Raw genomic sequence first — 113,443 nt, 5'->3', positions numbered from 1 at the left:
GGCCTCGTTCAGGGCAACGGTGACGGCAAAGACCTGAGCGTGCCAGGGTTCGGCAAACACCGGTTCTGGGGCTGAATGTTCGTTGCAGCCGCTCATGCCGGTTCCAGATAGCTTTGCCAGAGATCCAGTACCACTTCGTCATCCGGATGCTCCGGGCTGGTCCAAAGTTCCGATGCGGGGAAGACCACGGCATAGATCGGTTCAGGCGCTTCGCCCAGCCCATGAGCATTGGAATCGGGCAGGACATGGGTTCCGTGCAGGCGCAGTATTCGCCCCCTGGCACCGGACGCATAATTCGGCAGGCGTGTGTGCCCGCCATCCACAATGCGATTTCCCGCCGGACGGGTCGTGACCACCTGTTGACCGACAGAAAACTGCACCGCCACGTTCGAAGATCTGTCCGCCGGTCCACCTTTGGCCAGAGCGGCTGACACGGCGTCCGCCTTGAGCATCCGTTCCGCTAACGGATGCGGCCCATCCTCTCCGCCGCTGCGCAGGTCATCCAGAGAAAGAACGCCGTGTTCTACCAACAGGTCAGCCAGGCCCGAAATCCATTTCTCGTAATATGAAAACCGGGTATAGTCCTTTGGCGACAACCGTTCCCTTGCGTGGCGGGATACGTCGATATTCCACTGCCCCAGAAAGCCGGATGCAAGTGTCACTGCCAGCGCCCGTGCGTGCCAGTCTTCGGCAAAAACCGGCGCGTCCTCGGCCTCGGGATTTATCGGACCATCTCCAAAGCGGCCGCCCATATCGTGAACGCGGGTCATGAAGGGGCCTTCGGCAAACCCGTGCCGATCATGCTGTCACGTGTCACAAGTGCGGAAAGCGCCTCCTCGCTCATCCCATCAGTTCCATCGGGACGCATCGGCAGAACGAGATAGCGAACCTCGGCGGTCGAATCCCACACCCGCACCGAAGTGTCTTCAGGCAGGGTGAGGCCGAATTCGGCCAGTACCTTGCGGGGTTCACGCACCGCTCGGGCACGGTAGGCATCAGATTTGTACCAGCCCGGCGGGATACCCAGCAACGGCCAAGGATAGCAGCTGCACAAGGTGCAGACGACCATGTTGTGTCGGGTTGGCGTGTTCTCGACAACAACCATGTGTTCGCCCTGGCGTCCATAGTAACCAAGATCCGCGACCATCGAGGTGGCGTCTTCCAGCAGAGCGGCCTTGAAAGCTGGGTCGCTCCAGGCTTTGGCAACCACCCGCGCGCCGTTCTGCGGGCCAATCCTGTTCTGATAGGTGTCTATGATTTCGTCCAGAGCCGCCGGGTCGATCAAGCCCTTGCGGGTCAGAATCGTTTCCAGCGCTTTGACGCGAAGCGCGGGTTCGGGCGGCAAAAGGGCGTGCGGGTGGTCGTGGTCGTCATGAGGCATGGGCCGCAGCCTGCGTCACGCATCGGCGTTCTGTCCAGTCCCTTTGACGTGATATGACATATCACGTGCAGTGATGCGAACTCCTCACTTGCCCCCGCTGGCAAACTTGCATAGATACCACGCGATACACGCCACGCTGTACAGGAACACCATGGAAAACGTCGTTCTCATCATCCACCTTCTTTTGGCCCTAGGCTTGATTGCCGTTGTTCTGATGCAGCGGTCCGAAGGCGGTGGCCTTGGCATGGGTGGCGGTGGTGGCGGAGCCATGACAGGCCGTGCAGCAGCGACCGCTTTGGGCAAACTGACCTGGATCCTTGCCGCTTGCTTCATCGTGACCTCGATCACGCTGACCATTCTGGCGGCGCAGAAATCTTCGGGCAGCTCGGTGATCGACCGTTTGGGCGTGCCGGCTCCGGCTTCAAACGAAGAAAATACTCCGGCAATTCCGTCGGCGGATGACCTTCTGCCGCCTGCACAGGGCGACAACGCGCCGCTGATCCCGCAGGCCGACTGACCTACAAAACCTAGAAACATGGAAGAGGACTGCAACAGCATCTTGCGGTTCTCTTGCGCTTTTGGCGCGAATCCTTTATACGTGAAGTCCCGTGATGCAGCGGTTTTTCGAAACCGTCGGGCAGCTGATTTTGACGTCTCACGGGAGCAGCCGAAAAACTATGGCGCGATTTATTTTCATCACTGGTGGTGTGGTTTCGTCCTTGGGCAAAGGACTGGCTTCGGCGGCGTTGGGCGCGCTTTTGCAAGCCCGGGGATATTCGGTGCGGCTACGCAAGCTGGACCCCTATCTGAACGTCGATCCCGGCACGATGTCTCCGTTTGAACATGGCGAAGTGTTCGTCACCGATGACGGGGCCGAAACCGATCTGGACCTGGGCCATTACGAACGATTCACCGGCGTGGCCGCGCGCAAGACCGACTCGGTCAGTTCGGGGCGGATCTATTCCAACGTGCTCGAAAAGGAACGCCGCGGGGACTATCTGGGTAAGACCATTCAGGTGATCCCGCACGTCACCAACGAGATCAAGGATTTCATCGCCATCGGCGAGGATGAGGTTGATTTCATGCTGTGCGAAATCGGTGGCACCGTGGGCGATATTGAGGGCCTACCGTTTTTCGAGGCGATCCGCCAGTTCAGTCAGGACAAGCCGCGCGGGCAGTGCATCTTCATGCACCTGACGCTGCTGCCTTATATCAAGGCCTCGGGCGAGCTGAAAACCAAACCGACTCAGCACTCGGTGAAGGAACTGCGCTCGATCGGTCTGGCGCCGGATATTCTGGTCTGTCGCTCCGAAGGTCCGATCCCGACCAAGGAGCGCGAGAAACTGGCGCTGTTCTGTAACGTGCGCCCCGACAGCGTGATCGCAGCGCAGGACCTGAGCACCATCTATGACGCGCCGCTGGCCTATCACCGCGAAGGTCTGGATCAGGCCGTTCTGGACGCGTTCCAGATCAGCCCAGCGCCCAAACCCGATCTGGCAAAATGGGAAGACGTCAGCGACCGCATCCACAACGCCGAGGGCGAAGTGAAGGTCGCCATCGTAGGCAAGTATACGCAGCTTGAAGACGCCTATAAATCGATTGCCGAGGCGCTGACCCATGGCGGCATGGCCAACCGGGTCAAGGTCAAGGTCGAATGGGTTGACGCCGAGGTGTTCGACAACGAAGACGTCGCACCCCATCTTGAGGGTTTCCACGCCATCCTCGTCCCCGGAGGCTTTGGCGAACGCGGCACAGAGGGCAAAATCAAGGCCGCACAATATGCGCGCGAGCACAAAGTCCCCTATCTGGGCATCTGCCTTGGGATGCAGATGGCCGTGATCGAGGCCGCCCGAAATGCGGCTGGCATCAAGGAAGCTGGTTCGGAAGAATTCGACCACGAAGCCGGGAAGAAACGTTTTGAACCTGTCGTGTACCATCTGAAGGAATGGGTGCAGGGCAATCACAAGGTCGAACGCAAGGTCGGTGACGACAAGGGCGGCACCATGCGCCTGGGCGCTTACAATGCGGTGCTGGCAGAAGGATCGAAAGTCGCTGAAGTTTATGGCGGCACGCAGATCGAAGAGCGCCACCGTCACCGCTATGAAGTGGACATCAAGTACCGTGAGCAGCTTGAAAAGGCCGGGCTCAACTTCTCGGGCATGTCGCCGGACGGACGCCTGCCAGAAATCGTAGAATGGTCAGATCACCCATGGTTCATCGGTGTGCAGTACCACCCGGAACTGAAGTCCAAACCGTTCGACCCGCATCCCCTGTTCCGCGATTTCGTGCGCGCTGCGAAAGACACTTCTCGCCTGGTCTGACCCTGGGCTGTGTCGGACTGTCACCCCGCGTTGTTTTGTGCGGGCTGATCTCTTAACTGTATGTGCAAGCAGAATTTCTGCTTCGCAGGCTCTATGCCGTTCAGAGTTTCAGGAGATTTCCGATGAGCAACGCAACAACGATTACCAACCTCCAGCAAGCGCTTCATATGGAGCTGACGGCAGCGCACCAGTACCAGCTGCATGCCCATGTGCTGGAGGACTGGGGGCTGGACATCCTTGCCGAAAAAATGCGCGCTGAAATGCAGGAAGAATTGGGTCACTCCGACGCGTTCATCGAGCGTATCCTGTTCCTTGGCGGCGTGCCCGAGATTGCGTTTCAGAAAAGTCCAGTCGCAGCGGGGTCTCTGGAAGACATGTTTGCCGCGGACCTGAAGGATGAAACCGAGGCAGTCGACTTCTATACCAAGGCCGCGTTGCAGGCCGCCGAGGTCGGCGATGTCGGGTCAAGGACCCTGTTCGAACGCATCTTGCTGGAAGAAGAAGGCCACAAGGACTGGCTGGACACTCAGCTGAACCTGTTGAAGCGTTTGGGTGAGGCCAACTTCAGCGCAAAATTTGTATCCGGCGCGGCAGAAGAAGCCTGAGGCACGCACCGCCGCTTGCCCATGCACCAGCATGGCCCGGACCATCTTGCCATGGACCGGGCCGTGCGGTTTCCGTCACTTCAATGTGACGCTGCCGAGCAAAAAAACCTCTACTCGGTCTGCCCTCATGGGGTTAACTGTTGATCACACTACGACAGGAGAGCCTCGATGAGCGATCAATCCCAACGCGCGAAGACCTTTGCCAGCCTTCACAAAAAGGGCGACCCCGTCATTCTGTTCAACATCTGGGATGCCGGCAGTGCCGGCGCGGTGCGGGATGCTGGCGCGCAAGCCATTGCCACAGGCAGCGCACCTGTCGCCATGGCACAGGGTTTTGGCGACGGTCAGAACATCCCGCTTGAGACCGCATTGGACAATGCGCGCCGCATCGTTGCAGCGGTTGATCTTCCGGTGACACTGGATTTCGAAGGGGCATATGCCGAAGATCCACAGGGCATTGCGCAAAACGTCAAGCGTGCGCTGGATTGCGGCGTGGTTGGTTTCAACTTCGAAGATCAGATCATCGGCGGCGACGGGCTGTACGATACAGCGGTTCAGGCCAAACGTATCGAAGCCATGCGCGCGGCCTGCGAAGACGTGGGCATACCTGCCTATGTCAACGCAAGAACTGACATTTTCCTGAAGGCCCCGGCAGAAACACATGATGAGGCCATGCTGAACGACGCCATTGCCCGTGCTTCGGCCTATGAGGCAGCGGGTGCCAGCGGTTTTTTTGCTCCGGGGCTGAAAGACGAGGCGATGATCGGCCATCTGTGCGAGCGTACCAACCTGCCAGTCAACATCATCGCCCTGCCCGGCACCCCCGGCACTCTCCGCCTGGCTGAACTGGGGGTTGCGCGCGTCAGCTATGGCCCGGTTCCTTATCGTCAGATGATCAAGTGGTTAACAGATCAGGCACACGCCGCTATTCACTACCGCGACTGATCACCCTGAAGTTGTGGGATTGCAATTGCCGCCACTTCTCATCACCCTGCTTTTGAAACCGAACAGGAGGCAAGCCTGATGAAAGGCTATTGGGTTGCACATGTCGATGTGGACGACATGGACACGTACAAGACCTACATTGCTGCAAATGCGGAGCCCTTTGCAGCTTATGGTGCGCGCTTTCTGACACGCGGAGGAAAGCGCGAAGTCAAGGAAGGCGCAGCGCGCGCCCGGACCGTTGTGATAGAATTTCCCAGCTATGAGGATGCGCTTGCCTGTTCCGAAAGCGAAGCATACCAGAAAGCCAAAGCACTGCGCGCCCCGGTATCGATGGGCGATCTTGTGATCATTCAGGGCTATGACGGGTAGACTACGCTTGGCGCACCACAAAATATGGAATAATCTTTTACCATGTTGAAAAAGTTCCTTCAGGCGCTCAGACCGCCCCAGCATGAACATCTTCCGGACCCGGATGCCGAACTTGCTCTGGGCGCGCTCATGGTGCGCGTGGCGCAGGCTGATCGGGACTACCAGCTGGAAGAGATCCGCCTGATCGACAAAATCCTGGCCCGTCTTTACCAGCATAACGCAATCGAAGCAGCCAAGGTGCGCGCCACTTGCGAAAAGCTTCATGCGGCCGCGCCGGATACCGATACCTTCGGCAAGCTGATCCGCGAGACCACGGATCTGAAGGAACGCCTGGCCGCTCTGGATGCGCTGTGGGAAGTTGTCCTGGCAGATGGAAACACCGACGAAGGCGAGGTGAAAATCGTCGAGGAAGCCCGCGTTGCCATGGGGTTGAGCTTTAACGACAGCAAGGCTGCGCGTGAACGCGTTCAAAGCCGCTTGGATGTGGGTTAGACGCTCGCTATATCTAACGCATGTTCAGTGAGTTTCTTTCCAGGCTTACGCAGCCTCAGCCCGATCCTCTTGTCGACGATGATGCCCGCCTAGCCCTCACGGCCCTGCTGGTGCGTCTGGCGCGGTCCGACAATGACTATTCCGATACCGAAATGGCCCGTATCGACCGAATTTCGGCGCAACGCTATGGCCTGTCCCCGTTCGAATGCGCCGCCCTGCGTGCCCGCGCCGAAGATCTTGAGGCCGAGGCCCCGGACACCGTCCGCTTTACCCGAGCCATCAAAGAGGCGGTTGCCTATGAAGATCGGCTTGCGGTCGTTCAGGCGCTGTGGTCCGTGGCATTGGCCGATGGGCACCGCACCAGCGAGGAAGATTCGCTGCTGCGTCTGGTGGTCAGTCTTCTGGGCGTAAGTGACGTGGATTCCGCTTTGGCACGGCAAAAGGCTGCAAAATCGTGATTGCCATGCTGGGCATGTATGACATGCCTGCCCTGCAAGCCGCCAATGACAGGTTCTGGAACCTGATTCGTGCCCAACTTGGATCAGGTCCCGAACACCTTAACCGCGACAAAGACGTGTGGGCGGTCTGGCAGGACCCAAACCTGATTCTGGCACAAACCTGCGGCATGCCGTTTCGAACCCGATTGCATGGTCACGTGCAACTGGTTGGCACTCCGGACTATGACCTGCCTGGATGTCCCCCCGGATACTATTGCTCGGTCTTTGTGGCACGGAATGACGACGACCGGGATCTGGCGGGGCTGAGCACAGGGGTTTTCGCGTATAATGAGGGCTTGTCCCAATCCGGCTGGGCAGCCCCGATCACACATATGATCCAGGCAAACCTGCACCCCGCCGGACTGTTGGAAACCGGCGGGCATGCGCTGTCTGCCCAAGCCGTCGCAGGTGGCAAAGCGGACTTTGCCGCGCTGGACATGTTGACGTGGCTGATGCTGCAACAACATAGCAATTTGGGAACCAAACTGCGCGAACTGGCAACAACGACTCCGACTCCGACCCTTCCCTACATCACATCGATGAGTCAGAATCCGCAGGTCATTGCAGGCGCTGTTCGGGCCGCAATTGACCAGCTATGCGACGACGACCAACGATTTCTGCATATAAGCGGGTTGATCGATATTCCCGCGGCGCACTACCTGGCGGTCCCCACTCCGCCTTCTCCCAAAGATAGCGGATCAACGACTGCCCAATTTGACGACTGATTTTGGCCAATTTGGGTGTTTCTCCGCTTGATTCTGTCATTTGCGCATTGCATTGACCTTTTTTTTCGGTCCTAGTACCGCACCAACACCACCAACCACTGGACTGCCCGTGACAGAAACTGCCCCCGTCATCGAAATCAAAGACCTTCACAAAAGCTTCGGAAATCTAGAGGTGTTGAAGGGGGTCGATATCACGGCACATCGCGGTGACGTGGTATCACTGATTGGGTCGTCTGGGTCCGGCAAATCGACGCTTTTGCGGTGCTGCAACCTTTTGGAGGACAGCCAGCAAGGAGAAATCCTTTTCAAGGGTGAGCCTGTCAAATGGTCCGGGGAAAAGCACGGGCGCCGCCCCGCCGACCCCAGACAGGTTCTGCGCATACGCACCAACCTGTCGATGGTGTTTCAACAGTTCAATCTTTGGGCTCATATGACCATCCTGCAAAATGTGATGGAGGCCCCAGTGACCGTTCTGGGGCGCGACAGGGCCGAGGTTGAAGACAGCGCGCGCAAGTATCTGGACAAAGTTGGCATCGGCGACAAATGCGACGCCTATCCGGCGCAATTGTCAGGGGGGCAGCAACAACGCGCCGCCATCGCCCGCGGCCTGTGCATGGAACCCGAAGCCCTGCTGTTTGATGAACCGACTTCGGCTTTGGACCCTGAACTGGAACAGGAAGTGATAAAGGTGATCAAGGACCTGGCCGCCGAAGGGCGCACCATGATCATCGTAACGCATGACATGAAAATGGCCGCCGACATTTCAAGCCACGTGGTGTTCCTGCACCAGGGCCTGATCGAGGAAGAAGGCACGCCGGAAGATATCTTCACATCTCCTGAATCCGAACGGCTTCGGGGTTTTCTCTCCGCCACTCAGGCGGCTTAACTTCAAAAACAGAACCAAACTGGGGAGCAACCAATGAAAAATCTGATTCTGTCCACTGCCGCACTGGCCCTGACCGCCGGTATCGCCATGGCCGACACGGTCCGCATGGGGACCGAGGGCGCCTACCCTCCGTACAACTTCATCAATGATGCGGGCGAAATCGACGGCTTCGAGCGTGAAGTCGGCGACGAACTGTGCAAGCGCGCAAATCTGGAATGTGAATGGGTCAAGAACGACTGGGATTCGATCATTCCGAACCTGGTCTCGGGCAACTACGACACCATCATCGCAGGCATGTCGATCACCGACGAACGTGACGAAGTCATCGACTTCACCCAGAACTACTTCCCGCCTGCGGCTTCGGCCTATGTCGGTGCGTCCGAGGATGTTGATGTCTCCACCGGCGTCGTTGCCGCACAGACCGCCACCATTCAGGCAGGCCACGTAGCCGAGTCGGGCGCGACACTGGTCGAGTTTGCAACTCCGGAAGAAACCATCGCAGCCGTGCGCAACGGTGAAGCCGATGCCGTGTTTGCCGACAAGGACTTCCTGGTGCCGATCGTCGAGGAATCCGCCGGAGAGCTGGTCTTTGTGGGTGATGACGTGCCGCTGGGCGGTGGCATCGGGCTGGGCATCCGTGAATCGGATGGCGAACTGCGTGGAAAGTTCGATGAGGCGATCACATCGATGAAAGCGGACGGTTCGTTGAATGAACTGATCATCAAGTGGTTCGGCGAAGGCGTTCCGACCTACAACGCTGACGGTTCGGTCGTTACAAACTAATCCGTATCAAGCGGTTCGGCGCGTCCATCGCGCCGAACCCTGCCCGGTGGAATAACCGGGTATGACGTTCGAAAGACGCTTCATGTTTTCCTATTGCGCTGACCCTGACACGCTCGGAACATTCCGCTGGTTCTCCTGCTACCTGACCAACGGCGTGCACTGGTCCTTCTACCTGTCGTTCCTCAAGGTGTTGGGATTGCTGGCTGTGACCGCGCCGGTCGCATTGGCGTTTGGTTTTGTTGGCGCAATGGCCGCCCGATCACATTTCCCGCCCCTGAGCTGGCTGGGCAAAGGGTATATTGCCATCGTGCGCGGTGTCCCGGACATCGCTTTCTTCCTGTTTTTCGTGATAGCGTTGGATCAGGCGTTCGAATGGACGCGGCACAAGATATTGTGCCCCGAATGGACCGACCCGATCCGGCAGGGAAATGACTTTATCGTCTGTCAGGCGGCCAAGCTGCCATTGGGGACTGCACCGGAATGGGTGCATGAAACCTATGGCTTCTTCCTGGCCGTCGTTACCTTCTCGATTGTTTTCGGGGCGTTTGCGGCAAACGTTCTGTTTGGTGGAATGCGCGCCGTGCCCCACGCGCAGCTTGAAACCGCCGAAGCATATGGCATGTCCCGTCGTCAGACCTTCTGGCGCATCCTTGTGCCGCAGATGTGGGTTTATGCCCTGCCCGGCCTGTCAAATCTTTGGATGGTTCTCATCAAGGCCACTCCGCTGCTGTTCCTGCTGGGAATCGAAGACATCGTTTATTGGGCCCGCGAACTTGGCGGCACCAAGACGTCCAAGTTCACCCAGTATCCGCATGGCGACTGGCGCATGTGGTACTTCCTGTTCCTGCTTGTCTTCTACCTCGGCATGACGCGCGTGTCTGAACTTGGGCTTGAAAAGCTGATGCGGAAACTGTCCCACGGGCAGGCCACGTCCGGCGGCGAGCTTCTGCGCAAGGAGACCACGGCATGAGCTGCTTGCAGACGATTCAAGATTACGGCCTTCGGTCCCTGGGTATCGGCGAGCGGCTACTGCCCAAAAGTGACTTCACCCTGTGCGAACAGTTCACGCTGATCGGGTCGGGGATGATCTGGAATGTCTATTTCGGGATCATGGCGCTGGCGACCGGCTTCTTTCTGGCCACGGCCCTGGCCGTCGGCAAGGCGTCAGCAAACAAATGGCTTCGCAAGCCTTCGGAATGGTTCATTTTCCTGTTTCGCGGCTCGCCCTTGTTTATCCAGTTTTTCTTCGCCTATTTCCTGTTCCTGTCGCTGAAGAAATCCAACCCGATGTTCGACGCCTTCACCTCGGCCTGGCTGGGGGCGCTGATCGTGCTGTTCCTCAACACTGCCGCCTATTCAGGCGAGATCTTTTACGGAGCGCTAAGGTCCATTCCCAAGGGCGATATCGAAGCCGCAGATGCCTATGGCATGTCAGGCTGGGCCCGTTTTCGCCGGATCGTCTGGCCCACCATGTTGCGGCTTGCCTGGCCTGCCTACACAAACGAAGCAATCTTTCTTTTCCACGCGACAACACTGGTCTTCTTTTCAGCCTTCCCGGCCTGGCAGCAACGCGGAGACGCCCTGTATTACGCCAGTTACTTTGCGGACAAGACGTTCAACCCGTTCATCCCATACCCGATACTGGCGTTCTATTTCATCCTGCTGACGCTGGTAATCGTCGGGGGCTTTGGCCTGATCAACAAACGCCTGAACCGGCACCTACCGGTCGCAAAACGGGCCAAGATGCGGTTCAAACTGAACCTGGCGCGCTGAGTTTCGGCGCGCCAGTCACGTCTGGACACCAAACCAAATCAACGCCAATCACCGCGCGCCCGGGCGCTTTACAGCACATTCAAAAGGGGAGAAGTGGTACCGCCTCCCTGGCTTGAACAGGGGACCTCTGGATCCACAATCCAGCGCTCTAACCAACTGAGCTAAGGCGGCACTCGTGAGGGGCGATGTACCGAACACGCCCGCGGAATGCAAGAGGATTAAAGCCGAAATTTCCAGCTTTGTTCGACAAGATCGACACCGAAGGAATGCACCGCTTTGCTGTCTGTCAATTCCCAGCCGGACGCCTTGTAAAGTGCGCAGGCGGCGGTATGGCTTTCGTGCGTCCACAGAACCATTTCTTTGTATCCTGCCCCGCGTGCGAAGGCAGTGCATGCTTGCAACAGGCGCTTTCCCAGCCCCAGCCCTCGTGCTTTCGGAACAAGCAGAAACAGCCGCAACTTGGCGGTATTCCGGTCAACAGCAACGCAGAAAATACTTCCCAGACGCTGCCCGTCCTGCTCGGCGATCCAGCCTCTTTCAAGCTCGGGGTCACTGTTGGCCATGAAGTCGTCAAGGATGCTGGCCACCAGGGGCGCAAAGCTGTCATCAAACCCTTCGTCGCGCGCATAAAGCAGACCGTGCTGTTCAACCAGCCACGCGGCGTCATCGGGGTGAAAGGGTCTGAGAACGGCGTCTTTCATATCTTATCTGACCGCAAAGGTGACTTGATTCTCAACCCCGTGCGCGCTAGCAGGAACGCTCAGTCTCGGAGGCACAGATGGGCATCAATACCGAACGCGACATTCAGGCAAACCTGCAAATCGGTCCGACCGATCAGGGTATGGTCCGCCTGTTCATCGAAGCTGACGGCATCGAAATACCGATGGATTTTGACCCGGAAGAAGCAGAAGAAATCGCCGACGAAATTCGCGCTGCGGTACAAGCCGCCCTTGCGGTCAAAGGCTGACCTTACAGCCTGGGATCCCGAAGCGCGTGTAAACGGCGCGCGGCATCCGTTGCAAATTTCTGGATCATCTTCTTGCGCCGCGCCGGTGCGATTTTGTCCTCGGGCGCCATACGCACGATTTCCGCATCATAGGCATCGGCGATGATCAGGCCTGTTTCATCAGGCAACAGATCGGTCGGGAATTCTGTATCGACGGCCCAGAAGAATCGGTCACACCATTCCAAATAGCCCTGCCATTTCGAATCCGACTGATAATCGGCACGGCTGGATTTGCACTCAATCACCCACAACTCACCCTTTGGCCCCAGCCCCATCACGTCCACGCGCAACCCGCGCGCAGGCACAAATTCTTCTACGGAAACAAAGCCATGCGCCGCAAGATGCCGAGCGACGCCACGTGCCAGTCTCTGTCCAGGTTGCAGATCCAAAGTCATAGCCAAAAATGTGAACAATTAGCGAACAAAAGTAAAGCACCTTTGCGTCTTGACATAGTACCTTTTGGTATCGCATTAATATAGTACCAAACGGTACTATTCCTGAGGTTGCTTATGGAGAACCAAACTCAAAACGCGTTTCGCGCGCTGGCCGATCCCACACGCCGAAACATCGTGCGACTGCTCTCGTTACAGGACATGACGATCGGGCAGTTGACGGACCGGTTCGACATGACCCGCGCTGCGGTCAAAAAACACCTGACGATTCTGTCCGACGGTGGGTTGATCACAGTCGAAGCGCGCGGCCGGGAACGCATCAATCGACTTGAACCACAGGGTATGGCCCCGGTGCTCGACTGGCTTAGCTATTTTGACCAGTTCTGGGATGATCGCCTCAACTCTCTCAAGGAAGCTATTGAAAGGAAACAAAATGACTGATGCCGTATTGAAGAAATCGATTTTCCTCAGGGCGGAACCGGAAACCGTTTGGGCTTATCTGACAGAACCTGACCATCTGGCGGAATGGTTCCACAAACCGGAAAGAACACTGGCAGAAGGTCAGAAGCTTGAGATGTTCGGCACGACAAGCGGCGACTTACTGATCTGGGGAGAGGTCCGTATCGCCCGCCCCCCCAAATATCTTGAACACACCTTTACCGTCAAACCGATGGGGGACGCTGTAAGCGTGGTCAAATGGACATTGGAACCGGTCTTGGGCGGCACACGTCTTGAGCTTGTGCACGAAGGATTACCGCAAGGCGTCGCAGCATTTGATCTGATCCTAGCTCTGGACAAAGGGTGGGATGAACATTTCGGCAAGCTGCGTGTGTCATTGCACGAAACTGTTGACGCCTGACCTCTTGCGCGAACCCGTCAGACAACCTACTTAAGCGCGTGGCGGGTTCTGCCCTTCTTGTGACAGGTAGCATTCTGGTGGCCTTAAGCAATTCCGAGGGGGCTGGCTCTGTTCAGGTCCTGGCCTGATTACCCGGCGCCCACCTGTACATACAGGTCCTCGGGAATCAAACCGCACGGTTGACTGGTGGTCCCGCCGCACTTTCCCTGAAATATCAGCGCCCTGCGTGAGCTTCCTGTTTCACGGTTGCCGGCTCGAAGCTGTGTGCGACCGGTGTTCCCCGACGCGGCCCCTGCGGCTTTTCCGCCATGCTCATGATCTTGTACGCGAACTGAACGCCGGCAAAGACGATGCCGTTCATGAACCAGATCATCACCAACGCGATCAGGCCGATTTCCGACCCGGAGATCAGATGCCGAAGGTTCGCGACGTTCAGCGCCAAGAGCACCCCGACAAACACGGCCGAAATGACAAAACCCCAAGCGACTTGCGTGATATACAGGCGGATCAGTTTGGGCATGGCGAACCTCCTTGCGCTTCGACAACAATGCTAGCGCATGTCTGGTTCAGGTAAACGTGTCAGAACGCCTCGGGCTGCGCCTCGCGCGCCATGTGATCCAGCACGGCATTGACGAATTTGGGTTCTTTACCTTCTGGAAAAAAGGCACGTGCCACATCGACAAACTCGGTGATCACCACTTTGGGCGGTGTGCCGCTTTGGGTCAGTTCCGCACCCGCCGCGCGAAACAGCGCGCGCAGGGTCGGGTCGATGCGCGCGATCGGCCATTTCGCCACCAGCGCGCGGTCGGTCATCTGGTCGATCGGCGCCTGATAGTTCACCGCGTCATCCACCAGCTTGCGGAACAGCGTGCTGTCGCCCTCAAGCATCTCGTCGCCCTCGTAGACCGCGCCGAACCGGTGGTCCAGAAACTCGTTGACCACCTGTTCGGTCGTCTGGCCCGACTGCTCCATCTGGAACAGCGCCTGCACGGCATAAAGCCGCGCTGCGGATTTCATCAGGCGTTTCCGGTTTGCCGGTTTCGGCGTGTCTGTCTGGGTCATGTTGTCGTTGATCCGTTGCTGTCGCCCGCCACCAGGATGGACTCGGACGGCGGCTTGAATCCGACGCCCTTTTTCGAAGCGCCCCACTTACGGCTGAGCGCGATCAGATGCAAGGCCGCAGCGGCCGCGCCACCCCCTTTATTCATCTTTTCCGGATCGGCGCGGACTTCGGCCTGCTCGTCATTCTCGACCGTCAGGATGCCGTTGCCGATGCACAGCCCCTGTAGGCCCAGCAGCTGGATCGCGCGGCTGGAGTCGTTGCAGACGGTTTCGTAATGCGTGGTCTCACCGCGGATGACGCAGCCAAGCGCGACATAGCCGTCAAAGTTGCACTGTCGGTCGGCCATGGCGATGGCCGTGGGAATTTCCAGCGCGCCGGGCACTTCGACCACTTCGCAGGTGCCGCCAGCCGCTGCGATCTCGGCCGTGGCACCTGCAATCAGGTTGTCGGCGATCGAGCGGTAGAACGGAGCGGCCACGATCAGCAGTTTCACCGGCTTGTCGAAGCTGGGTGTCGGCAGAATTCCGTGTTTGTCTTGTTCAGCCATGTTCAGTCTTCCTTCAGAATCGAGCGGGTGCCGACGATGGACAGGCCAAACGCGTCCAGCCCAAGATACACCGTTTCAGGAGAGTCGGTCAGAAGCACCAGTTCCTGAATCCCCATCTTGGACAGGATCTGCGCCCCCAGACCGGTTTGCTTGATGGTGCGCGGGCCTTCATCCTCGACCGCATACAACGAGTTGCGCGGCTGGCGGAACAGGCAGACCACTCCGCGGCCCTCTTCGGCGATCTTTTCCATCGCGCGCGGCAGCTCGCGCGATGATTTCGGGCCAAGCCCCAGGATATCCGGCGCTTCATGCAGGGCGTGCGTGCGCGTCAGAACGGGCTCGGGCGTGGTGATGTCGCCTTTGATCATGACAACATGTTCAATGCCGTGGGTCTGATCGGTGAAAATCCGCATTTCCCACTCACCGCCGTATTCCGAGGTGACTGTTTGACGAGAAGTCTCGACAACCAGATTGTCATTGCGCGACCGATAGCTGATCAGGTCGCTGATCGTGCCGATTTTCATGTTGTGGTTTTTGGCGAACTCGACCAGATCCGGCAGGCGCGCCATGGTTCCGTCTTCATTCATGATCTCGCAGATCACGCCTGACGGGTTCAGCCCGGCAAGACGCGAGATATCCACGGCGGCCTCGGTATGGCCTGCGCGCACCAGCACCCCGCCCCGCTTTGCCCGCAACGGAAAGACATGGCCCGGGGTGGCGATATGCGCCATCGTGTTCTGTTCGTTGATTGCGGTCGCCACGGTCAGCGCCCGGTCGGCAGCTGAAATCCCGGTGCTGACACCTTCGCGCGCCTCAATCGAAACCGTAAAGGCCGTCTCGTGGCGGGATGAGTTGTTCACGGCCATCATCGGCAAGCCCAGCGCATCTATCCGTTCCGCCGTCATCGGCAAACAGATCAGGCCGCGCCCATGGGTGGCCATGAAGTTGATCGCCTCGGCATCCGCAAACTCGGCCGGGATCACCAGATCGCCTTCGTTCTCGCGATCTTCGTGATCGACCAGAATGTACATCCGGCCGGCGCGCGCCTCTTCGATGATTTCTTCGATCGGGCTGATCGCGTCACGCAACTGGGCCTCGACCGGTCCGGGGGTTTCAAAGCTCATGGGGCAGCCTTTCACATGGCAGGTTTGCTCGGCGGAATAGACCACTGAGGGCGCAAAGACCAGTCCACAAACGGCGCTGGGGTTTTCCGACGCGACGTATCAGGACATCTCGGACAGGCGCGCGACGTACCGGGCCAGTGTATCGATCTCAAGATTGACGCGATCGCCCACACCGACATCGCCCCAGGTCGTGACTTCCTTGGTGTGAGGGATGAAATTGATGCCAAACTCGCAATCATTCACGTCATTGACCGTCAGCGATGTCCCGTTCAGCGCAACCGACCCTTTGGGCGCTATGAACCGCGCCAGTTCCTTCGGTGCACGCAAGGTGACACGTGTGCTGTCGCCTTCATCTTCGACCGCGACCACATCGGCCACGCCATCCACATGACCCGAAACGATGTGACCGCCCAGTTCATCACCGACTTTCAGCGCTCGCTCCAGATTGACACGTTTGCCGACGGCCCAGGTATCAAGATTGGTCTTCGAAACCGTCTCGGCGCTGATCTGAACATCATACCAATCGTCGCCCAGCGCGATCACCGTCAGGCACACACCATCACTGGCAATCGAGGCTCCGATATCGATACCGGCCGTGTCATAGGCCGTCTTGATCCGGGCGCGCAGATCCCCCTGCTGTTCCAGCTCGGTGACGGTGCCGATGTCGGTGACGATCCCTGTGAACATTCCGTTAACCCTCAGTTCATAACCTGTGCCTGCTTTTCACCGTCGAGGTAAGCCCAATGGGCCGCGCGGGCAAGCCCCGCCTTGCCGTACAAGGCCCAAACGGGCATAGTTTCGGCAACAAAACCAAAAAAGAGCAGTCCAGATGCCGCAAATGCCTTCAGGCTCAGACAAACGGGTCTTCCTGTTTCTTCAGGGACCTCACGGGCCGTTTTTCTCGACACTCGGGCAGATGTTGCGCGCCACGGGGGCACAGGTCTGGCGGGTTGGGTTCAATGCGGGGGATCAGGCGTTCTGGTTCGACAAGGCAAGTTTCATCGCATTCCGGAACACGCCCGGCGATTGGCCCGAGACATTGAACAGGTTGATTGCCGACAAAGGCGTCACGGATATCGTTCTTTATGGCGACACGAGACCGGTCCACGCCCGCGCAGTTGAGATTGCGAAGTCTCAAGGGCTGACAGTTCACGTTTTCGAAGAAGGCTACCTGCGGCCCTGGTGGGTCACGTACGAGCGGGACGGGTCAAACGGGCATTCGCGCCTGATGTCACTGGATGTCGACCAGATGCGGCAGGCTCTGGCCCGGTCGGACAGCAAAACGCCCCCGCCACCGTCGCATTGGGGGGATATGCGGCAACACATATTCTACGGTGCCCTCTATCATTGGTTCGTCATGTTCCTGAACAAGAGATACCGCAATTTCCGGCCTCATCGTGATCTGTCGGTTTCACAGGAATTCCGGTTGTATTTCAAACGTCTGATGCTGATGCCTGTTCATCGCCTGCAACGCGGCATTGCCACGGCGCGCGTCAGGTGGGGGGGCTTCCCCTATCACCTCGTGTTGCTGCAACTGGGGCATGACAGTTCGGTTCAGGCCCATTCCGAATTCTCCTGCATGTCCGATTTTCTGGAACTGGTCATCGCAGGATTCGCGCAAGGCGCACCGGCACATCACAGGCTGGTCGTGAAAGAGCACCCTTTGGAAAACCACCGTGAACCATTGCACCTGCGCGCCATGGAGATTGCCAGGAAACACGGGGTGCAGAACCGTGTTCACTATGTCCCAGGCGGAAAACTGGCAGGTTTGCTGGATGAGGCAAATTCGGCCGTCACCGTGAATTCCACTGCGGGGCAGCAGGTCTTGTGGCGGGGTATTCCGCTGCGTATTTTCGGACGTTCGGTTTATGACAAGACCGACTTCGTATCACAGCAGTCGATCGCTGCATTTTTTGCTGAACCAGACGCGCCGGATGTCGACGCCTATCGCTGTTACCGGCAATTCCTGCTGGAAACCAGCCAGGTTCCGGGCGGGTTTTATTCCCGGCGCGGCAGGCGGCAGTTGCTGCGCCGCGCCGTGGACATGATGCTCAGCAGCAGTGACCCTTATCAGGCCCTTCTGAACAAGAACGAGGCACCGACGCCACAGTTGAAAATCGTCGAGTAATTCGGTCGCCCTGTGACTGGAAGTTGTGCTGCTTACCGGCTAATCTTCCCGCAACAACAAAAGACTGAGGATATCCGGCAGTGCAATTCTCTCCTAAGCGATGGATGCGGGGGGTTTCCCTTGTGGCCGCAATCGGCTTGATGGCGGCCTGCCAACTTCCGAAATCCGGGCCGAACAAGACCGAAATTCTGGCGGGTGCAGTCCAGAATGGCGGCAACGCGTTTGTCGTCGAAGTCGATGACCGCGTGACACGCCTTACATCCGCCGTGCCTCAGTTTGGCTTTTCGTCCTCGTTCAGCAGCGCCCAGGCCTTGACCGCCGACACTGTCCGCCCCGGTGACGTGCTGGGCCTGACCATATGGGAAAACGTGGACGACGGGTTGCTGTCCGGCGAAACCGGTGCGGCGACCATTCTGGATGAAGTTCAGGTCGACAGCGATGGTTTCATTTTCGTCCCCTATGCGGGTCGGATTCGGGCCGCGGGCAACACGCCCGAACAGCTTCGCGTTTTGATCACGAACAAGCTGCGGGAACAGACACCCGACCCACAGATCGAAGTGCGGCGTGTTGCGGGTGACGGTTCCACCGTCTCGCTGACGGGTACAGTCGCAACCCCCGGCATCTATCCGATCGAACGCCCAACCCGTTCCTTGCTTGGCATGCTGTCCAAGGCGGGCGGGGTCTCAGTAGCGTCAGATATCGCGTTGGTGACGCTGATCCGGGGGGATCAAAAGGGCACCGTCTGGTACGAAGATCTGTTCCGCAACCCGAAACTGGACGTCGCTTTGCGTGGCGGCGACCGCATCTTGGTGGAAGAAGACAGCAGATCATACATAGCACTCGGCGCGACCGGGGGTCAGTCTCGCGTGGCCTTTGACAGTCAGGACCTTACCGCCTTGGAAGCTTTGGCTCAGGTCGGTGGTCTGCTAACACTGTCCTCTGATCCAACCGGCATTTTCATTCTGCGGAAAGAGCGTCAGGACATCGCGCGCAGCATCACGGGACGCGCCGACTTGAAGGGGGATCAACGCATGATCTACCTGCTGAACCTGACGGCCCCCAACGGCCTGTTCATCGCGCGGGATTTCGTGATCCGCGACGATGATACGATTTATGTGACCGAAGCACCCTATGCACAGTGGAGCAAATCGATCTCGCTGATCGCTGGTGGCCTGACCCCCATCGCAAACGTCGCCACGCTGACCGGCAACTGATGCATGGTAGCCGATCCGGACAGCGCAGCCGGGGCCGAGCGCACCCGGCTGTTCGTCTACAACGGCGGGTTTCTTACGCAAAAACGCCTGAGACGGATTCTGACGCTTGCCGGATATGACATTCGTCTGGGTCTTCCCAAGGATGGCGATTGCGTGGGCATTTGGGGCAACAGCCCGACCGCGTATCGGGGCCTGCGCATCGCCGAAAAACACCGCGCCCCGGTTCTGCGGGTCGAGGATGCCTTTCTCAGGTCTCTGCACCCGGGGCGCGCCGGTGAACCGCCCTTGGGTCTTTTGCTGGACCGTTCGGGCCCGCATTTCGATGCAGCCGCACCTTCGGACCTTGAGAAGCTGCTGAACACCGATCCCTTGGACGACACCGCGCTGCTGAACCGCGCACGTGCCGCGATGGAGCGGGTCAGGGAATTGCACCTCAGCAAGTATTCCGCGTTTGACCCCGATCTTGCCGCACCTGACCCCGGTTATGTACTGGTCATCGATCAGACGGTTGGCGATGCCGCCGTCTCGGCAAGCGGTGCCGATCGTGCCCGTTTTCTTGAAATGCTTGTGGTCGCGCAGGAGGAAAACCCAGGCGCGCGCATTCTGATCAAGACACATCCAGAAACGATGGCAGGTCATCGTCAGGGGCATTTCACCGATCAGGACCTGTCAGACCGGGTCACGTGGTTTGACAAGCCCATCAGCCCCTGGCCCCTGCTCGAGGGCGCCGTTGCGGTTTATACCGTTTCTTCGCAGCTGGGCTTTGAAGCAATCCTGGCCGGTCACAAACCGCGCGTTTTCGGTCAACCGTTCTATGCCGGGTGGGGCCTGACGCAGGATGAATTCCCAGTCCAGCGCCGTCAGCGCAACCTGACCCGCGCGCAACTGTTCGCGGCCGCGATGCTGCTTTACCCGACCTGGTACGACCCCTTTCGCGATCAGCTGTGCGAAATGGAAACGGTTCTGGACATTTTGGAGGCGCAGACCCGCGCATGGCGGCAGGACAGGCACGGTTGGACGGCCGCCGGTATGCGCCTGTGGAAACGCAGGCACATGCAGCAGATTTTCGGGCGGCATGGCACGTTGCGCTTTACGGCCACACAACCTGATGCCTCGGATCGCCCCCACATGGTCTGGGCCAGTCAGGCGCGCGACAGCGAAGGGGCCGTTCGTGTGGAAGACGGTTTTTTGCGTTCCCGAGGACTGGGGGCGGCGCTTGTTCCGCCCCTATCCCTGGTAACCGACGAAGTCGGTATCTACTATGACCCCACAAAGCCCAGCCAGTTGGAAAACCTGATCAGCGAGCGTGCAACTTTGCGCCCGGATCAGGAATTGCGCGCTGAACGGCTTGTTGAGAGATTGCTGGCCGATGGTTTGAGCAAATACAACACGGGCCAATCCGCGCCGGTTCTGCCCCATGGTCACCGAATTCTGGTGCCCGGACAGGTTGAAAATGACGCCTCGATCCTGCTGGGCACCAACACGGTGCGCAGCAATCTGGACCTGCTGAACACGGCGCGCGAGGCCAACCCCGAAGCTATCCTGATCTACAAACCGCACCCTGATGTCGAAGCTGGGTTGCGGGATGGCCAGATAGACGCAGAGTCAATTGCGGACCTTGTCGTGACCCGAACTGACCCTGCCTCGCTGCTGACGCAGGTGGACGAGGTGTGGACGATGACATCGCTATTGGGGTTCGAGGCATTGTTGCGCGGGGTGAAGGTCACGACTCTGGGCGCGCCCTTCTATGCGGGATGGGGCCTGACCACCGATCTGGATACCGTCCCCGTCAGGCGAGGTGCACGGCCGTCGCTGATGGGCTTGGTACACGCCACCTTGATTGACTATCCACGCTATTTCGATCCGATCACCAGACAACCCTGCCCTGTCGAAGTGGCTGTTGAACGTTTGGCGCTGGGGTATTCGGCACCGTCCGGTCCGTTCAACCGGTTTCTGTCAAAGCTTCAGGGCGCGTTCGCAACGCACGCTCGTCTTTGGCGTTGACCTTATTCCGACGCTCTGCGCCAACGATGCAATACATCCCCACCGACCGCCTGCGTCTCGATCAATTCGAATCTGGGGGCGGCCTCCAGCGTTTCCAGACCTAGTGTCCCGACCGCGGCCAAGCCTTCGGCCCCGATGGTTAAGCCGGCAGTGAACCCGATCAGCTCGTCCACCAGATCTTCGGCCAGCAGCGAGGCCGCAAGCGCGGCCCCGCCTTCGCAGAAGACACTGGTCAAACCGGCCTGACCCAGTTGCTGAAGCAGATCCACCGCGTCGATATGGTGATCTTTCAACGCACAGGGGATCAGCTTTGCTCCCAATCCCTCCCACGCCTGTGCACGTTCTGCATCCGGGTGATGCGCATGGCAGAGCCAGACAGGTATCTTTGAGGCTGTACGCGCCAGCTGCCCCATCAGAGAAATATCCATATGGCGGGACACCACGACGCGGACGGGTTGATGCTCAACGCCAAGATCCCGCACGGTCAGCGAGGGGTCGTCGGCGCGCGCCGTCCCTGCCCCGACCATCACCGCATCGTGGCGTGCACGCATGGCATGAACCACACGACGTGCCTGCGGTCCGGTGATCCATTGGCTGTGCCCTGTCGAGGTTGCGATGCGCCCGTCAAAACTGCTGGCCATCTTCAGCGTCACAAAAGGCCGGCCTTGTTCAGTCTTGAGGAAAAAGCCTTCCAGATCCCGTTCTGCCTGTTCCGCAAGAACGCCAGTTACAACGTCAATTCCTGCCTCGCGCAACATGGCAAAACCCTGCCCGGCCACGCGCGGATCGCTGTCTTCGACAGCGGCCACAACACGGGATACTCCTGCCGCAATCAAGGCCTCGGCGCAGGGCGGCGTTTTGCCGTGATGGGCACAGGGTTCCAGCGTTACATAGGCGGTCGCACCACGCGCAACCTGCCCGGCCTGAGCCAAGGCTTCGGTCTCGGCATGAGGGCGGCCACCCGGCTGGGTCCAGCCCCGCCCGATGATCCGGTCATCACGAACGATGACACACCCCACAGCGGGGTTCGGCCAGCACATCCCCTGACCGCGCCGCCCCAAAGACAGGGCAAGCGCCATGAATCGCTTATCTGTTTCGTTCACTCGTCAGTCGAAGGCTGCGGCGGGCGCAGTTCGTGGACGAACTCCTCGAAATCATCGGCCGCCTGGAAATTCTTGTACACACTCGCAAAGCGAACATAGGCGACAGTGTCGATCCGCGCCAGAGCTTCCATAACGATCTCACCGATCTTGTTGGACGGGATATCCGTGTCGCCCATGCTTTCCAGACGGCGCACGATGCCCGAAATCATCTGATCGATCCGTTCGGGATCAACGGGGCGTTTCTGCATCGAGATGCGGATCGAACGCTCCAGCTTGTCGCGATCGAAATCTTCGCGTTTACCATTGGTCTTTATGACAACCAGATCACGCAGTTGCACACGTTCGTAGGTCGTGAACCGTCCGCCACAGGCCGGACAGAACCGGCGTCGGCGGATTGCCACGTGGTCCTCTGCCGGGCGTGAATCTTTCACCTGAGTGTCGATATTTCCGCAAAACGGGCAGCGCATCCGCCGTCTCCTCGTCCCATGTTCGGCCTCTTTTTGTAAGCGCTGCGGCTTACTTATCCACAACTATAGGGCAGCCGCTAGGGTTTGGGTAGTCGGAAATTCAAACCGCTAAATAGTGGGTCAGGCCAGATACGCCGCAACCTTCCTTTGATGCGGCGCAGTGCGGTGTTCAAACAGGTAAATCCCTTGCCATGTTCCCAGAACGGGTCGTCCCTGCGACACCGGGATCGTCAACGAAACCGGCAAGAGCGCGGCCTTGATATGCGCAGGCATATCGTCCGGGCCTTCGTAGGTGTGCCGCAGATACGACATGGCGGGGTTGTCTGACGGTGGAACCAGCCGTTCGAAGAACGCCTGAAGATCTGTTTGAACTTCGGGGTCCGCGTTTTCCTGGATCAGCAATGAGCAGGAAGTGTGGCGAACGAACAGGGTCAAGACCCCATCTTTCGCCACCCGTTCAAGCCATTGCAGAACGTCGGACGTGAATTCGTAAAGCCCCGGTCCATGGGTGTGCAAAACGAACTCGGTCTGCATCGTGACTATCCTGCGGGTTGGTCAGTCGTTGAAGAACGGTCGATAATTACACCGTGCATTCGCACCTTGTACAGATTCACTGTTGCCAGGCTGAAACCCGAACGAGACAAAGCTGCTTGGTTGTGCATCGACCGTTTGAGGCGGCTTGATGGAAAACTGAACCGCTGTTCTGCGACCGGTTGTGACACTGGGCCCGTATCCTCGCAACACGTAAATCCGGTCCGTCCAGCCCGACCCCAAGGTTCGACGTGCATAATCCGCGGCGGCGCACCAATAGCCTTCGGCGCGCATGTCGCCGCGGGGGATGACCTCGAAATCAGTGGCGTTTATGGGTTCCGTTCGAAACCCGTTCCGCGCAGCGTCTGCTGTCAATGGAACACTGAAGGCCAAGGCTGCCAACGCGGCGAAAGTGTATGACTGTTTCATGGTAATTTCTTCCCTGATTGCTTGTTCCAAATTGTGACCTCTGAATAGGTTAGTCGAACTTCACTGCGCGCACAGGGTGCCTCACGATCAATTCAGCCCGCCTGGTACATAGCGTGATCCGGCGTGAGCCAGCCTTGACAGCGGATCAGCAGGCCCAAGCCCGGCGTCGCAGAACAACGCGTCACTTGCAGAAAAAGAGCGTGCCGGGGAGCCCTGAGCAGAGATTGGTGATTTCTCCGAGGCTCTGACCTCATCCCCATGAAGGTCCCGACCCGGCAACAAAGCTGATTTGGACAGCCGCGCGCTACACTTCATGCGCGTTCCGGTCAAGACCTTTCGAGAACTTGCCAACAAGTAGTACTCAAGTGCAAAATCCTTTCTGCCAAAAGCCAAAGTCAACAAAGGGATTTCCCTGATAAACTGTTAATGTATTTGAGAACGTAAGGTGTTGTACCACGATGGATGTAGATATCGACCGACTACATTTTTTGATCCAGGCGCTGGATCGCCACGCCGGCAACAGCGAAGTATCCCAGCGGGTATTGCAACAGACCGGGCTGTGTCAGCAGGATATCGCACCCCCTGCCGCAGTCTACAGCGCACATAAAGAGGCCCTGTTCATCCGGCACGCCTGTGACGCCGTTGGTGACATCACATTTGCGGCGCGCACTGGGCTCGAGGTCACGTCGGCCTCGACCGTAACAGGGTATATCAGTAAATACTCACGCGATTTGAGGCAGGTGATGGAAAACCTGTCCCGTTTTCATGGCATCATCGATCCGGCCATCGGGCTCAGCTTTCGTGTTGCCGGCAACTTCGCGGCCCTTGAGGCCGATTGGAAAGACGCCAGCTTTGCCCGCTATCATCGGCGCACGGAATTCCTGTTGTTCGCTGCGCTGGCCAGGATGAGAAACCTCACGCAGGTGAAGTTGCACCCGATCGAGATGCGCTTTCAGCACAAAGTTGGAAGCCACGCCAAAACCTACGAAAAGCTGACAGGCTGCCCAGTGGTTTTCAACGCTGAAAAGATCGAGATCATTCTGCCGCTATCTGCGCTGGAATTGAAAGTGCCGACCTATGATCCAAAGCTGCGTGAGCATTTGCTGGAATACGGTGAACGTCTGCTGGCCGAAAAACCACCCCCCAAGCACAAGACCCGCGCCCGTGTCGAAGGTCTGATCACCCGATCCCTGCCCGGCGCAATCCTGCAAGCCGAAGATGCGGCGGCTGATCTGGGGATGAGCCTCAGAACCTTCAGTCGACGCCTCAAGGATGAAGGCACAAGCTATCGCGATATTGTGGACGATCTAAGATGTGATCTGGCCCAGACTTTCATCACAAATGGCATGACTCTGTCTGAAATCTCATACGCGCTGGGGTATGCCGATCAGGCTGCTTTTTCGACCGCCTTCAAACGGTGGACAGGTCAGCCGCCCAGCGCCTTCAAGACCCGAGTGGAACATCCCATTCGGACAGCTGGCCGGGGGTCATCAGCCTGAAAAACCTCGCCCCGGCCTGTCCCATGAGTGGACAAGACCGATATAGAAAGGCACACCGCCACGGCCTTGTGCTATCGCGCCAACGTGATGCGAGAACCAGCCAATGTGAACAAAAAAGGCGCCTCTGACGGGGCGCCTTTGTTCTGATAGATCTTTGTTCTTATTGATCCAGGAAAGACCGGAGTTTTCGTGAACGGCTGGGATGCTTCAGCTTCCGCAGCGCCTTGGCCTCGATCTGACGGATCCGTTCGCGGGTCACGCTGAACTGTTGGCCGACTTCTTCCAAAGTATGGTCGGTGTTCATACCGATGCCAAAACGCATCCGCAGAACCCGTTCTTCGCGCGGGGTGAGCGAGGCCAGAACCCTTGTGGTGGTTTCCTTGAGGTTTTCCTGAATGGCGCTGTCCAGGGGCAGCACGGCATTCTTGTCCTCGATGAAATCGCCCAGTTGGCTGTCTTCCTCGTCGCCGATGGGTGTTTCCAGAGAAATCGGCTCTTTGGCGATCTTCATCACCTTGCGCACCTTCTCGAGCGGCATCTGCAGCTTTTCGGCCAGTTCTTCCGGCGTCGGCTCACGGCCGATTTCATGCAGCATCTGACGGCCCGTGCGCACCAGCTTGTTGATCGTTTCGATCATGTGAACCGGAATACGGATCGTGCGGGCCTGATCCGCGATCGAGCGGGTGATCGCCTGGCGGATCCACCAGGTCGCATAGGTCGAGAACTTATAGCCACGACGGTATTCGAACTTGTCCACCGCCTTCATCAGGCCGATGTTGCCTTCCTGAATAAGATCAAGGAATTGCAGGCCACGGTTGGTGTACTTTTTGGCGATCGAGATCACCAGGCGCAGGTTGGCTTCGACCATTTCCTTCTTGGCCTGCCGCGCCTCTTTCTCGCCCTTCTGAACCTGCTGCACGATACGGCGGAATTCCGAGATATCCAGACCGACATACTGGCCGACCTGAGCCATGTCGTTGCGCAGCTCTTCGACCTTCGCGGTCGAGCGTTCGATGAACATCTGCCATCCCCGGCCCGGCTTTTCGGCCATCTCGGCCAGCCAGTTCGGATCCAGTTCACGGCCCCGATACGCTTCGATGAACTCACGGCGGTTGATGCGTGCCTGATCGGCCAGCTTGACCATCGCGCTGTCCAGAGACATGACGCGGCGGTTGATGCCATAAAGCTGGTCGATCAGCGCCTCGATCCGGTTGTTGTGCAGGTGAAGGCCATTCACCAGTTCGACGATCTCAGCCCGCAGTTTCTGATAGGTTTCTTCATCCTTTTCACTGAACGTACCGTCTTCGTTCAGCGTGGCCGAAATCCGGCTGTCCTGCATTTCAGACAGCATCGAGAAGTCGGTCGAGATACGCTCCAACGTGGTCAAGACCTGATCCTTCAGCGCCGCTTCCATCGCGGCCAGCGACATGTTGGCCTGATCGTCGTCATCGTCATCGTCATCGTTGTTCAGCGGGTTGCCATCCGCATCCAGCTCGGGGCCAGTATCCTTGGCTGGCTTGTTCGCCTGCACGGCCGAGGTATCGACGACCGGCTCTTCAACGTCACCGTCTTCGTCCAACTGGTTTCCGAACGTGGTTTCCAGATCAATGACGTCCCGCAAAAGAATGTCTTCGGACAACAATTCGTCATGCCAGATTGTGATCGCCTGAAAGGTCAGCGGGCTTTCACACAGGCCCGCAATCATCGTATTGCGACCGGCTTCGATCCGCTTGGCGATTGCGATCTCACCCTCGCGGCTCAGCAGTTCGACCGACCCCATCTCACGCAGATACATGCGCACAGGGTCGTCGGTGCGATCCAGCTTTTCTGTACCGGAACCGGCCAGTGCAACCTCACGGTTGCTTTCCGCGGCAACCAGTTCGGTCGAGCCTTTGTTCTCTTCCTCTTCGGCCTCTTCATCTTCGATGATGTTGATGCCCATCTCGGACAGCATCGACATTACGTCTTCGATCTGTTCCGAACTGACCTGATCAGGCGGCAAGACCTGATTGAGCTGGTCGTAGGTAATGTAACCTTTCTCGCGAGCCTCGGCGATCATCTTCTTGACGTTCGCCTGGCTCATGTCCAGCGAGATTTCCTGTTCCTGCTCGTCGGATTTGCGGTCTTCGTTCGTATCCTTGGCGGCCATTCAATGCTCCTGCAGGGATGGGTGATTCGTCTCAGCCGAATCATTAGCGCGTATAAGTGATTCGGCCACCCGTTTACCCGTTTTTCTTTTCCAGTGCCTTACGAAAACACCACTTATCGGCGTTTCCGCTCGAATTTGATGCCAGACATGATCGCCGCAAACGCGTCTTTCTCGTCACGATTGATTCGCGCCCCATTGTCAGCAATGTCGAAAACGGCCCTATCCTCGTTCTGGCTTCGACTCGTGCGGTTGCGCTCTTCGGCGGCTTGCGCCAGCCGATATGTCAGCGCCTCATCGGCCAGATCAGACAACTCTTCTGCCGCTTCGGCAATCTCGGCATCCAACCCCCGGAGCGCTTTGATCTTTGCGAGTTCCTCGGCCAGTGTCATCTCGGCCTTTTCAACGTCGCCTGGCTTGGACACACAGGGGATGACTGCCACATGGCGAAGGGTCAGCAGGTTTTCAAGGGCGTCAGGCCCCATTGATGCGATAATGTGGTCTTTCAGGTTGTCCGGGTCATCAATTGCGTGACGCAGGACAGCATCGCGCAATGCCGCATAGTCAGGATTGTGACATTCCATTTCTTCCAACTGTTGCTCAAATTGGACAACAACCTTGGGATTCAGAATTGAGATCGCCAGAATAGCGGCTTCGCGCAGCTGGATATCCGCGTTTTCCGATGAGGCCAGAAACGAACTGCGCGCGCCCGGCGTCGCGGTCTGCTGCGGCTGCCATTTTCCCCGCGGTTGCCACGGACGGTTTTGAGGTTGTCGTCGCGGGCGGAACAGTTGCCAGCGCAGGTCTTTGATTTCCTGACCGTAATGCAAGCGGATCGAGGGATCTTGGATCAGCTTGATCTTGTCCCGCAGTGCCTTGTCCAGTGCTGCCTTGCGTTCCGGGCTGTCGAATACCTTTCCTTCGGTTTCGCGCTGCCACAACAGTTTGACCATCGGTATGGCCCCTTCCAGAACGGCCTGAACCGCGCCCGGGCCTTCTGTGCGCAACAGATCGTCCGGGTCCTTGCCTTCGGGCATCAAGGCAAAACGCAAGGATTTTCCGGCCTCCAGCAGCGGCAGTGCCAGATCAACCGCCCGCATGGCCGCCCGCAGACCCGCGGCATCCCCGTCTAGTGCAATGATCGGTTCATCCGCGATCCGCCAGAGCAGGTGCAACTGATGTTCAGTAATGGCCGTTCCCAAAGGTGCAACCGACGCGCTAAACCCCGCCTCGGCCAGCGCGATCACGTCCATATACCCTTCGGCAACGATCAGCGGCTGCCCTTTGCCCGCCGCCTGCCGCGCCGGACCTTGATTGTAAAGGCTGCGCCCCTTGTCGAACAACTCGGTCTCGGGCGAGTTAAGGTATTTCGCGTTGTCATTCGGATCCATCGCACGGCCACCGAATGCAATGCAGCGCCCACGCGGATCCCGGATCGGGAACATGATCCGGTTGCGGAAGGTGTCATAGGGTTTTTTGCCTTTGTTTGAAGGCTTGGCCAGCCCGGCGCCAAGGATCAGTTCCTCTGGGATGCTCTTGCCGCGCAGGTGATCCCAAAGCGCCTGCCAACTGTCCGGCGCAAACCCGATCTCCCACCGATCCAGCGCGCTTTGATCCAAACCCCGGCGCGACAGGTAATCCCGTGCCTCTGCCCCCGCCGCTGTTTTCAGCTGCAAGCGGAAAAACTGCACCGCCTGTTCCATCACATCGGCAAGCTGACTGCGGCGATCCTGCTTTTCCTGTGCTTTCGGATCCCGCGCAGGCATCGGCATGCCAGCCTCTCGGGCGAGGATTTCAACCGCTTCGATGAACGAAACATTTTCCGTTTCTTTCACAAAGCTGATCGCGTCGCCCTTGGCGTGACAGCCGAAGCAGTAATAAAACCCCTTCTGATCATCGACATGGAATGAGGCCGTCTTTTCGTGATGAAACGGGCAAGGCGCCCACATGTCACCTTTGCCTTGATTGGATTTGCGCTGATCCCACATCACCTTGCGCCCGACGACCTGAGACAGGCTCAGGCGGGTGCGCAGTTCATCCAGAAATCCGGGGGGCAGTGACATATGTCAAACCTGACAGAAACAGGAACGCGCGCCAAGGGGATGGCGCGCGTTTGTCCACAGGGAAATGTCCGGGCTGTGGATTATTGCTGCAAACACAACTCAAGCCAAGCAGCGCCCAGATCCTTTTTGCGCACATCGCGCATCTTTTGTTCATAGACCCACGGCGTGATCAACGGAATCGCGGCATTGTAGTTCTCGGGCCATGTCGGGCCACTATCCGCCACGGCTTGCGCCACATCGCGTTCTTTCACGCGGTCCAGCCGCGCCTTTTGGATCGCGGCCACCACATCCGCCTGATATTTGCAGCTTTGTTCCTTAGTTTCCTGAGCGGCCAAAGGAGTGGCCAGTAGAGCCGCGACAATGGCTATACGCAACATGGAGGTCTCCGGGATTCGTTTCTCTGAGTGTCTACTATCCGTCAAACTAACGGGCCGCCATCGACATTCAAGCCGCAGCGCGAACCGGCGGGGCGAAATGATCACCCCGCCCGCCTGCTTTACAGCCCCTTGGCGCGATAGCTTTTGGCCACGCGGTCGATCGCCACGATATAGGCCGCAGTACGCAGGTCTTCGACATCGTCGCGGCTGTGCCACACTTCACGCATGGACTGGTAGGCGATCCGCATCGTGTCATCGAGGCCCGAGCGCACCAGTTCAAGCTCATCGGCACCCTTGAGGTATTTTGCTTTAAAGTCCGGAGACATCGACCACGCGTCACCCAGATACCTGTCCAGCCGCTCCAGTTCGCTGACGATCAGTTCATGTCGCGCCTCTTCCTGGCGGCGCTGCATCCGGCCGAAACGAATGTGGCTTAGATTCTTGACCCATTCAAAATAAGACACCGTCACACCACCCGCGTTGGCATACATATCCGGGATGATAACGGTGCCTTTCTTGCGAAGAATCTCATCCGCGCCAGCGGTGACCGGGCCATTCGCTGCCTCGATGATCAAAGGTGCCTTGATCCGCTCGGCGTTGGAAAGGTTGATGACACCCTCAAGGGCAGCCGGGATCAGAATGTCGCACTCAGCCTCCAGAACGCTTGCACCTTCCGCTGAATGAGTCGCGTCCGGATAATCCTTGACGCCGCCATGCTTGACGATCCACTGGCGGACGGCTTCGACGTCGATACCATCCGGGTTATAGAGCGCTCCGTCCCATTCAATGATACCTACAACGCGTGAACCGTCTTCCTCGCTCAGAAACTTCGCGGCGTGATACCCCACGTTGCCGAGCCCCTGCACCACAACACGCTTGCCGTCCAGCTTGCCCGACAGGCCGGCCGTCTTGACGTCTTCGGGGTGACGGAAAAATTCACGCAGAGCGTATTGAATGCCGCGTCCGGTCGCTTCGACCCGCCCGGCGATGCCACCTGCGTTCAATGGCTTGCCGGTCACACAGGCCCGTGCATTGATGTCGGTGGTGTTCATCCGCGCGTATTGGTCCGCCATCCAGGCCATCTCGCGTTCGCCCGTTCCCATGTCGGGCGCCGGAACGTTCTGCGACGGGTTGATCAGATCCCGCTTGGCAAGTTCATAGGCAAAGCGGCGCGTGATCTGTTCCAGTTCGTGTTCTTCGTATTTCCGCGGATCAATGCAAAGACCGCCTTTTGATCCGCCAAAAGGCGTTTCGACAAGAGCACATTTGTACGTCATCAACGCAGCCAGCGCTTCGACCTCATCCTGATTCACCGCAGTGGCATAGCGAATGCCGCCTTTGACCGGCTCCATATGTTCGGAATGGACAGACCTGTACCCGGTGAAGGTGTGGATCTCACCGCGCAGACGCACACCGAACCGAACTGTGTAGGTCGCGTTGCAAACCCGGATTTTCTGCTCCAGCCCCGGCGGCAGTTCCATCAGGGCGGCCGCCCTGTTGAACATCAGGTCAACACTCTGGCGAAAGCTTGGTTCTTGGATGCCGGTCATAAAATCCTCCGTACCGCTGGATGACGAAACGTCATGACGTTTTGTCGCACCACTCAAGTCTGGCTGCAATCAAACAATGCACTTTTTTTCATCACCTACCTAACACAGACTTGAGTTTCTGATGGTGAGTCGCCCAATCCGGTCAATCGCTTAACGGATTGTATTCATTTCATCGACAGACCGTGGGAAAACGTGAAAATTATACCCCCTGAGCGCCCAAAAAGGCCAAAACCAAGCCTTTTTCGCCCAATTCACGCCACGTTTGAAAATTAACTTTGTCCTAAATCTCTTTTTCTTTGACGCACGAATTCGACGTGTGAAGCGGAGTAACCAGAATGCTGAATTCCTTGCTTTGTAACGACGGCTCGAAACCGAAGCGCAAAACGTTCAAATTAGAGCAGTTCGCTCGCAACGAAGATGGCGCCTTCACTATTTTCGTATTGTTTATGGTGGTCCTGATGCTGGCGATTACCGGCATGGCCATGGATGTCATGAAATATGAACGCGACCGTGCCAGCCTGCAATCCACACTGGATCGCGCTGTGCTTGCCGCCGCGGACCTCGACCAGGACCTTCCCGCCAAGGCGGTCGTCGATTCTTACATGGACAAGGCCGGGCTGGGCAATTTGAACGCCATTACGACGGTTGTTGAAGGTTTCGGCTCCAAAAAAGTAAGTGCTACAGCCGAAGCCGTTGTTCCAACCCGCTATCTGAGGTTCGGCAAAGTCACCGAACTGGGTCTCGTTGCGACCAGTGCAGCTGAAGAATCCATTGGCGCCGTTGAAATCTCATTGATTCTCGACATCTCCGGCTCAATGTCGCGCTCGTCTGCCACACCATCGAAGACAAAAATCGCAGTTTTGAGAGAAGCTGCGTCAGAATTTGTCAGGCTCATGCTGGACAAACCGAACGAAACGCAGATTTCAATCTCGATTGTTCCTTACGCAACGCAGGTCAACGCAGGAGCATCGATTCTGGACAAGTTCACGAATGTCACCCAAGAACACAGCTATTCGCACTGCGTAAACTTCATTCCAGAACAGTACAGCGATTCTGATCTGGAACGGGATGACACCCTCGAACGCACCGCGCACTTCGATCCTTTCACCTATTCTGAAGGGACTATCGACCTGCCCGTTTGTCCGGTCCGCGCTGGAAGTGCAATCACCCCTGTCACCGACAATATGAACAAACTGCTTGCCCAGATTGCGTCCCTCACCCCCGGTGGGAACACATCGATCGACATCGGGATGAAGTGGGGTACTGCCCTGCTGGACCCGAGCATGCGCGGAATTGTTCGCGACCTGTCGCTGGAACAGGATCCGTCCCATGCAGGTACAACAATTGTGCCATCAAAATTCTCGGTCCGTCCCTCGGACTATGGCACCGACGTTCTGAAGATCGCCATTGTTATGACCGATGGTCAGAACACCGATCAATACATGCTTAACCCATCGCTGCGCGAAGGTATGTCAGACGTCTGGTACAACCCGGAAGCTGATGAATACACCGTGTACCATTCTCAGGGTCGTCCGAATTTTTTCTGGCCTCAGCAAGATGTTTGGGCGGATCATCCCTACGGAAACCCGGAACCTGAGACGCAGCTGAACGAAGAACCTGGAACAGCCGTTAGGTTGTCATATCCTGAACTGTTTAACCGAGTATCTTTGGCATGGAACGCACGGTACAACTATTACTGGCAGTCCAGCGGTTGGGCGGAATGGTATTCAAAGGCCTACGCGAAAGTTGAAACGTCGGCCAAGAACCAGCGCACCAAGCATATTTGTGATGCGGCCAAAGACCAGGGTATCATTGTTTACGGCATCGCTTTCGAAGCGCCCAGAAGCGGGTACAGGACCCTCAAAGACTGTGCCAGCTCTGACAGCCACGTCTATGACGTAAGTGGCCTGAACCTTGAGAAAGCCTTTGAATCCATCGCATCGTCGATCCGCAAACTGAGGCTAACCCAATGATCAGCGGAAAGCTGTCGCAACTCCGCCTGTTTCGGCAATCCGAGGCAGGGAATGCGACAATCGAGTTCATCATGCTCGTACCCTTCTTCCTGGCGCTTCTCGTGGCAGGAGCCGAACTGTCCATCATCACAATGAAGCATGCTGCTTTGGAGCGTGGGGTGGACCTGATCGTAAGGGATATTCGGCTGGGTACGGGTACGGACTGGAATCACGACGTGATCAGGGATCGGATTTGCGAAGTGTCCGGAATCAAGGATTGTACAGGGAATTTGCGACTACAAATGGTCAAGCAGGACGCGTTCGCTGGTATTGTGCTTTCAGACAGCATCCCCTGCACGGACAGTTCCGAAGATCCCAAGCCGGTTTTGGATTTCAAAAGCGGCCAATCCAATGAGTTGATGATCCTGCGAGCCTGCCTGCGCATAGATCCGGTTCTTGAGACCTCAGCCATTGCCAAGCTTGTCCCGGACGCTACCGGCCACTATGCGGTGACCGCAACAACGGCATTCGTACAGGAGCCAGAGTAAGATCATGTCTGTACTCCAATATCTGAAAAATCGCGTCAAAGTCTTCAAGAAAGACGAAAGCGGCATACTGACCGTTGAAGCCCTCATGATTTTTCCATTGATGTTATGGACGATCACGTTCACGTTCACTGCATTCGAGGGGTTTCGTCAAAGCGCCTCCAATCTAAAGGCAGCTTATACGATCAGCGATCTGATTTCGCGTGAAACGCGGGCCGTGACCGATGTGTATATCGACTCGCTGCACGATTTGGCAGGCAAGATGGTCAACAACCGGTCAGATGTGAAGATGCGTATTTCTCTGATTATTTACGATGAGGACGATGATCGCCACTACGTTCGCTGGTCGACCGTACGCGGCTTTGATCAGGAATGGGATGACAACAGGATCGATGAAATCGAAGACCGCCTGCCGCCAATGCCCAATCAGGACACCGTTATTCTGGTTGAAACGTCCAATGAATACATCCCCACGTTCAGACCGGGCTGGGATTTTGCGACAGGTATCACCTTTGAGAACTTCATCTTTACCCGTCCCCGCTTTACAAACGAAGTTGCTTGTAACTTAACTCAGACCCCGTTCGTCTGCACAAATAGCGGATAGAATTTCGGACATGAACTTGGCCTCGGCGGCAGATGTCATGCCGCCCACGCCAACCCGGCGACCGATCCGCCACCACAAGCCGGGGGCCCATTGGTTCGTATCTTTGAGCTTGGTGCGAACCAGAAAACCGTTTGACGGCTTGAACGCAAACACACCGCGATCCACCGATTCAATATCAGCCACCTTCGCGATCAATCGGCCTGACCCGGTACGCAACTCCGACTGTGTCAGTTCAATATGGTCCTGGGTCGCGTGCCATACACGATAGGCCAGCCAAAGCGACGCGCCCCCTACAGCAAAAAGAAATACTTGCCACGCCGGTTCGGGCGGCGATGCCAAAGCGACGTATGTGACCAGCATCCCAACCGTCGACAGCATCCCTACTCCGATCCACCGTCTGGGGGATGATGCCTGAATCGTTGCCAGCACTTCGTCCTGCATGGATGTCTCCTGTCCGTTCCGCTTCGACTTAGCGATTTTCCGGGGGAAACAACAGGGCTTTGGTTGCGCAGCAAATTTGCACAGCTCCGGTTAATTGACGCTGATTGACCGCATTCACGCAGGGGTTACATGCTGATCAAACGAACCGGAGGCGAATATGTCCCTTAGACCCACACTTGAAACACGCAGGGCCACCCCGACGATGGAAGGGGCTGGCGTGAAACTTCACCGCGCATTCGGGTTTCAGGACCCGTCCGAACTTGATCCATTCCTGCTGTTCGACGATTTCAGGAACGAACGCCCGCAGGACTATCAGGCCGGTTTTCCCTGGCATCCGCATCGCGGAATCGAGACGATCACCTATGTTCTGGCCGGATCGGTCGAGCACTCGGATTCGCTGGGCAACACCGGCACTTTGGGCGCGGGCGACGTGCAGTGGATGACGGCGGGGTCCGGAATCCTGCATCAGGAAATGCCGCAGGGAAACACCTCGGGGCAGATGCACGGGTTTCAGCTTTGGGGCAACCTGCCTTCGGATCAGAAGATGACTGCCCCGCGCTATCAGGATGTTCAAAGCAAGGATATCCCCGAAGTCACTGATGACGACGGCACCACCGTTCGGGTGATTGTCGGAGAGTTCTGGGGCAAAACCGGCCCCGTGGACGGCATCGCGGCAGATCCACAATATCTGGACATCTCGGTTCCCGCGGGTGTGAAGAAGACCTTCCGCATCGACACGTATCGCCGAGCCTTTGCCTATGTCTTTCAAGGTCAGGCAGCCTTTGCAGATGCGTCACGCCCGTCCGGTGTGCTGTTGGAAAAAGAGGTCGCCGGGCAAGAGGTGAATATCCGGGATATGTCGGGCGACCGCACGCTTGTCCGTTTCGGGACGGGGGACGAAATCACCGTTCAGGCTGGCCCCGAAGGCGTGCGGTTTCTGTTGATCTCGGGGGCTCCGATCAATGAGCCCGTCGCATGGCACGGGCCTATTGTGATGAACACGCGGGCCGAACTGGAACAAGCCTTTCGGGAGTTGCGTAACGGGACCTTCATTCGCCCTGCGCACTGACACAGTGACGGTCTGGCCCTGTCAGGCCGTCACCGCCTTATGCACCATGTTCCAATAAATCTGTTCGACCTCGTCCAGTGACAGTCGCCCTCCGGACCTGTACCAGGTCATCACACCGTTCAACATGGCAATCACCGCCAGCGTGGCGATCTTGGTGTCCGGTATCGCAAACTGACCAGCCTTCTGGCCAGAGTGAAGGATGTCTTCCAACGCGTTTTCATACTGACGCCGAAGATCTTCGATTTCGGCGAAGTTTTCGGGTGAGAGGTTGCGCAGTTCCATATAGGCGATGAACACCTCGTCCGGGCGTTGCAGGTGGAAACGTATGTGAAAACCGACAAATCGGCGCAACGCTTGCTGGCAGTCATCGCAGCGCTCCAGCGCGTTGAGCGCCGAAAGCAGATCCTGCATATGCTCTCGCATCAACCGATACAGCAAACTCTGCTTGTCCGGCGTGTAATTGTATAGCGCCCCCGCCTGAACGCCGACCTCTTTCGCGATCTGCCGCATCGAAACCGCCGCATAACCGTGGCGGGCAAACAGGTTCAGGGCCGCCTTTCGAATGCGCGGGCCTGTGATATCAGAGTGGGAGCCTTGAGTACGTGCCATCCGCCCACAGTATCTGAACAAATGTTCATATAGAACCCCGCTTGATCGGCGCCGGCAAAAGGTGCATCACGAAAGGACGAACGAAACCGAAAAGCGTGCCACATGAAACTGCTGCCTGTTCTGCCTATTATTCTTGTGTTTGCCGGGTGTTCAGACTTTCCCGAACTTGAAGGCAGTGAACCGGCCTCGGTCAAATCGGCCCCCTACCCGCGTCTTATTCCGGTGCAGGAAACGTTGGGGCCTTCGATTGATCCCGTCAGCCAGGCCGCAGAGGTGGAAGAAGACCTGACGCAGCGCAGCGAGGCGCTGGCGAAAAAGGCTCAGGCGTTGCAAAACGCGCAAACCAACTGAAGCGTGACATTTGACCTCGACAATCCCCCGGTGACGGATTGCACCCTTGGCCTGAACCCGATAAGGCAGCGCTGATCGGGCAGGCGTCCGAATTCAGACAAGTTTCGAGCGGAAAGGAACCCACGACATGACACAGGCACTGCGGCTGGGAATTGCGGGCTTGGGAACTGTCGGCGTGGGTGTCGTCAAAATTGTTCGCCGCCATGCAGATTTGCTGAAGGCGCGCACGGGCCGGTCGATTGAAATCGTGGCCGTATCGGCGCGGGATCCGAACAAGGACCGCGGTGTGAACCTGTCGGATTATGCCTGGGAAACCGACCCGGTTGCGCTGGCGAAACGTGACGATATCGATGTCTATGTCGAACTGATGGGCGGTGAAAACGGTCCGGCCAAGGCCTCGGTCGAAGCCGCGCTGGCCAGCGGCAAAGACGTCGTGACCGCCAACAAGGCATTGCTGGCCATTCACGGGCAGGAACTGGCCGAACAGGCCGAAGCTGCTGGCCGCGTCATCCGGTTTGAGGCCGCAGTCGCGGGCGGTATCCCCGTCATCAAATCCCTGACCGAAGGGCTGGCCGGAAACGAGATCACACGCGTGATGGGCGTGATGAACGGTACCTGCAACTACATTCTGACCCGGATGCAATCGCAGCGTCAGGGCTATAACGCCCTTTTCGATGAATGTGCAGAACTTGGGTATCTTGAGGCCGACCCCAATCTGGATGTCGGTGGCATCGACGCCGCGCACAAACTGGCTTTGCTGGCCTCGATCGCTTTTGGCACCAAGCCGAATTTTGACGGGATTGAGATCGAAGGCATTCAGCAAATCAGCCTCGACGATATCGACCAGGCCGAGGATATGGGCTTTCGCATCAAACTGCTGGGCGTGGCACAGCGCACCGCGCGCGGGCTGGAACAACGCATGCAGCCTTGCCTTGTGCCCAGCGACTCGCCCTTGGGGCAATTGGAAGGCGGCACCAACATGGTGGTGATCGAAGGCGACGCGGTTGAACAGGTTGTTCTGCGCGGCCCCGGTGCGGGTGAAGGCCCGACGGCCAGCGCCGTGATGGGCGACGTGTGCGATCTGGCACGCGGGCTGCAAATCCCGACCTTTGGCCGACCGGCCAAATCGCTTGAGGCTGCGGCGCCCGCCGTCACGGGCCTGCCAGCGCCTTATTATCTGCGGCTGGGTCTGCTGGATAAACCGGGCGCACTGGCCAAGGTTGCAGCCATTCTGGGCGATGCCGGCGTTTCCATAGACAGGATGCGCCAGTACGCCCATGCCGAAAGCACGGCGCCTGTGCTGATCGTTACCCACAAAACCACCCGCGCCGCGCTGGACGTTGCGCTGGACGGGTTCCTGGAAACGGATGTGGTTGCCGGTGCCCCCGTCGCGTTGCGGATTGAAGAGGTTTGAACTTGCGACCTGTACGAAACGCAAGCTATGCCGATAGAAACGGCTTAAATGACCAGAGGATACATGACAATGAGTGCTGCCAAAACCGATTTCAACGACCGCCTGCTGTCTCTGGGGCTGGCAAGGGTGGCGGAACAGGCTGCGCTGGCCTCGGCTTCGCTGGTGGGGCGTGGTGACGAGAAAGCCGCCGATCAGGCCGCCGTAAATGCGATGCGCGAACAGCTGAACCTGCTGGACATAGCTGGCGTCGTGGTGATCGGCGAAGGCGAACGCGACGAAGCTCCGATGCTTTATATTGGCGAAGAAGTCGGCACCGGAAACGGCCCCGGCGTGGACATCGCGCTGGATCCGCTGGAAGGCACAACACTGACCGCAAAGGATATGCCCAACGCGCTGACCGTGATTGCCATGGGCCCGCGCGGCTCGATGCTGCATGCGCCCGACGTCTACATGGACAAGCTGGCTGTTGGCCCGGGCCTGCCCGAGGGTGTCGTCAATCTGGACATGTCTCCTCGTGAACGGGTGGAAGCCTTGGCAAAGGCCAAGAACTGCAAGCCAGCGGACATCACCGTCTGCATTCTTGAACGCCCGCGTCACGAGGCGATGATCGCCGAAGTGCGCGAAACCGGAGCATCGATCCGCCTGATCACCGATGGTGACGTGGCAGGTGTCATGCATTGCGCAGAAAGCGAAGTGACCGGCATCGACATGTATATGGGCCAGGGTGGCGCCCCCGAAGGCGTGCTTGCCGCTGCCGCGCTGAAATGCATGGGCGGTCAGATCTTTGGTCGCCTGTTGTTCCGCAACGATGACGAGCGGGGCCGTGCTGCCAAGGCGGGCATCACCGATCTGGACCGGGTCTATTCGCGCGATGAAATGGTGACCGCGGATGTGATCTTTGCCGCAACGGGTGTAACCGGCGGCTCTCTGTTGCCGCGCATCAAGCGCGAGCCGGGTTGGGTGGAAACCACGACGTTGCTGATGCGTTCAAAGACCGGGTCCGTACGCCGCATGTCGTATCGCACCCCCACGTGGCCGCACGATAACGCCTAACGGCTTGCGCCGTTGCCTCCGGCGGGAGTATTTGGGAAAAGATGAAAAGGCCGGGTCCGAAAGGATCCGGCCTTGGTTCACAAGGGGCAGGCAATGGGTTTTCTTGGCGTAGAACAATCACTGACCGGGCGGCGCTGGGTTGGCCCGGAAGCCGAGCTGGAACGGGCTGCCGAGATGATGACACAACAGACCGACCTGCCGCGTGCGGTATGTCAGGTTCTGGCCCGTCGAGGCGTGCCGGTCATGGAGGCGCGCGGCTTTCTGGAGCCCAAGCTCAAAGAGCTGCTGCCAGATCCCCGCGATATGAAGGACATGGAAACGGCGGCGGCGCGTTTTCTGGACGCCGTACGCCATCGCCAGAAAATCGCGGTGTTCGCGGATTACGATGTTGACGGCGGCTGTTCTGCCGCGCTGTTGCTGGTTTGGCTTCGGCAGATGGGGTTGCAGGCGACGCTTTATGTGCCGGATCGGATTGATGAGGGATATGGTCCGAATGTTCCGGCAATGCGGGAACTGGCAAGCAGCCACGACCTGATCATTTGCGTCGATTGCGGCACGCTCAGCCATGAACCGATTGCCGCAGCCACGGGGGCGGACGTGATTGTTCTGGATCACCACCTCGGCGGCGAAACCCTGCCGGATTGCGTTGCAGTCGTGAATCCCAACCGGCAGGATGAAAGCGGTGATCTGGGCTATTTCTGCGCGGCGGGTGTCGTGTTTCTGATGCTGGTCGAAGCAGGCCGCCAGCTGCGCGCGGCAGGCGCAAAGGGGCCTGACCTGATATCGATGCTGGATCTGGTGGCCCTGGCAACCGTAGCTGACGTGGCGCCTTTGATCGGTGCCAATCGCGCCCTGGTTCGACAAGGCCTGAAAGTGATGGCGCAAAGGCAACGCCCCGGACTTGTCGCGTTGTCCGATGTCTCGCGCATGGACACGGCGCCCAACAGCTATCACCTGGGTTTTCTGCTTGGCCCCCGCGTGAACGCAGGTGGTCGCATCGGGCAGGCCGATCTGGGCGCCCGCCTGCTGAGCACGGATTCCCTGCACGAGGCACAAGCCCTGTCCGAACGTCTGGACGCGCTGAACACGGAACGCCGGGATATTGAAAACGCCGTGCGCGCCGCCGCGATGGAGCAGGCCGAGGGTCGCGGGCTCGACGCGCCCCTGGTCTGGGCCGCCGGTGAAGGCTGGCATCCGGGTGTGGTGGGCATCGTGGCGTCTCGTTTGAAGGAAACCGCCAACCGTCCGGCCATCGTGATCGGCTTTGACGGTGATGAGGGTAAAGGCTCGGGGCGTTCGGTCTCGGGCGTAGATCTGGGGGCGTCGATCCAGCGGCTCGCGGCCGAAGGGTTGCTGGTCAAGGGTGGCGGTCACAAGATGGCCGCTGGGCTTACCGTCATGCGCGACAAACTGGAACCCGCCATGGAACGCCTCAGCGAGCTGCTGGCAAAACAAGGCGCAGGTCAGGGCGGCCCTGCCGATATGAAGCTGGAAGGCGCCCTCATGCCGGGTGCCGCGACAGTGGACCTTGTCCAACAGATCGAACAGGCCGGACCGTTTGGCGCCGGAGCCCCTGCCCCGCGATACGCACTTCCGGATCTTCAGGTGCGTTTTGCCAAACGTGTCGGGGAAACGCACCTGAAGTTGTCATTATCCGATGGCATGGGTGGTGGGATGGATGCGATTGCCTTTGGTGCATTTGACGGTCCGATGGGCGAGAGACTGTCAAATCATGGTGGCGCACGCTTTCATTTTGCAGGCCGGCTTGAGGTGAACACCTGGGGCGGGCGGCAATCCGTACAGCTCAGGCTCGAGGACGCGGCAGAGGCAAATTGACGTCTCGCTCGGACGGCATAAAAAACTTTCTCATCCCTGCATTTTTCGGCTTGCGGGGGTCACGGTGAAACCGTAAAAGGCCCTCCACAAGCCAGCGTGGCCCGTTCGTCTATCGGTTAGGACGCCAGGTTTTCAACCTGGAAAGAGGGGTTCGATTCCCCTACGGGCTACCACTTGCGCTTGCGTCACTACCAAGTGGCCCGTTCGTCTATCGGTTAGGACGCCAGGTTTTCAACCTGGAAAGAGGGGTTCGATTCCCCTACGGGCTACCATTTCATCGCATCTTCAGCCTTTGTTTTCTGATCTGACGATTGGTCTTTGCTGGCGCGTGATTTGTGTCACGCCGCATGAGGTTCCCCTGCTTTCGCAACCTGTTCGTCGATGCCCCAGCGGTCAAAGGGCTTGGCCGTCGCCCCTTTCGGTGCCGCGTCTGTCACAAGCGTGTGCACCAGACGCGGATCCGGCCCGACATAGGGGGCCTTGTCGCCAAATTTGAAATGCGCGGAGGCCATGACAAGAAGATCCGCCCGACCGGCCACGACTGTGGCAAGATCTGCCTCTGCCGGGCTGTGATACAGAAACCCCGTGTTGTCCGAGGTGGCATCCGTGCTGGGGATCGCAAGGTCAAACGCATGTCGTTGCAACTGCCTCTGGGTGACGAGGCCGAAGGTGCCCCGCTCATCGCTTTGCAGTTCTCCGCCCAGCAGATGCACACGTTTTCCGTTGATCCCTGCCAATGTCTGCACAACGCCGATGGAATTGCTGACAACCGTCAGACGGTTGGCCCGGCGCAATTCCTCGGCGACAAAGGCCGTGGTCGAGCCGACATTCAGGAAACCGTCATCTGATCCCGCACCATTTTGCCCGTACGCACCGCGATCAGACGCTTTTCGCCGGCATGTTGCGAAATGCAGCGAAAGAAACCGGGATCCCCTTGCGCCCCGGCAAGGTAGGCCCCGCCATGAACCCGTTCGATCGTGCCCGCCTTGGACAAGGACTTGATCGTGCGTCGCACCGTTTCTGCGGACACACCCACCACATTCACCAAATCAGAGTTGCGCGCCGTCCCGCCCAGACGCCGCAATGCGTCAAGCAATTCCAGTTCACGATGGGTGTTTAGGGTTTTATTTCACTGCCGGCTCCGAATACTTGGTTTCGCATCATAAGGGCATGGATCGCTGCATACGACAAGCCGGTGCAACCTCTGCAACGCGCGGTATTTCCGGCCTTCGGGCATCACCGGAATAATTCGCCGTGACCTGTCTCAACCTCCGAACTTTTCTCGGCACAGGTTCTCGATCTTTTGCCAGGTGGATTTGTATTCGGGTGTGTTTTCTGCCGCGTAGTGAAAGTTTTTCATCAGCCCGGTCAGTTGCGTAAACACCTGCCTTACCTCGGCTTTGTCCGAGAAGACCGCTTTGGATTGCGTCACATCGTACACAAGCTTGAACGTCTTTATCTGCCGTTCAAGCGGCACTGTCGCATCGACTGTGTCAAATGCGTCCTGCTGCAAGTAGACCATATCGACGAACAAGGCTTTCTGTTGGGTTACAAAGTCGTCAATTGTGACGCCCTCTTCCCCAGTGACCTGCATCATCTGATCGACCTGTTCGCCTTTTTCGATCAGGGCCAACAGGGTGCGCACTTTGGCTGTCCACCCCGGTTCGGCGTTCCTGTCATACCAGTCGGACAATTGGTCAGTATACCGAGACCAGCTGAGCATCGGATCGACCGCTGGATAAAATCGCTTGTAGGCGCGTTCGGATGACAACCCGAGGAAACACTTGACCGTCGACAAGGTCGACTGGGTTACCGGCTCGTCAAAATTGCCTCCAGCAGGCGAAACCGTTCCGATCAGCGTCAGGCTGCCAAGATCGCCGTCATTCGTTTTCAGCGCCCCGGCACGTTCATACAAACCCTTGATCGAGCTTTCCAGATAGGCCGGGAACCCCTCTTCGCCCGGGATCTCTTCGAGCTTGCCCGAGGTCTCGCGCATGGCTTGCGCCCACCGGCTGGTGCTGTCGGCGATCAACAAGACATCATAGCCCATCTGGCGGTAGTATTCCCCCAACGTGATCCCGGTGAAGATCGACGCCTCGCGCGCGGCAACCGGCATGGATGACGTGTTGCAGATGATGATCGTCCGATCCATCAGGCTGCCACCGGTGGTTGGATCGGTCATCTTCGGAAATTCCTCGATGGTCTCGACCACCTCACCTGCACGTTCGCCGCAGGCCACGACGATCACGATATCAACTTTCGCGTTCCGTGCGATCAGGTTTTGCAGCACGGTCTTGCCCGCACCGAACGGCCCGGGAATACAGGCGGTGCCGCCGCGTGCAATCGGAAAGAACGTGTCGATCAGCCGTTGCGACGTCAGAACCGGTTCCGTGGGATACAACCGCTCGGACAGTGCGCGCTTCAGTATGTTTTCCGGCAATGGTCGCCGAACCGGCCATTTCTGCAAAAGCGTCAGCGTATGCTCGCCACCGTCTTCGTCTTCCAGGCGGGCCACGATGTCATGGATCGTGGCCGCGCCTTTTTGCACCCAGACCACCTTGTACGCGCCGGTCCAGTTGAACGGCAGCATGATCTTGTGGCTGAAATGGCCTTCGGGCACCGTTCCGATACTGTCCCCGGCAGTGACCGTGTCGCCCACCTTAACGAACGGCGTAAAGGACCATTTCGCGTTTTCATCCAAGGGCGCGACATCTGCGCCGCGCGGCAGGAAGGTACCAAATGCTGCCGCCACCTTGGGCAAAGGCGACTGCAACCCGTCAAACACCTGCCCCAGCAGCCCCGGACCCAGCTCTACCGACAAGAGCTGACCTGATTGCTCCACCGGGTCGTCGACCGCCACCCCATCAGTGCTTTCATAGACCTGAACATCCGCCATATCCCCACGTACGCGCAGCACTTCGCCCTTGAGCCTTTCCTGACGCCCACCGGGACCGGAACGCGAAGGCAATATGTAAACCACTTCGTTTTTGACCAGTTGACCGGGGTGGCCGGTCGCGTCCGGATTGGCCTGTATCCGCACAAGCCCTTCCTGAACCAGGACGACGCGTGCGGTCGATGAATGTTTGGCTGAGATTGGGGCTGTCATGCGCCTGCTCCCTCAAAATCGACATCAGCAAAGTCGGCCATGGCCTGTTGTGCCAGTTTCTCAAATCTCTTGGCGGCTTCCGCAGCGCTGCTTTGCGCCCAGCGGTCGAAGATGTTCCAGATCAGAACGTAGATGGCGACCGCCTCGAAATCGAACATGTGACGAGCCGCGTGCCGCTTGAGCTGCTTGTGGCTTATCGACAAAAGCAGACGTTCCAGACCCAGCGGATCTTCGTTTTCCAGCAATTGGGTTGCCTCTTTGATCCAGGGCATGAGCCGTTCCAGCCGAAAGCTGGGATCACCCCAATTGGCGGGGATGTGGCGGCTCCATCGTCCGACTCCGAATGCGCCTGAAGGTGCTGGTTCTCCGCGTTTCCGCAATCGCAGCGCCGCGACCACAGAGCGTAGTTCCATGCGTTCCATGAGGAGTTTACGCAAGGTGGGCTGAGGGATGTCCACCATCGCTTGTTTGCAGCGCTGGATCGCCTGTGCGTCGGTGACATCCATGTCGTAGGCGTTCCAGCTCAACGCGTGCTCGAGGATCTTCAGAACTTTGCTGTCCTCCGGTGTCAAAGCCGTCAATCGACGGTCCAGCCTGATACGTGACAAGGGCGGCTGCCTGGCAACGAACAACCGTTCCGAACCCGGAAGGCTGCACATCAACGCGATATAGGCGTCCTGCTTTGACATCTCAGCGGATGACCCCTTCCAGAACGGCGCGGAACCGGGGCTGCAAATGCTCCATCAACAGCGACGCCACCGCCTTATCCGTCAGGTCCAGAACAACACCCTGATCTTCTGCGCGAACGCGGATACCTTCCTGCACGTCATCGGCTGCGTGCAACTCGATATTCTCGCGCAGCATCTTCGCAGTCAGCCCAAGAACATATTTTGTCAGCTTGCCGGATTGAATGTCATCGGCGTTTTGCTTGATGTCTTCCTGCGTGGCGACCCGGGCAGGAAGAACGACGGAAACCCTGCCATTCAAATTTGCACCTTCCCCGGCCCGGCCTACCACCTCGAGGATCATCTGCCTCAGAAGCTCGGGATCGGACATCTCTTTGGTCACGAGGCGTTCGACGTCTGCCCTGAAGCGATCCGTCAGACCCGCCTTCATGGTCAGCACGGCATCCCGCATCGCCGTGTTCAATGCTTCTTCGCCGGCGGCCCTGTAATTATCTGTCTCCGTGCGGGCTTTCTTTTTCAACTCATCGGCTTCGCGCTTTGCCTCTGCCACGATGCGCGCGGCTTCGGCCTTGGCGTCTGCGCGCAATTTCTCGGCTTCGGCCTGACCAGCGGCAACCCCATCGTTGCGCAATTTGTCGATCAGCGCGTCAACCCCATGCGCAATCGTTCTGTCTTGTGCCATCAGCTGATCCCCGCACTGATGACCAACGCAAACACGAACGCAAAAACACCAAACCCTTCGATGATCGCGGCAGGGGCCAGAGCAAGGCCAAAAATCTCGGGCTTTTCCTTGGTCGCATTGATCGCAGCTGCACAGGCCCGACCCTGCCAGATGCCGCAATACATCAGCGCGATACCCGACAGGATGCCAATACCGAACAGACCGCCCGCGTTTTCAGGTGTCACGTCGCGGTTCAGGGTGAACATGATGACGATCCCATAGATGACCATCGTTGAGGGAAACGCGGATACACCCACGAAACGGCCATAGCCGCCCTCGGTTTCCGTCATGGCCCCGATACTGGCCATACCGGCGATCGAACACCCTATGGCGCTGGCCGCAGCCCCCAACGCCATTGGCGCATAGATACCCAGCCAACCCAGTGTAAGAACAAGCTCATTCATTCCTGAACCTCCTTGCGGGCAAATGGACGAAAGATGACACCTTCATCCGGCAGACCCCATTTAAAGAATTCGATGTAATTGAGACGCAAGCCGTGCACGACGCCGCTCATCATCGCGAGCGCGAAGTTTAATACATGACCTATGATCAATATCAGCAACCCAAACAGAATGCCCGGCCCCCTAAGGGCCTGCATGACCGACACCGCCAGATCATTGAACGTGATCGCCAGCGAGGCCGAAGCAAGGCCCAACGCGAAAAGACGCATATAGCTGAGAACATCCCCAAACGCGCCCATCGCCCCGGCAAGGCTTTGAACCCCTTCGAGCAAACGCCAGATCCAGTCCATCGGCCGCTGGATGACCCGCTCGCTGGAAAACAGGACAATCGCCACGATGCCGGCGGTCAGGATGGCTGCGCCCGGCACCGGAGACTTGCCGTTCATGTAGCCCAGCCAAAGGACAAACCCGCCGATCAGGGCCGCAATCCAGGCCAGATTGGCAACCGCCTTGCGTTGCCCCCACGCCACACGGGCCGCAAGGGCGTTGGCCAGGACAAGGTGGATAACGCCAACGACGATCGAGACCATCATCATCGCGCCGAAATCGTTCAAATCCAGCACCTTGAGCCTTGCCCAAATCGAGTCCGCAGCCGGTGATACCCCAAAATAGCTGCCCACCATGACCCCGTAAAATATCGTAACAGCCGAGATGATCAGGCCGAACAGACGCCAAGATCTTTGACCAGCGGTGCGGTCCATCCGTCTCCAAAAGGCCAGCACCGCCAGCAGGATGACAGCACCGTACCCGGCATCCGCCACGATCATGGCAAAGAAGATCGCGAAGGACGTCGAGACGATGACGCTGGGGTCCCAGTCCTGATATCCGGGCACTTGATAGAACAGCGCCAGATCGACAGCGGCCCTGCGGTTTTCAGGCTGCTCCAGCAAGGTCGGAGGCGCGTCGCCCGGCCCCGGATCTTCAATCAGGACGGCCGAGCCCTTGGCGTTTGCCATGGCAAGAACAGCATCCACCTGATCCACGGGAACCCACCCCTGCAAAGCAAATAGTGCCTCTTCGTCGCGTACTTTCTGCGTTGCATGGGCAAGCTCAGCGGCACTTTCGGCGACGGACAGGTTCCGGCGCATCAATGTCAGATAGCGCGTCAGCGCCACGCGTTCGGCTTCCAACGCCTCGAGGGCGATCTCGGCCTCTTCCAACCGGGCCTCAAGCTCGTGTACCGGCAGCGAACCGACATGGGTTCGCGGAACAGGAAGAACACCATCATCGGGTTCGTCAGGTGAAATCAGAACGGCGTAAAGGTACCGGTGATCTTCCTCCAATATTGCCCAAGGAAGCTTGACCTCGGACATGGCATCCCGGTGCTTCAGCGGCAGCTGATAGAACCACAGCCTGTTGCCAGCCAGCGCATCGGTCGGCGGAAAATCCAAATCACCCCAGGGTCGCACCTGGGCGATGCGATGCGCCAGAAAGTCACGCCGGTCCATCGTATCCCGAACGCGCTGCATGAGGTCGGTCACCTCGCGCACGAAACGATCCATGTCGAAATCAGGCGCACGCTGGACCTGGCGGCGCGGGTCAGGCACTTCTGCAAGGAAACGCAATGCCTTATACGCCTCTCTTGCACCGCGCTCACTGATCTTTTCCGGCTCTTTCGGTGCGGGAACAAGCGGCAAAACATGCATGCAGCCAAGGGCCTGAAGCGCCTCAAGCGTTTCCGCCTTTCGGGCAGCAGGCCCGATCAGAGACATCTTTTTCAGACGCGCAACGCTCATATCAAAGCCTCCTGCGCGTGTTTGCGTTTCGATATCTTCGACCGCACAACGGCCTGCATCTGTTCGTCGCTCAGGTAGATGCGGATCTTCTTGATGTTGGCTTTGGCGCGCGGGATCAGAACCTTTTCGAACAGGTTGACCCGCTGGGTAATGGTGGCCACCGCCTTGTCGAAGATGCGAACGCGTTCTTCGGCAATCTTCACCCGCACCCGCGCTTCGATGACGTCGTGCAGCAAAAGCGCAGCGGCATCGACCCAATGGGGCTTGGCCAAAACGGAATACGGGCGTACCACCAACTCGATCCGATCAAGGTCAGGCAGTTTGACCCCTACCACATTGACCTCTTTGACCTTGTAGTCCTTGAGTTTGACCAGCCCATCCAGAGCGACACCCTGCTGGGCCAGCATCGGCAGCTTTTCGCCAACCTGCTGCACCAACGCCTGCACATTTTGCTCAAGGCGGTCGACCTCTTCCCGGGCCCGGACCCGTTCAGCCATCAACTGTTGTCTCTTCAGGTCCAGCGACGGCAAGAACCGCTCATAGCTTTTCAGCTGCGTCTGCTCGCGCGCAAGCGACGATTTATTCAGCTGCAACCGCGCCATTGGCATCCTTCGGGAAATACTTGTCGATCAATGCTTGCTTCATCAGCAACTGTTCCGGCGCAAAACACTCTGCCAGCGTCTTCCAGCCCACATCCAGCGCCTCTTCCAGCGGGATCGAAACATTGATGTCCATGAACCGAGACCGGAACAGGCCGCCGAATTTCAGCAATTGGTGATCATAGTCTGACAGGTCGAAGGCCATCGCCTGTTTTTGCGCGGCATCGCGGCTTTCAGAATAGAAACGGATCATCGTGTTCATGATCTGCCCATGATCTTCACGGGTGGTCTTGCCGATCACGTTCTGCTTGAGGCGCGACAGGCTGCCGAACGGATCGATCACGCCGGAATGCAGATAGAACTGCCCTTCGGTGATATAGCCGGTGTTGTCAGGCACCGGGTGGGTTACGTCGTTGCCGGGCATGGTCGTGACGGTCAGAACCGTGACCGACCCGCCTTTGGCATAGTCACAGGCTTTTTCGTATCGGCGCGCAAGCTGCGAATACAGGTCCCCCATATAGCCGCGCTGAGATGGCACCCTCTCCTGACTGATGCCGACCTCTTTCATCGCGTCAGCATAGGCGGTCATGTCCGTCAGCAGGACCAGCACGCGTTTGCCCTCTTCCACAGCGAACTTCTCGGCCACTGCCAATGCCATGTCCGGCACCAGCAGACGTTCGACCAAAGGATCCATCGCCTGATTGACGAACATGACGGTGCGCGAAAACACACCTGCATCTTCGAACGAGGTACGAAACGTGTGGTAGTCTTCAAAAATCAGCCCCAGCCCGCCAAAGATCACGATATCTGCATCGGCCTGAATACCGATTCGGCTGAGGAACGCGTTGAATGGCTCGCCTGAAACCGAGAAGATCGGAATTTTCTGGCTCTCGACCAATGTGTTGAACACGTCGATCATCGGCACATCCGTGCGGATCATTCTGTTTGGAACCGCGCGTTCCGCCGGGTTGACGGTTGGTCCGCCAATATCGATGTGCGGTTCCGCAGACAGGTCGGGGCCTCCATCAATGGCCACACCGGCGCCATCAAAAACGCGGCCCAGAATGTTGGCCGAATAAGGTGTCTGCATCGGGTGACCGAGAAAGGTTGCCGTTGCTTCGGTCGATATGCCCTTGGTGCCGGAAAACACCTGCAACGTGACGACATCCCGGTCGATGAAGATCGTCTGGGCCAATGTTTTTCGGCCATCCACCGTCTCGATCACAGCGAGGTCGTTGAACCGGACAGCCGGCCTCCCCTTGTTCTGGATCGGAACCCGGACCTTGATTGTGTCCCCGACGATTTCCAGAACACGCGTGTACTTCAACAGACTTCGGGACATTGCTTATCCTCACTGTTCCAAGTCGTTTTTCGTAATTCGCGCCGCACGTCTCAGCGGTAATTTTTGTAATGACAATCCTAGCTTACAACGAATTCAAAAATTGGCAAACGAGTTCGGCCCCGCCCCTTTCGAAATGCCTGAACGTCAATTACTAAATTTTTAGTTTGACACATACGCAAGAAATCGCTGATGCTGTGCGTCATCCGGTTTCCGCCGGAGAACCATAAATTTTTGGGAGGAGACAGATGCGGAGACATCTACTTTCCGCAGTGGCGGCGGCTGCCGTCATTGCGGGGCACGGTCCTGCTTGGGCCGACGAAGCCGCAGCACAACGTTGGATCGACGACGAATTCCAGCCATCGACCTTGTCGAAAGACGAACAAATGGCCGAGATGCAGTGGTTCATCGAAGCTGCACAGCCTTACGCAGGTATGGAAATCAACGTCCTGTCCGAAGGTATTCCAACGCATTCCTACGAGTCGGAGGTTCTGACCAAGGCGTTCGAGGAAATCACCGGCATCAAGGTCAACCACCAGATTCTGGGTGAAGGTGAAGTGGTTCAGGCCGTTCAAACCCAAATGCAAACGGGTCGGAACCTGTATGACGGCTATGTCAACGACAGTGACCTGATCGGCACCCATTCGCGTTTGCAGCTGGCCTATCCGCTGACGGACATGATGGGCGGTGACTGGGCCGCGACGACTTCGCCGACGCTGGATCTGGATGACTTCATGGGCATTCAGTTCACCACCGGACCGGACGGCAAGCTGTATCAGCTGCCCGATCAGCAGTTTGCGAACCTGTACTGGTTCCGCAAGGACTGGTTCGATGATGAGGCGAACAAAGCCGCGTTCAAAGAAAAGTACGGCTATGATCTGGGCGTTCCGGTCAACTGGTCCGCGTATGAAGATATCGCCGAGTTCTTCACCAATGATGTGAAAGAAGTCGATGGTACCACGATCTACGGCCACATGGATTACGGCAAGCGCGCGCCCGACCTCGGATGGCGCATGACCGATGCCTGGCTGTCGATGGCCGGTGCCGGCGACACGGGCGAACCGAACGGTGTGCCTGTCGACGAATGGGGCATCCGCATGGAAGCGGGCACCTGTAACCCTGTTGGCGCTTCGGTGTCGCGTGGTGGTGCTGCAAACGGTCCGGCTGCGGTCTATGCGATCCGGAAATGGGATGAATGGCTGCGGGCCTATGCGCCTCCGGGTGCCGCGTCTTATGACTTCTACCAGTCACTGCCGGCACTCAGCCAGGGCAATGTGGCCCAGCAGATCTTCTGGTACACGGCCTTCACCGCCGACATGGTCAAGCCGAAGTCCGAAGGCAACAACACCGTGGATGACGAAGGCACGCCGCTGTGGCGGATGGCACCCAGCCCGCACGGCCCCTATTGGGAAGAAGGCCAGAAGGTTGGCTACCAAGACGTGGGGTCCTGGACGTTCCTCAAATCGACCCCCTCGGATCGTGCCCAGGCAGCCTGGCTTTATGCCCAGTTCGTGACCTCCAAAACTGTCGACGTGAAGAAGTCCCATGTGGGTCTGACCTTCATCCGCGACAGCTCGGTCAACCACGAGTCGTTCACCGAACGCGCACCCAAGCTGGGTGGTCTGGTCGAGTTCTACCGCTCGCCTGACCGCGTGGCATGGTCGCCGACTGGCATCAACGTGCCGGATTATCCGAAGCTGGCCCAGATCTGGTGGCAGCAGATCGGTGACGTGAACTCGGGCGCCTTCACCCCGCAAGAGGCGATGGATCGTCTGGCCGAAGAGATGGACATCACCATGGCCCGGATGCAGGCCGCGGATGAAAGCGCCGGTGTCTACGGCGGCTGCGGTCCACGCCTGAACGAGCCGCAGGATCCGTCCTTCTGGTTGGAAAAAGCAGGTTCGCCCAAGGCCAAGCTTGAGAACGAAAAGCCGCAAGGCCAGACCGTCAACTATGACGAACTGGTTCAGCGCTGGCAGTCTCAGTAAGCCGTTGAAACCCGGGGGTGCCGCATCAGGCACCCCCACTTCAAGACCAGTGCATTGCACTGAAGGACCGGAACCCACGGACATGATCGAACTTCAAGACGCGACCAAAAGGGTCGGCAACGTCATACATATCAAGCCCACAAACCTGACCCTTCAAACAGGCCACTTCAACGTGCTGCTGGGCGCGACGGGCTCGGGCAAGACCTCTCTGATCAAGATGATGGCCGGGCTGGACCCGATCGCCTCGGGCAAGGTCCTGATGGATGGGCAGGACGTCACACGGCTGAATACGCAGAAGCGAAAAATCAGCCTCGTGCACCAGTTCTTCGTGAACTACCCGCATATGACCGTATTCGACAATATCGCCTCGCCATTGCGCGTGGCAGGCATGGCGCAATCCGAGATCGAAGGTCGCGTGGAAGAGGCCGCCGACCTGCTGCAATTGCGACCGATGCTGCACCGCCGCCCGCACGAGCTGTCGGGTGGGCAACAACAACGCACAGCGCTGGCGCGTGCCATTGCCAAAGAAAGCCGCGCCGTGTTCCTTGACGAACCGCTGGCCAACCTTGACTACAAACTGCGTGAAGAACTGCGCGAGCAGCTGCCCGACCTGTTCGCAGGTCGCGGGGCCGTGGTGGTCTATGCCACGTCCGAGCCCGAAGAGGCGCTGCTGCTGGGCGGCTACACCGCCCTGATGGAAGATGGCCGCGTGACCCAGTTCGGGCCAACCGCTGACATCTATCGCAACCCCGAGAACATCGCCGCCGCGCGGGTCTTTTCGGACCCGCCGATCAATGTCGCACGCATCACCGTTTCCGCTGCGCAGGCGCAACTGGCTGGAGGAGGTGGCTGGGCCGTAACCGACATGGCCGACGGAGATTACATGGTCGCGGTGCGGCCGCATCGCGTGACGCCGTTCCGTACGTCTGACGCGGACGTGGAACTGACCGGCCGAGTGATCGTGACCGAGCTTTCGGGCTCGGATTCCAGCGCGCATTTCCAGCATGGCGAGGACGCCTGGGTGTCGCTGGCCGCCGGGGTCCACCCCTATCAGGTGGGCGAGGACCACACATTCTTCATGAACCCGGCCCATTGCCGGTATTTCGGCCAAGACGGCAAAAGGGTGGCCTGACATGGCACAGATCAAACTTTCAAACCTCCGCCACAGCTACATGCCGTCGCCAAAAGGCCCCGAGGATTATGCGCTGAAGGAAATCGACGTGACCTGGCGTGATGGCGGGGCCTATGCCCTGCTGGGCCCGTCGGGCTGCGGCAAGTCCACGCTGCTGAACATCATCTCGGGCCTGCTGACCCCGTCCGAAGGGCAGATCCTGTTCGACGACCGTGACGTGACCGCTCTGCCCCCTGATCAGCGCAACATCGCACAGGTGTTCCAGTTTCCGGTGATTTACGACACGATGACCGTGGGCGAGAACCTGGCCTTTCCGCTGAAGAATCGCGGCGTCGATCCGGCGTCGATCAAGCGCCGCGTCGATGCGATCGCTGAGATGCTGGATGTCACCGACATGCTAAACACCCGTGCCAGCGGCCTCAGCCCGGACAACAAGCAGAAAATCTCGATGGGTCGCGGCCTGGTCCGCGACGACGTGAACGCGGTGATGTTCGATGAACCTCTGACCGTGATCGACCCGCATCTGAAATGGAAGCTGCGGTCCAAGCTGAAAGAACTGCACCAGCGCGTCAAGGCGACGATGATCTATGTCACCCACGACCAGACCGAGGCCCTGACCTTCGCGGACGAGGTCGTGGTGATGCAAGAGGGCGAAGTGGTGCAGATCGGCACCCCGGTAGAATTGTTCGAGCGCCCGCAGCATACGTTCGTGGGCCATTTCATCGGCTCGCCCGGCATGAACGTGCTGCCTTGCGAAGCGCGCGGCGACCGCGCCCTGTTCGAAGGGCACGAAGTCATGCTGGAAGGTCCCATTCATGGTGATGGCGGCCGCACCGATCTGGGTATTCGCCCGGAATATGTTGGCTTCGGCGAGACCGGCATCCCGGCGCATGTGACCAAGGTTTCCGACATCGGTCGCCACTTTGTGGTAAGCGCGATGGTCGGCAATACCGCCCTAAAGGCCGTGACCGAACACAGCGCGCCCGAACCCGGATCACAGGTCTTCCTGCAATTCAAACCCGAACAATCCCGCGTCTACCGCGACGGCTGGATCGCAACCGAGGAGCGGGCCCAATGAGAACAGAAAATCAAAAAGCGTGGTTCTTTGTCCTACCCGTGCTGGCACTGGTCGCGTTCAACGCGTTGGTGCCGATGATGACAGTGGTCAACTATTCGGTGCAGGAAACCTTTGGCAATAACCAGTTTTTCTGGGAAGGCCTGGGTTGGTTCGAACAGATCCTGCGGTCGGACCGGTTTCAGGCAGCACTTGGACGACAGTTCCTGTTTACTTTCCTGATCCTGATCATCGAAGTGCCTCTTGGCATCATCGTGGCCCTGTCTATGCCGCGCAAAGGTTTCTGGGTGCCTGTCTGCCTGGTGCTGATGGCCCTGCCGATGCTGATCCCGTGGAACGTCGTTGGGTCCATGTGGAACATCTTCACCCTGCCCAAAATCGGTCTGTTGGGATATTTCCTGAATGACGTTCTGGGCATCAACTATGACATGACGCAACAGCCGCTTTCGGCCTGGATCACCGTCATCGTCATGGATGTCTGGCACTGGACGTCGCTAGTCGTGTTGCTGTGCTATGCAGGCCTCGTGTCGATCCCGGACGCCTACTATCAGGCGGCCAAGATCGACGGCGCAAGCCCATGGTCGGTGTTCCGCTACATCCAGCTGCCCAAGATGAAGACGGTTCTGACGATCGCGGTCCTGCTGCGGTTCATGGACAGTTTCAACATCTATACCGAGCCCTTCGTGCTGACCGGGGGTGGGCCCGGCAACTCGACCACCCTGCTGTCGATCGACCTTGTGAAGATCGCGCTGGGGCAGTTCGACCTTGGCCCTGCGGCTGCGATGAGTCTGATCTATTTCGCCATCACGCTGCTGGTTTCGTGGCTCTTCTACACCCTCATGACAAAGGATGACGCGCAATGAAGAAGCGGTCTCTCATCCCGATCCTCTATATCGCGTTTCTGATGCTGCCGATCTATTGGCTGGTGGCGATGTCCTTCAAGACTACGAACGAGATCCTGTCGGGCTTTTCCCTGTTCCCCCAGACCTTTACGCTGGAGAATTACATCACCATCTTCACGGACCCGACGTGGTACTGGGGCTATATCAACTCGATCACCTATGTGACGTTGAACACGGTGCTTTCGGTCAGCGTTGCCTTGCCCGCTGCCTATGCGTTTTCGCGGTATCGGTTTTTGGGCGACAAGCAGCTGTTCTTCTGGCTGCTGACCAACCGGATGGCCCCGGCAGCGGTCTTCGCCTTGCCGTTCTTCCAGCTCTATTCTTCGATCGGCCTGTTCGACACGCATCTGGCTGTGGCACTGGCGCATACATTGTTCAACGTGCCGCTGGCAGTTTGGATTTTGGAAGGCTTCATGCGGGGAATTCCAAAAGAGCTGGATGAAACCGCCTATGTCGACGGCTATTCCTTCCCGCGTTTCTTCGTGACGATCTTCCTGCCCAATATCAAAGCAGGCGTGGGCGTGGCGGCCTTCTTCTGCTTCATGTTCTCGTGGGTGGAAATGCTGCTGGCCAAGACGCTTACGGCGGTTGAGGCCAAACCCATCGCCGCCGTGATGACCCGCACCGCGTCCAGCGCGGGCTATGAATTGGGCCTGCTGGCCGCCGCCGGCACCCTGACCATCATCCCCGGCGCCATCGTCATCTGGTTTGTCCGCAACTACATCGCGCGTGGTTTCGCGATGGGACGTGTGTGAGGTTCGATATGCGTAAACTTCTTCTCATCCTTCTTTTCCTGCCTTCCACGACCTTTGCCCAGCAGGCCGGATGGAGCAGCGTCGGCCAGCAAGAGGAAAAAGGCTTTTCCTGGACTGCGCCACTGTGGCCCGACTTCTGGATGGCCTGGACCCCGGCGACACTTGCCGTATTTGTCGGCATCTTTTCGGCCATCGCACTGATTGGCATTCTTGAGGGCTTCAAGTATCGCGATGGCATAGAACGGCGCGGTGTACTGGGGCTGACAACCACATTGGGCGATCGGCTCTTCATCACCCTTCTGGGGTCCGCCTATATCTTCCTCGCCTGGCTGGGCCTTGTCGGGCAGCCGGTATGGACACCTCTTTTCCTGTCTATCGGCTGGGGCGTTTTTGTGTTCTGGAAAGTTTAGACTTTGAGAAATCGCGAAAGGATGCTTGTCTGTCAGGCATACTAAACATGACAACACCGAGATCGATGCGAAAGAAAAAGACAACAAATCTGCTGACCGAGGTTGAACTGGAGTTCATGAACGAGCTCTGGGCCCTCGGGCAAGGCTCGGTGCGAGATGTCCTGGACCGCCTGCCTTCGGAGCGCAATCTGGCCTATACATCCGGTGCCACGATCCTGCGCATTCTGGACGAGAAAGGTTTTGTGGAAAGCCGCAAGACAGGAAAGACCCTGATCTATACGCCGCTTCTGGAAAAGGACAGATATCAGGCCCGGTCTTTGCAAAACCTGTCCCGCACTCTGTTCGACGACACACCCGCCACACTGGTGGCCCGGCTTGTCGATGATGCGGGGCTGAGCGAAGCCGACCTGGAGGAAATTCGAGCACTGGTAGAAAGGAGACTGCAAAATGACAGCGGTTAGACCGGTTCTCGACACGTTTATCGAACTCAACATCGTGCTGGCCTTGTCAGCCGTCATCTGGCTGGCGGCCCGCGCAGCCCTGACCCGAACAGCCCTGCGCCACAGCTATGTCGCGCAGTTGCGTGCGCTCAAGGCGCTGTGCGTGTGCGTCCTGATCAGCCCGTTTCTTGCGTTGGGCGTGTCATCATTCGCCTCTTACGCATGGCCGGGCAGCGCCATGGCGCTTGGCGACATCGCCGTTGCCGCCTATCTGCGCGGCGATATCGCCATGCCCGCCACCCAGTTCGAGGCCTTGCTGAACACCCGTGAACGGTGGGTGGACCTTGCATTGTCAGGGCAACAGCCGGTGATCACTGCCCTTGCAACGCTGCTTGTTTTGGTCGCCGCCCTGTTTGCGGCCCGCGCTCTGAGGGACGCGGCGATGATCCGTCAGACAGTCAAATCCAGCTTTCTTTGGCGGCAGTCGGCCAAGGTAGACATTCGTCTTTCGGATCGCATCACCGTACCGTTCGCTGTGCGCGGATTGCGCCGTCGCCATGTCGTTCTGCCAAGCCATCTGCTGGATACCCCGCACGAACTGCGCTTTGCTTTGGCGCACGAGCTTCAGCATGTTCGGGCCGGTGACGTGGAATGGGAACTGGGCTTTGAAATGCTGCGCCCGTTGTTGTTCTGGAACCCAGCCTATCTGATGCTCAAGTATCAGTTCGGCCGCTTGCGTGAACTGGCATGCGACCAGTCCGTGGTGGCCCGCAAACGGATCGATGCGCGCGAATACACTTCCTGCCTGCTGGATTATTGCGCGCGTACGATCTCGGCAAACAATCCTCGCGTTCTGAATGTTGCGTTTGTGACGGGCGGCAAGGCCAAGCGCGTGCTGCGTCAGCGCGTGCTTGCATTGACCGATGCACAGCCGGCGGTGCCCACCCTGCCCGCTCTGTTCCTGGGGATGGCATTGACCTTCGCCACCCTTCTTGCATTGGGGTCTGCGTCGATCCAGCAAACGCAGGACTGGAGCCATGACCGCCTGATGCTGTCAACCGTGGTCAATCTGGAACGGCTGGAAGCACGCAATCAGGGGAACTGATCCGACCTGATCACCAGCCGCGACGCCCGAACAGCGAATGAAGCCGACCCTGATCTGAAAAAGGCTCGAGCGCTTGCGAGCGCTCCAACCGCGCCACGACCCGCGCGACCATAACCCAGCCTATGACTGCAAAGATGACGCCTCCAAACGCCTGCCCCAGCAGAACGCCGGATGCGCCGGCGATCTGTGAACCAATCGTCGCGAAAACCCAAGTGCCGATAGTGTGACGACCCCAGTTTATCCATGTGGAATAGACCGGATGCCCCAGATTGTTGAAGCTGGCATTTGTCACGAAGATCACGCCATTGAAGAACGAAGCCAAAGCCAACGGACCGCAGAACAGATAGATCAGACTTCGGGTTTCGCCCTCGGCTGCGAACAAATCTGCAATCGGGGCGCGCAGCAAAAACAAAATGGCCGACATGCAAACGACATAAAGGGCCGTGAACTTGATCCCTGCCAGAAAGGCAGCGCGCACACGATCGAACTTTTCGGCCCCGAAATTCTGCCCGATGATTGGCCCTATCGCGCCTGACAGAGCGAAGATGACCGAAAACGCCACCGGCAAAAGGCGCCCGATCACGGCCATGCCCGCAACCGCATCCGTTCCATATTGCGCGATTTCCCGCACAACGATTGCATTGCCGATCGGCGTGGCGACATTTGTCAGCACCGCTGGAATTGCAATCGCCCGCACGGGTCGCAAATCCTTTGCAACCTGCTTCAGTGAAGGGTGCGCAAATCCCCGATGCACCCGAAGCGCTGGCCACAACGCCGCCCCCAACATGCACAGCCGCGCCAGGACCGAGGCGATAGCGGCCCCATCCAGCCCCAGCCCGACCGCAAAGATCAGTATCGGGTCCAGAACCGCATTCACCACTCCGCCGTAGATCGTGGCCATCATTGACCTCCGCGCATCGCCATGAGCGCGCAGCACGGCCATCGCCGTCATCGCAATGGACATCACGAACATGGTCGGAAGGATGATCGACACATAACGCGTCGCCAGCCTCAGAACCTCTCCTTCCGCGCCAAGCAAGGACAGCAGGTAGCTGAGGTTAAACAAGACCAGTCCCGAGGTCGTCAGCCCGGCAATCAGCCCGATAACGGCCACGCTGGACGCGTAATGCCTTGCTTGTTCAGCCCGCCCGGCCCCCAGTTCGCGCGCAACCAGCGCCCCGGCGGAAATCGACAATCCGATATTGATCGCGTTGGTGAAAAACAGCAGCGTCCCGGCATAGCCCACCGCCGCCGCCAGCGCATCGTTGCCCAACATCGAGATGAAGATCATATCGACAAAGTCGACGGCAAAAATGGCCATCAGGCCAATGCTGGTGGTCAATGACATGCGTGTCACATGCAGCATCAGACTGCCGCTCAGAAACACCGCTTTGCCTGCCGATTGATCCGCCAAAACCCTGCTCGCCCCACTTGTTCGACCCCGACGGGCCTTTGATGCCGTTGCGCCCAGCAAGGGAAAGCCCCGGGCAACGCTGAAGCAAACTCACGCGTTACCGGGGCATTGTACACAAGTTATTTTAAGGACCGGCTGATCCCACGGGGATCAAACAAATCGGTTCACGTAGTTCTCGAGGATTTCCTGACGCCCCGAGCGCGGATCTGGATTGAGATCCTCGGCCAGCACCCGCGCTGCAATCTCGTCAAGACCAGAGGTCAGCATTGCCTGCGCCTCGGGCGTATTCCAGCCCGTGTACCGATCAGCCAGCGCTTGTTCCAATCCGCCATCTTCGATCATCGCTGCCGCTGCTTTCAGGCCCCGGGCACAGATATCCATCCCGCCCACATGCGCGGCGATCAGATCTTCGGCGTCGATCGACTGCCTGCGCAGCTTGGCATCGAAATTGGTACCGCCGGTGGTAAATCCACCCGCTTTCAGGATGTGGTAATAGGCCAGCGCAACCTCGGGAGTGTTGTTGGGGAACTGATCCGTATCCCACCCGGATTGATAATCGTTCCGGTTCATGTCGATGGAGCCCAGCATCCCTTCGGCTGCGGCTACGGCAATCTCATGTTCAAAACTGTGCCCCGCCAGAATCGCGTGACCCTGTTCGAGGTTCAGTTTGACCTCATTCTCAAGCCCGTATTTGCGCAGGAAACCGATGCAGGTCGCGGCATCGAAATCATATTGGTGCTTTGATGGCTCCTGCGGTTTGGGTTCGACAAGGATCGCACCTTTGAACCCGATCTTGTGCTTGTACTCGACCACCATGTTCAGGAACCGGCCCATATGATCCAGCTCGGTTTTCATGTCGGTGTTGAGCAGCGTCTCGTACCCTTCGCGCCCGCCCCACAGCACATAGTTTTCGCCGCCCAGTTTGTGGGTGGCATCCATGCAGGATTTCACCGTGGCGGCAGCAAAGGCAAAGACGTCGGGATCGGGGTTGGTGCTGGCACCGCCCATCCAGCGGCGATGGCTGAACATGTTGGCCGTACCCCACAACAGCTTGGTGCCGGACACTTGCATCTTTTCACCGATATAGTCGGTGATCTCGTTCAACGTGTGGAGATTTTCGGCGAAGTTCCCCTGTTCAGGTCGGATATCGGCATCATGCCAGCAGAAATAGGGCTGTCCCAGAATCTGGAACATCTCGAACGCGATATCGGCCTTCATCTTGGCGCGGCCCATGTCATCCTGTGGGTGCCAGGGGCGCTCGAAAGTGGGGCCGCCAAACGGATCTCCACCCTCCCACGCGAAGGAATGCCACCACGCCACGGCAAAACGCAGGTGATCCTCCATGCGCTTGTCCAAGATGATCTCGTCCGGGTTGTAGTGGCGGAATGCGAGCGGGTTCTTGCTGTCCTCGCCTTCAAATTGGACTTCTTCAATTCCCTGAAAAAAACCGCTCGTCATTTCGCTTACCTCATTCCGTCTTTTCGCCGGGCTTTTTGCCCAGAATGATCATCGACAACAGATCGTCATCGGTGACGTCTGCGATATCGACCGTTCCAACCAATTGCCCGTTCTTCATGACCGAGGCCCGGTCACACAGCTCCATCACCGCGTGTACATCGTGGTCGATCAGGAAAATCCCGATCCCCTGCGCCTTAAGCTGTTGGATCAGGTCCGCCACCATCTGTGTTTCGTGCGGACCAAGTGCGGCCGTGGGCTCGTCCATGATCAGGATACGCGCGTTGAAATACACCGCCCGTGCAATGGCCACCGATTGACGCTGACCGCCCGACAGGGCCGAGACCGGATCATTGAACTTCTGAAAGTTCGGGTTCAGCTGCGCCATGATCTTGCGGCATTCCGCCTCCATCGCGGCGTCGTTGACCAGGCCAAAGGGCGTGACCATTTCGCGGCCCAGAAACAGGTTTGAACTTGCATCCAGGTTGTCCGCCAGCGCCAGCGTCTGATAGATCGTCTCGATATTGTTGGCGCGCGCGTCGCGGGGGTTGTTGATCTCGACCTTCTTGCCGTCGATCAGGATTTCGCCATGGTCCATCTGATAGGCGCCCGAAAGAACCTTGATCAGGGTGGATTTACCGGCCCCGTTGTGGCCCAGAAGGCCCACGACCTCGCCCGGGTAGAGATCTACCGACACATGGTCTACCGCCTTGATACCCCCGAAGGAAATCGAGATATCGCGCATTTCCACCAGCGGAGGCTGGCCGGACCCACGACCCGAAGCTTGGTTCGGTGTTTCTTGAGCTTGCATCATTTCGCCCCCAGACGTTTGCGATAGACGATGTCGATATAGACGGCCAGAACCAGGACGGTGCCGACGACAATGTTCTGGAACGGCGCGTCAACGCCAACCATGGCCATGCCCGATTGCAGCGCCTGCATGATCAACGCGCCAAGTATTGCGCCGTAGATCGTTCCGATGCCGCCGGACAGCGCCGTTCCACCGATCACGGCAGCGGCAATAACGCGAAGCTCATCCAGCGTTCCGATATCATTCGAGTGATTGGCCAGCCGGGCCGAGGCCACAACCGCCGACAGCGCGCACAGGAACCCCATCAGGGCAAAGATCTTGACGGTCATCAAACGGGTGTTGATACCCGACAACTCGGCCGCGTCCGGGTTGCCGCCGGTGGCAAAGATGTAGCGGCCAAAGCGGGTTTTGCGGGCCACGACGGTCAATGTCACCGCCACAATGATCAGGATCAGGACCGAGATCGGAATGCCATAGCCGACAACCAACCCTTCCGGCATGGTCTCGCCGCGCGCTTCGAACATGCGTTCAAGACGACGGGTCGGGATCGCATAGCTGTTGACGATCAACACGTACCCCATGATGGCAAGGCCGATGATCCCGGCCAGCGTTGTTTCAGCCCAGACCGGCTTAACAGGGAAACCATGAGCGGCTTTGGACCGGCGGCCGCTCCACAACGCCCAGATCGCAACAGCCGTGGCGGCAAGGCCGAACAGGAGGCTGACGGTTGTTCCCAAGGTTCCGTTTGTCCCCCCGAACATCAGAAACGTGCTGTCCAGCGGGCCGATCGTCTGGCCGTCGGTCATGTACCAGGCGACGTTGCGCCAGACCAGAAAACCGCCAAGCGTCACGATAAAGGCTGGGATGGTCAGATACCCCACCATCCAACCGTGGAACGCGCCGATCAATGTGCCGACCACAAGGCCCACAACCAAAGTGATCGCCCAGGTCGCAGGGTGGTTCAAACCCATTCCCAATACGTTGGGCAACAGCTCGGTCTGGGTCATCGCCATCACGGCAGATGTGGTCGCCAGCAGCGCCCCAACCGACAGGTCAATGTGGCGCATGACTATGATGAACACCATGCCGCAGGCCATGATCGCAACCGAGACGGTCTGGATCGACAGGTTGAACAGGTTTCTGGGCGTCAGAAAGCGGCCATCCGTAAAGATGTTGAAGCCGATGCACAGGATGATGAAGGCGCCGATCATGCCCAATAGCCGCATATCCAGTTCCAGTTGCTGAAACAGGTTGGACTTTGCTTTTTGGGGTACCGGCTGAGACGAAGTTTCGGTCATATCCGATCTTTCATGTTCAGCTATGATCTCTGGCCCACCCTTGCGGGCCAGAGATATTATGGTTTGGAACCTGGTTTAGTTACAGGGTGCAGGGCCGCTTTCGACGCCCTGACACAGGTCTTCCAACGGAATCCAGCCAGCATCGACCACGACGGACAGGTTGTCTTTGGTGATCGGTACAGGCGCAAGGAAGACCGAGTTCATCTCGGTCCCACCGGGCGAAGTCCAGCTGATCGCGCCTTCGACATCCGCAGGGCTTGTTCCGTTGCTCAACGCAACCGCGATTTCACCGGCAGCTTTGCCCAGCTCACGCGCATCTTTCCAGACCGAGACGGTCTGCGTGCCCTTGGCAACACGATTCAGCGCTGCGTGGTCGCCATCCTGACCCGAGACCGGAATGCCTTCCATGCCCTGCGCGGTCAGGGCTGCAACAACGCCACCAGCAGTACCGTCATTCGAGGCGACCACGGCATCAACGTTGTTTTCATTCGCGGTTAGGATCTGTTCCATGTTGCGCTGTGCGTTCGCTGGCAGCCAACCGTCGGTGTAAGCTTCACCCACGATGACGATATCGCCGCTGTCAACGGCGGCCTGAATGATCTCTTGCTGACCGCCGCGCAGGAAATCCGCGTTCGGATCCGTGGGCGATCCCTTGATCATCACATAGTTGCCTTTCGGCATCGCCTCGAACACCGCGCGGGCCTGCATCCGGCCAACTTCAACGTTATCGAATGTCAGATAGAAGGCACGGTCATCTTCGATCAGACGGTCATACGCGATGACCGGAATGCCTTCGTCTGCCGCCGCCTGCACAGCCGGGCCGATGGCCTGGGAATCCTGCGCCAGAATGATCAGCGCATCAACGCCCTGGGCGATCAGACTTTCAATATCCGACAATTGCTTGGCAGAAGAAGATTGGGCATCAGACGAGATGTATTCCGCACCGCCCGCTTCCAGTGCAGCCTTGATCGCCGCTTCGTCGGTCTTCCAACGCTCTTCCTGGAAATTCGACCAGCTTACGCCGACCGTGGGCTCTGCGAATGCGGCTGTCCCCATCAGGACCGCCACGACAGAGGCGCTGAGAATTCGTTTCATGATTTCCTCCCGGTTTCATTGGGCCATCGTTTCATGATTCGTGGCCCCGATAATTCTGAGTAGCATATTTATTTCAGTCGGTAAAATATTTATGCTATCGGTAACTGAAAAAACCACCTAGGTTGAAACAGGGATCAGATTCGCGAGGGCAAGATGCTGAAAAGCAAAGCTTCTTCAAATGCCACGGACCAAAGGAACGTCACTCGCCTGCGCGTTCTGGAAAAAATCCGGGCCACAGGCACCATTTCGCGAATCGACATCGCCAGCGCGTTGGAGACCAGCCCAGCGACCATCACGACCGCCACTGCCGATCTGCTGTCTGCCGGTCTGATTGAGGAAATAGAAAGCGAAACATCTTCCAAATCAGCGCGCCGCGGCAGACCGCGGGTACAATTGAAACTGAATGGCGCGTCACATCTGATTGCGGGCGTGAAAGTCGCCCGCCAGCAGGTTTCAGTCATTCTCGTGGATTTCGAAGGAACCGAAATCACTTCGTACACGCATCCGCTGGACCAAGCCCGCATGGCCCCGAATGCGTTTGCCAAAAAGATCCGCGCCGTGCTTGATCAGGCCTGCGCCTCGGCAAACCGATCCCTTGCCGATTTGTCAGGTGTCTGCATCGGCATCGCTGGCCTTATCGATGCAAATCAGAACTTCGTGCATTGGTCATCTTCGCTGACGGAACGAAATGTGGATTTGAGCCCGCTGTTGTCCGAGGTGCTCCCCTGCCCTGCCTTCATCGAAAACGACGCCAATCTGGTCGCAAAGGCAGAACAGCTTTTCGGATTGGGAAAGGGGCTGAAGAATTTTTTGGTTGTTACGATCGAACACGGCATCGGCCTGGGCATCGTTCTTGATGGCAAGCTTTATCGCGGTGAACGCGGATGCGGCGCAGAATTCGGGCACCTCAAAGTTCAGTTGGACGGCGCCTTGTGTCAGTGCGGGCAGCGCGGATGCCTCGAGGCCTATGTGGGGGAATACGCCCTGATCCGCGAAGCCACGATCGCCAGTGAAGCAACGGATCCCCGCACTCTTGTCGATATACTCGCTGCAGCAAAAGCCGGCGACGCCCGATCCATTTCCGTTCTGGCCCGCGCGGGCCAAATGTTCGGGATGGGGGTTTCGAACCTGATCAATCTGTTCGACCCCGAATGCATTATCCTGTCCGGCGCCAGAGGTCGCTTTGATTACCTGCATTCGGACGAGGTGATGGCACGTGTCCAAAACGGCGTCGTCAGCGTCGACGCGCCGTTGCCGGAAATCAAGGTCAACCACTGGGGCGATTCAATGTGGGCAAAAGGGGCAGCGGCTTATGGGATTGAACAAGTCTCTATCCTGAAGGTCAGGGAGCTGGCGGCTCATGCGAACTAAGATGGCAATCTTGCTTGCGGCAGGTTCCGCTGCCGCTGCGGATACCGCTCCACCCCGCTTTCAAAAGGTGGAAACCCCCGGCCATGTTTACGATGGCGGCTGGGAACATTTCGTCGGGGGGGGTGTCGCGGTCTTCGACTGCAATGATGACGACCGCCCTGAAATGTTCGTGGCCGGCGGATCAAACCCAGCACAATTGTTCATCAACACATCCGACACAGATGTCAGTTTTCTTCCGGATGCGCCAGGTCAGTTATCCTTGACCCGTGTGACCGGCGCATACCCGGTAGACATTGATGGCGATGGGATCCTGGACCTTGCGGTTTTGCGCGTAGGCAAAGACCTGTTGCTGCGCGGCAAACCGAACTGCGCGTTCGAGCCGTTCACGGCACTGGGTTTTCAGCCTCAGGACCATTGGACCACCGGCTTTTCCGCCACTTGGGAACGCGGGCAAACCCTGCCAACGCTGGCCTTTGGAACCTATGTCGACCGAAGCAATCCGGACGGACCTTTTGAGGCTTGCGAGCCGACGCTTCTGTACCGACCCCAAGGCGAAAAGTATGGCGATCCTGTCCGTTTGGAACCCGGTCACTGTTCCCTGTCGATCCTGTTTTCCGACTGGGCGCGCACGGGTCGCGCGGATCTGCGTGTCAGCAATGACCGCCACTACTATGTGCGTGGCGGGCAAGAGCAATTGTGGGCTATGGAAGACACCCCGCGCCTGTACAGCGAGGCCGATGGATGGCTACCCTATTCGATCTGGGGCATGGGGATCGCCTCGCGGGATCTGACCGGTGACGGGTTTTCCGATGTTTATCTGACGTCCATGGGGGACCAGAAGTTCCAGGTTTTTGATCCTGCGTCAGATGGGCCGACATGGCGGGATGCGACTTACGACCGTGGAACAACGGCACACAGGCCACATGCAGGAGGTGACGGCCGCCCCTCGACCGGCTGGCATGCACAGTTCGGGGACGTCAACAATGACGGGCTGGACGACATTTTCGTCGCCAAAGGCAATGTTGAGCAGATGCCCGACGCGGCGCAGAACGACCCCAACAACCTGTTGATGCAGACCGCCGACGGTCAGTTTGTCGAAACAGCATCAGAGGCTGGTGTCGCGTCCATGGCAAAGTCCCGCGGCGGGGCGCTGGCGGATTTCAACGGGGATGGGTGGTTGGATTTGGTGGTGGTCAATCGCGGCTCGGACCTTGAGGTTTTCCAGAATGAACCGACGACCGGCAACTGGCTCATGATTGATCTCGGCCAGAGCCACCCCAACAGACAGGCAGTCGGCGGTTTTATCGAGGTCAGGACGCCCGAGGGCGTTCAAACCCGTGAAGTGACCATTGGCGGGGGGCACGCCAGCGGAATTGCAGGGTTCCACCACTTTGGTCTAGGAAACTTCGAAACTGCGGAAATAAGGGTGATCTGGCCTGATGGTGAGCATGGAGATTGGCAGAAGGTAGATGCCAATCAGGTGATCCGCCTCAGCCGTTGATCACTGATCGACGGGCATTCCGCTGGGAACCGTTTGGGGAACACCCAGCCGCACAGCCGGATCTTCCAGCGTGCCCAGAAAACTCAAGATGGCATCGACCTCGTCATCACTCAGGTCGATGGGCGCCAGATCGTTCGACGCTGCTATGGCTTCGACATGCTGGGGGTCAAGCAAAGCCTTTTGATCCTCTGCCCCGAAAAACTCTGGCAGGTCAGCCATTTCGATGGCGTAGTTCCGCAACGCGGAAACCGGATCCAGATGATGACGCACGACATCCTCAAGCCGTGCGTAGGCACCGCTGTGGCCATATGGCGCCGTCAGGGTCACGTTGCGCAGCGAAGGCGTGCGGAATGCGAAGGCATCATCCTTGTCGCCCGTGACGCGCAGTCGCCCGTCATCCCGCACATGATTTTCGAAACGGGCTGATTTTCCGGGGCCGATCTGAGGCATGGCGATGGAATGGAACCCGTGATCGGTCTGGAACCAGCCGGAATGGCAGGCACTGCATCCAGCCTTTCCGTAGAACAGCGCCATCCCCAGCTGCGCTTGTTCGGGCAGCCTGTCTTCGCCTCGCATCGCACGATCAAACAGGCTGTTGTCAGCCCGCCACTCAAACGCGATGAAATCGGCAATGACATTGGCGATTGCGGTAAAGGAGATGTCTTCTCCGGGCGCGATGTCATCAAATCGCCTTTGATACTCTGGTATCGCCGCCACGCGCGCGGCGATCAGATCCCAGGCGCCACCCTCTTGGGTCAGCAAGCCGAGTCGTACGGCCTTGCTCACCTCGTTTTCAGAATAATGCCCCGCCATTTCGTCAGGCGACAGCACCGGAAACATCGCCTGCGCTGCCAAAGCCGATTTGAACCCCGGCCTCATATGCGTCCCCAACGGCGTTCTAATGCCATTGGGCTGTGACGGATCCGCCTCGAGGCGACCGTCATGAAAAAACGTCGTGAATTCCAGCGCCCCGAGATTCCACATCGCGGGCGAGTTCCGGGGAATGCGCTGTTCGGGCGCATTGTCTTGTGTGACCTTGCGCTGACCACCCAGCCCGATCCCACCTTCGCCGATACCCAGTGAAAGCCCGTCGGACGTTCCCAGCTTCGGATGATGACAGGTTGCGCAGCTTATGTTCTTGTTGCCCGACAGGATCGGATCGTAGAACAGCAGTTGCCCCAACTCTGCGTTAGCAAAGTCAGGTTCGATGAATTCCGGTTTCGGACCAAAGTCTTGCGCCTGAGCAATTGAAAGCGACATCCAGATGCCTACGGCATTTGCTGCAATCTGAAGTCTCATGATCGTTCCTCGGAAATCTCAAGTGTCAGAGTTTGTCGATACGGGTTGTCCGGCGTATGGATGACGGACGGGAACGCAGGGACATTCACGGCGTTCGGATATCCTGACGGCTCAATGCACAGCCCCGCACACGGGCTAAATCGGCCTGACAGATGTGCCCCGGCATAGACCTGTGCGCCGGGTTGATCTGAATACAGGTTCATCCTCAATCCCGAAGGTGCCGTGACCTCTGCCACCGGATGATCATGGGTTCCACTTTCATCAAACACAAAATAATGGTCCAGCTCGCGCCCCTCTGCCCCGACGGTGCGGGACAACGCGAAATCTGGCACATTATCGCCGGCGGCGGAGATATCTCCGGAAGGAACGGAACGCGCGTCCAGCTCCAGCACCCGGTTCGATCTTAACCTGAGCCGACAGTCCATGATATCCTCTGGACAGCCCAGAGTGTAATAATTGTGCTGCGCGATGCTGATCGGCGTTGGGCGATCCGGACGCGCCCTGATTGTGTAGATCAGACGCGGACAGGTCAGTTCGACATGCACCTCGAAATTGACCGCTCCGGGAAAACCGCCTTCACCTTTAGGTGAAATCAAGGACATAACCGACTGATTTGGAGAGGTTTTCACGATATCCCAGTATTTGCGCGACAGCCCGCTCGGACCACCATGCAGCGTGGTCGGCCCTTCGTTTGCTGTCAGGTGATGAACACGCCCCTGCAATGCAAACTGTGCCCCGCCGATGCGGTTGGCCACTCGCCCGACCATCGCGCCAAGGTAGAACGGGTCCGACAGGTAATCCTGCGGGTTTTCGTAGCCCAATATCAAAGGTGTTTCGCCAAGCCACCAGCCTTGCGTGATTGCGCCATAGTTCAACAGGGAAACGGACATGTTTCCGTCTTCCAGAAGGACCTGCTCGACAGGCATGCGTTTGGGATCAGCCATCAGCGCGCGGCCAAAGGGGACAAAGCAGCATAGTATTCGCGATACCGCTGATATTCCGCCTCATATGCGCCGGTCAGTTCGAGACGTGGTTCAACACGCTCAGCGACTTCCGGGGACAGCATGACATCCTTGGGGTCGGCGCCATCCACCGCACATGCAGCAAGACGCGCCGCACCTATGGCTGCGCCAAACCCACTTCCATCGGGCACAGCAAGCGGCGTGTTCAGAACCGTGGCCAGCGTTTCCAGCCAAAACCGCGACCGCGCCCCGCCACCGACGACCAGCAGACTTTCGGGATTGGTGCCCGTGCTTTTGAGCGCCTCCAAGCAATCGCGCATGGCAAAGGAAACCCCCTCTGTCACGGATTGCGTCAGGTCAGCGGGTTCCGATGCGATATCCAGCCCCAGGAATGCCCCGCGTATGTCACTGTCGTTATGGGGCGTCCGTTCACCGGACAGGTACGGAAGGAAGGTGATCTTTGACGGCCCCTTCACCGAATCCGGCAGGGTCGACGCCAGCGCACCGACGGGTTGACCGAGGTGACGCGACAGCCAGTTGAGACTGTTGGTGGCCGACAGGATCACACCCATTTGAATCCAGCGATCCGGAACCGCATGACAAAAGCAATGAACAGCTGTTTCCGGCGCGGGCGCATAGCTTTCCTTTGCGACCAGCAGCACACCCGAAGTGCCCAAGGAAAGAAATCCGCTGCCCTCACCAATACTTCCGATACCGCAGGCCGCTGCCGCATTGTCACCGGCCCCGCCGGCAACCACGACGGGCCCGGTCAAGCCCCACTGCCCGAGGATCTCTGACCGCAGTTCTCCGCCTGCCGAACTGCCTTCAACCAGGTCTGGCATTTGGTCCCAGCGCATGTGGCTTTGATCCAACGCGGTGACTGACCATTCTCGCTTTCCAACGTCCAGCCACGCCGTACCGGCGCTGTCGGATATGTCGCTGACATAGGAACCGGTGAGCCAGAAACGCAGATAATCCTTCGGAAGCAACACTTTGGATGTCTTTTCAAACACGTCGCGCTCGTGTCTGCGCACCCATTCCAGCTTGGGTGCGGTGAAACCCGGAAAAACGATGTTCCCGGTGATCGCGCGCATCGATGGCAGACCATCCAGCTCCGCAGCTTCCTGCGCTGATCTCGTGTCGTTCCAAAGGATACAGGGCCGCAGCACTTTGCCATCCCGATCCAGCAACGTGGCACCGTGCATGTGGCCGCTCAGACCAACGCCGCGCACCGAAGAAAATGCAGCACCATTCAACGCGCGCAATTGGGCAACGACGTTTTGGCAGGCTTCCACCCAATCGGACGGATCTTGTTCCGACCAGCCGGGATGCAACGTCGATGTCTCAACACCTGCTTCGGCTTCGGCGACGACTTTGCCCTCTTCGCTGACCACAATTCCCCGAAGACCTGACGTCCCCAAATCCAGACCGAGATACACGCGATTTTCCCCCTTCGTATGCCGCACGGATCGCGGGCGCAACAAAGCGCACCCCAAGCCGATGTCAGACCTTACCAGCACAGTTTGCGCTAACACAACAATCCGAAACAAAAGATGGCCGGTATTTTTGCGGGCGCCTCACAGACCGCGTGAGATCACCGACAAACCCGATCATGGTTTAACTGAACTCAGCTGGACCGGAAAATTTTTCGAATTGCCTGACGCAGATTTCACGTAAACAGTTCAACCAGTTCTCAGCCCGCTGATTTCGTTTTGACTGACCCTCTGGAAACGAAAACAGCCTCAGGAAGGAATGCGTCGAATGCAGTCACATGCCAAGGTTGTCGTCGTAGGAGGCGGATGCGTTGGGGCTTCGGTTCTTTATGGGCTGACGCAGCACGGGTGCACAGATGCAGTCATGCTGGAGAGAACGACGCTGACCTCCGGCTCTACCTGGCATGCGGCGGGTCTGCTGGTCACCTTCGTGCGATCCCACAACGTTTCGAAGATGACGATGGAGACCATCCGCATCTATTCCGAAGTCGAAAAGAAGATCGGCGCCTCGGTCGGACTGCGCCAGGTGGGCCAGTTGCGCGTTGCCAATACGCAGGAACGCTGGGACGAGTTCCTGTCCTATGTCTCGATTGCCGAAGCTGCCGGTGTGCCCTGCAAACTGCTGACGCCAGAAGAAATCGCCGAACTGCACCCTCTGCTCAACCAATCGGAACATATTCGCGGCGGCATCCTGCATACCGAGGACGGCTATGTGAACCCTGCTGACATCACCATGGCAATGGCCAGGCTGGCGCGCGAGAAAGGCGCCAAAGTGTTTCAGAACACCGAAGCGCAGGCTTACGAAAAACTGGAAAACGGTCATTGGAAGGTGACAACCAATCAAGGTGAGATCACTTGCGAACATCTTGTCTTCGCGACCGGAAACTATGCCCGCGAAAACGCGCGCCGTGTTGGTCTGGATCTGCCTTGCATTCCAATCGTTCACCAATATTGGACGACCGAAACCGTTCCGCTGCTGAAAGAACGCCGCGCGCAAGGGTTGCCCGAGTTCCCGATCCTGCGGGATGAAGATTACGGTGCCTATCTGCGCGAAGATGTGGGCGGCATTCAGTTCGGCCCATATGAGTTCACCAAAGACCTCAAGCTATTTGCCGAAGATCGCGTGCCGCCTGACTTTGGCGCCGACCTCTTGCCCGAAGATTTCGACGCGGTCCAAGCGCAGTGGGAACGTGCCATCGAGAGGGTTCCGACACTTGCAGAGGTAGGTATCAAGGCCAACACCCGAGGTCCGTTCCAGATGACACCGGACGAGTTGCCGCTTGCGGGACCCGCACCGGGGCATGAAAACCTGTGGCTGGCCGAAGGCATGCCCGGCGGCATATTGTGGGGTGGAACCGTTGGTGAACGTCTGGCCCGCTGGATTGTCGATGGGGATCCGGGCATGGACATGTCTGAACTCGACCCACGCCGTTTTTCGGATTACGCGTCCAAGCGGTGGACCATGGACAAGGTGCGCGAAACGTGGGGAACCCACATGAACGCGCACATCCCCGGAGAAGATTTTCCCGGCGCGCGCCCGATGAAAACGATGGGGTCCTACGATCTGCTGAGCGCGCATGGCGCCGTCTGGACCAGCTTCAACGGATATGAGTTTCCGCGCTGGTTTGCCAAATCGCGCGAGGACGCTGTTCCGGAACATTCCTTCCGACGCACCAACCACATGGAACGCGTTCAGGAAGAGGTGCGCACCACCCGTGACGTGGCCGGATTCATCGAGATGTCACCGATGACCAAGTTCACCGTGCGCGGACCGGGGGCTGCCAAATGGCTGGATGGCATTATGGCGAACAGGCTGCCCAAAGTGGGGCGAATGACCCTGTCGTTTTTGTTGAACCCAAAGGGCGGCATGGATGCGGAATATACGGTCGTCCGCTATGCCGAGAATGATTTTTACCTGGTCTCCACCCCGAATTGGCGCGCCTACAACTGGGATCAACTGCGACGTTTGCTGCCCAATGACAGCTCTGTCCTTCTTGAGGATGTTTCAGAACAACTGGGCGTGATTGCACTGGCAGGCCCCAAGGCACGAGAGATCCTGCAACCATTGACCGACAATGATCTGTCGAACGAAACCTTCCCCTGGCTTTCTGCGCAAATGGGTGAAGTGGGCTACGCCAAGGGCGTTCATCTGCTTCGCGTGTCCTATACCGGCGAGCTGGGGTGGGAACTGCATCATCCGGTCGGTTACAACCGCCATCTTGTTGACCTGCTGCTGAAGGCCGGTGTGAAACCTTTCGGGCTTGAGGCACTGGAATCCATGCGTCTTGAAAAGTCTTATCGCGCCATCAATCGCGAAATCTGCAAGGACATGACGCCATACGAGGCCGGCCTTGATCGGTTCGTGGTAACAGATGGTCGCGACTTCATAGGCAAGGCCGCTCTTTTGAAACAGAAAAAGGATGGCGCGTACCGGCGGTTGGTCACGCTGAAACTGCCCTTTGGCGAAACATCGGTGATGTTTGACGAGGGTGTCTATGCTCAGGGCAAGCTGATCGGACGTGTTACCTCGGGCGGGTTCTCTTATTATTGCAACCACGACATTGCGATGGCACTACTGTCACAGAACATGACGGCGCCCGGAACGAAAATGCAGGTGCTGGTCCACAATGAGATGCGCGACGCCGTGGTCATCGACACATGTGCTGTCGATCCCGCAAACACACGCCCGCGCGCTTGAGTGCGAAACAGAAAGACGGGACTCGAACGGATGACCGAACAACCGACAAAAACGCTTTCTCTTGCCGAAGTTCGGGACTTGGCCAAATCGGTTCTTGTTTCTGCCGGAGCGGACACGCGCAGCAGTGATGTACTTGCCGATATCGTCACCCGGTCTGAACGGGACGGCCCGCGCAGCCACGGGTTGCGCATGTTGCCGGTCTATGTCCAAAGCTTCACGTCCGGCTATGCCAACGGGCACGCGAAGCCCAAAACCGAAAAGGTTGCCCCGGGCGTTTTGCGCTGTGATGCCGACAACGGGTACTATCAGGTTGCAGCGACAGCAGCCCGCGAGGATCTGATCGCGATGGCCCGGGAAAACGGGATTGCCGCGTTCACCTGCGCGAACTGCCACCATCTGGGTGCGTTACGGTTTGACACAGAACCTTTGGCCGAAGCCGGATTGGTGGCCTTTGCCGTGATCAACTCGTTGTCCATGGTGGTTCCGCAAGGTGGGGTTCGCCCGGTTTTTGGCACCAACCCCATGTCTTTTGCCTGCCCGCGTGATGGCGATGCGCCCGTGGTCTGGGATCAGGCCTCGTCCATGGTGGCCCTCATGGATATCCGCATGGCCGCCGCCGAGGGGCACGACCTGCCCCGCCCTGCCGGTCTTGATCCCCAAGGCGAGCCGTCGACAGACCCAAATGCCATCCTTGAAACCCGCAGCCTATTGCCGTTCGGAGAGCATAAAGGGGCCGCGATCGCCTTCATGGTAGAGGTGTTGGGCGCCGCGCTGGCGGGAGGAACCCTGTCCGTGGACAACAAAGAGCGCGAATCCTTCGGCGCCCTGAACATCAAAGGTGGAGCGACCCTGATTGCCATCGATCCCACCCGGTTCGGCAACGGGGCCTTCAACGAATACGTCGCCCGCATCTGCGCCGAGATTTCCGGCAACGGGTCCGCCCGGGTTCCGGGCGACGGTCGCCTTGCAAAACGGGCAGCCGCCGAAGCCCAAGGCATCGCCGTGAGTACCGAGGTTCTGGCCGCACTTGGCTGAAACTGAAATCACCCGCCATCGAATGGCCGGACGGCACCTGCCCGGCTTTCCAACCACGCCACTCAATGGCCGCCGAAATAGGCCTCGAGCAAGCGTTTGTCGTTTCTCAGTTCGTCAGCCGTGCCCGACGTCTGCATCCGCCCGGACTCCAGCACATAGATGCGGCTGGCAAGCGACAGGGCAAAATTGGCATTCTGTTCCGTGATGACGACGGTCAGCCCGTATTCCTTGTTCAGCTGACGGACGACTTCGGCAATCTCGTGACAGATCTTCGGGGCAAGACCGATCGTCGGCTCATCGACAAGCAGCAGTTCCGGGCTGGTCATCAAGGCCCTGCCAAAGGACACCATCTGCCTTTCCCCGCCGGATTGGGTCGACGTCTCCTGCCCTTCCCGTTCTTGCAGACGCGGGAAAAGACTGTGCACCATCTCAAGGTTGTTTTCGATGTCGTCTCGTGCGGTGAAGGCCCCCACCATCAGGTTGTCGCGCACCGACATATAGGGGAACAGGTTGAACCGCTCGGGCGCATAGCCCACCCCGTGACGCACGATTTCCGAAGGGCTTCGACCGGCAAGGCTGTGCCCGCGCAACCGGATGTCGCCTTCGATTTTCACAAGGCCCATGATGCTGTCCAACAAGGTGGATTTACCTGCACCGTTCGGGCCGACCACGGCGACGATCTCACCGGGCTGCACCGTGATCGATATATCGGTCAACGCCTGGGCCTTGCCGTAAAACGCGGACAGGTTCTCGATTTCCAGATAGGACATCAGACGCTCCCCAGATACGAGGCTTGAACGGCCGTGTCGTTCATCACGTCGCTGAACGCGCCTTCGGCAATCATGGTGCCCCGCTCGATGGCGATGGCGCGGTCGATCAGCGGTTCCAGCGCCGGCAAATCATGGCTGACGATCAAAAAGGTCATCCCGTCCTTGCGCATGGATTGTATGAGATCGGAAATCTGCGCGATTTCACCGACTGTCAGACCTGCAAACACCTCGTCCAGCAACATGACACGCGGTGCGGTGGCCATGGTTCGGGCCATTTCTAGCTTGCGCAGATCACCCATGGCCAGTTCGGCGGGTGAGCGGCTCAGATCCGTTTCCGTGAACCCGACACTCAGCGCGAGCTCTTTTTCCCTGTCCGTATCCGGCGGCGAAACGATCATGCGCCAGATGTCGTCCGGCATCAGGCCCACCCTGATGTTTTCTGCAACACTCATGTCGCCGAACGGCCGAGGTATCTGATAGGTTCTACTGACCCCGGCCCGGATACGCTGAGGCGTCGACAGCGCCGAAATCTCATTGCCGAACAGCTCGATCGTACCGCTGTTCTGCCGCAATTCGCCCATGATCTGGCTGAATACCGTCGTCTTTCCCGCGCCATTCGGACCGATCAGGCCCAGCGACTCTCCTTCTTGCAGGGAAAAGGACAGATCATTCGTGGCCACCAGCCCGCCGAACCGTTTGACAAGACCGGAAACTTTCAGCGCAACGGTCATGCCAGCCCCCCTTTCCGCAGTCTTTGAAAGCCGCGTTGCACAAGTTCAACCAATCCTTTTGGTTGATACATGTAGAGAAGCAGTGCGATGGCACCGTAGACGAAATACCGTTCAGCCCCGGGAAGCACGGGGCGCAGGTATTCCAGAAGGAACGTCATGAAGAACGCACCGATCATGGGGCCGATGATGGTCGATGTTCCGCCCAGCAAGGCCGCCACGATGATGGTGAAAAGAAAGTTGATGTCAAACAGCGCGCGGGGCGCAAGTGAGCCCAGATAATGGACATAGAACGCTCCGCCCAGACCTGCGATGAACGCGCTGGTCAGAAACGCAAAGGCCTTCAACCGCGTGGTGCTGAGGCCCGAACCGCGCACGCTTTCTTCATTCATCCCGATGGCGGCCAGTGCAGTGCCCAGCCGGGTTTTCATCAGCAGCCACATGCTGACCGCCACGCTGAGCATCAAGGCCGTGGACAGGTAGTAGCCGTTTGCCGCGCCTCGTGTCAGGGTTTGAATTCCCGACATCCCGCGTGTGCCGCCGGTCAGATCCGGACGGATCACCTGAACCAGCTGATAGAGCAGCTCCATGAAAGCCAGTGTGACCAGCGCGAAGTAGCTGCCGCGAATGCGCAGAGCGGGCAACAACACAATCAGGCCTGCGATCATCGTAACCAACACGGCCACAGGGATTGAGATTTCGACTGGCACGTCAAACCGTTTGGTCAGGATGGCAGTCGTATAGGCCCCGATACCGATCAGGAAGGGATGCCCGAAACTCACATACCCGGTCCTGCCCGACAGCACATCCCAGCTGATGGCGAAGATGGCCAGATAGTTGGCAAAGATCATCGTGCGCAGCGTCCCGTTCGAGACGACCTGGGGCAACAGCAGCATCCCCGCAATCAGGCCGCCCCAAAGGACAAAGTGAAACCAGCGCAGACCCATGTTACAACTCCTCGCGGCCGAACAGGCCCTGCGGTCGCGTCACCAGCACGCCGATGATCAGCAGCATGGTGAAGACACCGCGCAGTTCCGGCGCCAGGGTGGCGACAACGATGACTTCGAGAAAGCCGACGATATGAGCAACGACCAGCGTGCCGATGATCGACCCGATGCCGCCCACAATGACGACGGCCACCGAGATGATCAGAGGTGCAACCCACATTGACGGCGAAAGCTGCGTATAGCTGGCGAAAAATACGCCGCCCAGCGCACCCAGTGCCCCTGAGATACCCCATGTGATCAGGTTGATCCGATCCGGGTCGATCCCTGAAATCGCGGCCCCCTTGGCGTCCATCGACACCGCCTGCATCGCCCGCCCCGTATGTGTCAGGCGGACAAAAGCATACAGGCCCAGCAAAATGGCCCAACTGATCATCGTTGCGATCAGGATATTATAGGTGACGGACGCTCCGGCCACGTTGATCACGCCCGGCACGATCGGCAGCAGGATCTTGCTGCTGTCGCCAAAGACAAGAACGATCCCGGCCTGAATCACGACCGCCAGGATCAGCGTCGATATTTCGACGGCCACGTGATCCCCTTTCAGGGTCTTGACGATCAGGCGGTATTTCAGCACCCCCATCAGAACGCCCAAAACCACGGCCACCGCGACGCCCATCAGCTTTGGCATTCCCAGCGTCTGTGACACCCAGAAATACATATACCCACCGACCATCAGATAGGCACCATAGGCCAGGTTCAGGACCCGACCGATGCTGAAGATCAGCGTGAAACCCATTGCGATAAGCGCATAGAGACCGCTGAGCAAAAGCCCCTGGATCAGTATCTGCAACATGTAAGGATCCCTGGCTGCGGGTGCGCGCGCCCGCGCACCCATTTCAAGCTAAGCGAACGGACAGGTTACTGTTTGACCCAGCTTGGCAAAGTGAATTCACCCGTCGCGTATTTCTCGGGATAGACAACGGCGGCGGTGCCGTCCTCGTACCACTGGACCACGACCATTGACGGCGCGGCATCGTCGAACGGCTCGGACAGATCAAAACGGATATTGTGCGGGTAAGTACGGCCAGTCACGGGCTCTACCTCGTCATCGCCCCAGAATGCGTAACGCAGCCACAACTGGCCATCCAGTTCCAGAACCAGATCCTGTTTCTTCATCGCATCGGCCCAGCCTTCGACATTGTCGAAACCGCCAGCCTCTTCGGCTGCGGCCATCGCCTGTTTCAGCCCATGATAGGCGTTGAACCCGTTGAAATGCGGCAGCAGCGGACGGCTGTCATACTTCGCCTGATAGGTATCGACAAACTCCTGGCTGGCCGGATCGAGCCGAAACCCGACCGAAGGGATCGGAGACAGGGTCGAGATACCGCCACCGGCACCACCCGTATCTTCCCAATATTCCATACCCAGCGCAGCGACGTTCACGCCCGTCATCGCCATCGGCACCTGGAGTTTCACGTATTGCGATGACACAACCTGCGAATTCACCGACGAGACCTGATAGATGAAGTCCGCCCCGGTATCCTGCGCACGGCTGAAGATCGGAGCAAAATCGACGGTGGCGACGTCATACGTGATGATGTCCTTGACCTCGATACCCGCAACCGGCGCAAGCGCTTCGGTGACAAGGCCGGTGATCGCCTCGCCAAAGGCCGTATCTTCCGCCAGAATGACGACGGAATCCCACCCCATTTTTTCCTTCAGAACATCCGCGCCAAAGTTGATGTACAACGTGGCCAGCGCCTCATCCGAGGCGATGTTCATGAAATAGGGCGCCATGCTTTCAGGGTCTTCGACCACCATGTCGATGATGCCGATGTAGGATGTCCAGGTGTCCAGCGTCGGAATCCGGTATTCCTGCATGCGGGGCAGCCATCCCAGCGACACATCGTCAATCGAGCCCGAGATGATGAAATCAACCTCTTCCGTTTCCGCAAGGTATTCATAGGCCCGGATGCCCTCGGTCGGGTCCTGTCCGGTATCCGCCGAGACCAGGGTGATCTGTTCGCCCATCACGCCGCCATTTGCGTTGAGCTCTTCAATCGCAATCTCGGCCCCGCGCAGCGTCGACAATCCGGTGTCCGAGGAAAGCGACCCAATGAATCCTACCTTGATTTCCGCTCCGGCCGCCGAGGCCATGAGCGCGATGCATGTTCCGCTGAGCAGCGCTGTCTTGATCATCACATTAGCTCCCTGTGTCTCATTATGCCCTCTTGTATTCTGTATACAGTACACAAGAAGATGGTTCGATCAATTCCTTTCTTGAAGACTCATGTTCAGAATCCGCTGATTTCGCCGTTTTCATCGTGGATCACGGCATCCACGTCGATTTCCACCATCAGCCCCGGCTGAGTCAGCCCAGCCTGAACAGCCGTCAGAACCGGATCGATCCCCTTAAAAACTTCGCCATGCGCCTGCGCGAACGCGCTCGCTTGGGAGAGATCGGTCAGATAGGCGCGAACCCGCCCCACATGTCGCAGTTCGGCGCCAACCTCTTTCAGTGCGTCATCGATGCGAGACAGGATGTAAAAGGTCTGCGCACCAACGTCCCCGGGCGCGTGGATGCGGCCCGTCGGCTCGATGGCCGTTGTTCCGGCAACCCAGACAAAGGGGCCGATGCGCTTGGCCCGAGAGTACGAGGCCACCTCTTCAAACCGTCCGCCGGATTTCCAAAAACGCAGGGTCACAGGCCCAGCCTCACCCGGATCGCTTCGGCCGCGTTTTGCAATGCCGCGTTTTCTTCGGCAGTTAACCGCAACTCCTCGACCTCAACCAATCCGCCTGCACCCAGATGGGCTGGCACGCCCAGCACGACACCGTCGATGCCGTATTCCCCGTGCAGCATGACCGAAACCGGAACCGGGCCTGTACGCGCGCCCCGAATGTGATCAATCAATTCGATCGAGGCATGAGCCGGAGCTATCGTTGCAGAACCTGATTTCCGAAGCGCGATCACCTGACCGCCCCCGGTGATCGCATCCTGAACACAGGCTTCGATCTGTTCGCGGGACAGAAATACATCCAGCGGACGGCCTTTGATCCTGGCCCGGCTGGGGATCGGGGCCATTTCGTCCCCATGACTGCCAAGCGTGAAGGCTTCGACGTCCGCAGGCGTGACACCCGCAGCCATTGCCAGCGCGTTGCGAAACCGGCTGCTGTCCAGCGTTCCTGCCATACCCAGAACCTGTTCGCGGGGAAAACCTGTTGCACGCAGCATCTCGACCGTCATTTCGTCCAGCGGGTTGGTCACCACGATCACGATGGCATTTGGTGCGGCTGACCGGATCGCTTCGGCCGACTGACGGATCACGCGGGCATTCACATCGATCAGATCGGCACGTGTCATGCCCGGACGGCGGGCTCGTCCGGCCGTGACGACGACCACATCCGCCCCGGCCACCAGATCCATCGCTTCGCCACCGACACATCGGGCCCGCGCACCGGTGATCCCGGACGTATGATTTAGGTCCAGCGCAGTCGAAGCCGCCAAACCCGGAGTGATGTCGATCAGCGCGATTTCATCCGCCATGTCCGCCATTGCCGCCAGATGCGCGATATTGCCGCCAACACCCCCCGCCCCGATCAAGGCAAGTTTGCCCAGCCTGCGGGCTTTGCGCGGCGCACGCGAAGGGGCAACCCATTTGGGTGAACGGCGGTACAGCACCCGGCGCATGGAAACAGCACCATCCGTACGCGGCGGTTTCGGTCTCTCCAGCGGGCCATCCACCAAGGAGATACCAACACGCTCTGCGGTTTCACGCGCAAGGGCCGTCACGATGTCACCCGGCAAAACCTCGAATACGATCCTGCCCCGACGGCGCGCATCCTCGACCGCATCCGAGCCTATGACGCGAGGGGTTGCCATCAGCTGTCCTGCCCGTCCACCGCCTCGATTGCACGCGTCGCGGCCTCGACGGCGGTTTTGACCGAATTTTCGGACCCCGAGATGAACAAGCGACCAAACCGCCCCACCGCACGCACCTCGACGATGTCAATCTCGGCGGCCTTTTCGGCCTCATTCGCGGCAATCGAGATATAGGCGGCCGGCGCGCATTCCACGATCCCCAACGTCTGCCCCGGCACGATCAATGCGCCCTTGCGCCATTTGTTCAAAAGCTGCGCCTGATAGGGCTCGACACTTGTGATGATTTGCGTGGAACTGATGGCAGGCTTCAATCGATCCGTCATGGAAGCCCCAAGTTCGGCCAGCATCGCGTCTCGTGCAGCGGACACTTCGGCGTTTGAAGGCGAGCGGAGGATGAAGAATCCGAACTCGCGCTCGACCATCTGCGTCGTCGCTTCGACCGAGGACGCCTTGAGCGCCCGGTCGATCAGCGAGAATACACCATTGCCCGGCGCGAACTCTCCGATCAGCACGGTGTCACCGGACAAAGGCACTGACCCTTGCACCGTCGCGCCGTTGTAGGCGGCGAATTTCGGTTGCAGGTTGTCGATCTGCATCAGCGCCCGGATCGTGATCTCGCTCATGCGCCATACTCCTCGTAAATGTCGCGCCAGGGTCTGCTTTCATACGCGACCCGCTTGATGTTGATGAGATGCAGGGCGGTGACGTTGTCCGAGGTGATCGACCCCGACCACGTACCGGTACCCAGCATAAAGGATGGTTCAAGGTCGGTGGAATACCCCATGCCGCCCATGATCCCCGGCGTATTCACCAGGACCCGCCCCGTGGGCACGGTGGAAAACCGAGCGACCACCTCGGGGTCATCGGAATGGATGACCGAGGAATGTCCCCAACCTTCGAATTTGGCAATGGATTGCGCCAATTCGATGCCGTGATCGGTGGACTTCGCCTCGTAAAAGGCCAGCACCGGGTTCAGCTTTTCAGCCGAAAGCGGGCGTTGCCACCCCACTTCGGTCTCTTCCGACACCAGGCAGCGCGTGCGCGGCGGAATCGAGAACCCCGCAGCATCGGCCAGCGCCTGAGGGCTTTGGCCGACGCGTTCGGGATCCATTGCCTGAACACCCTTGAAGATGACCCGAGCCAGCCGATCGGCCTCGGCCGGGGTACAGAAATAAGCGCCTTTGAGTTTCAGTTCATGGCGCAGATCGCGTGCAATTTCAGGATCGGCGACCACGGCCTGTTCACTGACACAAGCCGTGCCATAGTCGAAGCTTTTTGACGTCACAATCATCTCGGCAACTTCGGACAGATCGCGCGCCTTGGACTTGTGCACGTAACACGGCACGTTCCCCGCCCCGACCGCAAGCGTCGGTTTGCCGCTGGAATAGGCAGCCTTGACCATGGCAGGGCCACCTGTCGCCATGACAACCGACGTGCGGCGATGCTTCATCAACTCGGCGGTGCCCTGAATGGTCACGGCGTCCAGGCATTGTATCAACCCTTTGGGCGCGCCCATCTGTTCGGCAACGCGCGCCATGATGCGGACGGTTTCCTTCCCGCATTCCACGCCGCGCGGATGCGGTGCACAGACGACGGCATTTCCCGCCTTCACCGCAGACAGAACCTTGTAGATGATCGTGGAGGTCGGATTTGTCACCGGGATAAGCGCCGCGACCACACCCATCGGCTCTCCGAAAGCCGCGATCTTTGTCGCATCGTCCCGCCACAGCAGACCCAGCGTCGTGACATCCCGCAGGTAATCGGCGACCGACAAGGCGTTAAACAGATTCTTGACCCGCTTGTCTGCTACGTTGCCGTACCCGGTTTCCTCGACCGCCAATTGCCCCAAACGTTCGGCTTCAGGTTCGATCGCCCTAGCCATGGCATCGACGATGGCATCCACCTGTGTCGGGTCGGTACCGAGAAAGGCGCGATAGGCTTCGAAAGCCGTTTCAGCAGCGCGCCGTGCGGCGGCGATGGATTTCAGATCAGCGTCCATCACGAGGCTCCGGTGGCAATGGTGTCAAAGATACGGCGGGCCTGATCGACATCGCCTGCGGAAATTCCGATGGTTTCCAGCCTGCGCCCGGACGCGGCCACGTCAGCGCCCAGGATGCGATCCGTCATGCAGATCAGGCTTTCCGTCAGAGGCGCAGTCAAACCTGCGATCTGTGCGGCGGAAACAAGGGGCACCAATGATCCCAAGACGCCATCGCGCATCAACTGACGCGCGGCCTGCCGATCCGGGACCGGACGCGCGCCCGCCCCCCGCTCGGCGCCGGCATAGGTCGCGATCCAGTCATCGGTCTCGGGCAGGTTTCGAACGCCAAAGGCCTTAGCGACCTGCCGCCTTTCGCTAGCCAACCCGTGGATCACCTCATGCTGTTCCGGCCCTATGAGCGCAGAGAATGTCCGGTTGCCTTCCAGCGGCACCCCGCCCATCGGCACATCCGGTCCACCGGCCCCCAGCCCCGCGCCACCAAGGATCAACGCCGGAATCTCGACCGCTGCGGAAAGATCGGCAAAGCCTGAGGCCAGAACCGAATCCAGCGGCTTGATGTTCGAAAGATAGGGTTGCAGCGCTTCAAGAACGTCCGCGCGGCCTCGGGGCAATGTCGCAGCCGCCATCGGTGCCGCCTGCGTCAGGGTCAGGCCCGCACCTTCGGCCTGGTACCAGTATGGCAGGCCCTGCGCCTCGACCAGAGTGACGTCGGCAGTGCAGCCGCCTATTCGCAGCATCCAGACCGCTTCGACCGCGCCCAAAGAGCGACCGGGCGCCAGAACAAGCACCTGCCCATCGTGCAGATGATCGGCCAGCACCATCGCATAGGTGCGCTGTTTGTGGATCGGTCCGGTCAGAAAGATCGCCTGTGCGTCCTGCACTGCTGCATCCAACTCTGCCGTGGTGCGGATTGAAGGCCCGTCGCGATCCACCTGATACGTGCCCACAGGCCCTTCGCCGCGAATGCCAATGCCCGAGGATTGGGCAAGCAATGACAGTTCCGCCCCATAGGCCGAAAACAGTGTAACCTCAGCCCCTTCCGCCAGACACAGTGCTGCCAGAAGACGGGCATCCGAGCCGCCACCCAATACTGCAATGCGCTCAAACCTTTGGGCAACAGGTGCATCCCGTGTCGCGCCACGTGTCACCGCGCGCGTGAAATCCTCGAAACCGGCTGACATGGTACCTCCTCAAAGGGGTTGATCAGGCCGACGACCCGGCACCCAGCCCGTCGATGATTGCCTCAAGCTCGTCATGCGGCCGCGCGATCACGTGAACCGAGACCACCTCGCCCACCTTGTTGGCCGCTGTCGCGCCTGCATCGGTGGCGGCTTTGACCGCGCCGACCTCGCCGCGCACAAGGGTCGTCACCAACCCGCCGCCAGCTTTAGTCTGACCCACGATGGCAACGCTGGCTGCCTTGACCATCGCATCGGCGGCTTCAATCGCGCCGACCAGGCCGCGTGTTTCGATCATGCCCAGGGCCATCTGCCCCGCCACTGGTTTCGCCATTTTCTGTTCCTCCAAAAATAGATGTTTCGCGTATTGTGATTCAGGTCGTCGAGACGCGGTCGATCACCGCGATGATGGCCATGTCCACAGGGGCCGTGGACAACCCGGCCGCCATGCGGGCCGCAGACCCGCTGACAACCAGCACCGTATCCCCGACCCCAGCGCCGCAGGTATCGACCGCAACCCGCGCGGGATCGATCAGGCTGCCCTTGCTGTCGACCAGATCCGTCACCAGCAGCTTTGCTCCGACCAGCCTGGCGTCCTTGGCAGTTGCCGTGACAGTTCCAGCGACCTTGCCCAAGTGCATCAGAACGCCCTCAGGTAGCGGTCCAGTTCGACCTGTGTGACCTGTTGATTGAAGAATTCCAGCTCTCGCTCGGCCTGTTGCAGGACCAGTTCCCACTGCATTTCACCCATGACATCGCGCAGCCATTCCGACCCGCGCGCCAGATCGATGGCGGTTGGCAAATCGGTTGGAATTGGATCTCCGATCCCTTCTTCATACCCGTTGCCTGTCGTCGGCTCCGAAGGGGACAGCCCCTTTTCGATCCCGTCAAGCCCGGCGGCAATCTCGGCCGCAAGCAACAGATACGGGTTGGCGTCTGCACCGGCATCGCGCTTTTCCACCCGCACGGCACTGTCCGAGCCTTCGATGACCCGGATACCAACCGTACGGTTGTCATAGCCCCAGCTCGTGTTGATCGGGCAGAACGTATAGGGCTGGCGACGGCGGTATCCGTTGACCGTGCCGCTGCCGCAAATCGCCGTCTCGCACATGCGCTTTTGCAGACCTGCGATGAAGGATTTTCCGGTGCCGTTGATCTTGCCGTTGTCGGCAAAGGCGTTTTTGCCGTCTTTCCACAACGAGTAATGCGTATGAAACCCGTTGCCCGATTGATCAAAAAACGGCTTGGGCATGAAAGTCGCCAGATAGTCGTGCGCGATCCCCAACTGGCGGATCAGGGATTTGAACAGAACGACACGATCCGCAGCTGCCAAAGCTTCACCATAGCGAATGTTGACCTCGATCTGGCCGGCCGCATATTCCGGGTTCGACTGTTCGATGGGAATGCCACATTCGTTGATCTGCTGACGGATCGGGCCAACGATGTGTTCCATCCGGGCGGCGCGGCCCAGGCCATAGACCTGGATGCCCGTGTCGCGGGGCTGGCCGGTTTCTGGGTCCAGCAGATAGAACTCCAATTCCGTGCCGACATTCACCTCGAACCCCATGTCGCGGGCCCGGTCCACCTGCCGCACCAAAGCCTGGCGCGGATCGATCGGCACCGGTTTGTGATCCATGCCCTCAGCGCGGCCAAAACAGACGGCCACGCCCGGTTCCCACGGGACAGCGACAGGCTTTGTCATCGGAAAGACATGCATGTCGGGATAGCCATTGTCGAAATTGACGTAAGGCGTATCCCAGACGTCGCAGGTCATATCGATCGCCAGCAGTGCAATCGACAGAGCATTGCCGCTTTTGCAGACATGATCCCAATGGCTGGCCGGAATGCGCTTGCCACGCATGATGCCGTTGAGATCCCCGACACCAAGAATGACGGTATGTGTGCCCTCGGGCAGATCAAACCCCGAACTCATTTGCGCGTGCTCCCTGTTTTTAGCTTTATAATTGTTGTATTCTGTATACAGTATTCACAAAGCCAGTCAGGAAACAAGGAAAATCTGCGCCATGTCCAAAAGCTCGGTCATCGTTGTCGGAGGCGGCATAGTCGGCGTCATGACGGCGCTTACACTGCAACGGCGCGGCGAGGCCGTGACATTGATCGACAGGTGGGAGCCGGGACATTCCCGTGCATCTTCAACAGATTACAACCGGGTGATTCGCGCCATATCCGGGCGGGACGAGTTCTATACACGCTGGGCGCGCGAAAGCCGCCTGCGCTGGCTGGAGCTGCAAGCCGAAAGCGGCCAGAACCTGATGTATGAATGCGGCGCCTTGATTCTGGCGACGGCGGGGCATTGCGACTGGGAAGACGCAACCGCACAAACTTTCGACCGGGTCGGGGTGCCCTATTACAAATTCGGTCGGTCGGATATCGAATCGCGGTTCCCTCAGTTCAAGGTCACCGACATCGAATATGCGCTGTTCGAACCCGAAGCCGGAATGCTGATGGCGCATCGATGCGTTCTGACCGGTTTGGATCTGTTCCGAAAGGCAGGAGGCAAAGTACAACGTGGTCGCGTCACCACGGATGGATCGGAACGTCCGATGCTTGACGGCAAACCGCTCGAGGCTGATCTGATCATCATGGCGACTGGCCCATGGATGGCTGACATGTTTCCCAGATCGATCAAACCGATCTCGACCGTGGTTGGCGTAAATGTCCTCTACACCTCAACACCCGACGGGTCGGAAGATTTCGACATGAGCCGGATGCCCTGCTGGATCGATCACGGGCAAGGGTCATTTGGTCTGCCGTCGTCCGAAGGATCCGGCGTAAAGGCGGCGGTTGTCATCCCGGACAAGATCGATCTGGACAATGATGAACGGCTGATCCGCCAGGAAACGCTGGGCCGCACACGCAGCTATATCCGCCACCGGCTTCCGGGTTTAGAGGGGCAAAGGGTCGTGGATTCCAAGTTCAACCAGATCATTCTGACCCCGGATACACATTTCATTGTCGACTGGCACCCCGAGCATGAAAACGTGCTGTTCGCCGGCGGATGCTCTGGCCATTTGTTCAAGCACGCCCCGGTGTTCGCAGAATTTGCAGCAGGCGTTGGGCTGAAGGATTTTGGAACCGCGGACCGGTTCAAGATCAGCGGCCGCAGAAAGCTGAGCCCGAAGGAAAGCCCCAGTGGACGCTAACCATCCAGGAGGGCGCGATAAATTCCAGCATTTGGGCATTTGCCCTGGGGAAGTCGCGCGCCCGCCCGGATCGCGTCACGGCAGGTTTCGGCCTGAAGGCAGTGCCCGCATTTTTCCGCCAGTTCCAACCCCAGCTCGGGGTGCGCGTTCAGGTCTGCCTCGGTCAGTCCGAATTGTCCGGCCATGGCGAGTATACGCTCTCGTGCCTGTGGTGCGCCCGATCGCAACATGGCCAGATCCGCGCGGGACAAGCCAAGGTCTGAAAGCTCTCTGTCACTCAGGTTTTCATCCCGAGGTGAGCTGACGATGCGCGCTATTTTCTGAAAGAAATCTGTGTATCCCGACATATCGCGGCCTCCTCCACCACGTTATGGATACAGTATACACAGCGTTTCAAAGCCGGAATTGATCAGGATCAAGCGGGTTTTCAGGTTTTACGTCCGACCGCAGGCATTGCGAAACAAGTCAACCGCCTGCGCGGCGGCCAGATCCTTCGGCACATGTGCCATCTCAATCGAGGCCAGCCCCTCATCCGCCTTTTGCGGTGCAAGGAACACGTCGCGCCCGCGCACGAACAATTCACGCAGATGGCTTGCCCGGTATTCGGGATGGAATTGCACGGAACGGGCCGGGAAATCATAATCCAAGGCCCCTACCGGGCAGTGATCCGCCGACCCTGTCACCTGCGCCGAAGGCGGAACCTGCGTGACCTGATCCTGATGCCAGACAAAGGCATCTACGCTGGTTCCACCATAGTCGAAGCCTCGTGCGCCGACGACATTGCCGATCTCGGCTTTCTCGGCTTTGCCGCCATAAACATCCGCCATGATCTGATGACCAAAGCAGATGCCGAAGACCGGCTTGGCATGGTCCCGGCACAACTCCAGGAAATCGCGAAGGGGCCGCATCCACTTCGTGTCATCGTAGACGCCGAATTCGGACCCTCCGACAACAACCCCATCAAAATCCCCGAGCTGAGGCAATGCCTCGCCATCAACCACATCCACCGTGGAAAATCGGGCTTCGGGCAGATGTGGTTCAAGCCATGCGCGGATCTGCTGGGCCGTACGCGGCAGCCCCTCAAGCAGCGGCAATGGATGAAGGGTCAACTCAAGAAGCGCGATCCTCACCAGTCGAAGGCCCGGTCGATGCCCGCCATCTTGACGCCGGTAAAGGCCGAGGCCTGAAAACTGAGCGCACGCAGATCTTCGGTTTCCAGATTGTGCACCGAAGATTTGCCGCAGGCCTTGGCAAGCGCCGTGATCTCCATTGTCATCGCGGTCAGATACCGCGCGACGCGCTCTGCACCTGCATGCGGGTTCATACGCGCCTCAAGGTCAGGATCCTGCGTTGCGATCCCAACCGGGCAACGGCCCGTATGGCAGTGATGGCACGCCCCCGGCGATGTTCCCAGCGCCTGGTAATCGTCCAGATATCTGGGAGTGTTGCATCCCAGCGCGACCATCGCGGCATTCCCGATCATGACCGCATCCGCCCCAAGCGCCAGACATTTGGCCGCGTCCACACCTGATCGAATCCCGCCCGCGGCGACAAGCGAGACCTTGCCGCTCATCCCGCACTCATCCAGCGCTTCGCGTGCCGCGCGTATGGCACTCATGGTCGGTATGCCCGTGTGATTCAGCAGCAACTCGGGTGACGCACCGGTGCCGCCCTCGGCCCCGTCCACCACGACCACATCCGCGCCCGCCTTTGCAGCCACGGCCACGTCGAACCGCGGCCGCGTGGCCCCCATCTTGATAAAGATCGGCACCTGATAGTTCGTGGCGATGCGCAATTCCTCGATTTTGACGGCCAGATCGTCAGCCCCAAGGAAATCGGGGTGCCGGATGGTGGATCGCTGATCGACCCCTTCGGGCAAAGTGCGCATTTCGCTGACCCGCGGGCTGACCTTCATTCCCAGCAGCAGACCGCCGGTGCCCGGTTTGGCCCCCTGCCCGACCACCAGTTCAAGCGCATCGGCGCGGCGCAGGTGATCCAGATCGACCCCATAGCGGGCAGGCGACATCTGGTAGAGCAGGCGTTGGGAGGCTTCGCGCTCCTCTTCCAGCATGCCGCCTTCGCCGGTGCAGGTCATGGTGCCCACCTTCGAGGCACCATAACCAAGCGACGCCTTGGCCGAGGCCGAGAGCGCGCCGAAAGACATCGATGCGATATAGATCGGGATTTTCAGTTCCAGTGGCCGTTCCACCAATCCGCGCCCGCCGCCAAGAACCGTCGTCGTATCGCAGCTCTCGCGGTATCCTTCCAGCGGAAGGCGGGTCATCGTCGCCGGGACAAATGTCAGATCGTCGAATGTCGGCAACTGCTTGTTGAACGTGTTGTAGCCACGCACCTGATACCGCCCAAGCTGCGCCAATGCGTGAACTTCCGATATCGCTTCGGGCGTCCAGCGGGTTGATCCCCCTTCATCATAAGACGAAGGCACACCAGCCGGTCGTCCATCGACCGCACCTGCGTCGCGGAACCGTATTTCTTCCTCTGACGCGACCTCGAACGGGTAGTCATAGGGTTTACTCAGATCATGAGCCATGCGCTTGCGTCCCTGCTTTCAAAATACCAAAGGCGCTGGCCAGAGACCATTTTGCGCCAGTTACGAGAGCTGTCGACAAGCCCCAGAGGGTCAAGGATCGCATCGACCTCGGCCACCTCTTCGGCAGTGGGTTCGATCACCGAGACGTCCACACCCAGGCTGTCAACTTCGCCTGCGACCCAAACCTCGCCTTGCCACAAAGCGTCCGCACAGGATTCACCCGCACCGCCCAGCGCAATGATGCGTCCCGCATGCGCCATGAAACCGGATTGGTATCCGATCTTGCCCTCGACCACGATGTTGCCGCCCTTCATGGCAACACCGACACGCGGCCCGGCATCACCTTTGACATGAATGGTGCCGCCAATCATCGCCGCCCCGCAGGACATGCCCGCATAGCCACCGACAGTGATGTGACCCTTGGCCATCCCTTCGCCCACGGCCCACCCGCAATTGCGTTCGATAGAGATGTTGGCGCCAGTGTTCAGACCGCCGCAATAGTACCCCACCGAACCTTCGAAAGTGATGTCCACATTGTCCGGCAGGCCCACGCCCAGATTGTGTCGCGACAGCGTATCGACAACCCGGATCGGCCGTCCTGATGCGCAGGCTGCCATGATATCCCGGTTCACCTCACGAATGTGCCGCTTGCCGACTTCGATGACGATTTCATCCATCTGTCTTGCTACCTCGCTCATGCTGCCAGGCTCCGGTTGCCGACACCCCAGATGCCGGTCAGCGACGGGCCATCATAGTTGATCACGTCGCATTCTTCGGCCATCACGCGACGCACCGCCTGTTCTTCGGTCGCGGCGGCCAGATCGCCATTGCGATTGACCACAACCAACGGCTTCATCGCGAACCGATCCTTGGCAAATCCGATCCCGTCCGGCGTTGCGATCATGTAGGTGAATACTCCGTCGATAGAGGTAATCGACTTCTTCAGCGCCTGTTCCATCGTCAGACCCGCTTTCATCTGGTCACTGACCCAGACCGCAATCAACTCGCTGTCATTCTCGGTCAGAAAGCGATAGCCCTTTCGGCTCAACTTGTCGCGCCATGTGAAATAATCGGTGATCTGGCCGTTATGCACGATCGCCACATCCGAAAACGGCCGCGCCCAGAACGGGTGTGAAGCGTTGGGCAGAACCGAGCTTTCCGTCGCAAGCCGCGCGTGGCCAAGACCATGGGTGCCGATGATGTCGCGCACGCCATGCTTTTCGGCAACCGCTTCGGCGCCGCCGATGTCCTTGATGATCTCAAGACTGCGGCCGCAGGACTGCACTTCGAACCGGTCCGTCAGCTCATCTGCATCCCGCACCCAGGCCTGCAAATCAGTCGGGTCCGAGATTTCCGCGCGAAAGCAATAATGCCGGTTCTCATCGGTTACGATCTTCGGATCGGACAGAAAGCCAGAGCCGTGATCATTCAACACCGCCTCAAACGCATTCAGGTCAGCATCCTGCCGGGATTTGTCAAATCCCATCCCTCGTAAAACATATCCGGTGTCTCGTGGCGGCCCATAAACTGCAAACCCGGTGCTGTCTGCGCCACGGTGTTCCTGCGCATCCATCAGGTCTACCAGGTCCGCCCCGACCTGCCCGGGTGCGGTAAGAATCCTTCCAGCGATTCCACACATGAAGAGCTCCCTGTTCAACTGTGTTTGTATACTGTATACAGTACACGGACAATAGCAAGCCCATTCGCCTTGGCACCAGATGCTTTTTTGAATACAGAATTCACAAAACACGGAAAGAGAGGCTCCGAGTGGCTCTGAAACAGATAAAAACACAGCGCAGACGGCTGGCGGACGAGGTTTATGATCAGTTGGTCGAAGCCATAATGAGCCGCGAAATCTCTGCCGAAGACCGATTGGTTCAGGAAAAGCTGGCAGCGGAACTGAACATCAGCCGCACCCCGGTTCGCGAGGCTTTGATGCGGCTGGAAACCGAAGGTGTTCTGGAAGTCGCCGCAAGCGGTGGTTTCCGGCTGGCCCGCATGGATCAAGCCGAAGTCCGGCAGCTGTATCAGGCCCGCGCCGCAATCGAAGGTCAGGCCGCCCGGATTCTTGCGGCCCACGCAGACCCCGCGGTTCTGGAGGGTTTGCGCGCGCTGATTCGTCGTGAAGAAAACTTGACCAATCCTACGACGCGCGACTATTTCATTGCCAACCGGCGCATTCACCGCGCCTTCATGGTTGAAGCGGGAAACAAGTTCCTGCTGGACATGTTCGACATGATCTGGGGCAAGGCCATGGCCTTTCACCTGTTTTCCGCAATCGAAAATGTCGATATCTCACAGTCTCTGGGTGATCATCAGGCGCTTGTCGACGCGATTGAAACCGGAGACGTGACAGAAGCACTGGAAACCTTTACCGCCCATATTCAGGCCGGGTTCGATTTGCAGATCGAGGGGCTGAAAGAAGCGGACAACGGCTGACGCACGGAACCGTCGGCAGGGCGGACCGCGCCGGTTCGCCTGCCTGAAACCGGCTCATGCATCGCGGGCAATGCCACCAAGTATCCGCGCGCTGTTCTGACGGCTTCATGACAAAACGGTCATTTTCGTCTATTATTGAAATCTCTCATTACAAAGACCCTCCGATTCCATCGGAGTTGATATTTGGACGACACATTTTTCCACAGGCGGTCCCAAGTCGACTATTCGACCACCTCAGATTCCGGAGAGAGAAATGAGTGCTGACGAAAACGACAATCGCAAAGAACACGATTACACCGAAAGCGAAAAGACAGATCCGGAATGCCGGTCTGTCGATGACAGGCTGACCGCGATCGAGCAGCGCCTCGACCAGTTGATGCGCGTCATGGAACCAGGCCCGGAAGACAGGCTGGAAACCGTCGAACATCGCGTGGACGCGCTTTTGACGTCCATCGAATCCCTGGGCGAGTTGGGGGATCATTCTTCTGGCTTCAATCCCACGTCCACCGGTCCTGCCTTCGGCTTCGTTGACGCCGGCAGCGTTGGGGCCCCGACGCGCCGCACGTTCAGCTGGGCCAAAAATTGCTGCAAGAATTGGTGCAGCATCCGTGCCAGCAGCAAAGGGTGCCATCCAAACGCCTGCTGAATGGTAAATCTCGCGTGGCGGAGAATTTATTTTGTTCAATGTCTATTTCATCAACGCGGATTGAAGCGGCAATACAGTCCATTGCAGGGTCGATTGTGGCGGCCCCGATCAGAACTGATGCTATCGGACTGGGAAGCGCCGTCGCCGGAGAGGCGATGGCATTGCTGGCGGCAGACAAGTTTCTGAAGGATGATCGCGTGCGATCCGCCGCGTCACGTCGCCTTGCGACCATCTGGGCTTGCGACCGAGACCTGCGCGGAGCCCCTGTTTCACTGTTCGATGGCCGCGCCGGCCTTGGGTTGCTGGCCTGTCATGCTCTGGACGCCAATCCAAACGATCCCGAAGCGCAACTGGCGCTTGACCGTGCCCTGCGTTCGGTTGCGCAACGCCTTCTCGAAGCCCCCTGGATGGGGCATTTCGATCACGTGTCCGGTCTTGCGGGTATATCCGTATTTTTGTGCGAACCGAAATCCCGGACGGCCCGTCTTGGGGGAAAGTCGCTGTGCCTGCGTTTAGCCGAGGAGCTTTGGAGGCACTCGGCACGCACAGAACGGGGGCTTGCGTGGACAGAACCTTTTTCCTCTCCGGAAGACGAGACCGGCCCCCTGAAGACAACGCGGTACCTCGTCAACATGGGGCTGGCGCATGGTTCTCCTGGCGCCGTTCTGGCTCTGGCTCGCCTGGGTCGGCGGCACGCGTTCACACCGCGACACATCGAAGACCTCAAAGACGCGGTCCTGTTTCTCCTTTCGCACCGGGGCGCGTTTTCAGACAGCGGCCTGTCATCCTGCTTTCCCTGCATGTCAGCGCTCAGTCATGCGTGGGAGGTACCGTCACGTCTTGCGTGGTGTTATGGCGACCTAGGTATCATATACACCGCGCTCGCGGCGGCGAGGCTGGTGGGTATGGAGGACGAAATACGCGATGTCGCATCGCGGGTTCTGGTATCCTGCGTCGACAGACCTATTCGTGAGACAGGTATCAATGACGGCGGGCTGTGCCATGGCGATGCCGGAATTGTCGTGATGGCCCTTGCCATTCGATCGCTTTTTCCCAACGCGGACGTCGATCCCCTGATCGAAAAGCACGCCGAACGGCTTTTGTCCCTCGTTGAACGGGAGTTGAGCCCGGACGGGCTTCCCGCGATCGGCGCAGGCTGGAAGACGTTTCAATCGACGGATCTTTTGACCGGGTCGAGCGGCGTTTTGTTGGCACTGCTTGCCCTAAGGGACACGGGTTACCTCGGATATCTGAAGTTCATGGGGCTGGATGTTGAACAGAATGTCCACTGCCCGTCCCATCCGAAACCGCACAGCTCTCGTCCGTTCCTCGGAATTCGTGTTTGTACGCGTTCACCGCAGCACGATCTTGGCGGAGTCACAAAAAGCACCCGAAAAAAGGATCTGGAAAAGCGTGCTTCAGATTTAATTCGCGATCCGGCCTTTGCCGTGTCGCTGTTCATTGCACGACCCGGTTTCTTTTCGAAGGTCATGCGGGAACTCGAGAAAGGCGAAGGCCTCTCCCCCGCAGTCCTCGGCACATTGTATCGGTTTGTTTACAGAATGTGTTTTCGCCCGACGCCGTTCGGCGCATTCGCGGCAGTGGGCACGGCAGTACCTGTTGCAGGCAAGGGCATCGTCACCGTGGCCGACCACCATCTGGATATGGATCTGGACTGTGGGTTTTTGTCCCATATTGCCGCCGGACTCGCCGAAACGCAAAGCACAAGGGTGAGGTGCAATCCATCGGCCTGGTGGGAACAGGACGTTCTGCACTGGATAACCAACGGTGATCTCGACGGCCCTTGGAACCACGAACAGATCATTGCAGCGGCGGATTCCGATCTGGCAGAGTTCATCTTTGATGTCGATTCCGTACCGATTTCCGATCTGGAAACGGCCCTTAAAGACCGCTCTTTCAAATCTGACGTGACGATCTCGGATCTCTGTCGGTCCGAGGCTCTGATACCACGGAAAGACCCAATACTTCTGGGGCATGATGCAACCGCCAGAACCCTGAAGCGGCTGGAAAGAGATATGACCGCCCGCCAAAAGAGAGGCTTGGCGGCGCTCGGGCATGCTCTTGATGCCGCGCGTGAAACCCCTTCGATGATCGCGTTAAAGCAACTGAGGCGAACAGCTGACTCTTTCGCCCCGGGTTGGAGAGGTGATTTTCTGCATGTCGATGCGCATTGCGTCGGCACGTTGGAAACACCACTGCGCGCGGTGCAGGCACTGACCGACGCATGGAACATTTTGGAGAAGATCGGCTTTCGCGTGCCAAAGCCAAACCGTTTTCTGGAATTTGAACGGCGTTTCCTTGACCGTTACGGTGACCGCGCCGTGTTGCTGGGTCAGGCCGTGGATGCCGAAAGCGGGCTTGCATATCTCGGCATGCCGCTGCGGATGGATTTCGTTACAGGTACGGGGTCGTCAAGTGATGCCCCTAGGCAAAACCTTCAGGAGTTTCCGCTGGAACCCGATTGGGAGGCACGCAAGTGGGTGCTTTGCGCGCAGGATATCGAGATCCTGCATGCCCGCAATACGGATCAGGCCCCTTTCGCCATCCAGGATGGCGTTCTTCTGAGCAAAGTAGGACGCAGTGTCGGGCACAACCCCGTCTGGACGGCCTATCCCGAAGGTATTTTCCCGGGCGGGCCCAAGGCGATTTTCGGCCGTTTCTCAAGGCGAAATCAGTTGATCGCAGACGCGTTGATGCAACACAGCCCCACGCGTGAAGAGGATTCGACAATTGTCGAAGCAGACATCCTGTGCGCTACGGACCCCCGGTCATCAAACATCCTCAGACGCGCCAGCCTTTCCCGGTATGTCATCGAGATCCTCGGCGACAGCGGGTTACCGCCCGAACTGAGGATTCCGCTGCACGATCTGTGGATTCGCCACGATGGCAGTCGGTTCCGACTGTTCTGGGGCAGCCAAGGCGTCGAGGTCATTCCACAACTGCACGCTGCCCACCAAAGCCCTCCCGGGGCGCCGGCTGTCTATCTTCTGCTCATCGACATCGCCATGCACATGCGGCAACCGTCGGTGATCTGGTCGTGGCAATCGCAAAGCAATCGGAACCGGCTGCCCAGGGTCTGTGCTGGAAATGTGGTCCTTGCGCCGCAACGGTGGCGTCTTTGCATCCCGACACAGGTGGTCAGGTCGGGCAAAGCGGAATTCTGGCTGGAAGCCAACCGACAAAAACTGGAATTGCCGCGATACGTGGCCCCTACGGATGAGGCCAGCGACATGGCCACGCCATGGGATCTGGACAACCCCTTTTCCACTGCGAACCTGATCAAGACGTTGAAAAAAGGGCCGCTTTCGATCTGCGAGTACCTTCCAACGCCCAAGGATTGGTGGATCGACTCGTCGCATGGTCGATTGGCCTCTGAACTGGTTTATGCCCCAGCAAAGCCAGTTGATACGCCCTTTGTCGAATACGATGCCAACCCGACCGCATGGCAACCGCTGGGGCACGGTACTGATGAGGCCGGGTCATGGTTGTATCTGCGGCTTTTCGGGGATGCCATGAAGCTGGAACAGTTCCTGAAACTGCAATCGAACAGGTTGGCGCTGTGGCAGAAACGCAATCTGATCGAGAACTGGTTCTTCGTAAGATATGCAGACCCGGAGCTTGAACTGCGCTTCCGCATCAAGTTTTCAAAGGATCATGACAGAGTTCTGAGGAACCGGGTGCTTGTTCACTTGCAGAAAACGGCCGGTGGATTGGTGGACAGGTTTCTTGTTGACGAATACCTGCCTGAAACGGCGCGCTACGGCGGAGAACTGGGGCTCGGCGCATGCGAGAGGATATTCGGCGCCGACTCGATCACTGCGCTTGATGTGCTCAACGATCCGAAGATCAGCCGGTCCAGACGGTGGATGGCGTCGGCCGCCAGTATCGACGCCCTGTTCGAAGATTTGGAATTGCCTACAGGTGTTCGGCTGGCGATCTCCGAGCGCTGTTCGCAAAACTACGGCGGCGGCCCGGCGTCGTGCCGGATTGCGCGTCGTGCTATTGGAAAGGAATGGAAAAGTGCGTGTGTTGTTCTGAGTGAGCTCGGGGTGGGCAAAGGCATTCATTCGCGGCCATCGCGCTGGAACGCACGTGCGGCCAGGCTTCATCCGGATCTTGGACGCCTTCAGCGAGAAGAACAGGATGGCCGGTTGGGAAGCAGCTTGGCCGACGTTCTGGGAAGCCTCGCTCATATGTCCATCAACCGGATCCTCCACTGGGGAACCGCCGCGGAAGAGGCGGTCATCCACGAGGCGCTGTGTCGACATTATCGAACCAAATTGAGCCACGGGTGGAAATCGTCCTAAGCGGCATGCTCACGGCAGCGGGTTGGAACCTGAACCGTCCGCCCGAAACATGGGCTGTCCACACATACCCCCTGCTCCCGAATGAAGCACCCGGCGCATGGGGCAAGGCAACGCGAACGGTTGCGCTTTTGACCTACAGCGGGACACCACTGAACCTGGATCGCACTTTTACAGCACGCGGCGTTTTGGGACCTGTCGACTTACCGCGTAACCTGCAAGCGCCGAAAGCGATTTTGCCACGCCGCCCCGTGGCACGGGGCTTAGCGCTGCTATTGCCTGATCGCGGTATTCTTCAGGCAATTTCTGCCTCTTGATATGGCGCGCGGCCGGAGAAAGCTCTGCCAAAAACCGCGCAGGGTCGCGGTGACTGAGGAAAGCACGGACTGCCGCGCCCCCGGTTTGCCGGTGGGCTGCCTCGAGAACCGGCACGCTGAACAGGCCGCTCGAGAGGTCTGACGCAAATGGGGTGCTGCCCGGGGGGCGGTCCAGGGCCAGTTCATCCTCGGTCAGCAGGTAAGCCAGGCCAAGATTCTCGCCATAGTCGCGAAGGGCGTCTGACAGATCGTTTTGTTCGGCAAGCATCGCACCGAGTTCACAAGGCAGTCGGAAGAATGCAGCCATGCATTGCCGCATCTGCGCGATGCGCTTTTCGACCGCCAGATCCGGTTGCCATGCGGTCCGAAGCTCGGACACCCGGCCTTCACAGGCCGAGGCCATGGCACTCAGGATTGATGGCACCAGATCCGGGCAGTCCCGTGCGCCGACTTCATGCGCCTTCGCCAGAAGATAATCACCTGTGAGTATCCCAAGCTTGTCGCCCCAGTTGGCCTTGGCGTCGGCTGCTACCGCCGCAGACTCGATCCCTCGAATGCCGCTTTGGGCAAGAAACCCCAGATACGCAAGTTCCAGCGCCGTGGCCGCGGCACGACGCCTTTTTGCCTCAACATCACCCAGATAGGACGTCAGCAAAAGCAACAGCGAAGGTCGAAACGCAACCATGTCAGCCCGCTTGCCCGCGAAGGACATGCGCGTCAGAAACGGCCAATCGGTGCGCACGATGTGATTGAGGCGTGCGCCCACATCGCGCAGGTCGTCCCCAAGCGGCATCTCGGGCACGCGTACAAGGGGCGACACGTCATCCAACATGGCGCTTTCCACATCACCGCCCGTGCCTTCAGGCACCAAAACGGCGCGGCGCAGCATGTTGTGGACCGGCTTGTCGCTTTCAAACGTATCGTCCAACACGCGCCAGATGAACTCGTATCGGCGGCTTGCGCGGTTCCCGAGCGTGAAGTACCCGGCAAAGCGATCCCCCAACAAAAGCGCATAGTCGTCTGCCGCCACCCAAGGGCCTGCCCCTGTGCGGAGACATCGATCAGTGGTTTGCGCTGCAAGCGCACCGGATTCCAGCGCAAAGCTAATTCCTTCGCCTGTAAACGGGCTGATAAGACCGGCGGCGTCCCCTACCAGCAACAGACCTGAATGGGCGGCGCGTTCCGGTGCGAAATCGAACCTCAGCGGTGCCCCCAAGGTCGTACCGGACAACTGAATGCCCGAATATTCCGGATAATCCTTTCGGAGCACGTCCAGAAATTGGTCGAACAATGTTCTGACATTGGTGTCAAACGCCCTGCAGAACAGCCCGACACCGACATTTGCAGTTCCCTTCCCCGTTGGGAATGCCCAGCCATAGGACGGCAACAAGTACCGGTCCGTAACATCAGTCAGCGGCAGCATTATTTCCAGCAGTGGCGGAGTGTCTCCGCAGCCATCGACATAACCGCGAAGCGCGGTGCCATAGCCTTGTTCCGGTGTTTCCCGCAATCCCGCTGCTTTCGCCAATCGAGACGCGGCCCCGTCTGCGGCGATGACCATGTACCCGGTCAGAACCACTGTCGTGCCATCCTGCATCCGAGCGGTGACACCTGTGACAGTCCCGCTTTCATCCGTTACCAGATCGTCGGCACGGCATTTCGGCAAGAAAGCCGCTCCTTCCGCGCGGGCCTGACGCAAAAGACAGTCATCCAGTATCAAACGGGGTACAACCAGCCCATAGTCGTCTTCGCCCTCGTATCGAAAATCCCGGTGGCCCCTGTTGCGCATATGGACACGCACACCTTCGACCTCCTGTTGATCTGTAAGCGCGGACAGGATGCCGAGGCGTTTCAGCTGAGAGATACCGGACCGGGTGATCCCGTCTCCACAGCTTTTGTCCCGAGGGAAATCCTCACGGTCGATCAGAATGACCTTTCGACCTCTCCGCGTCAGCTCGATGGCGGCAGCGCTGCCGCCGGGCCCCGCACCGACAATGATGGCGTCCCATGTCTCGGCGGCGGCTTCCGCAGGTGTCGCAAGCGGCAGATCCTCGGCAAGAGGGCCGTAACCGTCCATGTCAGGCCCTCCTTTCGACCGAAAGCCGGGCGAGGTTTGCCAGCGAGGCGCGCAGCACATGATCGTCAAGCCCCGAGATGACCGTGACGGCTGCCTCGGATTTGTCCCGCGCCAGCTGTTCCGTGGCTTCAACCGCACCCGAATTGCGAATGATTTCCACAGCACGCGAAACGTCTGCATCCTGCATTTCAGCCAGCCTCAACCTGGCCCGCAATTCATCGGCGGCCTGACCGTTCTGACCCAGGCACAGGAGCACCGGCATCGTATAGGCCCCTTCGCGCAGATCAGAGGCGGACCCCTTTCCAAGCTCGGTGCTGCTTGCAATGTAGTCCAGAACATCGTCGCGCAGCTGAAATGCAAGGCCGAGGCACTTTGAATAGGTGATCAGTGCGTCTCGTTCCTGATCACTTACGTCTGCCAACATCGCCCCCAGCGATGCGGCGAGAACAAACAGCTCGGCCGTCTTGCCCTCGAGCATTTCAAGATGCTCTTCAATGGTCCAATCGGCGTTGTAGGCGTTTTCTGCTTCGCGCAACTGCCCCAGACACAGCGCGGAACAGTGTTTGCCAGCCAGCTCAGAGGCTTTGGGGCTGATGGAATCCAACAGGTTTAGTGCACGGGCCAGAATGAATGTTCCGGCGAAGCTGGCGATGGGCGAAGACCAGCGACGGTTCACGCTTTCCGCTCCACGCCGAAGTTCGGCCCGGTCCATGACGTCGTCATGATAGAGCGACGCCACATGGATCATTTCGACAGCCGCCGCCGCCTGAATTGCGCGCTTGCGGCCTTCTGTGTCGGCGAGGCTTCGCGCGGTAAGCAGCAGAAGAATTGGCCGCAACCGTTTCCCGCCAGCGCCGATAAGCCAGTGGGCTATCTCTTCAAAACCCGGCTGGTCCGAGGCGACAGCATCCAACATGAATGCTTCAACCTGGGGTATCGTGGCCCGGATCTGTTCGTCCTGCAACCAGTCAGACATCCGCAATCTTGCGGAACTGCGCCAGCGTCTTCTGCAAACGCTTCGACCTGAGCGCCGCTTCAGAGTTCCTGATGAAACTGTCGTAGCCCTCGTGCAGTGCTGCGGACTCGGCGCGAACAACAATCTCACCACGGTGGAAAGCGTCCATTACGGTCATCCTGCCTTCGGAAATGGCCACGAGAGCTTCCGGTGAGATCGCGCCGACGCCCCGGCCTTTCCCTTTGCGTTTTTGGCTCGGGTTGATGTGAACTTCACCGCTCATCACCGAAACTTCGACCGACCCCATACCAAAAACACCAACCGTTGCACTGGCGCCCTCGTACTGCTTGACCAGTTCAGCATATTCCTTCTTGGCGTCCGCCTTGAAACCCGCCAAAGCATCTTCGGCCAGTTTTTCGACTGCCTTTGCACCCTCTTCCGGCTGCATCCGCTGTTCATAGTCTGCCACGTTCGTATCCTCCGTTCCAGAATTTCCAAATCAGACCGAGCCGACCGCCGCCCGAGCATCCACACGCCCGGCGCCCTGCTGCGTGGTCGGTGCGCCGATATCGACGGCGGTGGCCATGAGAACTGCCTTGATGTCAGCCGGCAGCAGTGTCGGGTTTCGCTGCAACATCAGCGCCGCGACCCCGGCGACATGGGGGCAGGCCATCGAGGTGCCGCTGGCCTCGAGATGAAGCGGATCTATCACCGTCGCGCCGCCATTCATGTCATTGCCGGTCGCCGATCGCGATGCCACGATATCCACGCCGGGGGCGGTGACATCCGGTTTGTCGCGTCCATCCGGCGTTGGTCCGGGACTGGAGAAACCGGCCATGTTGTCGCTGTCATCGCTTGCGCCGACGGTGATCACGCTCTGCGCAATACCCGGACAGCGAATGCGCGTGTCATAGGTGCCGCAACTGTCATTGCCCTCGTTGCCCGCGGCCACCACAAAGGTCACCCCGGCGGTCGAAGCCGCATCAGCGGCGACACACAAAACGCATGTTCCGTCCGGATCGACCCAATTGCCGTTTCTGTGCGAAAAGCCCCAGGAATTGGAAAGAACATCCATCCCGTCCGCGACGGCCTGTTGGATTGCCGAAACGCAGTTTGGAGCGTTCCCACTGCCAAACTGATCCAGCAGCTTGTAGTCGTGGATAACCGCCCCCGTGGCGACACCACGGAACGTCGCGCCATTGCTGGCGACAACACCCGCACAATGAGTACCGTGCCCGTTCAGGTCGCCCAACCCCTCGCCGGTAAAATCCTGTTGGGTGCCGAAATTTCCGGCAAGTTCGGGATGTGTCTGGTCCACGCCCGTATCCAGAACGGCAACATCCACTTCGGCACCGTTGATCCCGCTGGCTTCCACGACATCGGCATTGATCAGCGGACGACTGTTATCCAGGTCGATCAGGATCTGGTTTTTGCAATGAACTATCTTCATGACATCGGCGCGCCCCGCGATATCCGTAAGGCGCTGATCATCGGCAAGGACAACCAGACTGTGAGTCAGCCAAAACGACCGTTCGACCTCAATCCCCCGCTCTTCAAAGCTTCGGGCGATTTTGCCCACCACGTCTTCACCATGGCGTCGGTGTTGCATGATCGAACGGCGGCTCTGGCGCCGGTCGAACGCACGGGGCGGGCGATCCGGCGATGCCCTGCCGCTGCGCAGCGAGACCAGCACGCGATGCCGGGGAAGCTGGGCGGTTTCGGTTTGGCCAAGCAGGGCGTTCAGGCGCGCCTCTTTTCGGTTGGCCAAGAGGTCGCGCAAGATAATGCTGTCCATCTTCAAGATGGACTCGCTGCCAAACTCGGCACGAAGCTTCTCGATTTCACGACGTTCCGCTCTTTCGAAGCGATCAACGTGTTCCCGGCTTAACTCGGACATTTCGTGCTCCTTTAGATCATGGTCTTATGGGGTTTTCAGGAATGGCCTGACGTTTGGTGGAATGGGTAATCATCACCACGGAAGGATCGTTGGCCATTGTCGCGATGGCCCCGGGCGAAAGTTCGACGGCAACACTGTCGATCAGCCACAGTTCGGTAATCCCGACACCGCCCAGGCTTTCCAGGGTGCCGACCAGGGGCCGTGTGCGTCGGCGGAAATAATCTTCGCGTGCCTTCGTTTCGGCGCGCCGGAAAGAGGGCGCATTGCCTTCGGTGTCTGGCGCCAAGCGCAATATGACCTGCATCGAGTTCCCATCATCGCCGTCTGTTGCAGCCTTCGCCAATTCCGATCGCAGCTGAGTGTCCAGCTTGCCCCAAGCCGCCTCGGACAGGCCGAACGGATGAGGGCTGTTGGTTTCGGTCAAGGTTCTGTCCTCCGTGGTCGTCCCTGCACTGAACATGGCCGGTGCGACGGCACGGTCGAAGCGCGGATTCACGACAATGCCGGGCCCCGGTTCAGGTTCTGCCGAGGGCGTACTGCGCGGGTGTTCCGGCCGGAAACACAGTTCGATCAACGCCGCTTCCTGCGCGCGCATGGCGAGGGTCACCATACCGCTCGCCTGAACTTCGATAATCTGTACCCCCTGCTGCTGCGTTCCTGTCTGGGTCGTCAGGACATTGCCCGCCGCATCAAGTGCGATGATCGTTATGGGCTTTCCGCCAGCAAAGCTCAGCTTGAGGCGGGCCCAATCAGCAACGACCGGCAGATGGGCAAAGACACCGGCGATGGAAAGCAACAGTTTGGGTGTGCCTTGCGGCTGGAACCCGCCAATGATCTGAAGAAGGCTGCCCTTGGTCGGCAGGAACCGCACACCGCCGACGTTCAATACCGGATGGCGGGAAGGCAGTTTCTGGCCGCGAAAATCAATGCAACGTTCACGCGGGGGAACTTCCGGATCGGGCTTCGGCTGCTCCGGACAATGCGGCTGAATCGCGATGAAAGCGCAATCATCAATATAGCCAAGCGCATCGTTGCGCGGATCATCTCCGCTGAACTCCAGAAATACCGTCACGGCTTCGGCTTCCGCCGTCACGCGACCCCGCAATTGCCGCCAGGCACCGTCCAGATTGCCGGTCCACCATTCCACCCAGGGCGCCCGCGGATCATCACCACCGCGCGGATCCAACCCCAGAGCATAGCCGCCTGCGTCGCCGGCCTCCTTCGCGAACCAACATGAGAACTCATAGTCCCAACCCGGATTCGAACCCAGCGATTGCCACAGGCCGACACGAAGGCCGCGCTGCGCGATGACCCTTTGGGACCTGTCCCCGGTCCGGACGATGCAACCTTCGCAGTCAAAGGCATCGGCGGGGATCGGGGCCAATTGCGGAACGGGATTTCCCTTTCCGGCATGAAAGGCTGCCAAGTCGGTCAGCCATGCATAGGGTGTCCAGAAGCGACCGACATTGCCCGCTGGAAGCGAACGGAAACCATCTTCGAAACCAGGGTTCAGCAAATGCACGACCCGGACGGTCAGGTCATCCTGACCAAAGGCGCCATCGTCATCCATGACGGTACAGATGGCCCGGAAGTCACCACAGTTTTCATAGATATGTGAGGCGGTCGCCGTGCCTTCGGCTGCCGGTGGTTCATTCGTTTCCTCGATCAGGGCCGTGCGGGGTTCACTGCAATCGCCGAAATCCCACTTGGCCGTATGCGTGTCGCACCAGCCGGGATCCCGGAAATCGGCGACAAGCGTAATCGGTGTGCAGACATATGCATAAAGGTCCGGGCCAGCTTCGACTTCGGGCGGAACATTGGTCACGGTGACACGCAAGGTGTCGATGGCCTCGCCCCCGTTGACGTCGCGAATACGCACCGTGACGGTGTATTCGCCATTGTCGCACCAGGCATGGGTCACGGTCGACGTGCCTGTCGCCGCAGGAGGAGCATTGGTTTCAGAAATCACGCCGGGTTTGGGCGCGTGGTGATCACCGAAATACCACATGGACTCGTGGGTGTCGGGGTATTCGACATCTCGGAACCGTGCGACCAGAGTGACCTCTTCGCCCTCCTGCACCGTCAGATCAGGGCCCGCATCCACTGTCGGCGGCACATTTTCGACGGTAACAAGCGAGAAACTGCGACTGCGCGCGCCGCCCGGCTGGTTGATCGTCAGCGCATGTTTTGCGGTGTAGACACCGCTTGCAGCATAGACATGCTGAATCGAGGGCAATACAGCGGCCGGTGTTCCGTCACCCGGCAACCACTCGTACCCCGCGTCAGGATGTTCATTCGCAGCCGCAAGCGACATGGCCGATGCGGCCGCACCCGACCGTGCACCACCCGAATCCGCCGGGACGACATCCGTGGCTTCGCAACTGCTTATGACAGTGAAATCTCCGGCAATTTCAAGACCGTCGGTATCAATCACGATCGGGTCCGAAAATACCGCTTCGACCCGCCCGATCCTGGCAAGGTTCTCCGGCCAGCCGGTGATACCTGTGACCGTATTGGTAACTTCATCTGACAGGATTTCACTGCCCATGCTTTCGGCAATTCCCCGGACGACAAGGGCCACGATCACAACGACCAATGCGCCCAGAATTCCGAAAGCGCCGAATGACAATATCGCGGCGATTGCCGTCAGCACCCAAAGCAGCACGGATTCTTCGGGATCGACATCGCTGTCGATTTCAAAGTGATCCATTTGCTGCCCACCGGTTGGGCCCAGCGAACCGTTCGGCTGCCAGCGCAATCCGACATCATTGAAAAAGTCGGCATCCACATCAATACTGCCCAGGATCGCGTCTACGACCGTCACCTTGCCCGATATTCTGATCGCCCCGGCCCTGAGGCTCACGTCCAGATCGGTCAGCCGGACTTCGCGCCCGTCAGGTGTAAAGGTCTTCGGAAGGTCATCATCCGACAATTCGGCTTCGATGCGCGCCGTTTCAATCGATGCTTCAACCTGGGCCGCGCTGATGGCAATTGCAAAATCCCTGTCAGCAGGGATGAAATTGGCAAGCCCGCCTACGTCACCACCGCCATCATCGTTCAAGGCGATCGCCAGAAACTCGTTTGTCACGCCGACGGTGATACTGTCGACTTCAAACTCTTCGTCCGTTGCCTCTGGCCCCCAGATGTAAACGAAATCGCGGGCCTCAAGATCCTGATGAAAAAAGTCGCCGATGAATTCTTCGATCTCGGCTACTGTCGGGGCCGCAATTGAAATCTCGCCCAGCCCACTGGCCAATTCCTGCCCCCGCGACACCAGTTCGCTGGATATCTGGGCGTCGAGGTCAATCGCGACCAACGGGATCGCCGCCAGTTGATCGCGGTTGTCGATGTAATTGTCACCCTCTGGCCCATATTCCGGACCGGCGGGGTTGATCGCGTCCACGGTAACGATGGCCGCGTTTAAATCCGTGCGGAATTCCGAACCGACCCGATTGAATGGTGCCGTGATGTTGATCCGCGTTTCGATCCCCATGGGATCCTGAGGATTGAAAAAAAGCTGTACCGTCGGCCCAACGACAATGTTGAACATCCGCAGATAAACCGGCAGCGAAATTGTTATGTCACCGCCTGACACGGTGGTTTCAATATCGTGCGCCGCGTCCGAGGCGTCGTTGAAGATTTCCGCATGGACATCCGTCGTCAACGCTCCCAAGGCAAATTGCAGCTCGGTCTCATCGATGACATGGGGGATGGAGGGAAAGGCCGGATCGATCGGTCCGCCGGGGCCACCGTTCTCATAGGCTTTGTCCACGAATTCACTTGCGAACAACTCGATATTGGACGCAATCGGATCGCCGCTGGTCAGCGTGGCGGACACCTGGTTGCGAGGCAGGCCATCCAACAGCCATCCCACATCCTGACGCCCGGGAATTAGACCGATCGGCGCAGCCGCAGCAAGATCGGCCGTCATCGTCAGCATTTGCGCCGATGGAACCGGGGGGTTTTCGATTTCGATCTGGATCAGGACACCAAGTCGAATTTCGGCACCGGTGATGTCCGGACGCAAGCTGGCGTCCAACTGGTCTTCGGGTATCTGAACAGACCCGTCAGCGACGACAAAACCGCCAAAGGTTTCACCTGCGGGAACATCCATGAATTCGGGAATGCGGCCTTCATCGCCGGGATCATCGTCGCATTCCGCGGACTTCCACGCCCCCCGAATGACCTTTCGCAGGACCTCTTCTGAGGCTTCGACGACAACTTGGTATCCTCTTGTATTTGCCATCCTGACGTCCTCGGTGTGACGGCGCGAGGAAATCGCGCCCGGGTGTCTTCAAGCAGTGCCGGTGACAACGGCGCGGGGCGTGATATTGACCAGCCTACGTTTCCCGGTTCGCACGGCACGATACAGCGCCTCAGTCGCAAAACGCGGTGTCGATGCATCAAGTTGCCGGTAGGCAAGTAACGGAGAGATGATTTTGTGCGCCTTGCCCAGCGCTTCCAGCGGATCAGGAATCTTCACGGGCTCAATCAAACTTGGATCGATCCCGGCGACGGATTTGCCTTTGGCTTTCCCAGGAAACCGGCGAGCGATTTCTGATGCCTTGACCTTGGCCACCTTCACTTTGGAGGTGGAATAGCGCACTTTTCGCATCGGCACGGACAAGGGAGACAGGTCAGGGCGTTTTGACGCCTCATCGACCAGCTTCAACTCGTCGAAAAGGACCACAGCCAGATCGTGTTCTTGCCCGGGGTCAAATTCATGCCCGGACGCGGCGAAAATCTTTTTCCGCAAACTTTTGCGTTCAACGATCTGTTTCTTGGAAAACCGCGCTCTGTCCTCCAGCTCAAGTCGGCCAGACAGGTCCAATTCGAACCCAAGCTCCTCAAGCGCCAACACGGGGTTAATCAGCGCAGCACGAGCAAGCTCTGGGGTGACATTCAAACGGGCAGCAATATCATGCACTGCTGCTTGAACGTCCTGAAACGTAGCCATAGCAGCCTTCCAATTACGAAATAAACGTAACTCTTGAACGCTTGGAACTGATAGATAGATACTTTGGGAGTCTGCCTTCACGATATATTTTTAAAGCGATTCCGTCAATGAGCCGGAGACGCAGCAAGGCTGACTTCAACCCGATCGCGTAACGTTATTTGTCGCGTCGCTGGTTTTATCGGACGGGTTTATCGTGAATTTTGCGGCCTGGAATACAGGCCCTGACCAACTATCGATAACAGCAGTGCGGAACCTTCCCGCGCCACGGCCAGGGGCGTTGGTTTCAAGCAAAACCGCCAATCGTGACGTTCGACGAATTGTCCACGCAATCCGCGGCCCCGCGCCTTCTATCCGTCCACAACACCTCGCGCCCCTCTTCCCCCGGACCACATCACCTGCCATAATGGGGGAAACTCAAAAACAAGAGCAGCACCCATGCCCGACGATCTGTTGACGCCAGAAGCGACCACAACTTATGACGCCTCCTCGATCGAGGTGCTCGAAGGTTTGGAACCGGTCCGCAAGCGACCCGGCATGTATATCGGCGGCACGGATGAGCGCGCTTTGCACCATATGGTGGCCGAGATCCTCGACAACTCGATGGACGAGGCCGTGGCAGGCTATGCCAACCGGATCGAGGTGGAACTGCACGCCGATTACGCCCTGACCGTACGCGACAACGGGCGCGGCATCCCGATCGATCCGCACCCCAAGTTCCCGGACAAATCCGCGCTCGAGGTGATCCTGTGCACATTGCACGCGGGCGGCAAGTTCTCGGGCAAAGCGTATCAGACCTCGGGTGGTCTGCACGGCGTGGGCGCTTCGGTGGTGAACGCGCTGTCGGATTCGATGGTCGTACAGGTGGCGCGCGACAAGACGCTGTTCGAACAACGGTTCTCGCGCGGTGTTCCGCTGGGCCCTGTGGAAAAGGTCGGCGCCGCCCCCAACCGGCGCGGCACGACCGTAACCTTCCACGCGGATGAGGAAATATTTGGCCACCACCGGTTCAAACCGGCGCGCCTGTTCAAATCGATCCGGTCCAAGGCCTACCTGTTCTCGGGTGTGGAAATCCGTTGGAAATCAACCATCGACGACGGTGAAACCCCGACCGAGGCCTCGTTCCACTTTCCCGGCGGCCTGTCGGATTACCTGAAAGAGACGATGAACGGCTCGTCCACCTATGCCGAGCAACCTTTTGCGGGCACCGTCGATTTCAACGAGAAATTCGGCACCCCCGGCAAGGTCGAATGGGCGATCAACTGGACACCGTCGCGTGACGGGTTCATCCAGTCCTATTGTAACACCGTTCCCACCCCCGAAGGCGGCACCCATGTGGCCGGTTTCTGGGCCGCGATCCTCAAGGGGATCAAGGCTTATGGCGAGTTGATCAACAACAAGAAGGCCGCCCAGATCACGCGCGACGACCTGCTGACCGGGGGCTGCGCGCTGGTCTCGTGCTTCATCCGCGAACCGGAATTCGTCGGCCAGACCAAAGACCGCCTTGCCACGGTCGAGGCGCAGCGGCTGGTGGAAAACGCGGTACGCGACCATTTCGACAACTGGCTGGCCGCCGACACGAAATCCGCCGGCGCGATCCTCGACTTCCTGATCCTGCGGGCCGAAGAACGCCTGCGCCGACGGGCCGAGAAGGAAACACAACGCAAGTCCGCCACTAAAAAACTTCGTCTTCCCGGCAAGCTGGTGGACTGTTCCAGTTCAACACGCGAAGGCACCGAACTATTCATCGTCGAGGGCGACTCGGCCGGCGGCTCGGCCAAAATGGGGCGCGACCGCAAAACGCAGGCCCTGCTGCCCTTGCGCGGCAAGATCCTCAACGTGCTGGGCGCGGCCAGTTCGAAACTGGGCACCAATGCCGAGATCAACGACCTGACGCAGGCGCTGGGCGTGGGGCTGGGCAGCAAGTTCAACCTCGACGATCTGCGCTATGACAAGGTCATCATCATGACCGACGCGGATGTGGACGGGGCGCATATCGCGTCCTTGCTGATGACATTCTTCTTTACCCAGATGCGCCCGATGATTGACGCGGGTCACCTGTACCTGGCCTGCCCGCCTTTGTACCGCCTGACCCAGGGTGCCAAACGCGTCTATTGTCTGGACGAGGCCGAGCGCGACGAGTGGCTGAAGAAAGGTCTGGGCGGCAAGGGCAAGATCGACGTGTCCCGCTTCAAGGGGCTGGGCGAGATGGACGCCAAGGACCTGAAAGAAACCACGATGGACCCGGCATCCCGGAAATTGATCCGGGTCACCATCGACGAGGACGAACCCGGCGAAACCGGCGATCTGGTCGAGCGCCTGATGGGCAAAAAACCCGAACTGCGGTTCCAGTATATTCAGGAGAACGCGCGGTTTGTGGAGGAGCTGGATGTTTAGACTGGTTCACCTTTTGCTAACCAGTTGAAGATTTCTGCCAAAAGCTCACTGGTTGGATACTGTCTGATTTCCTCTTCATCAGCACCCTCTGCGAGCTTCTTTTCCCAATACCACTCTTGGAAATCCGAGTACTTACCCCAGATGCGTTTTGCCCCAACGGGATCAATCTCAGCTTCTGAAACCAGCCAATTGCGAACATGTTTCACGGCATTCTGCGGAGCCATTTGATCGTCAGTGCCGTAAGCTTCAATGTCGCAACCGGAAATATCTGAAAGAGCGGCTTGGAAACGGTAACGTTTTTCTTCTAGAATCAGGAATTTTTTCTTTTCCCGACCATCACCAAAATATTGACGGCATCCAAAATCAATCCCGAGCTCAAATGGCATGTTAAGCCTGAAGTGCTCACCTTCTCGTTTGGCTTGGCAGCGACTTAGATCGTGAATTGAGTATTTCGAGCACTCGATCAAGCTGCGAATTTTCTCAAGACGATTTTCGCCACTATCATTCCGCTCTGACGCCAACCTGGGCCTGAGGCCCAGATAAGCTATGCAAAACATTATTGCTTGTAGTATTGGCTCAAAATCTTCATCAAACGGGCAGTTGATAAAAACACAACTTTCAAAAGGATATTCAGGCAATACTTAGCCTTTCGACTTCACTGGATCATTCCCATATGAATCGCGTTCTCGAATTCTACCATCGCGACCGTGAATATAGAGTTCCGTGCCCTGGTTTTTGGCAATTTTCCGAGCTTCACGTATTGCTTCACCCTGCGTAGTGTAAGTGCTCGTAACTCTTGACGAACCTGCTTTACGCACGCTCCATTTGCGTCCATTAGGCACAACGTGCTGACCTTTGGCTGCCATATCCGACTCCTAGCCTTTGTTACGTGTCCCTGTGCCTAAGATATGCCAACTAATTTCCTACTCCAACTACGAACAGCAAATAACTTAACAATTTGTGAATAAAATTAAAAAGTTGATGCGGAAGCGGGTCGGTCGCGTGCTTGATGCTTTGCATCAAGCATTGGATGGACAGGAAGGCACACCGACCTCACACGCGCCCTCAAAAAACCAAAATCTACTGCAATTCAAATCCCTTCGGTTTACTAATCAAACCAAGACCCGGCTTCCCTGTGACAAGCTGGCTTGGATTTAACGATTAAGGATTTGCAATGGCCCGCCTTTATGACAGTCGAAAACGTGTTCTTGTAACCGGTGGGGCAGGGTTTCTGGGCTCGCATCTGTGCGACCGGCTTCTGAATCAGGGGCACGAGGTTCTGTGCGTCGACAACCTGTTCACCGGCACCAAGCGTAATATCGACCATCTGCACAATAACCCGCGGTTCGAGTTCATGCGCCATGATGTGACCTTCCCTTTGTTTGTGGAGGTCGACGAGATCTATAACCTCGCCTGCCCGGCCTCACCCGTGCATTATCAGCACGATCCGGTGCAGACGACCAAGACCAGCGTTCATGGCGCGATCAATATGCTGGGTCTGGCGAAACGGCTGAAATGCAAGATCTTTCAGGCCTCGACCTCCGAGGTCTATGGCGACCCGACGATCCATCCGCAGACCGAAGATTATTGGGGCAACGTCAACCCGGTTGGTCCGCGATCCTGCTATGACGAAGGCAAACGCTGCGCCGAGACCTTGTTCTTCGATTACCACCGGCAGATGGGGTTGGAGATCAAGGTCGCCCGAATCTTCAACACCTACGGGCCCAGAATGCACCCCGCCGATGGGCGCGTCGTGTCGAACTTCATCATGCAGGCCCTGACGGGTGATCCGATCACGATCTTTGGCGACGGTACGCAGACCCGGTCTTTCTGTTACGTGGATGATCTGATCGAAGGGTTCATCCGCCTGATGGAGACCGGCGCGGACGTGACCGGCCCTGTCAATCTGGGCAATCCCAACGAATTCTCGATGAACGAACTGGCCCGCGAAGTGCAGGCCCTTGTGGGGGCCGAGACTCCTGTCAGTTTCAAGGAGTTGCCAGAGGATGACCCGAAACAGCGCCAGCCCGATATCACACTGGCGCGCACCCTGCTAGGCTGGGAACCCAAAGTGCAACTGAAAGAAGGATTGCACGCAACCATCCGGTATTTCCGAGACCTTCAGGCCGAAGTCGAGACCTAGGGCCAAGGCCCGGTTTAAGATCCGGGCACGCCCCCAGCCCCTGTCCTGCCCCGGCGCTTGCAGAACCTTCGCAAAGCACCGCCTTATTCGAAATCTGCCTGATCCAGCAGCGTATAGGTGAACTTGTTGCCAAACGCGTCGCGCCCGGCTTCGCATTTCAGCAGAAACTCGGCAAAGTGACGCTGATCGGCGAATACCTGACACCCGGCGGAATAGATCGTATTCGCCGTGTCATCGTCACCGTTGTTTGGCCCCTTGTGCAGATTTATGCCGAACATCCCGCTTTGAGGATTAACAAGGTTCAGGTTTCCATCCCTGTTGTTGTCCCGAAACACGGTAACGTTTCCCAGCCTTTGACACAGCGCCTTGTGGCCTCCGGGCCGGCCTCGTTTATGAATATCGATCTTGTAGCAGGACCGATATTGCCCCGACGCCAGAATGGCCGTCCCATCCGGGTTTATCGGGTTCTTCAGGTAGTGATCGCTGGGATCGGCCGTCATCGGGTAATACGCTATATCCCAAACGCCAAGAAACCGGTGAAACACCGTCATGACATCATCGAATTTCTTGGGTGAAACCGGGTGGGCGCGAATGCCCACTATGTTCAGGTTCCAATCGACAGTTGGGGTGTCGAAAACTACGTAATCCTTTTGGGACATGACATCCATAATCGCTTCCACAGAGGGTCTGAACATCTCTCAATTCTCCTTAAACAATGCGGCCATGTTACCACAGAAGTGACCGACCGTAAAAATCGTCCCCTTGGCTTGTCGCTGAGCGCGCAGGATTTTCGTTGCCTAACCCGTTGATCTCGTTCAAACTTGCTGAAACAAGAAACCATGATTGAGGTCCGGGCGTCCAAACCCTTTTTGATCGACAACAGATTTGCAGGACGAGAGGACGACCTGAAAACACTGACCTATGGGCTGGCCTTTGCTATGCTGGCGACCCAGGCCCCGGCGCAAAAGACGCTCAGCCTGGCATCTCCGATCCCGGACGGAACGGAGACACGGTTTTGCTATTACAAGGGGCTGGCTTTTTCCCCGGATTCCTTCATCGTGATCTCTGGCCACAACACCGTCACAGAAACGATCAACACGCGCGAGGAACGCCTGCTGCGATGCGTAAGCAGCGACAAAGGCACCATGCACTGCAAGCCACAATGCACGTTTCAGGTCGGCCGCTAAGCCAGAGGTATCACTGTCGCCCGAGGCTTTTCCGCCGGATCAGACTGTCATTCCGATCAGGGCGACACCCACGGCCATGAGCACCGCGGCACCCAACCGTCGCGCCCAGTTCCCTTCCTTGAGGAATACGAACCCGATCAGTGCGGCAAAGATGACCGAAGTTTCCCGCAGCGCCGAAACCGCGCCCAACGGTGCAAAATTCTTGGCGTACAGCACCAGACCATAAGCTGTCATCGATACCAGCCCGCCAAGAATGCCGATCATCCATACTTTGGCCGGCAGGTCTTTTAAGGTCGCACGTTTCCGAACTCCGACAAACCCGGCAATGAACAGGTGCAGAAACGCCCCCCATGCCCAATAGCTGAGCGTGTTGCCCGACAGCCGAACACCGATCCCGTCAACGACCGAATAGATCGAAATGCAGAACCCGGTGCCCAGCGCAAACATCAGTGCACTGCGCCCAACGCCCGAGCGCAGAGCTTTCCAACTGCTCAGCTGGATGCCCACGGCAATCAGGGCGATACCTGTCCAGGCCTGAAAAGGCAGCACTTCTCCGACCAGGACCATTGCCCAAAGCGAAACCAGCGCCGGGACAATCCCACGGGCGATGGGGTAGACCACACTCAGATCACCGTGCTGATAGGCTTTACCCAGCATGAAATAATAACCGAAATGCACAACGGTCGAGAGCAGGATGTAAATAAAGCTCTCTGGGTTTGGCAGCGGCAGCAGCATCACCATGACCGCCGCAGGCAGCACTTGACCCAGAGCGACCAAACCCAGCATCGTGGTTCGATCAGCCGCTGTCTTCACGATTGCATTCCACACCGCGTGCAGCAAAGC

112 protein-coding genes and 3 tRNA genes (2 of these 115 only partly in view) are annotated in these 113,443 nt (G+C 58.5%); 49 read left to right on the top strand and 66 right to left on the bottom strand.

Annotation, left to right across the window (positions count from 1 at the left end; genetic code table 11):
• The 3 genes in view from ACR3E6_RS11345 to nthA are tightly spaced (each overlapping or abutting the next) and all read right to left on the bottom strand, a layout consistent with a single transcriptional unit that may run on beyond the window.
• A protein-coding gene (locus ACR3E6_RS11345) for a nitrile hydratase accessory protein (RefSeq protein ID WP_480487175.1) crosses the window boundary here: on the bottom strand, window positions 1-96 show its 5' portion. It extends 234 nt beyond the left edge of the window; 96 of the gene's 330 nt are visible here — the first part of the coding sequence; it begins with the start codon at window positions 94-96; the stop codon falls past the left edge of the window.
• Window positions 93-770, bottom strand: coding sequence for a nitrile hydratase subunit beta (gene nthB / locus ACR3E6_RS11340; protein WP_171723508.1), 678 nt, complete (start codon window positions 768-770; stop codon window positions 93-95). Before nthB ends, ACR3E6_RS11345 begins: the two co-directional genes overlap by 4 nt.
• The gene (gene nthA, locus ACR3E6_RS11335; protein ID WP_480487173.1) at window positions 767-1,381 is read right to left on the bottom strand and encodes a nitrile hydratase subunit alpha; all 615 of its coding nucleotides are present in this window, start codon (window positions 1,379-1,381) and stop codon (window positions 767-769) included. The genes nthB and nthA overlap by 4 nt, the downstream gene beginning before the upstream one ends.
• Window positions 1,382-1,532: 151 nt before the next feature.
• Between nthA and secG the strand changes: the two genes are divergently transcribed.
• The 12 genes from secG to ACR3E6_RS11275 all read left to right on the top strand — a co-directional run bounded on the left by secG (window position 1,533) and on the right by ACR3E6_RS11275 (window position 10,777).
• On the top strand, window positions 1,533-1,898 hold the full coding sequence (secG, locus tag ACR3E6_RS11330) for a preprotein translocase subunit SecG (RefSeq protein ID WP_171723509.1): 366 nt from the start codon (window positions 1,533-1,535) through the stop codon (window positions 1,896-1,898).
• A gap of 160 nt (window positions 1,899-2,058) precedes the next feature.
• Window positions 2,059-3,702, top strand: coding sequence for a CTP synthase (locus tag ACR3E6_RS11325; RefSeq protein ID WP_209833466.1), 1,644 nt, complete (start codon window positions 2,059-2,061; stop codon window positions 3,700-3,702).
• A 122-nt stretch (window positions 3,703-3,824) separates the two neighbouring features.
• Window positions 3,825-4,307: a bacterioferritin gene (locus ACR3E6_RS11320; RefSeq protein ID WP_480487171.1), complete on the top strand. Its 483-nt coding sequence runs from the start codon at window positions 3,825-3,827 to the stop codon at window positions 4,305-4,307.
• Between the two features lie 168 nt (window positions 4,308-4,475).
• On the top strand, window positions 4,476-5,252 hold the full coding sequence (locus ACR3E6_RS11315) for an isocitrate lyase/PEP mutase family protein (protein ID WP_209833468.1): 777 nt from the start codon (window positions 4,476-4,478) through the stop codon (window positions 5,250-5,252).
• Window positions 5,253-5,327: 75 nt separating this feature from the next.
• Window positions 5,328-5,621, top strand: coding sequence for a DUF1330 domain-containing protein (locus tag ACR3E6_RS11310; RefSeq protein ID WP_480488130.1), 294 nt, complete (start codon window positions 5,328-5,330; stop codon window positions 5,619-5,621).
• A 42-nt stretch (window positions 5,622-5,663) separates the two neighbouring features.
• Window positions 5,664-6,113: a tellurite resistance TerB family protein gene (locus tag ACR3E6_RS11305; protein ID WP_480487169.1), complete on the top strand. Its 450-nt coding sequence runs from the start codon at window positions 5,664-5,666 to the stop codon at window positions 6,111-6,113.
• 20 nt (window positions 6,114-6,133) lie between these two features.
• The gene (locus ACR3E6_RS11300; RefSeq protein ID WP_152457569.1) at window positions 6,134-6,571 is read left to right on the top strand and encodes a tellurite resistance TerB family protein; all 438 of its coding nucleotides are present in this window, start codon (window positions 6,134-6,136) and stop codon (window positions 6,569-6,571) included.
• A gap of 5 nt (window positions 6,572-6,576) precedes the next feature.
• Window positions 6,577-7,335 carry a phosphate/phosphite/phosphonate ABC transporter substrate-binding protein gene (locus tag ACR3E6_RS11295; RefSeq protein WP_480488128.1) on the top strand — a complete coding sequence of 253 codons (759 nt, stop codon included), beginning with the start codon at window positions 6,577-6,579 and terminating at the stop codon, window positions 7,333-7,335.
• Window positions 7,336-7,444: 109 nt separating this feature from the next.
• Window positions 7,445-8,221, top strand: a complete 777-nt coding sequence (locus tag ACR3E6_RS11290) for an ABC transporter ATP-binding protein (RefSeq protein WP_209833472.1) — start codon at window positions 7,445-7,447, stop codon at window positions 8,219-8,221.
• 33 nt (window positions 8,222-8,254) lie between these two features.
• Entirely contained in the window at window positions 8,255-9,004 is a 750-nt protein-coding gene (locus ACR3E6_RS11285; RefSeq protein WP_171723514.1) for a transporter substrate-binding domain-containing protein, read from the top strand.
• Window positions 9,005-9,086: 82 nt separating this feature from the next.
• Window positions 9,087-9,974, top strand: a complete 888-nt coding sequence (locus ACR3E6_RS11280) for an ABC transporter permease (RefSeq protein ID WP_171170555.1) — start codon at window positions 9,087-9,089, stop codon at window positions 9,972-9,974.
• Complete coding sequence (locus ACR3E6_RS11275; protein ID WP_152457564.1) at window positions 9,971-10,777, top strand: ABC transporter permease; 807 nt, start codon at window positions 9,971-9,973, stop codon at window positions 10,775-10,777. Before ACR3E6_RS11280 ends, ACR3E6_RS11275 begins: the two co-directional genes overlap by 4 nt.
• A gap of 94 nt (window positions 10,778-10,871) precedes the next feature.
• Here ACR3E6_RS11275 and ACR3E6_RS11270 read toward each other — a convergent pair.
• Together ACR3E6_RS11270 and ACR3E6_RS11265 are read right to left on the bottom strand one after the other, a co-directional pair.
• A tRNA-His gene (locus ACR3E6_RS11270) sits at window positions 10,872-10,948 on the bottom strand.
• Window positions 10,949-10,995: 47 nt separating this feature from the next.
• On the bottom strand, window positions 10,996-11,478 hold the full coding sequence (locus ACR3E6_RS11265) for a GNAT family N-acetyltransferase (protein WP_171633403.1): 483 nt from the start codon (window positions 11,476-11,478) through the stop codon (window positions 10,996-10,998).
• Window positions 11,479-11,555: 77 nt separating this feature from the next.
• Here ACR3E6_RS11265 and ACR3E6_RS11260 point away from each other — a divergent pair, with 77 nt between their 5' ends.
• Window positions 11,556-11,744, top strand: a complete 189-nt coding sequence (locus ACR3E6_RS11260; RefSeq protein ID WP_152457562.1) for a DUF6324 family protein — start codon at window positions 11,556-11,558, stop codon at window positions 11,742-11,744.
• A 2-nt stretch (window positions 11,745-11,746) separates the two neighbouring features.
• Here the strand turns inward: ACR3E6_RS11260 and ACR3E6_RS11255 are convergent, their stop codons facing one another.
• The gene (locus ACR3E6_RS11255; protein WP_152457561.1) at window positions 11,747-12,178 is read right to left on the bottom strand and encodes an MmcB family DNA repair protein; all 432 of its coding nucleotides are present in this window, start codon (window positions 12,176-12,178) and stop codon (window positions 11,747-11,749) included.
• A gap of 114 nt (window positions 12,179-12,292) precedes the next feature.
• Between ACR3E6_RS11255 and ACR3E6_RS11250 the strand changes: the two genes are divergently transcribed.
• Both ACR3E6_RS11250 and ACR3E6_RS11245 read left to right on the top strand, forming a co-directional pair.
• Window positions 12,293-12,616 (top strand): ArsR/SmtB family transcription factor, encoded by a 324-nt coding sequence (locus ACR3E6_RS11250; RefSeq protein ID WP_480487166.1) that lies wholly within the window; start codon window positions 12,293-12,295, stop codon window positions 12,614-12,616.
• On the top strand, window positions 12,609-13,034 hold the full coding sequence (locus ACR3E6_RS11245) for an SRPBCC family protein (protein ID WP_171633406.1): 426 nt from the start codon (window positions 12,609-12,611) through the stop codon (window positions 13,032-13,034). The genes ACR3E6_RS11250 and ACR3E6_RS11245 overlap by 8 nt, the downstream gene beginning before the upstream one ends.
• A gap of 214 nt (window positions 13,035-13,248) precedes the next feature.
• Here the strand turns inward: ACR3E6_RS11245 and ACR3E6_RS11240 are convergent, their stop codons facing one another.
• From ACR3E6_RS11240 to ACR3E6_RS11220, 5 genes are all read right to left on the bottom strand, one after another.
• Window positions 13,249-13,554: a hypothetical protein gene (locus ACR3E6_RS11240; RefSeq protein ID WP_171723518.1), complete on the bottom strand. Its 306-nt coding sequence runs from the start codon at window positions 13,552-13,554 to the stop codon at window positions 13,249-13,251.
• 59 nt (window positions 13,555-13,613) lie between these two features.
• The gene (gene nusB, locus ACR3E6_RS11235; RefSeq protein ID WP_171119535.1) at window positions 13,614-14,096 is read right to left on the bottom strand and encodes a transcription antitermination factor NusB; all 483 of its coding nucleotides are present in this window, start codon (window positions 14,094-14,096) and stop codon (window positions 13,614-13,616) included.
• Window positions 14,093-14,644 (bottom strand): 6,7-dimethyl-8-ribityllumazine synthase, encoded by a 552-nt coding sequence (locus tag ACR3E6_RS11230; RefSeq protein WP_209833480.1) that lies wholly within the window; start codon window positions 14,642-14,644, stop codon window positions 14,093-14,095. Before ACR3E6_RS11230 ends, nusB begins: the two co-directional genes overlap by 4 nt.
• A 2-nt stretch (window positions 14,645-14,646) precedes the next feature.
• Complete coding sequence (gene ribB / locus ACR3E6_RS11225; protein ID WP_171723520.1) at window positions 14,647-15,768, bottom strand: 3,4-dihydroxy-2-butanone-4-phosphate synthase; 1,122 nt, start codon at window positions 15,766-15,768, stop codon at window positions 14,647-14,649.
• Between the two features lie 99 nt (window positions 15,769-15,867).
• Entirely contained in the window at window positions 15,868-16,455 is a 588-nt protein-coding gene (locus ACR3E6_RS11220; protein WP_480487164.1) for a riboflavin synthase, read from the bottom strand.
• 151 nt (window positions 16,456-16,606) lie between these two features.
• Here ACR3E6_RS11220 and ACR3E6_RS11215 point away from each other — a divergent pair, with 151 nt between their 5' ends.
• The 3 genes from ACR3E6_RS11215 (at window position 16,607) to ACR3E6_RS11205 (ending at window position 21,114) form a co-directional block, all read left to right on the top strand.
• Window positions 16,607-17,896 carry a capsule biosynthesis protein gene (locus ACR3E6_RS11215; RefSeq protein WP_480487162.1) on the top strand — a complete coding sequence of 430 codons (1,290 nt, stop codon included), beginning with the start codon at window positions 16,607-16,609 and terminating at the stop codon, window positions 17,894-17,896.
• 80 nt (window positions 17,897-17,976) lie between these two features.
• The gene (locus tag ACR3E6_RS11210) at window positions 17,977-19,110 is read left to right on the top strand and encodes a polysaccharide biosynthesis/export family protein (protein ID WP_348539510.1); all 1,134 of its coding nucleotides are present in this window, start codon (window positions 17,977-17,979) and stop codon (window positions 19,108-19,110) included.
• Between the two features lie 3 nt (window positions 19,111-19,113).
• Window positions 19,114-21,114: a capsular polysaccharide biosynthesis protein gene (locus ACR3E6_RS11205; RefSeq protein WP_480487160.1), complete on the top strand. Its 2,001-nt coding sequence runs from the start codon at window positions 19,114-19,116 to the stop codon at window positions 21,112-21,114.
• A gap of 2 nt (window positions 21,115-21,116) precedes the next feature.
• Here the strand turns inward: ACR3E6_RS11205 and ribD are convergent, their stop codons facing one another.
• The 4 genes from ribD to ACR3E6_RS11185 form a co-directional block, all read right to left on the bottom strand.
• Complete coding sequence (gene ribD, locus ACR3E6_RS11200) at window positions 21,117-22,217, bottom strand: bifunctional diaminohydroxyphosphoribosylaminopyrimidine deaminase/5-amino-6-(5-phosphoribosylamino)uracil reductase RibD (protein WP_480487158.1); 1,101 nt, start codon at window positions 22,215-22,217, stop codon at window positions 21,117-21,119.
• On the bottom strand, window positions 22,214-22,684 hold the full coding sequence (gene nrdR / locus ACR3E6_RS11195) for a transcriptional regulator NrdR (RefSeq protein ID WP_117869416.1): 471 nt from the start codon (window positions 22,682-22,684) through the stop codon (window positions 22,214-22,216). Before nrdR ends, ribD begins: the two co-directional genes overlap by 4 nt.
• Window positions 22,685-22,804: 120 nt before the next feature.
• Window positions 22,805-23,218, bottom strand: a complete 414-nt coding sequence (locus ACR3E6_RS11190; protein WP_171206899.1) for a secondary thiamine-phosphate synthase enzyme YjbQ — start codon at window positions 23,216-23,218, stop codon at window positions 22,805-22,807.
• A 21-nt stretch (window positions 23,219-23,239) separates the two neighbouring features.
• Entirely contained in the window at window positions 23,240-23,644 is a 405-nt protein-coding gene (locus ACR3E6_RS11185; protein ID WP_171633427.1) for a hypothetical protein, read from the bottom strand.
• A 458-nt stretch (window positions 23,645-24,102) separates the two neighbouring features.
• Between ACR3E6_RS11185 and ACR3E6_RS11180 the strand changes: the two genes are divergently transcribed.
• Window positions 24,103-25,143 (top strand): helix-turn-helix domain-containing protein, encoded by a 1,041-nt coding sequence (locus ACR3E6_RS11180; RefSeq protein WP_480487156.1) that lies wholly within the window; start codon window positions 24,103-24,105, stop codon window positions 25,141-25,143.
• Window positions 25,144-25,303: 160 nt separating this feature from the next.
• Here the strand turns inward: ACR3E6_RS11180 and rpoD are convergent, their stop codons facing one another.
• The 4 genes from rpoD to ACR3E6_RS11160 form a co-directional block, all read right to left on the bottom strand.
• Complete coding sequence (rpoD, locus tag ACR3E6_RS11175; RefSeq protein WP_171633431.1) at window positions 25,304-27,292, bottom strand: RNA polymerase sigma factor RpoD; 1,989 nt, start codon at window positions 27,290-27,292, stop codon at window positions 25,304-25,306.
• A gap of 113 nt (window positions 27,293-27,405) precedes the next feature.
• The gene (gene dnaG / locus ACR3E6_RS11170; protein WP_480487154.1) at window positions 27,406-29,352 is read right to left on the bottom strand and encodes a DNA primase; all 1,947 of its coding nucleotides are present in this window, start codon (window positions 29,350-29,352) and stop codon (window positions 27,406-27,408) included.
• A gap of 80 nt (window positions 29,353-29,432) precedes the next feature.
• Entirely contained in the window at window positions 29,433-29,729 is a 297-nt protein-coding gene (locus ACR3E6_RS11165) for a hypothetical protein (RefSeq protein WP_152457544.1), read from the bottom strand.
• Between the two features lie 119 nt (window positions 29,730-29,848).
• Complete coding sequence (locus ACR3E6_RS11160; RefSeq protein WP_209833491.1) at window positions 29,849-31,279, bottom strand: Glu/Leu/Phe/Val family dehydrogenase; 1,431 nt, start codon at window positions 31,277-31,279, stop codon at window positions 29,849-29,851.
• A 335-nt stretch (window positions 31,280-31,614) separates the two neighbouring features.
• Between ACR3E6_RS11160 and ACR3E6_RS11155 the strand changes: the two genes are divergently transcribed.
• Genes ACR3E6_RS11155 through ACR3E6_RS11145 form a run of 3 tightly spaced genes read left to right on the top strand, consistent with a single transcriptional unit; the run spans window position 31,615 to window position 34,380 of the window.
• Window positions 31,615-33,252, top strand: a complete 1,638-nt coding sequence (locus tag ACR3E6_RS11155) for a TadE/TadG family type IV pilus assembly protein (protein WP_209833493.1) — start codon at window positions 31,615-31,617, stop codon at window positions 33,250-33,252.
• Entirely contained in the window at window positions 33,249-33,779 is a 531-nt protein-coding gene (locus tag ACR3E6_RS11150; RefSeq protein WP_480487152.1) for a TadE/TadG family type IV pilus assembly protein, read from the top strand. Before ACR3E6_RS11155 ends, ACR3E6_RS11150 begins: the two co-directional genes overlap by 4 nt.
• Window positions 33,780-33,783: 4 nt before the next feature.
• A complete protein-coding gene (locus ACR3E6_RS11145; RefSeq protein WP_171633443.1) occupies window positions 33,784-34,380 on the top strand; it encodes a TadE/TadG family type IV pilus assembly protein in 597 nt (198 codons plus the stop codon).
• On the opposite strand, the gene ACR3E6_RS11140 is transcribed toward ACR3E6_RS11145, so the two are convergent.
• Window positions 34,342-34,821 (bottom strand): hypothetical protein, encoded by a 480-nt coding sequence (locus tag ACR3E6_RS11140; protein ID WP_171723532.1) that lies wholly within the window; start codon window positions 34,819-34,821, stop codon window positions 34,342-34,344. The genes ACR3E6_RS11145 and ACR3E6_RS11140 overlap by 39 nt on opposite strands.
• A 157-nt stretch (window positions 34,822-34,978) precedes the next feature.
• Here ACR3E6_RS11140 and ACR3E6_RS11135 point away from each other — a divergent pair, with 157 nt between their 5' ends.
• Window positions 34,979-35,890: a pirin family protein gene (locus ACR3E6_RS11135; protein ID WP_209833495.1), complete on the top strand. Its 912-nt coding sequence runs from the start codon at window positions 34,979-34,981 to the stop codon at window positions 35,888-35,890.
• 21 nt (window positions 35,891-35,911) lie between these two features.
• Here the strand turns inward: ACR3E6_RS11135 and ACR3E6_RS11130 are convergent, their stop codons facing one another.
• The gene (locus ACR3E6_RS11130; protein ID WP_171633449.1) at window positions 35,912-36,499 is read right to left on the bottom strand and encodes a TetR/AcrR family transcriptional regulator; all 588 of its coding nucleotides are present in this window, start codon (window positions 36,497-36,499) and stop codon (window positions 35,912-35,914) included.
• A gap of 102 nt (window positions 36,500-36,601) precedes the next feature.
• Here ACR3E6_RS11130 and ACR3E6_RS11125 point away from each other — a divergent pair, with 102 nt between their 5' ends.
• The 6 genes from ACR3E6_RS11125 (at window position 36,602) to ACR3E6_RS11100 (ending at window position 41,425) form a co-directional block, all read left to right on the top strand.
• Window positions 36,602-36,850 (top strand): hypothetical protein, encoded by a 249-nt coding sequence (locus ACR3E6_RS11125; protein ID WP_171170524.1) that lies wholly within the window; start codon window positions 36,602-36,604, stop codon window positions 36,848-36,850.
• A gap of 127 nt (window positions 36,851-36,977) precedes the next feature.
• Window positions 36,978-38,264: a homoserine dehydrogenase gene (locus ACR3E6_RS11120; RefSeq protein ID WP_171633452.1), complete on the top strand. Its 1,287-nt coding sequence runs from the start codon at window positions 36,978-36,980 to the stop codon at window positions 38,262-38,264.
• A gap of 69 nt (window positions 38,265-38,333) precedes the next feature.
• Window positions 38,334-39,317 carry a class II fructose-bisphosphatase gene (glpX, locus tag ACR3E6_RS11115; RefSeq protein WP_171633455.1) on the top strand — a complete coding sequence of 328 codons (984 nt, stop codon included), beginning with the start codon at window positions 38,334-38,336 and terminating at the stop codon, window positions 39,315-39,317.
• Between the two features lie 93 nt (window positions 39,318-39,410).
• Window positions 39,411-41,153, top strand: coding sequence for a single-stranded-DNA-specific exonuclease RecJ (gene recJ, locus ACR3E6_RS11110; protein WP_480487150.1), 1,743 nt, complete (start codon window positions 39,411-39,413; stop codon window positions 41,151-41,153).
• 98 nt (window positions 41,154-41,251) lie between these two features.
• A tRNA-Glu gene (locus tag ACR3E6_RS11105) sits at window positions 41,252-41,326 on the top strand.
• A gap of 24 nt (window positions 41,327-41,350) precedes the next feature.
• A tRNA-Glu gene (locus ACR3E6_RS11100) sits at window positions 41,351-41,425 on the top strand.
• 66 nt (window positions 41,426-41,491) lie between these two features.
• Here ACR3E6_RS11100 and ACR3E6_RS11095 read toward each other — a convergent pair.
• From ACR3E6_RS11095 to ACR3E6_RS11055, 9 genes are all read right to left on the bottom strand, one after another.
• Entirely contained in the window at window positions 41,492-41,947 is a 456-nt protein-coding gene (locus ACR3E6_RS11095) for a DeoR/GlpR family DNA-binding transcription regulator (protein ID WP_480487148.1), read from the bottom strand.
• Window positions 41,948-41,982: 35 nt separating this feature from the next.
• On the bottom strand, window positions 41,983-42,249 hold the full coding sequence (locus tag ACR3E6_RS11090; RefSeq protein ID WP_210092153.1) for a DeoR family transcriptional regulator: 267 nt from the start codon (window positions 42,247-42,249) through the stop codon (window positions 41,983-41,985).
• A gap of 168 nt (window positions 42,250-42,417) precedes the next feature.
• Entirely contained in the window at window positions 42,418-44,259 is a 1,842-nt protein-coding gene (locus ACR3E6_RS11085; RefSeq protein WP_480487146.1) for a V-type ATP synthase subunit A, read from the bottom strand.
• On the bottom strand, window positions 44,256-44,948 hold the full coding sequence (locus ACR3E6_RS11080; RefSeq protein ID WP_209833501.1) for a hypothetical protein: 693 nt from the start codon (window positions 44,946-44,948) through the stop codon (window positions 44,256-44,258). The genes ACR3E6_RS11085 and ACR3E6_RS11080 overlap by 4 nt, the downstream gene beginning before the upstream one ends.
• A 1-nt stretch (window position 44,949) precedes the next feature.
• Window positions 44,950-45,627, bottom strand: a complete 678-nt coding sequence (locus ACR3E6_RS11075; protein WP_171633464.1) for a hypothetical protein — start codon at window positions 45,625-45,627, stop codon at window positions 44,950-44,952.
• Window positions 45,627-46,070, bottom strand: coding sequence for an ATP synthase subunit C (locus ACR3E6_RS11070; RefSeq protein WP_152457528.1), 444 nt, complete (start codon window positions 46,068-46,070; stop codon window positions 45,627-45,629). Before ACR3E6_RS11070 ends, ACR3E6_RS11075 begins: the two co-directional genes overlap by 1 nt.
• A complete protein-coding gene (locus tag ACR3E6_RS11065) occupies window positions 46,067-47,863 on the bottom strand; it encodes a V-type ATP synthase subunit I (RefSeq protein WP_480487143.1) in 1,797 nt (598 codons plus the stop codon). Before ACR3E6_RS11065 ends, ACR3E6_RS11070 begins: the two co-directional genes overlap by 4 nt.
• Window positions 47,860-48,465, bottom strand: a complete 606-nt coding sequence (locus ACR3E6_RS11060) for a V-type ATP synthase subunit D (RefSeq protein ID WP_210092149.1) — start codon at window positions 48,463-48,465, stop codon at window positions 47,860-47,862. Before ACR3E6_RS11060 ends, ACR3E6_RS11065 begins: the two co-directional genes overlap by 4 nt.
• A complete protein-coding gene (locus ACR3E6_RS11055) occupies window positions 48,443-49,804 on the bottom strand; it encodes a V-type ATP synthase subunit B (RefSeq protein WP_480487141.1) in 1,362 nt (453 codons plus the stop codon). The genes ACR3E6_RS11060 and ACR3E6_RS11055 overlap by 23 nt, the downstream gene beginning before the upstream one ends.
• Before the next feature lie 245 nt (window positions 49,805-50,049).
• Between ACR3E6_RS11055 and ACR3E6_RS11050 the strand changes: the two genes are divergently transcribed.
• The 8 genes from ACR3E6_RS11050 to ACR3E6_RS11015 all read left to right on the top strand — a co-directional run bounded on the left by ACR3E6_RS11050 (window position 50,050) and on the right by ACR3E6_RS11015 (window position 57,608).
• Window positions 50,050-51,789 (top strand): ABC transporter substrate-binding protein, encoded by a 1,740-nt coding sequence (locus tag ACR3E6_RS11050; protein ID WP_480487139.1) that lies wholly within the window; start codon window positions 50,050-50,052, stop codon window positions 51,787-51,789.
• An 82-nt stretch (window positions 51,790-51,871) separates the two neighbouring features.
• Window positions 51,872-52,921, top strand: a complete 1,050-nt coding sequence (locus ACR3E6_RS11045; protein ID WP_171613596.1) for an ABC transporter ATP-binding protein — start codon at window positions 51,872-51,874, stop codon at window positions 52,919-52,921.
• A gap of 1 nt (window position 52,922) precedes the next feature.
• Complete coding sequence (locus tag ACR3E6_RS11040) at window positions 52,923-53,999, top strand: ABC transporter ATP-binding protein (RefSeq protein WP_171723543.1); 1,077 nt, start codon at window positions 52,923-52,925, stop codon at window positions 53,997-53,999.
• The gene (locus ACR3E6_RS11035; RefSeq protein WP_152457521.1) at window positions 53,996-54,859 is read left to right on the top strand and encodes a carbohydrate ABC transporter permease; all 864 of its coding nucleotides are present in this window, start codon (window positions 53,996-53,998) and stop codon (window positions 54,857-54,859) included. The genes ACR3E6_RS11040 and ACR3E6_RS11035 overlap by 4 nt, the downstream gene beginning before the upstream one ends.
• Window positions 54,856-55,653, top strand: coding sequence for a carbohydrate ABC transporter permease (locus tag ACR3E6_RS11030; protein WP_152457520.1), 798 nt, complete (start codon window positions 54,856-54,858; stop codon window positions 55,651-55,653). The genes ACR3E6_RS11035 and ACR3E6_RS11030 overlap by 4 nt, the downstream gene beginning before the upstream one ends.
• An 8-nt stretch (window positions 55,654-55,661) precedes the next feature.
• Window positions 55,662-56,063 (top strand): DUF2160 domain-containing protein, encoded by a 402-nt coding sequence (locus ACR3E6_RS11025; protein ID WP_480487136.1) that lies wholly within the window; start codon window positions 55,662-55,664, stop codon window positions 56,061-56,063.
• A 65-nt stretch (window positions 56,064-56,128) separates the two neighbouring features.
• Window positions 56,129-56,524, top strand: a complete 396-nt coding sequence (locus ACR3E6_RS11020; protein WP_170346648.1) for a BlaI/MecI/CopY family transcriptional regulator — start codon at window positions 56,129-56,131, stop codon at window positions 56,522-56,524.
• Window positions 56,511-57,608 carry a M56 family metallopeptidase gene (locus ACR3E6_RS11015; RefSeq protein ID WP_171633486.1) on the top strand — a complete coding sequence of 366 codons (1,098 nt, stop codon included), beginning with the start codon at window positions 56,511-56,513 and terminating at the stop codon, window positions 57,606-57,608. The genes ACR3E6_RS11020 and ACR3E6_RS11015 overlap by 14 nt, the downstream gene beginning before the upstream one ends.
• A gap of 10 nt (window positions 57,609-57,618) precedes the next feature.
• Here ACR3E6_RS11015 and ACR3E6_RS11010 read toward each other — a convergent pair whose 3' ends face one another.
• From ACR3E6_RS11010 to xylF, 5 genes are all read right to left on the bottom strand, one after another.
• The gene (locus ACR3E6_RS11010; protein ID WP_171723658.1) at window positions 57,619-58,974 is read right to left on the bottom strand and encodes an MATE family efflux transporter; all 1,356 of its coding nucleotides are present in this window, start codon (window positions 58,972-58,974) and stop codon (window positions 57,619-57,621) included.
• A gap of 198 nt (window positions 58,975-59,172) precedes the next feature.
• A complete protein-coding gene (xylA, locus tag ACR3E6_RS11005; protein ID WP_171633489.1) occupies window positions 59,173-60,480 on the bottom strand; it encodes a xylose isomerase in 1,308 nt (435 codons plus the stop codon).
• 10 nt (window positions 60,481-60,490) lie between these two features.
• On the bottom strand, window positions 60,491-61,288 hold the full coding sequence (locus tag ACR3E6_RS11000) for an ATP-binding cassette domain-containing protein (RefSeq protein ID WP_480487134.1): 798 nt from the start codon (window positions 61,286-61,288) through the stop codon (window positions 60,491-60,493).
• Window positions 61,288-62,586, bottom strand: coding sequence for a sugar ABC transporter permease (locus ACR3E6_RS10995; protein WP_171723544.1), 1,299 nt, complete (start codon window positions 62,584-62,586; stop codon window positions 61,288-61,290). Before ACR3E6_RS10995 ends, ACR3E6_RS11000 begins: the two co-directional genes overlap by 1 nt.
• Window positions 62,587-62,661: 75 nt before the next feature.
• Entirely contained in the window at window positions 62,662-63,681 is a 1,020-nt protein-coding gene (gene xylF, locus ACR3E6_RS10990; RefSeq protein WP_480487132.1) for a D-xylose ABC transporter substrate-binding protein, read from the bottom strand.
• 153 nt (window positions 63,682-63,834) lie between these two features.
• On the opposite strand from xylF, the gene ACR3E6_RS10985 reads away from it, so the two are divergent.
• Together ACR3E6_RS10985 and ACR3E6_RS10980 are read left to right on the top strand one after the other, a co-directional pair.
• On the top strand, window positions 63,835-65,052 hold the full coding sequence (locus ACR3E6_RS10985) for an ROK family transcriptional regulator (RefSeq protein ID WP_171633497.1): 1,218 nt from the start codon (window positions 63,835-63,837) through the stop codon (window positions 65,050-65,052).
• 1 nt (window position 65,053) lies between these two features.
• Window positions 65,054-66,553: a CRTAC1 family protein gene (locus ACR3E6_RS10980; protein WP_480487130.1), complete on the top strand. Its 1,500-nt coding sequence runs from the start codon at window positions 65,054-65,056 to the stop codon at window positions 66,551-66,553.
• On the opposite strand, the gene ACR3E6_RS10975 is transcribed toward ACR3E6_RS10980, so the two are convergent.
• From ACR3E6_RS10975 to xylB, 3 genes are read right to left on the bottom strand one after another with little or no spacing between them, the layout of a single operon-like run.
• Complete coding sequence (locus ACR3E6_RS10975) at window positions 66,554-67,852, bottom strand: cytochrome-c peroxidase (protein ID WP_480487128.1); 1,299 nt, start codon at window positions 67,850-67,852, stop codon at window positions 66,554-66,556. It abuts the gene before it with no gap.
• Complete coding sequence (locus ACR3E6_RS10970; protein ID WP_480487126.1) at window positions 67,849-68,796, bottom strand: aldose epimerase family protein; 948 nt, start codon at window positions 68,794-68,796, stop codon at window positions 67,849-67,851. The genes ACR3E6_RS10975 and ACR3E6_RS10970 overlap by 4 nt, the downstream gene beginning before the upstream one ends.
• Window positions 68,796-70,253: a xylulokinase gene (gene xylB / locus ACR3E6_RS10965; RefSeq protein ID WP_480487124.1), complete on the bottom strand. Its 1,458-nt coding sequence runs from the start codon at window positions 70,251-70,253 to the stop codon at window positions 68,796-68,798. The genes ACR3E6_RS10970 and xylB overlap by 1 nt, the downstream gene beginning before the upstream one ends.
• Before the next feature lie 322 nt (window positions 70,254-70,575).
• Here xylB and ACR3E6_RS10960 point away from each other — a divergent pair, with 322 nt between their 5' ends.
• Together ACR3E6_RS10960 and ACR3E6_RS10955 are read left to right on the top strand one after the other, a co-directional pair.
• Window positions 70,576-73,005 (top strand): GcvT family protein, encoded by a 2,430-nt coding sequence (locus ACR3E6_RS10960; RefSeq protein ID WP_480487122.1) that lies wholly within the window; start codon window positions 70,576-70,578, stop codon window positions 73,003-73,005.
• 30 nt (window positions 73,006-73,035) lie between these two features.
• Window positions 73,036-74,040, top strand: coding sequence for an Ldh family oxidoreductase (locus ACR3E6_RS10955; protein ID WP_480487120.1), 1,005 nt, complete (start codon window positions 73,036-73,038; stop codon window positions 74,038-74,040).
• Window positions 74,041-74,102: 62 nt separating this feature from the next.
• On the opposite strand, the gene ACR3E6_RS10950 is transcribed toward ACR3E6_RS10955, so the two are convergent.
• From ACR3E6_RS10950 to ACR3E6_RS10890, 13 genes are all read right to left on the bottom strand, one after another.
• On the bottom strand, window positions 74,103-74,810 hold the full coding sequence (locus ACR3E6_RS10950; protein WP_152457508.1) for an ABC transporter ATP-binding protein: 708 nt from the start codon (window positions 74,808-74,810) through the stop codon (window positions 74,103-74,105).
• Entirely contained in the window at window positions 74,810-75,541 is a 732-nt protein-coding gene (locus tag ACR3E6_RS10945; protein WP_171119617.1) for an ABC transporter ATP-binding protein, read from the bottom strand. Before ACR3E6_RS10945 ends, ACR3E6_RS10950 begins: the two co-directional genes overlap by 1 nt.
• Window positions 75,538-76,485: a branched-chain amino acid ABC transporter permease gene (locus tag ACR3E6_RS10940; protein WP_171119494.1), complete on the bottom strand. Its 948-nt coding sequence runs from the start codon at window positions 76,483-76,485 to the stop codon at window positions 75,538-75,540. Before ACR3E6_RS10940 ends, ACR3E6_RS10945 begins: the two co-directional genes overlap by 4 nt.
• Before the next feature lies 1 nt (window position 76,486).
• Window positions 76,487-77,338, bottom strand: a complete 852-nt coding sequence (locus tag ACR3E6_RS10935; protein WP_171633515.1) for a branched-chain amino acid ABC transporter permease — start codon at window positions 77,336-77,338, stop codon at window positions 76,487-76,489.
• Window positions 77,339-77,403: 65 nt separating this feature from the next.
• Window positions 77,404-78,684, bottom strand: a complete 1,281-nt coding sequence (locus ACR3E6_RS10930; RefSeq protein ID WP_171170476.1) for an ABC transporter substrate-binding protein — start codon at window positions 78,682-78,684, stop codon at window positions 77,404-77,406.
• Window positions 78,685-78,779: 95 nt separating this feature from the next.
• A complete protein-coding gene (locus ACR3E6_RS10925; protein WP_171723552.1) occupies window positions 78,780-79,190 on the bottom strand; it encodes a Rid family hydrolase in 411 nt (136 codons plus the stop codon).
• A complete protein-coding gene (locus tag ACR3E6_RS10920; protein ID WP_480487117.1) occupies window positions 79,187-80,368 on the bottom strand; it encodes a malate dehydrogenase in 1,182 nt (393 codons plus the stop codon). Before ACR3E6_RS10920 ends, ACR3E6_RS10925 begins: the two co-directional genes overlap by 4 nt.
• On the bottom strand, window positions 80,368-80,991 hold the full coding sequence (locus ACR3E6_RS10915) for a BMC domain-containing protein (protein ID WP_171633523.1): 624 nt from the start codon (window positions 80,989-80,991) through the stop codon (window positions 80,368-80,370). The genes ACR3E6_RS10920 and ACR3E6_RS10915 overlap by 1 nt, the downstream gene beginning before the upstream one ends.
• Window positions 80,988-82,367, bottom strand: coding sequence for an aldehyde dehydrogenase family protein (locus ACR3E6_RS10910; protein ID WP_480487115.1), 1,380 nt, complete (start codon window positions 82,365-82,367; stop codon window positions 80,988-80,990). The genes ACR3E6_RS10915 and ACR3E6_RS10910 overlap by 4 nt, the downstream gene beginning before the upstream one ends.
• Window positions 82,367-83,551 (bottom strand): hypothetical protein, encoded by a 1,185-nt coding sequence (locus tag ACR3E6_RS10905; RefSeq protein ID WP_480487113.1) that lies wholly within the window; start codon window positions 83,549-83,551, stop codon window positions 82,367-82,369. Before ACR3E6_RS10905 ends, ACR3E6_RS10910 begins: the two co-directional genes overlap by 1 nt.
• A gap of 22 nt (window positions 83,552-83,573) precedes the next feature.
• Window positions 83,574-83,882: a BMC domain-containing protein gene (locus tag ACR3E6_RS10900; protein WP_117869464.1), complete on the bottom strand. Its 309-nt coding sequence runs from the start codon at window positions 83,880-83,882 to the stop codon at window positions 83,574-83,576.
• Between the two features lie 40 nt (window positions 83,883-83,922).
• Window positions 83,923-84,189 carry a EutN/CcmL family microcompartment protein gene (locus ACR3E6_RS10895; protein ID WP_152457497.1) on the bottom strand — a complete coding sequence of 89 codons (267 nt, stop codon included), beginning with the start codon at window positions 84,187-84,189 and terminating at the stop codon, window positions 83,923-83,925.
• Window positions 84,189-85,481 carry a glutamine synthetase family protein gene (locus ACR3E6_RS10890; protein WP_480487111.1) on the bottom strand — a complete coding sequence of 431 codons (1,293 nt, stop codon included), beginning with the start codon at window positions 85,479-85,481 and terminating at the stop codon, window positions 84,189-84,191. Before ACR3E6_RS10890 ends, ACR3E6_RS10895 begins: the two co-directional genes overlap by 1 nt.
• A gap of 91 nt (window positions 85,482-85,572) precedes the next feature.
• On the opposite strand from ACR3E6_RS10890, the gene ACR3E6_RS10885 reads away from it, so the two are divergent.
• Entirely contained in the window at window positions 85,573-86,712 is a 1,140-nt protein-coding gene (locus tag ACR3E6_RS10885; RefSeq protein ID WP_171723557.1) for an FAD-dependent oxidoreductase, read from the top strand.
• Here ACR3E6_RS10885 and ACR3E6_RS10880 read toward each other — a convergent pair.
• The 5 genes from ACR3E6_RS10880 to ACR3E6_RS10860 all read right to left on the bottom strand — a co-directional run bounded on the left by ACR3E6_RS10880 (window position 86,709) and on the right by ACR3E6_RS10860 (window position 90,902).
• Window positions 86,709-87,059, bottom strand: coding sequence for a YjiS-like domain-containing protein (locus ACR3E6_RS10880; protein WP_171633536.1), 351 nt, complete (start codon window positions 87,057-87,059; stop codon window positions 86,709-86,711). The genes ACR3E6_RS10885 and ACR3E6_RS10880 overlap by 4 nt on opposite strands.
• Window positions 87,060-87,146: 87 nt before the next feature.
• Window positions 87,147-87,842, bottom strand: coding sequence for a type 1 glutamine amidotransferase (locus tag ACR3E6_RS10875; protein WP_480487109.1), 696 nt, complete (start codon window positions 87,840-87,842; stop codon window positions 87,147-87,149).
• Window positions 87,839-89,263, bottom strand: a complete 1,425-nt coding sequence (locus ACR3E6_RS10870) for an FMN-binding glutamate synthase family protein (protein WP_152457492.1) — start codon at window positions 89,261-89,263, stop codon at window positions 87,839-87,841. Before ACR3E6_RS10870 ends, ACR3E6_RS10875 begins: the two co-directional genes overlap by 4 nt.
• A complete protein-coding gene (locus ACR3E6_RS10865) occupies window positions 89,248-89,961 on the bottom strand; it encodes a GltB/FmdC/FwdC-like GXGXG domain-containing protein (protein WP_152457491.1) in 714 nt (237 codons plus the stop codon). Before ACR3E6_RS10865 ends, ACR3E6_RS10870 begins: the two co-directional genes overlap by 16 nt.
• Entirely contained in the window at window positions 89,958-90,902 is a 945-nt protein-coding gene (locus ACR3E6_RS10860; RefSeq protein WP_480487108.1) for a class II glutamine amidotransferase domain-containing protein, read from the bottom strand. The genes ACR3E6_RS10865 and ACR3E6_RS10860 overlap by 4 nt, the downstream gene beginning before the upstream one ends.
• Window positions 90,903-91,030: 128 nt before the next feature.
• On the opposite strand from ACR3E6_RS10860, the gene ACR3E6_RS10855 reads away from it, so the two are divergent.
• From ACR3E6_RS10855 to ACR3E6_RS10845, 3 genes are all read left to right on the top strand, one after another.
• A complete protein-coding gene (locus ACR3E6_RS10855) occupies window positions 91,031-91,702 on the top strand; it encodes a GntR family transcriptional regulator (protein WP_171633543.1) in 672 nt (223 codons plus the stop codon).
• Between the two features lie 253 nt (window positions 91,703-91,955).
• Window positions 91,956-92,348, top strand: a complete 393-nt coding sequence (locus ACR3E6_RS10850; protein ID WP_171723560.1) for a hypothetical protein — start codon at window positions 91,956-91,958, stop codon at window positions 92,346-92,348.
• A gap of 38 nt (window positions 92,349-92,386) precedes the next feature.
• Window positions 92,387-96,676: a thiopeptide-type bacteriocin biosynthesis protein gene (locus tag ACR3E6_RS10845; RefSeq protein WP_480487105.1), complete on the top strand. Its 4,290-nt coding sequence runs from the start codon at window positions 92,387-92,389 to the stop codon at window positions 96,674-96,676.
• Between the two features lie 168 nt (window positions 96,677-96,844).
• Here ACR3E6_RS10845 and ACR3E6_RS10840 read toward each other — a convergent pair whose 3' ends face one another.
• Genes ACR3E6_RS10840 through ACR3E6_RS10825 form a run of 4 tightly spaced genes read right to left on the bottom strand, consistent with a single transcriptional unit; the run spans window position 96,845 to window position 101,472 of the window.
• Window positions 96,845-99,067, bottom strand: a complete 2,223-nt coding sequence (locus tag ACR3E6_RS10840) for a geranylgeranyl reductase family protein (RefSeq protein WP_480487103.1) — start codon at window positions 99,065-99,067, stop codon at window positions 96,845-96,847.
• 1 nt (window position 99,068) lies between these two features.
• Window positions 99,069-100,043 (bottom strand): polyprenyl synthetase family protein, encoded by a 975-nt coding sequence (locus tag ACR3E6_RS10835; RefSeq protein ID WP_480487101.1) that lies wholly within the window; start codon window positions 100,041-100,043, stop codon window positions 99,069-99,071.
• Window positions 100,036-100,491, bottom strand: coding sequence for a hypothetical protein (locus tag ACR3E6_RS10830; protein WP_171633556.1), 456 nt, complete (start codon window positions 100,489-100,491; stop codon window positions 100,036-100,038). Before ACR3E6_RS10830 ends, ACR3E6_RS10835 begins: the two co-directional genes overlap by 8 nt.
• A gap of 30 nt (window positions 100,492-100,521) precedes the next feature.
• Window positions 100,522-101,472 (bottom strand): S8 family serine peptidase, encoded by a 951-nt coding sequence (locus tag ACR3E6_RS10825; protein ID WP_480487099.1) that lies wholly within the window; start codon window positions 101,470-101,472, stop codon window positions 100,522-100,524.
• Here ACR3E6_RS10825 and ACR3E6_RS10820 point away from each other — a divergent pair.
• Window positions 101,458-101,910 (top strand): hypothetical protein, encoded by a 453-nt coding sequence (locus tag ACR3E6_RS10820; protein ID WP_171723565.1) that lies wholly within the window; start codon window positions 101,458-101,460, stop codon window positions 101,908-101,910. The genes ACR3E6_RS10825 and ACR3E6_RS10820 overlap by 15 nt on opposite strands.
• Before the next feature lie 25 nt (window positions 101,911-101,935).
• On the opposite strand, the gene ACR3E6_RS10815 is transcribed toward ACR3E6_RS10820, so the two are convergent.
• Complete coding sequence (locus ACR3E6_RS10815; protein ID WP_480487097.1) at window positions 101,936-106,165, bottom strand: PKD domain-containing protein; 4,230 nt, start codon at window positions 106,163-106,165, stop codon at window positions 101,936-101,938.
• A gap of 48 nt (window positions 106,166-106,213) precedes the next feature.
• Window positions 106,214-106,957, bottom strand: a complete 744-nt coding sequence (locus ACR3E6_RS10810) for a hypothetical protein (protein WP_480487095.1) — start codon at window positions 106,955-106,957, stop codon at window positions 106,214-106,216.
• A gap of 354 nt (window positions 106,958-107,311) precedes the next feature.
• Here ACR3E6_RS10810 and parE point away from each other — a divergent pair, with 354 nt between their 5' ends.
• On the top strand, window positions 107,312-109,270 hold the full coding sequence (gene parE / locus ACR3E6_RS10805) for a DNA topoisomerase IV subunit B (RefSeq protein WP_480487093.1): 1,959 nt from the start codon (window positions 107,312-107,314) through the stop codon (window positions 109,268-109,270).
• Here the strand turns inward: parE and ACR3E6_RS10800 are convergent.
• Together ACR3E6_RS10800 and ACR3E6_RS10795 are read right to left on the bottom strand one after the other, a co-directional pair.
• Window positions 109,267-109,908, bottom strand: coding sequence for a hypothetical protein (locus tag ACR3E6_RS10800; RefSeq protein ID WP_480487091.1), 642 nt, complete (start codon window positions 109,906-109,908; stop codon window positions 109,267-109,269). The genes parE and ACR3E6_RS10800 overlap by 4 nt on opposite strands.
• Window positions 109,909-109,911: 3 nt before the next feature.
• The gene (locus ACR3E6_RS10795; protein WP_480487089.1) at window positions 109,912-110,136 is read right to left on the bottom strand and encodes a DUF2188 domain-containing protein; all 225 of its coding nucleotides are present in this window, start codon (window positions 110,134-110,136) and stop codon (window positions 109,912-109,914) included.
• Between the two features lie 308 nt (window positions 110,137-110,444).
• On the opposite strand from ACR3E6_RS10795, the gene ACR3E6_RS10790 reads away from it, so the two are divergent.
• Window positions 110,445-111,413: a UDP-glucuronic acid decarboxylase family protein gene (locus ACR3E6_RS10790; protein ID WP_480487087.1), complete on the top strand. Its 969-nt coding sequence runs from the start codon at window positions 110,445-110,447 to the stop codon at window positions 111,411-111,413.
• An 83-nt stretch (window positions 111,414-111,496) separates the two neighbouring features.
• Here the strand turns inward: ACR3E6_RS10790 and ACR3E6_RS10785 are convergent, their stop codons facing one another.
• Entirely contained in the window at window positions 111,497-112,108 is a 612-nt protein-coding gene (locus ACR3E6_RS10785) for a hypothetical protein (protein WP_171633575.1), read from the bottom strand.
• Window positions 112,109-112,252: 144 nt separating this feature from the next.
• Here ACR3E6_RS10785 and ACR3E6_RS10780 point away from each other — a divergent pair, with 144 nt between their 5' ends.
• A complete protein-coding gene (locus tag ACR3E6_RS10780; protein WP_171633577.1) occupies window positions 112,253-112,600 on the top strand; it encodes a hypothetical protein in 348 nt (115 codons plus the stop codon).
• 39 nt (window positions 112,601-112,639) lie between these two features.
• Here ACR3E6_RS10780 and ACR3E6_RS10775 read toward each other — a convergent pair whose 3' ends face one another.
• Window positions 112,640-113,443, bottom strand: partial view of a DMT family transporter gene (locus ACR3E6_RS10775; protein WP_171633580.1) — the 3' portion only. It continues 36 nt past the right edge of the window; only the last 804 of its 840 coding nucleotides appear in the window; its start codon lies beyond the right edge, outside the window — the gene reads right to left on this strand; it ends in the stop codon at window positions 112,640-112,642.

The sequence above is a fragment of the Ruegeria sp. AL3 genome (assembly GCF_056536065.1).
This window is presented reverse-complemented; position numbering and strand designations above follow the sequence as displayed.

Coding starts and splice junctions, on each gene's coding strand:
- ACR3E6_RS11030 (WP_152457520.1), top strand. CDS start 54,856: ATGAAGAAGCGGTCTCTCATCCCGATCCTCTATATCGCGTTTCTGATG.
- ACR3E6_RS11280 (WP_171170555.1), top strand. CDS start 9,087: ATGTTTTCCTATTGCGCTGACCCTGACACGCTCGGAACATTCCGCTGG.
- ACR3E6_RS10985 (WP_171633497.1), top strand. CDS start 63,835: ATGCTGAAAAGCAAAGCTTCTTCAAATGCCACGGACCAAAGGAACGTC.
- ACR3E6_RS11060 (WP_210092149.1), bottom strand. CDS start 48,465: ATGGCGCGGTTGCAGCTGAATAAATCGTCGCTTGCGCGCGAGCAGACG.
- ACR3E6_RS11255 (WP_152457561.1), bottom strand. CDS start 12,178: ATGACTTTGGATCTGCAACCTGGACAGAGACTGGCACGTGGCGTCGCT.
- secG (WP_171723509.1), top strand. CDS start 1,533: ATGGAAAACGTCGTTCTCATCATCCACCTTCTTTTGGCCCTAGGCTTG.
- ACR3E6_RS10920 (WP_480487117.1), bottom strand. CDS start 80,368: ATGGCAACCCCTCGCGTCATAGGCTCGGATGCGGTCGAGGATGCGCGC.
- ACR3E6_RS10995 (WP_171723544.1), bottom strand. CDS start 62,586: ATGACCGAAACTTCGTCTCAGCCGGTACCCCAAAAAGCAAAGTCCAAC.
- ACR3E6_RS11040 (WP_171723543.1), top strand. CDS start 52,923: ATGGCACAGATCAAACTTTCAAACCTCCGCCACAGCTACATGCCGTCG.
- ACR3E6_RS11185 (WP_171633427.1), bottom strand. CDS start 23,644: ATGAAACAGTCATACACTTTCGCCGCGTTGGCAGCCTTGGCCTTCAGT.
- ACR3E6_RS10795 (WP_480487089.1), bottom strand. CDS start 110,136: ATGGCAGCCAAAGGTCAGCACGTTGTGCCTAATGGACGCAAATGGAGC.
- ACR3E6_RS10955 (WP_480487120.1), top strand. CDS start 73,036: ATGACCGAACAACCGACAAAAACGCTTTCTCTTGCCGAAGTTCGGGAC.
- ACR3E6_RS11300 (WP_152457569.1), top strand. CDS start 6,134: ATGTTCAGTGAGTTTCTTTCCAGGCTTACGCAGCCTCAGCCCGATCCT.
- ACR3E6_RS11130 (WP_171633449.1), bottom strand. CDS start 36,499: ATGGCACGTACTCAAGGCTCCCACTCTGATATCACAGGCCCGCGCATT.
- ACR3E6_RS11125 (WP_171170524.1), top strand. CDS start 36,602: ATGAAACTGCTGCCTGTTCTGCCTATTATTCTTGTGTTTGCCGGGTGT.
- ACR3E6_RS11010 (WP_171723658.1), bottom strand. CDS start 58,974: ATGCTGCATGTGACACGCATGTCATTGACCACCAGCATTGGCCTGATG.
- ACR3E6_RS11070 (WP_152457528.1), bottom strand. CDS start 46,070: ATGAATGAGCTTGTTCTTACACTGGGTTGGCTGGGTATCTATGCGCCA.
- rpoD (WP_171633431.1), bottom strand. CDS start 27,292: ATGGCCGCCAAGGATACGAACGAAGACCGCAAATCCGACGAGCAGGAA.
- ACR3E6_RS11295 (WP_480488128.1), top strand. CDS start 6,577: ATGCTGGGCATGTATGACATGCCTGCCCTGCAAGCCGCCAATGACAGG.
- ACR3E6_RS11285 (WP_171723514.1), top strand. CDS start 8,255: ATGAAAAATCTGATTCTGTCCACTGCCGCACTGGCCCTGACCGCCGGT.
- ACR3E6_RS10950 (WP_152457508.1), bottom strand. CDS start 74,810: ATGTCCTATCTGGAAATCGAGAACCTGTCCGCGTTTTACGGCAAGGCC.
- nusB (WP_171119535.1), bottom strand. CDS start 14,096: ATGACCCAGACAGACACGCCGAAACCGGCAAACCGGAAACGCCTGATG.
- ACR3E6_RS11190 (WP_171206899.1), bottom strand. CDS start 23,218: ATGCAGACCGAGTTCGTTTTGCACACCCATGGACCGGGGCTTTACGAA.
- ACR3E6_RS11320 (WP_480487171.1), top strand. CDS start 3,825: ATGAGCAACGCAACAACGATTACCAACCTCCAGCAAGCGCTTCATATG.
- ACR3E6_RS10945 (WP_171119617.1), bottom strand. CDS start 75,541: ATGACCGTTGCGCTGAAAGTTTCCGGTCTTGTCAAACGGTTCGGCGGG.
- ACR3E6_RS11140 (WP_171723532.1), bottom strand. CDS start 34,821: ATGCAGGACGAAGTGCTGGCAACGATTCAGGCATCATCCCCCAGACGG.
- ACR3E6_RS10960 (WP_480487122.1), top strand. CDS start 70,576: ATGCAGTCACATGCCAAGGTTGTCGTCGTAGGAGGCGGATGCGTTGGG.
- ACR3E6_RS11220 (WP_480487164.1), bottom strand. CDS start 16,455: ATGTTCACAGGGATCGTCACCGACATCGGCACCGTCACCGAGCTGGAA.
- ACR3E6_RS11160 (WP_209833491.1), bottom strand. CDS start 31,279: ATGACCGGCATCCAAGAACCAAGCTTTCGCCAGAGTGTTGACCTGATG.
- ACR3E6_RS11075 (WP_171633464.1), bottom strand. CDS start 45,627: ATGGCACAAGACAGAACGATTGCGCATGGGGTTGACGCGCTGATCGAC.
- ACR3E6_RS10975 (WP_480487128.1), bottom strand. CDS start 67,852: ATGAGACTTCAGATTGCAGCAAATGCCGTAGGCATCTGGATGTCGCTT.
- ACR3E6_RS11065 (WP_480487143.1), bottom strand. CDS start 47,863: ATGAGCGTTGCGCGTCTGAAAAAGATGTCTCTGATCGGGCCTGCTGCC.
- ACR3E6_RS11180 (WP_480487156.1), top strand. CDS start 24,103: ATGGATGTAGATATCGACCGACTACATTTTTTGATCCAGGCGCTGGAT.
- ACR3E6_RS10930 (WP_171170476.1), bottom strand. CDS start 78,684: ATGATCAAGACAGCGCTGCTCAGCGGAACATGCATCGCGCTCATGGCC.
- ACR3E6_RS11000 (WP_480487134.1), bottom strand. CDS start 61,288: ATGCAAGCTCAAGAAACACCGAACCAAGCTTCGGGTCGTGGGTCCGGC.
- ACR3E6_RS11025 (WP_480487136.1), top strand. CDS start 55,662: ATGCGTAAACTTCTTCTCATCCTTCTTTTCCTGCCTTCCACGACCTTT.
- ACR3E6_RS11230 (WP_209833480.1), bottom strand. CDS start 14,644: ATGGCTGAACAAGACAAACACGGAATTCTGCCGACACCCAGCTTCGAC.
- ACR3E6_RS10935 (WP_171633515.1), bottom strand. CDS start 77,338: ATGTTGCAGATACTGATCCAGGGGCTTTTGCTCAGCGGTCTCTATGCG.
- recJ (WP_480487150.1), top strand. CDS start 39,411: ATGGGTTTTCTTGGCGTAGAACAATCACTGACCGGGCGGCGCTGGGTT.
- ACR3E6_RS10840 (WP_480487103.1), bottom strand. CDS start 99,067: ATGGACGGTTACGGCCCTCTTGCCGAGGATCTGCCGCTTGCGACACCT.
- ACR3E6_RS10880 (WP_171633536.1), bottom strand. CDS start 87,059: ATGTCGGGATACACAGATTTCTTTCAGAAAATAGCGCGCATCGTCAGC.
- ACR3E6_RS11325 (WP_209833466.1), top strand. CDS start 2,059: ATGGCGCGATTTATTTTCATCACTGGTGGTGTGGTTTCGTCCTTGGGC.
- ACR3E6_RS10895 (WP_152457497.1), bottom strand. CDS start 84,189: ATGCACTTGGGCAAGGTCGCTGGAACTGTCACGGCAACTGCCAAGGAC.
- ribB (WP_171723520.1), bottom strand. CDS start 15,768: ATGAGCTTTGAAACCCCCGGACCGGTCGAGGCCCAGTTGCGTGACGCG.
- xylA (WP_171633489.1), bottom strand. CDS start 60,480: ATGACGAGCGGTTTTTTTCAGGGAATTGAAGAAGTCCAATTTGAAGGC.
- ACR3E6_RS10845 (WP_480487105.1), top strand. CDS start 92,387: ATGTCTATTTCATCAACGCGGATTGAAGCGGCAATACAGTCCATTGCA.
- ACR3E6_RS11120 (WP_171633452.1), top strand. CDS start 36,978: ATGACACAGGCACTGCGGCTGGGAATTGCGGGCTTGGGAACTGTCGGC.
- xylF (WP_480487132.1), bottom strand. CDS start 63,681: ATGAAACGAATTCTCAGCGCCTCTGTCGTGGCGGTCCTGATGGGGACA.
- glpX (WP_171633455.1), top strand. CDS start 38,334: ATGAGTGCTGCCAAAACCGATTTCAACGACCGCCTGCTGTCTCTGGGG.
- ACR3E6_RS10970 (WP_480487126.1), bottom strand. CDS start 68,796: ATGGCTGATCCCAAACGCATGCCTGTCGAGCAGGTCCTTCTGGAAGAC.
- ACR3E6_RS11015 (WP_171633486.1), top strand. CDS start 56,511: ATGACAGCGGTTAGACCGGTTCTCGACACGTTTATCGAACTCAACATC.
- ACR3E6_RS11045 (WP_171613596.1), top strand. CDS start 51,872: ATGATCGAACTTCAAGACGCGACCAAAAGGGTCGGCAACGTCATACAT.
- ACR3E6_RS10835 (WP_480487101.1), bottom strand. CDS start 100,043: ATGTCTGACTGGTTGCAGGACGAACAGATCCGGGCCACGATACCCCAG.
- ACR3E6_RS11245 (WP_171633406.1), top strand. CDS start 12,609: ATGACTGATGCCGTATTGAAGAAATCGATTTTCCTCAGGGCGGAACCG.
- ACR3E6_RS10850 (WP_171723560.1), top strand. CDS start 91,956: ATGAGTGCTGACGAAAACGACAATCGCAAAGAACACGATTACACCGAA.
- nthB (WP_171723508.1), bottom strand. CDS start 770: ATGACCCGCGTTCACGATATGGGCGGCCGCTTTGGAGATGGTCCGATA.
- ACR3E6_RS10820 (WP_171723565.1), top strand. CDS start 101,458: ATGAACTATCTTCATGACATCGGCGCGCCCCGCGATATCCGTAAGGCG.
- ACR3E6_RS11215 (WP_480487162.1), top strand. CDS start 16,607: ATGCCTTCAGGCTCAGACAAACGGGTCTTCCTGTTTCTTCAGGGACCT.
- ACR3E6_RS11265 (WP_171633403.1), bottom strand. CDS start 11,478: ATGAAAGACGCCGTTCTCAGACCCTTTCACCCCGATGACGCCGCGTGG.
- ACR3E6_RS11150 (WP_480487152.1), top strand. CDS start 33,249: ATGATCAGCGGAAAGCTGTCGCAACTCCGCCTGTTTCGGCAATCCGAG.
- ACR3E6_RS10790 (WP_480487087.1), top strand. CDS start 110,445: ATGGCCCGCCTTTATGACAGTCGAAAACGTGTTCTTGTAACCGGTGGG.
- dnaG (WP_480487154.1), bottom strand. CDS start 29,352: ATGTCACTGCCCCCCGGATTTCTGGATGAACTGCGCACCCGCCTGAGC.
- ACR3E6_RS10785 (WP_171633575.1), bottom strand. CDS start 112,108: ATGTTCAGACCCTCTGTGGAAGCGATTATGGATGTCATGTCCCAAAAG.
- ACR3E6_RS10905 (WP_480487113.1), bottom strand. CDS start 83,551: ATGTCAGCCGGTTTCGAGGATTTCACGCGCGCGGTGACACGTGGCGCG.
- ACR3E6_RS11250 (WP_480487166.1), top strand. CDS start 12,293: ATGGAGAACCAAACTCAAAACGCGTTTCGCGCGCTGGCCGATCCCACA.
- nrdR (WP_117869416.1), bottom strand. CDS start 22,684: ATGCGCTGCCCGTTTTGCGGAAATATCGACACTCAGGTGAAAGATTCA.
- ACR3E6_RS10940 (WP_171119494.1), bottom strand. CDS start 76,485: ATGGGTCTGCGCTGGTTTCACTTTGTCCTTTGGGGCGGCCTGATTGCG.
- nthA (WP_480487173.1), bottom strand. CDS start 1,381: ATGCCTCATGACGACCACGACCACCCGCACGCCCTTTTGCCGCCCGAA.
- ACR3E6_RS11155 (WP_209833493.1), top strand. CDS start 31,615: ATGCTGAATTCCTTGCTTTGTAACGACGGCTCGAAACCGAAGCGCAAA.
- ACR3E6_RS10780 (WP_171633577.1), top strand. CDS start 112,253: ATGATTGAGGTCCGGGCGTCCAAACCCTTTTTGATCGACAACAGATTT.
- ACR3E6_RS11085 (WP_480487146.1), bottom strand. CDS start 44,259: ATGACAGCCCCAATCTCAGCCAAACATTCATCGACCGCACGCGTCGTC.
- parE (WP_480487093.1), top strand. CDS start 107,312: ATGCCCGACGATCTGTTGACGCCAGAAGCGACCACAACTTATGACGCC.
- ACR3E6_RS11165 (WP_152457544.1), bottom strand. CDS start 29,729: ATGTTGCGTATAGCCATTGTCGCGGCTCTACTGGCCACTCCTTTGGCC.
- ACR3E6_RS11080 (WP_209833501.1), bottom strand. CDS start 44,948: ATGTCAAAGCAGGACGCCTATATCGCGTTGATGTGCAGCCTTCCGGGT.
- ACR3E6_RS10860 (WP_480487108.1), bottom strand. CDS start 90,902: ATGTGTGGAATCGCTGGAAGGATTCTTACCGCACCCGGGCAGGTCGGG.
- ACR3E6_RS10890 (WP_480487111.1), bottom strand. CDS start 85,481: ATGAGTTCGGGGTTTGATCTGCCCGAGGGCACACATACCGTCATTCTT.
- ACR3E6_RS11145 (WP_171633443.1), top strand. CDS start 33,784: ATGTCTGTACTCCAATATCTGAAAAATCGCGTCAAAGTCTTCAAGAAA.
- ACR3E6_RS10915 (WP_171633523.1), bottom strand. CDS start 80,991: ATGAGCGAGATCACGATCCGGGCGCTGATGCAGATCGACAACCTGCAA.
- ACR3E6_RS11315 (WP_209833468.1), top strand. CDS start 4,476: ATGAGCGATCAATCCCAACGCGCGAAGACCTTTGCCAGCCTTCACAAA.
- ACR3E6_RS10870 (WP_152457492.1), bottom strand. CDS start 89,263: ATGGCTCATGATCTGAGTAAACCCTATGACTACCCGTTCGAGGTCGCG.
- ACR3E6_RS10900 (WP_117869464.1), bottom strand. CDS start 83,882: ATGGCGAAACCAGTGGCGGGGCAGATGGCCCTGGGCATGATCGAAACA.
- ACR3E6_RS11305 (WP_480487169.1), top strand. CDS start 5,664: ATGTTGAAAAAGTTCCTTCAGGCGCTCAGACCGCCCCAGCATGAACAT.
- ACR3E6_RS11135 (WP_209833495.1), top strand. CDS start 34,979: ATGTCCCTTAGACCCACACTTGAAACACGCAGGGCCACCCCGACGATG.
- ACR3E6_RS11275 (WP_152457564.1), top strand. CDS start 9,971: ATGAGCTGCTTGCAGACGATTCAAGATTACGGCCTTCGGTCCCTGGGT.
- ACR3E6_RS10865 (WP_152457491.1), bottom strand. CDS start 89,961: ATGAGCGAGGTAGCAAGACAGATGGATGAAATCGTCATCGAAGTCGGC.
- ACR3E6_RS11205 (WP_480487160.1), top strand. CDS start 19,114: ATGGTAGCCGATCCGGACAGCGCAGCCGGGGCCGAGCGCACCCGGCTG.
- ACR3E6_RS11020 (WP_170346648.1), top strand. CDS start 56,129: ATGCGAAAGAAAAAGACAACAAATCTGCTGACCGAGGTTGAACTGGAG.
- ACR3E6_RS10885 (WP_171723557.1), top strand. CDS start 85,573: ATGTCCAAAAGCTCGGTCATCGTTGTCGGAGGCGGCATAGTCGGCGTC.
- ACR3E6_RS10980 (WP_480487130.1), top strand. CDS start 65,054: ATGGCAATCTTGCTTGCGGCAGGTTCCGCTGCCGCTGCGGATACCGCT.
- ACR3E6_RS11035 (WP_152457521.1), top strand. CDS start 53,996: ATGAGAACAGAAAATCAAAAAGCGTGGTTCTTTGTCCTACCCGTGCTG.
- ACR3E6_RS11055 (WP_480487141.1), bottom strand. CDS start 49,804: ATGTCCCGAAGTCTGTTGAAGTACACGCGTGTTCTGGAAATCGTCGGG.
- ACR3E6_RS10815 (WP_480487097.1), bottom strand. CDS start 106,165: ATGGCAAATACAAGAGGATACCAAGTTGTCGTCGAAGCCTCAGAAGAG.
- ACR3E6_RS10825 (WP_480487099.1), bottom strand. CDS start 101,472: ATGAAGATAGTTCATTGCAAAAACCAGATCCTGATCGACCTGGATAAC.
- ACR3E6_RS11240 (WP_171723518.1), bottom strand. CDS start 13,554: ATGCCCAAACTGATCCGCCTGTATATCACGCAAGTCGCTTGGGGTTTT.
- ACR3E6_RS11050 (WP_480487139.1), top strand. CDS start 50,050: ATGCGGAGACATCTACTTTCCGCAGTGGCGGCGGCTGCCGTCATTGCG.
- ACR3E6_RS10910 (WP_480487115.1), bottom strand. CDS start 82,367: ATGGACGCTGATCTGAAATCCATCGCCGCCGCACGGCGCGCTGCTGAA.
- ACR3E6_RS11260 (WP_152457562.1), top strand. CDS start 11,556: ATGGGCATCAATACCGAACGCGACATTCAGGCAAACCTGCAAATCGGT.